General features: G+C 58.4%; 110 protein-coding genes (1 of these 110 only partly in view). 66 read left to right on the top strand and 44 right to left on the bottom strand.

The annotated features are described in order from the left end of the window. From rpsE to bfr, 12 genes are all read left to right on the top strand, one after another. A protein-coding gene (gene rpsE / locus JQ845_RS20710; protein WP_003186035.1) for a 30S ribosomal protein S5 crosses the window boundary here: on the top strand, positions 1–158 show its final stretch. It extends 343 nt beyond the left edge of the window; 158 of the gene's 501 nt are visible here — the last part of the coding sequence; its start codon lies beyond the left edge, outside the window; the stop codon is at positions 156–158. A gap of 2 nt (positions 159–160) precedes the next feature. Then, positions 161–337: a 50S ribosomal protein L30 gene (gene rpmD / locus JQ845_RS20705; RefSeq protein ID WP_003444363.1), complete on the top strand. Its 177-nt coding sequence runs from the start codon at positions 161–163 to the stop codon at positions 335–337. Positions 338–340: 3 nt separating this feature from the next. Then, positions 341–778: a 50S ribosomal protein L15 gene (rplO, locus tag JQ845_RS20700; protein ID WP_003444362.1), complete on the top strand. Its 438-nt coding sequence runs from the start codon at positions 341–343 to the stop codon at positions 776–778. Beyond that, on the top strand, positions 779–2,107 hold the full coding sequence (gene secY, locus JQ845_RS20695; RefSeq protein WP_003444361.1) for a preprotein translocase subunit SecY: 1,329 nt from the start codon (positions 779–781) through the stop codon (positions 2,105–2,107). Between the two features lie 28 nt (positions 2,108–2,135). Then, entirely contained in the window at positions 2,136–2,252 is a 117-nt protein-coding gene (gene rpmJ / locus JQ845_RS20690; RefSeq protein ID WP_002555468.1) for a 50S ribosomal protein L36, read from the top strand. A 129-nt stretch (positions 2,253–2,381) separates the two neighbouring features. Next, positions 2,382–2,738, top strand: a complete 357-nt coding sequence (gene rpsM / locus JQ845_RS20685; RefSeq protein ID WP_003444360.1) for a 30S ribosomal protein S13 — start codon at positions 2,382–2,384, stop codon at positions 2,736–2,738. A 30-nt stretch (positions 2,739–2,768) separates the two neighbouring features. Continuing rightward, the gene (gene rpsK / locus JQ845_RS20680; protein WP_002555466.1) at positions 2,769–3,158 is read left to right on the top strand and encodes a 30S ribosomal protein S11; all 390 of its coding nucleotides are present in this window, start codon (positions 2,769–2,771) and stop codon (positions 3,156–3,158) included. Between the two features lie 18 nt (positions 3,159–3,176). After that, a complete protein-coding gene (gene rpsD / locus JQ845_RS20675; RefSeq protein ID WP_003444359.1) occupies positions 3,177–3,797 on the top strand; it encodes a 30S ribosomal protein S4 in 621 nt (206 codons plus the stop codon). Between the two features lie 22 nt (positions 3,798–3,819). Beyond that, a complete protein-coding gene (locus JQ845_RS20670) occupies positions 3,820–4,821 on the top strand; it encodes a DNA-directed RNA polymerase subunit alpha (protein WP_003176403.1) in 1,002 nt (333 codons plus the stop codon). A 42-nt stretch (positions 4,822–4,863) separates the two neighbouring features. Then, a complete protein-coding gene (gene rplQ / locus JQ845_RS20665; RefSeq protein WP_003444357.1) occupies positions 4,864–5,250 on the top strand; it encodes a 50S ribosomal protein L17 in 387 nt (128 codons plus the stop codon). A 173-nt stretch (positions 5,251–5,423) separates the two neighbouring features. Further along, the gene (locus JQ845_RS20660) at positions 5,424–6,872 is read left to right on the top strand and encodes a catalase (protein WP_203009407.1); all 1,449 of its coding nucleotides are present in this window, start codon (positions 5,424–5,426) and stop codon (positions 6,870–6,872) included. Between the two features lie 155 nt (positions 6,873–7,027). After that, positions 7,028–7,492 carry a bacterioferritin gene (bfr, locus tag JQ845_RS20655; RefSeq protein WP_003444336.1) on the top strand — a complete coding sequence of 155 codons (465 nt, stop codon included), beginning with the start codon at positions 7,028–7,030 and terminating at the stop codon, positions 7,490–7,492. Between the two features lie 121 nt (positions 7,493–7,613). Here the strand turns inward: bfr and uvrA are convergent, their stop codons facing one another. Then, the gene (uvrA, locus tag JQ845_RS20650; protein WP_003444334.1) at positions 7,614–10,448 is read right to left on the bottom strand and encodes an excinuclease ABC subunit UvrA; all 2,835 of its coding nucleotides are present in this window, start codon (positions 10,446–10,448) and stop codon (positions 7,614–7,616) included. Positions 10,449–10,645: 197 nt separating this feature from the next. On the opposite strand from uvrA, the gene JQ845_RS20645 reads away from it, so the two are divergent. The 5 genes from JQ845_RS20645 to JQ845_RS20625 all read left to right on the top strand — a co-directional run bounded on the left by JQ845_RS20645 (position 10,646) and on the right by JQ845_RS20625 (position 16,941). Then, entirely contained in the window at positions 10,646–12,037 is a 1,392-nt protein-coding gene (locus tag JQ845_RS20645) for an MFS transporter (RefSeq protein WP_003444333.1), read from the top strand. Between the two features lie 9 nt (positions 12,038–12,046). Then, positions 12,047–12,583, top strand: coding sequence for a single-stranded DNA-binding protein (locus tag JQ845_RS20640; RefSeq protein WP_003444330.1), 537 nt, complete (start codon positions 12,047–12,049; stop codon positions 12,581–12,583). Between the two features lie 292 nt (positions 12,584–12,875). Further along, positions 12,876–14,984 carry a mechanosensitive ion channel family protein gene (locus tag JQ845_RS20635; RefSeq protein ID WP_203009406.1) on the top strand — a complete coding sequence of 703 codons (2,109 nt, stop codon included), beginning with the start codon at positions 12,876–12,878 and terminating at the stop codon, positions 14,982–14,984. Positions 14,985–15,134: 150 nt separating this feature from the next. Further along, positions 15,135–16,019: a sugar nucleotide-binding protein gene (locus tag JQ845_RS20630; RefSeq protein WP_003444326.1), complete on the top strand. Its 885-nt coding sequence runs from the start codon at positions 15,135–15,137 to the stop codon at positions 16,017–16,019. Beyond that, positions 16,012–16,941 (top strand): NAD-dependent epimerase/dehydratase family protein, encoded by a 930-nt coding sequence (locus tag JQ845_RS20625; RefSeq protein ID WP_003444324.1) that lies wholly within the window; start codon positions 16,012–16,014, stop codon positions 16,939–16,941. The genes JQ845_RS20630 and JQ845_RS20625 overlap by 8 nt, the downstream gene beginning before the upstream one ends. A gap of 60 nt (positions 16,942–17,001) precedes the next feature. Here JQ845_RS20625 and JQ845_RS20620 read toward each other — a convergent pair whose 3' ends face one another. The 5 genes from JQ845_RS20620 to JQ845_RS20600 all read right to left on the bottom strand — a co-directional run bounded on the left by JQ845_RS20620 (position 17,002) and on the right by JQ845_RS20600 (position 21,010). After that, positions 17,002–17,700 carry an OmpW/AlkL family protein gene (locus JQ845_RS20620; protein WP_003444322.1) on the bottom strand — a complete coding sequence of 233 codons (699 nt, stop codon included), beginning with the start codon at positions 17,698–17,700 and terminating at the stop codon, positions 17,002–17,004. Positions 17,701–17,850: 150 nt separating this feature from the next. Further along, on the bottom strand, positions 17,851–18,369 hold the full coding sequence (locus JQ845_RS20615; protein ID WP_003444320.1) for a DUF3299 domain-containing protein: 519 nt from the start codon (positions 18,367–18,369) through the stop codon (positions 17,851–17,853). A gap of 16 nt (positions 18,370–18,385) precedes the next feature. Then, the gene (locus JQ845_RS20610) at positions 18,386–19,651 is read right to left on the bottom strand and encodes an ABC transporter permease (RefSeq protein ID WP_010655452.1); all 1,266 of its coding nucleotides are present in this window, start codon (positions 19,649–19,651) and stop codon (positions 18,386–18,388) included. Position 19,652: 1 nt separating this feature from the next. Further along, complete coding sequence (locus JQ845_RS20605) at positions 19,653–20,363, bottom strand: ABC transporter ATP-binding protein (RefSeq protein WP_010655453.1); 711 nt, start codon at positions 20,361–20,363, stop codon at positions 19,653–19,655. 83 nt (positions 20,364–20,446) lie between these two features. After that, positions 20,447–21,010 (bottom strand): DUF2796 domain-containing protein, encoded by a 564-nt coding sequence (locus JQ845_RS20600; RefSeq protein WP_003444294.1) that lies wholly within the window; start codon positions 21,008–21,010, stop codon positions 20,447–20,449. 136 nt (positions 21,011–21,146) lie between these two features. On the opposite strand from JQ845_RS20600, the gene JQ845_RS20595 reads away from it, so the two are divergent. After that, on the top strand, positions 21,147–21,488 hold the full coding sequence (locus tag JQ845_RS20595) for a hypothetical protein (RefSeq protein WP_003444291.1): 342 nt from the start codon (positions 21,147–21,149) through the stop codon (positions 21,486–21,488). Between the two features lie 67 nt (positions 21,489–21,555). Here the strand turns inward: JQ845_RS20595 and JQ845_RS20590 are convergent, their stop codons facing one another. Genes JQ845_RS20590 through JQ845_RS20580 form a run of 3 tightly spaced genes read right to left on the bottom strand, consistent with a single transcriptional unit; the run spans position 21,556 to position 23,601 of the window. Next, positions 21,556–22,434: a thioredoxin family protein gene (locus tag JQ845_RS20590; protein ID WP_003444289.1), complete on the bottom strand. Its 879-nt coding sequence runs from the start codon at positions 22,432–22,434 to the stop codon at positions 21,556–21,558. Between the two features lie 31 nt (positions 22,435–22,465). Beyond that, positions 22,466–23,155 (bottom strand): class I SAM-dependent methyltransferase, encoded by a 690-nt coding sequence (locus JQ845_RS20585; protein WP_003444287.1) that lies wholly within the window; start codon positions 23,153–23,155, stop codon positions 22,466–22,468. After that, on the bottom strand, positions 23,152–23,601 hold the full coding sequence (locus JQ845_RS20580) for a YbaY family lipoprotein (RefSeq protein ID WP_003444285.1): 450 nt from the start codon (positions 23,599–23,601) through the stop codon (positions 23,152–23,154). Before JQ845_RS20580 ends, JQ845_RS20585 begins: the two co-directional genes overlap by 4 nt. A 138-nt stretch (positions 23,602–23,739) precedes the next feature. On the opposite strand from JQ845_RS20580, the gene nrdR reads away from it, so the two are divergent. The 10 genes from nrdR (at position 23,740) to JQ845_RS20530 (ending at position 31,158) form a co-directional block, all read left to right on the top strand. Further along, complete coding sequence (gene nrdR, locus JQ845_RS20575) at positions 23,740–24,204, top strand: transcriptional regulator NrdR (protein WP_003444283.1); 465 nt, start codon at positions 23,740–23,742, stop codon at positions 24,202–24,204. Beyond that, on the top strand, positions 24,201–25,334 hold the full coding sequence (gene ribD, locus JQ845_RS20570) for a bifunctional diaminohydroxyphosphoribosylaminopyrimidine deaminase/5-amino-6-(5-phosphoribosylamino)uracil reductase RibD (protein ID WP_029612150.1): 1,134 nt from the start codon (positions 24,201–24,203) through the stop codon (positions 25,332–25,334). The genes nrdR and ribD overlap by 4 nt, the downstream gene beginning before the upstream one ends. Positions 25,335–25,380: 46 nt before the next feature. Further along, the gene (locus JQ845_RS20565; RefSeq protein ID WP_003444279.1) at positions 25,381–26,043 is read left to right on the top strand and encodes a riboflavin synthase; all 663 of its coding nucleotides are present in this window, start codon (positions 25,381–25,383) and stop codon (positions 26,041–26,043) included. A gap of 16 nt (positions 26,044–26,059) precedes the next feature. After that, positions 26,060–27,151: a bifunctional 3,4-dihydroxy-2-butanone-4-phosphate synthase/GTP cyclohydrolase II gene (ribBA, locus tag JQ845_RS20560; RefSeq protein ID WP_003444277.1), complete on the top strand. Its 1,092-nt coding sequence runs from the start codon at positions 26,060–26,062 to the stop codon at positions 27,149–27,151. Between the two features lie 91 nt (positions 27,152–27,242). Then, entirely contained in the window at positions 27,243–27,719 is a 477-nt protein-coding gene (gene ribH, locus JQ845_RS20555; protein WP_003444275.1) for a 6,7-dimethyl-8-ribityllumazine synthase, read from the top strand. Beyond that, complete coding sequence (nusB, locus tag JQ845_RS20550; protein WP_003444273.1) at positions 27,716–28,216, top strand: transcription antitermination factor NusB; 501 nt, start codon at positions 27,716–27,718, stop codon at positions 28,214–28,216. Before ribH ends, nusB begins: the two co-directional genes overlap by 4 nt. A 15-nt stretch (positions 28,217–28,231) precedes the next feature. Next, positions 28,232–29,194, top strand: a complete 963-nt coding sequence (gene thiL / locus JQ845_RS20545; RefSeq protein ID WP_010655456.1) for a thiamine-phosphate kinase — start codon at positions 28,232–28,234, stop codon at positions 29,192–29,194. A 139-nt stretch (positions 29,195–29,333) separates the two neighbouring features. Continuing rightward, the gene (gene ribA / locus JQ845_RS20540) at positions 29,334–29,951 is read left to right on the top strand and encodes a GTP cyclohydrolase II (protein ID WP_003444271.1); all 618 of its coding nucleotides are present in this window, start codon (positions 29,334–29,336) and stop codon (positions 29,949–29,951) included. Beyond that, positions 29,948–30,367 (top strand): hypothetical protein, encoded by a 420-nt coding sequence (locus JQ845_RS20535; protein ID WP_003444270.1) that lies wholly within the window; start codon positions 29,948–29,950, stop codon positions 30,365–30,367. The genes ribA and JQ845_RS20535 overlap by 4 nt, the downstream gene beginning before the upstream one ends. Further along, positions 30,367–31,158 carry a cobalamin-binding protein gene (locus tag JQ845_RS20530; protein ID WP_010655457.1) on the top strand — a complete coding sequence of 264 codons (792 nt, stop codon included), beginning with the start codon at positions 30,367–30,369 and terminating at the stop codon, positions 31,156–31,158. Before JQ845_RS20535 ends, JQ845_RS20530 begins: the two co-directional genes overlap by 1 nt. Before the next feature lie 97 nt (positions 31,159–31,255). On the opposite strand, the gene JQ845_RS20525 is transcribed toward JQ845_RS20530, so the two are convergent. The 4 genes from JQ845_RS20525 to JQ845_RS20510 all read right to left on the bottom strand — a co-directional run bounded on the left by JQ845_RS20525 (position 31,256) and on the right by JQ845_RS20510 (position 36,386). Further along, on the bottom strand, positions 31,256–33,139 hold the full coding sequence (locus JQ845_RS20525; RefSeq protein WP_160626676.1) for a TonB-dependent receptor domain-containing protein: 1,884 nt from the start codon (positions 33,137–33,139) through the stop codon (positions 31,256–31,258). 92 nt (positions 33,140–33,231) lie between these two features. Then, positions 33,232–35,130, bottom strand: coding sequence for a 1-deoxy-D-xylulose-5-phosphate synthase (gene dxs / locus JQ845_RS20520; protein WP_203009405.1), 1,899 nt, complete (start codon positions 35,128–35,130; stop codon positions 33,232–33,234). A gap of 129 nt (positions 35,131–35,259) precedes the next feature. Continuing rightward, a complete protein-coding gene (ispA, locus tag JQ845_RS20515) occupies positions 35,260–36,147 on the bottom strand; it encodes a (2E,6E)-farnesyl diphosphate synthase (protein ID WP_127196863.1) in 888 nt (295 codons plus the stop codon). After that, positions 36,144–36,386 (bottom strand): exodeoxyribonuclease VII small subunit, encoded by a 243-nt coding sequence (locus tag JQ845_RS20510; RefSeq protein ID WP_003444260.1) that lies wholly within the window; start codon positions 36,384–36,386, stop codon positions 36,144–36,146. The genes ispA and JQ845_RS20510 overlap by 4 nt, the downstream gene beginning before the upstream one ends. A gap of 1,146 nt (positions 36,387–37,532) precedes the next feature. Between JQ845_RS20510 and JQ845_RS20505 the strand changes: the two genes are divergently transcribed. The 3 genes from JQ845_RS20505 (at position 37,533) to JQ845_RS20495 (ending at position 41,504) form a co-directional block, all read left to right on the top strand. Beyond that, positions 37,533–40,037, top strand: a complete 2,505-nt coding sequence (locus tag JQ845_RS20505; protein ID WP_010655461.1) for a heavy metal translocating P-type ATPase — start codon at positions 37,533–37,535, stop codon at positions 40,035–40,037. A gap of 44 nt (positions 40,038–40,081) precedes the next feature. After that, positions 40,082–40,567 (top strand): Cu(I)-responsive transcriptional regulator, encoded by a 486-nt coding sequence (gene cueR / locus JQ845_RS20500; protein ID WP_039735175.1) that lies wholly within the window; start codon positions 40,082–40,084, stop codon positions 40,565–40,567. Positions 40,568–40,937: 370 nt separating this feature from the next. Next, on the top strand, positions 40,938–41,504 hold the full coding sequence (locus JQ845_RS20495; RefSeq protein WP_203009404.1) for a hypothetical protein: 567 nt from the start codon (positions 40,938–40,940) through the stop codon (positions 41,502–41,504). A 423-nt stretch (positions 41,505–41,927) separates the two neighbouring features. Here JQ845_RS20495 and ppa read toward each other — a convergent pair whose 3' ends face one another. From ppa to exaC, 7 genes are all read right to left on the bottom strand, one after another. Further along, the gene (gene ppa / locus JQ845_RS20490; RefSeq protein ID WP_003444254.1) at positions 41,928–42,455 is read right to left on the bottom strand and encodes an inorganic diphosphatase; all 528 of its coding nucleotides are present in this window, start codon (positions 42,453–42,455) and stop codon (positions 41,928–41,930) included. A gap of 113 nt (positions 42,456–42,568) precedes the next feature. Beyond that, entirely contained in the window at positions 42,569–43,390 is an 822-nt protein-coding gene (locus JQ845_RS20485; RefSeq protein WP_003444253.1) for a M90 family metallopeptidase, read from the bottom strand. A gap of 15 nt (positions 43,391–43,405) precedes the next feature. Next, positions 43,406–44,053, bottom strand: a complete 648-nt coding sequence (locus JQ845_RS20480) for a DedA family protein (RefSeq protein ID WP_003444252.1) — start codon at positions 44,051–44,053, stop codon at positions 43,406–43,408. Between the two features lie 246 nt (positions 44,054–44,299). Then, positions 44,300–45,109 carry an ethanolamine ammonia-lyase subunit EutC gene (gene eutC, locus JQ845_RS20475; protein ID WP_010655463.1) on the bottom strand — a complete coding sequence of 270 codons (810 nt, stop codon included), beginning with the start codon at positions 45,107–45,109 and terminating at the stop codon, positions 44,300–44,302. Positions 45,110–45,111: 2 nt separating this feature from the next. Beyond that, entirely contained in the window at positions 45,112–46,512 is a 1,401-nt protein-coding gene (locus tag JQ845_RS20470; protein ID WP_161719138.1) for an ethanolamine ammonia-lyase subunit EutB, read from the bottom strand. Positions 46,513–46,564: 52 nt separating this feature from the next. Further along, positions 46,565–48,013 carry an ethanolamine permease gene (gene eat / locus JQ845_RS20465; RefSeq protein WP_003444246.1) on the bottom strand — a complete coding sequence of 483 codons (1,449 nt, stop codon included), beginning with the start codon at positions 48,011–48,013 and terminating at the stop codon, positions 46,565–46,567. Positions 48,014–48,175: 162 nt separating this feature from the next. Beyond that, entirely contained in the window at positions 48,176–49,696 is a 1,521-nt protein-coding gene (gene exaC / locus JQ845_RS20460; protein ID WP_003444244.1) for an acetaldehyde dehydrogenase ExaC, read from the bottom strand. Positions 49,697–50,043: 347 nt separating this feature from the next. On the opposite strand from exaC, the gene JQ845_RS20455 reads away from it, so the two are divergent. The 4 genes from JQ845_RS20455 to JQ845_RS20440 all read left to right on the top strand — a co-directional run bounded on the left by JQ845_RS20455 (position 50,044) and on the right by JQ845_RS20440 (position 54,298). Beyond that, positions 50,044–51,930 (top strand): sigma-54-dependent Fis family transcriptional regulator, encoded by a 1,887-nt coding sequence (locus JQ845_RS20455; RefSeq protein ID WP_127196867.1) that lies wholly within the window; start codon positions 50,044–50,046, stop codon positions 51,928–51,930. A 112-nt stretch (positions 51,931–52,042) separates the two neighbouring features. Beyond that, on the top strand, positions 52,043–53,392 hold the full coding sequence (gene mpl, locus JQ845_RS20450; RefSeq protein ID WP_003444238.1) for a UDP-N-acetylmuramate:L-alanyl-gamma-D-glutamyl-meso-diaminopimelate ligase: 1,350 nt from the start codon (positions 52,043–52,045) through the stop codon (positions 53,390–53,392). Then, on the top strand, positions 53,389–54,018 hold the full coding sequence (gene ubiX / locus JQ845_RS20445; RefSeq protein WP_003444235.1) for a flavin prenyltransferase UbiX: 630 nt from the start codon (positions 53,389–53,391) through the stop codon (positions 54,016–54,018). Before mpl ends, ubiX begins: the two co-directional genes overlap by 4 nt. Beyond that, complete coding sequence (locus JQ845_RS20440) at positions 54,011–54,298, top strand: YceK/YidQ family lipoprotein (protein ID WP_203009403.1); 288 nt, start codon at positions 54,011–54,013, stop codon at positions 54,296–54,298. Before ubiX ends, JQ845_RS20440 begins: the two co-directional genes overlap by 8 nt. Before the next feature lie 92 nt (positions 54,299–54,390). Here the strand turns inward: JQ845_RS20440 and JQ845_RS20435 are convergent, their stop codons facing one another. Together JQ845_RS20435 and JQ845_RS20430 are read right to left on the bottom strand one after the other, a co-directional pair. Next, a complete protein-coding gene (locus JQ845_RS20435) occupies positions 54,391–55,032 on the bottom strand; it encodes an oxidoreductase (protein WP_003444229.1) in 642 nt (213 codons plus the stop codon). Positions 55,033–55,085: 53 nt separating this feature from the next. Continuing rightward, complete coding sequence (locus JQ845_RS20430) at positions 55,086–56,777, bottom strand: C13 family peptidase (protein WP_060781718.1); 1,692 nt, start codon at positions 56,775–56,777, stop codon at positions 55,086–55,088. A 172-nt stretch (positions 56,778–56,949) separates the two neighbouring features. Between JQ845_RS20430 and JQ845_RS20425 the strand changes: the two genes are divergently transcribed. The 3 genes from JQ845_RS20425 to JQ845_RS20415 are packed head-to-tail and all read left to right on the top strand — an operon-like array spanning position 56,950 to position 58,638. After that, positions 56,950–57,312 (top strand): CidA/LrgA family protein, encoded by a 363-nt coding sequence (locus JQ845_RS20425; protein ID WP_202210247.1) that lies wholly within the window; start codon positions 56,950–56,952, stop codon positions 57,310–57,312. Next, positions 57,309–58,025 (top strand): LrgB family protein, encoded by a 717-nt coding sequence (locus JQ845_RS20420; RefSeq protein ID WP_003444217.1) that lies wholly within the window; start codon positions 57,309–57,311, stop codon positions 58,023–58,025. Before JQ845_RS20425 ends, JQ845_RS20420 begins: the two co-directional genes overlap by 4 nt. A gap of 10 nt (positions 58,026–58,035) precedes the next feature. Further along, the gene (locus JQ845_RS20415; RefSeq protein WP_003444214.1) at positions 58,036–58,638 is read left to right on the top strand and encodes an LON peptidase substrate-binding domain-containing protein; all 603 of its coding nucleotides are present in this window, start codon (positions 58,036–58,038) and stop codon (positions 58,636–58,638) included. A 13-nt stretch (positions 58,639–58,651) separates the two neighbouring features. Here the strand turns inward: JQ845_RS20415 and JQ845_RS20410 are convergent, their stop codons facing one another. Further along, positions 58,652–59,968 carry a bifunctional DedA family/phosphatase PAP2 family protein gene (locus tag JQ845_RS20410; RefSeq protein ID WP_003444211.1) on the bottom strand — a complete coding sequence of 439 codons (1,317 nt, stop codon included), beginning with the start codon at positions 59,966–59,968 and terminating at the stop codon, positions 58,652–58,654. Positions 59,969–60,046: 78 nt separating this feature from the next. Further along, positions 60,047–60,724 carry a DNA-3-methyladenine glycosylase gene (locus JQ845_RS20405; RefSeq protein WP_161719134.1) on the bottom strand — a complete coding sequence of 226 codons (678 nt, stop codon included), beginning with the start codon at positions 60,722–60,724 and terminating at the stop codon, positions 60,047–60,049. Positions 60,725–60,900: 176 nt separating this feature from the next. Between JQ845_RS20405 and JQ845_RS20400 the strand changes: the two genes are divergently transcribed. The 13 genes from JQ845_RS20400 to JQ845_RS20340 all read left to right on the top strand — a co-directional run bounded on the left by JQ845_RS20400 (position 60,901) and on the right by JQ845_RS20340 (position 73,288). Next, positions 60,901–62,172, top strand: a complete 1,272-nt coding sequence (locus tag JQ845_RS20400; protein WP_161719132.1) for a glutamate-5-semialdehyde dehydrogenase — start codon at positions 60,901–60,903, stop codon at positions 62,170–62,172. A gap of 25 nt (positions 62,173–62,197) precedes the next feature. Continuing rightward, the gene (nadD, locus tag JQ845_RS20395) at positions 62,198–62,863 is read left to right on the top strand and encodes a nicotinate-nucleotide adenylyltransferase (protein ID WP_165878380.1); all 666 of its coding nucleotides are present in this window, start codon (positions 62,198–62,200) and stop codon (positions 62,861–62,863) included. Between the two features lie 71 nt (positions 62,864–62,934). Continuing rightward, positions 62,935–63,429 (top strand): ribosome silencing factor, encoded by a 495-nt coding sequence (rsfS, locus tag JQ845_RS20390; RefSeq protein WP_003444202.1) that lies wholly within the window; start codon positions 62,935–62,937, stop codon positions 63,427–63,429. Positions 63,430–63,438: 9 nt separating this feature from the next. Continuing rightward, entirely contained in the window at positions 63,439–63,906 is a 468-nt protein-coding gene (gene rlmH, locus JQ845_RS20385; RefSeq protein ID WP_003444191.1) for a 23S rRNA (pseudouridine(1915)-N(3))-methyltransferase RlmH, read from the top strand. A gap of 12 nt (positions 63,907–63,918) precedes the next feature. After that, positions 63,919–65,811: a penicillin-binding protein 2 gene (mrdA, locus tag JQ845_RS20380; protein WP_003444190.1), complete on the top strand. Its 1,893-nt coding sequence runs from the start codon at positions 63,919–63,921 to the stop codon at positions 65,809–65,811. Positions 65,812–65,845: 34 nt separating this feature from the next. Further along, positions 65,846–66,949 carry a rod shape-determining protein RodA gene (rodA, locus tag JQ845_RS20375; protein ID WP_165439601.1) on the top strand — a complete coding sequence of 368 codons (1,104 nt, stop codon included), beginning with the start codon at positions 65,846–65,848 and terminating at the stop codon, positions 66,947–66,949. A gap of 5 nt (positions 66,950–66,954) precedes the next feature. Next, a complete protein-coding gene (gene mltB / locus JQ845_RS20370; protein WP_177413000.1) occupies positions 66,955–67,977 on the top strand; it encodes a lytic murein transglycosylase B in 1,023 nt (340 codons plus the stop codon). Continuing rightward, positions 67,977–68,963 (top strand): septal ring lytic transglycosylase RlpA family protein, encoded by a 987-nt coding sequence (locus JQ845_RS20365; RefSeq protein ID WP_160626705.1) that lies wholly within the window; start codon positions 67,977–67,979, stop codon positions 68,961–68,963. Before mltB ends, JQ845_RS20365 begins: the two co-directional genes overlap by 1 nt. A gap of 175 nt (positions 68,964–69,138) precedes the next feature. Continuing rightward, positions 69,139–70,296 carry a D-alanyl-D-alanine carboxypeptidase family protein gene (locus tag JQ845_RS20360; protein WP_003444180.1) on the top strand — a complete coding sequence of 386 codons (1,158 nt, stop codon included), beginning with the start codon at positions 69,139–69,141 and terminating at the stop codon, positions 70,294–70,296. 78 nt (positions 70,297–70,374) lie between these two features. Continuing rightward, a complete protein-coding gene (locus tag JQ845_RS20355) occupies positions 70,375–70,650 on the top strand; it encodes a DUF493 domain-containing protein (RefSeq protein ID WP_003444178.1) in 276 nt (91 codons plus the stop codon). Beyond that, a complete protein-coding gene (gene lipB / locus JQ845_RS20350) occupies positions 70,650–71,297 on the top strand; it encodes a lipoyl(octanoyl) transferase LipB (protein ID WP_003444175.1) in 648 nt (215 codons plus the stop codon). The genes JQ845_RS20355 and lipB overlap by 1 nt, the downstream gene beginning before the upstream one ends. A gap of 1 nt (position 71,298) precedes the next feature. Continuing rightward, complete coding sequence (lipA, locus tag JQ845_RS20345) at positions 71,299–72,339, top strand: lipoyl synthase (RefSeq protein ID WP_060696818.1); 1,041 nt, start codon at positions 71,299–71,301, stop codon at positions 72,337–72,339. Positions 72,340–72,343: 4 nt separating this feature from the next. Next, the gene (locus JQ845_RS20340; protein WP_010655475.1) at positions 72,344–73,288 is read left to right on the top strand and encodes a S66 peptidase family protein; all 945 of its coding nucleotides are present in this window, start codon (positions 72,344–72,346) and stop codon (positions 73,286–73,288) included. Positions 73,289–73,305: 17 nt separating this feature from the next. Here JQ845_RS20340 and JQ845_RS20335 read toward each other — a convergent pair whose 3' ends face one another. From JQ845_RS20335 to leuS, 5 genes are all read right to left on the bottom strand, one after another. After that, entirely contained in the window at positions 73,306–74,616 is a 1,311-nt protein-coding gene (locus tag JQ845_RS20335) for a lytic murein transglycosylase (RefSeq protein ID WP_203009402.1), read from the bottom strand. A 50-nt stretch (positions 74,617–74,666) separates the two neighbouring features. Beyond that, the gene (gene arfA / locus JQ845_RS20330) at positions 74,667–74,816 is read right to left on the bottom strand and encodes an alternative ribosome rescue factor ArfA (protein WP_003444166.1); all 150 of its coding nucleotides are present in this window, start codon (positions 74,814–74,816) and stop codon (positions 74,667–74,669) included. A 90-nt stretch (positions 74,817–74,906) separates the two neighbouring features. Then, the gene (gene holA / locus JQ845_RS20325; RefSeq protein ID WP_003444164.1) at positions 74,907–75,944 is read right to left on the bottom strand and encodes a DNA polymerase III subunit delta; all 1,038 of its coding nucleotides are present in this window, start codon (positions 75,942–75,944) and stop codon (positions 74,907–74,909) included. 43 nt (positions 75,945–75,987) lie between these two features. Beyond that, positions 75,988–76,593: an LPS-assembly lipoprotein LptE gene (locus tag JQ845_RS20320; RefSeq protein WP_003444161.1), complete on the bottom strand. Its 606-nt coding sequence runs from the start codon at positions 76,591–76,593 to the stop codon at positions 75,988–75,990. A gap of 90 nt (positions 76,594–76,683) precedes the next feature. Then, positions 76,684–79,290, bottom strand: a complete 2,607-nt coding sequence (gene leuS / locus JQ845_RS20315; protein WP_003444158.1) for a leucine--tRNA ligase — start codon at positions 79,288–79,290, stop codon at positions 76,684–76,686. Between the two features lie 233 nt (positions 79,291–79,523). Between leuS and JQ845_RS20310 the strand changes: the two genes are divergently transcribed. Then, positions 79,524–79,811 (top strand): hypothetical protein, encoded by a 288-nt coding sequence (locus JQ845_RS20310; protein WP_203009401.1) that lies wholly within the window; start codon positions 79,524–79,526, stop codon positions 79,809–79,811. 151 nt (positions 79,812–79,962) lie between these two features. After that, complete coding sequence (locus tag JQ845_RS20305; protein ID WP_203009400.1) at positions 79,963–80,724, top strand: YdcF family protein; 762 nt, start codon at positions 79,963–79,965, stop codon at positions 80,722–80,724. A 128-nt stretch (positions 80,725–80,852) separates the two neighbouring features. On the opposite strand, the gene lnt is transcribed toward JQ845_RS20305, so the two are convergent. The 5 genes from lnt to miaB all read right to left on the bottom strand — a co-directional run bounded on the left by lnt (position 80,853) and on the right by miaB (position 86,242). Further along, complete coding sequence (gene lnt / locus JQ845_RS20300) at positions 80,853–82,376, bottom strand: apolipoprotein N-acyltransferase (protein WP_010655478.1); 1,524 nt, start codon at positions 82,374–82,376, stop codon at positions 80,853–80,855. 21 nt (positions 82,377–82,397) lie between these two features. Beyond that, entirely contained in the window at positions 82,398–83,237 is an 840-nt protein-coding gene (locus JQ845_RS20295; protein ID WP_003444149.1) for an HlyC/CorC family transporter, read from the bottom strand. A 38-nt stretch (positions 83,238–83,275) separates the two neighbouring features. Continuing rightward, positions 83,276–83,737, bottom strand: a complete 462-nt coding sequence (gene ybeY, locus JQ845_RS20290; protein WP_003444147.1) for an rRNA maturation RNase YbeY — start codon at positions 83,735–83,737, stop codon at positions 83,276–83,278. Further along, positions 83,730–84,749 (bottom strand): PhoH family protein, encoded by a 1,020-nt coding sequence (locus tag JQ845_RS20285; protein WP_003444145.1) that lies wholly within the window; start codon positions 84,747–84,749, stop codon positions 83,730–83,732. The genes ybeY and JQ845_RS20285 overlap by 8 nt, the downstream gene beginning before the upstream one ends. 164 nt (positions 84,750–84,913) lie before the next feature. Continuing rightward, entirely contained in the window at positions 84,914–86,242 is a 1,329-nt protein-coding gene (gene miaB, locus JQ845_RS20280; RefSeq protein WP_003444143.1) for a tRNA (N6-isopentenyl adenosine(37)-C2)-methylthiotransferase MiaB, read from the bottom strand. A 120-nt stretch (positions 86,243–86,362) separates the two neighbouring features. Here miaB and JQ845_RS20275 point away from each other — a divergent pair, with 120 nt between their 5' ends. Next, entirely contained in the window at positions 86,363–86,689 is a 327-nt protein-coding gene (locus JQ845_RS20275) for a DUF1820 family protein (protein WP_003444141.1), read from the top strand. A gap of 41 nt (positions 86,690–86,730) precedes the next feature. Here the strand turns inward: JQ845_RS20275 and JQ845_RS20270 are convergent, their stop codons facing one another. The 4 genes from JQ845_RS20270 to JQ845_RS20255 all read right to left on the bottom strand — a co-directional run bounded on the left by JQ845_RS20270 (position 86,731) and on the right by JQ845_RS20255 (position 90,255). Beyond that, positions 86,731–87,279 (bottom strand): tetratricopeptide repeat protein, encoded by a 549-nt coding sequence (locus tag JQ845_RS20270; protein ID WP_003444140.1) that lies wholly within the window; start codon positions 87,277–87,279, stop codon positions 86,731–86,733. Positions 87,280–87,502: 223 nt separating this feature from the next. Continuing rightward, positions 87,503–88,786, bottom strand: a complete 1,284-nt coding sequence (gene hemL, locus JQ845_RS20265; RefSeq protein WP_003444137.1) for a glutamate-1-semialdehyde 2,1-aminomutase — start codon at positions 88,784–88,786, stop codon at positions 87,503–87,505. A 31-nt stretch (positions 88,787–88,817) separates the two neighbouring features. Beyond that, positions 88,818–89,441: a thiamine phosphate synthase gene (thiE, locus tag JQ845_RS20260; protein ID WP_203009399.1), complete on the bottom strand. Its 624-nt coding sequence runs from the start codon at positions 89,439–89,441 to the stop codon at positions 88,818–88,820. Between the two features lie 16 nt (positions 89,442–89,457). Further along, positions 89,458–90,255 carry a hydroxymethylpyrimidine/phosphomethylpyrimidine kinase gene (locus JQ845_RS20255; RefSeq protein ID WP_203009398.1) on the bottom strand — a complete coding sequence of 266 codons (798 nt, stop codon included), beginning with the start codon at positions 90,253–90,255 and terminating at the stop codon, positions 89,458–89,460. 284 nt (positions 90,256–90,539) lie between these two features. Between JQ845_RS20255 and JQ845_RS20250 the strand changes: the two genes are divergently transcribed. From JQ845_RS20250 to JQ845_RS20235, 4 genes are all read left to right on the top strand, one after another. Then, positions 90,540–92,912, top strand: coding sequence for a hybrid sensor histidine kinase/response regulator (locus JQ845_RS20250; RefSeq protein ID WP_203009397.1), 2,373 nt, complete (start codon positions 90,540–90,542; stop codon positions 92,910–92,912). A gap of 74 nt (positions 92,913–92,986) precedes the next feature. Then, entirely contained in the window at positions 92,987–94,633 is a 1,647-nt protein-coding gene (locus JQ845_RS20245) for an acyl-CoA dehydrogenase family protein (RefSeq protein ID WP_127196878.1), read from the top strand. A 143-nt stretch (positions 94,634–94,776) separates the two neighbouring features. Further along, the gene (gene amn / locus JQ845_RS20240) at positions 94,777–96,249 is read left to right on the top strand and encodes an AMP nucleosidase (protein WP_165439584.1); all 1,473 of its coding nucleotides are present in this window, start codon (positions 94,777–94,779) and stop codon (positions 96,247–96,249) included. A gap of 175 nt (positions 96,250–96,424) precedes the next feature. Beyond that, positions 96,425–96,991, top strand: a complete 567-nt coding sequence (locus tag JQ845_RS20235) for a pseudouridine synthase (protein WP_003444118.1) — start codon at positions 96,425–96,427, stop codon at positions 96,989–96,991. On the opposite strand, the gene JQ845_RS20230 is transcribed toward JQ845_RS20235, so the two are convergent. Both JQ845_RS20230 and JQ845_RS20225 read right to left on the bottom strand, forming a co-directional pair. Continuing rightward, positions 96,986–97,195, bottom strand: coding sequence for a DUF2788 domain-containing protein (locus JQ845_RS20230; RefSeq protein WP_003444116.1), 210 nt, complete (start codon positions 97,193–97,195; stop codon positions 96,986–96,988). The genes JQ845_RS20235 and JQ845_RS20230 overlap by 6 nt on opposite strands. Positions 97,196–97,323: 128 nt before the next feature. Further along, entirely contained in the window at positions 97,324–97,803 is a 480-nt protein-coding gene (locus JQ845_RS20225) for an Lrp/AsnC family transcriptional regulator (protein ID WP_003444115.1), read from the bottom strand. Between the two features lie 414 nt (positions 97,804–98,217). On the opposite strand from JQ845_RS20225, the gene JQ845_RS20220 reads away from it, so the two are divergent. Beyond that, the gene (locus JQ845_RS20220; protein ID WP_203009396.1) at positions 98,218–99,246 is read left to right on the top strand and encodes a DUF6515 family protein; all 1,029 of its coding nucleotides are present in this window, start codon (positions 98,218–98,220) and stop codon (positions 99,244–99,246) included. Here the strand turns inward: JQ845_RS20220 and JQ845_RS20215 are convergent. After that, the gene (locus JQ845_RS20215; protein ID WP_003444111.1) at positions 99,240–100,139 is read right to left on the bottom strand and encodes a cation diffusion facilitator family transporter; all 900 of its coding nucleotides are present in this window, start codon (positions 100,137–100,139) and stop codon (positions 99,240–99,242) included. The genes JQ845_RS20220 and JQ845_RS20215 overlap by 7 nt on opposite strands. A gap of 22 nt (positions 100,140–100,161) precedes the next feature. Then, the gene (locus JQ845_RS20210; RefSeq protein WP_003444109.1) at positions 100,162–100,581 is read right to left on the bottom strand and encodes a hypothetical protein; all 420 of its coding nucleotides are present in this window, start codon (positions 100,579–100,581) and stop codon (positions 100,162–100,164) included. Between the two features lie 103 nt (positions 100,582–100,684). On the opposite strand from JQ845_RS20210, the gene hrpB reads away from it, so the two are divergent. The 5 genes from hrpB to JQ845_RS20185 all read left to right on the top strand — a co-directional run bounded on the left by hrpB (position 100,685) and on the right by JQ845_RS20185 (position 109,129). Then, the gene (gene hrpB, locus JQ845_RS20205) at positions 100,685–103,225 is read left to right on the top strand and encodes an ATP-dependent helicase HrpB (protein ID WP_203009395.1); all 2,541 of its coding nucleotides are present in this window, start codon (positions 100,685–100,687) and stop codon (positions 103,223–103,225) included. Between the two features lie 168 nt (positions 103,226–103,393). Beyond that, positions 103,394–104,728, top strand: coding sequence for a site-specific integrase (locus JQ845_RS20200; protein WP_411392934.1), 1,335 nt, complete (start codon positions 103,394–103,396; stop codon positions 104,726–104,728). Next, on the top strand, positions 104,725–106,629 hold the full coding sequence (locus JQ845_RS20195) for a hypothetical protein (protein WP_048401450.1): 1,905 nt from the start codon (positions 104,725–104,727) through the stop codon (positions 106,627–106,629). The genes JQ845_RS20200 and JQ845_RS20195 overlap by 4 nt, the downstream gene beginning before the upstream one ends. Positions 106,630–106,706: 77 nt before the next feature. Continuing rightward, a complete protein-coding gene (locus JQ845_RS20190; RefSeq protein ID WP_236010225.1) occupies positions 106,707–108,680 on the top strand; it encodes an integrase in 1,974 nt (657 codons plus the stop codon). Continuing rightward, positions 108,677–109,129 carry a hypothetical protein gene (locus JQ845_RS20185; protein WP_048401448.1) on the top strand — a complete coding sequence of 151 codons (453 nt, stop codon included), beginning with the start codon at positions 108,677–108,679 and terminating at the stop codon, positions 109,127–109,129. The genes JQ845_RS20190 and JQ845_RS20185 overlap by 4 nt, the downstream gene beginning before the upstream one ends. 278 nt (positions 109,130–109,407) lie before the next feature. On the opposite strand, the gene JQ845_RS23210 is transcribed toward JQ845_RS20185, so the two are convergent. Together JQ845_RS23210 and JQ845_RS20180 are read right to left on the bottom strand one after the other, a co-directional pair. Next, positions 109,408–109,677 carry a BPSL0761 family protein gene (locus JQ845_RS23210; protein WP_306419317.1) on the bottom strand — a complete coding sequence of 90 codons (270 nt, stop codon included), beginning with the start codon at positions 109,675–109,677 and terminating at the stop codon, positions 109,408–109,410. Between the two features lie 130 nt (positions 109,678–109,807). Further along, on the bottom strand, positions 109,808–110,257 hold the full coding sequence (locus tag JQ845_RS20180; RefSeq protein WP_048401571.1) for a hypothetical protein: 450 nt from the start codon (positions 110,255–110,257) through the stop codon (positions 109,808–109,810). Positions 110,258–110,346: 89 nt separating this feature from the next. Here JQ845_RS20180 and JQ845_RS20175 point away from each other — a divergent pair, with 89 nt between their 5' ends. Together JQ845_RS20175 and JQ845_RS20170 are read left to right on the top strand one after the other, a co-directional pair. Continuing rightward, a complete protein-coding gene (locus tag JQ845_RS20175) occupies positions 110,347–110,643 on the top strand; it encodes a helix-turn-helix domain-containing protein (RefSeq protein WP_082149378.1) in 297 nt (98 codons plus the stop codon). A gap of 213 nt (positions 110,644–110,856) precedes the next feature. Beyond that, positions 110,857–111,618 (top strand): SIR2 family NAD-dependent protein deacylase, encoded by a 762-nt coding sequence (locus tag JQ845_RS20170; protein WP_048401446.1) that lies wholly within the window; start codon positions 110,857–110,859, stop codon positions 111,616–111,618. Positions 111,619–111,933 lie beyond the last annotated feature (315 nt).

Raw genomic sequence — 111,933 nt, 5'->3', positions numbered from 1 at the left:
TCCTCGAAGTTGCTGGCGTTCAGAACGTTCTGGCCAAGTGCTACGGCTCGACTAACCCGGTAAACGTGGTTCACGCCACTTTCAAGGGTTTGAAGGCTATGCAGTCTCCTGAGTCTATTGCCGCTAAGCGTGGCAAAAGCGTTAAGGAGATCTTCTGATCATGGCTACCGTTAAAGTAACGCTGATCAAAAGCATGACCGGCCGCATCCCTAATCACAAACTGTGCATTAAGGGTCTGGGTCTGCGTCGCATCGGTCACACTGTAGAAGTACTTGATACTCCCGAGAATCGCGGGATGATCAACAAGGCTTACTACATGCTGCGTGTAGAGGGTTAATCGATGAAACTCAATGATCTGAGTCCAGCGCCGGGTTCCCGTCGCGAAAAGCATCGTCCGGGCCGTGGTATCGGTAGCGGTTTGGGTAAGACTGGTGGCCGTGGTCACAAAGGTCAGTCCTCCCGTTCCGGTGGCACAATTGCTCCAGGCTTTGAAGGCGGTCAACAGCCGCTGCATCGCCGTCTGCCTAAGTTCGGTTTCGTTTCCCTGAAAGCCATGGATCGCGCAGAAGTGCGTTTGTCCGAGCTGGCTAAAGTGGAAGGCGACATCGTTACTGTGCAGACCCTGAAAGATGCCAACGTGATCAATGTCAACGTACTGCGTGTGAAAATCATGCTGTCCGGTGAAGTTACTCGCGCTGTCACAATCGGCAAGGGAATCGGCGCCACCAAAGGTGCGCGTTCGGCTATCGAAGCAGCTGGCGGCAAGTTCGAGGAATAAATGGCTAAGCAAGGTGCTCTCTCAGCGCTCAGCAAAGGCGGGTTATCCGAGCTCTGGGCTCGTCTGCGTTTTCTATTCCTGGCGATTATCGTCTACCGAATAGGCGCACACATCCCAGTTCCAGGTATTAACCCGGACCGGTTGGCGGACCTGTTTCGACAGAATGAGGGGACCATTCTTAGCTTGTTCAACATGTTTTCCGGCGGCGCGCTGGAGCGGATGAGTATTTTTGCGCTGGGGATCATGCCGTACATTTCGGCATCGATCATCATGCAGCTTATGTCCGCTGTCAGCCCGCAGCTGGAGCAGTTGAAGAAGGAAGGTGAAGCTGGTCGTCGCAAGATAAGCCAGTACACCCGCTACCTCACTGTCGCTCTTGCTCTTGTTCAGGCTATTGGCATGTCCATAGGTCTGGCAGGGCAAGGCGTAGCGTTCACTGGTGACCTGGGCTTCCATTTCGTTGCAGTAACCACTTTTGTGGCTGGTGCAATGTTCATGATGTGGCTGGGTGAGCAGATTACTGAGCGTGGTGTTGGCAACGGTATCTCGATGTTGATTTTTTCGGGTATCGTCGCCGGTCTTCCGAGAGCAATTGGGCAGTCTTTCGAGTCTGCGCGTCAGGGCGATATCAATATCTTCGCTCTGGTTGCTATCGGTTTGCTGGCAGTAGCGATTATCGGTTTCGTGGTGTTCATTGAGCGTGGTCAGCGTCGTATTGCTGTTCACTACGCCAAGCGTCAGCAGGGCCGCAAGGTGTTTGCTGCGCAGACTAGCCACCTACCGCTGAAAGTGAATATGGCCGGTGTTATTCCGGCTATTTTTGCGAGCAGCATTTTGCTGTTCCCGGCTTCGCTGGGTGCCTGGTTCGGTCAGTCTGAAGGTATGGGCTGGTTGCAGGACATCTCGCAGTCGATCGCTCCTGGTCAGCCGTTGAATATTCTGCTGTTTAGTGCAGGGATTATTTTCTTCTGCTTCTTCTATACGGCGTTGATGTTCAATCCGAAAGACGTAGCGGAAAACCTGAAGAAGTCCGGTGCCTTTATTCCGGGTATCCGTCCAGGTGAGCAGTCGGCGCGCTATATTGATGGCGTTTTGACTCGTTTGACTCTGTTCGGTGCTCTTTATATGACGGCCGTATGTCTGTTGCCCCAGTTCCTGGTGGTTGCGGCAAACGTTCCGTTCTACCTTGGCGGGACCTCGTTGCTGATCGTGGTCGTGGTTGTTATGGACTTCATGTCCCAAGTACAATCGCACCTCGTTTCGCACCAGTACGAATCCCTGATGAAGAAAGCCAACCTGAAGGGCTACGGCAGCGGCATGCTTCGCTGAAGTACCCATAAGGTGAGAGGAGTTGGTGATGAAAGTTCGTGCATCGGTGAAAAAGCTGTGCCGTAACTGCAAGATTATTCGCCGCGAAGGTGTTGTTCGGGTAATTTGCAGCGCGGAACCACGTCACAAACAGCGCCAAGGCTGAGTGTGATCTGTTTGAAGCCCAGCAGCTAGTGCGCTGCTGGGTTGATTATTTGTTATTACAGCGATATTATCTCGCGCCCTATTTCTTGGCTTCCGGGGCGTAGGTAGCTGTCAATTGGAGTCCCACTGAATGGCCCGTATTGCAGGCGTTAACATTCCAGATAACAAGCACACTGTTATCTCGCTGACCTACATCTTTGGTGTTGGTCGCACTACTGCGCAGAAAATTTGCGCAGAGACTGGGGTAAACCCAGCCGCTAAGATCAAAGATCTGAGCGACGAGCAGATTGAGTTGCTGCGTGGCGAAGTGGCAAAGTTCACCACTGAAGGTGACCTGCGTCGTGAAGTCAACATGAAAATCAAACGCTTGATGGATTTGGGCTGCTACCGCGGTCTGCGCCATCGTCGTGGTCTTCCAGTACGCGGTCAGCGTACCAAGACCAACGCGCGTACTCGCAAAGGTCCGCGTAAGCCGATCCGCAAGTAATCGCACCAGCGAATCGACAGGAATTTAGTCATGGCAAAACCTGCTGCTCGTCCTCGTAAAAAAGTCAAAAAGACAGTGGTTGATGGCATCGCCCACATCCACGCGTCTTTCAACAACACAATCGTGACCATCACCGACCGTCAGGGTAACGCGCTTTCTTGGGCTACCTCCGGTGGTTCGGGTTTCCGCGGTTCTCGCAAGTCCACCCCGTTCGCTGCTCAAGTAGCTGCTGAACGTGCTGGTCAAGCTGCGCTGGAATATGGCCTGAAAAACCTTGACGTTAACGTTAAAGGTCCAGGTCCAGGTCGTGAGTCCGCTGTCCGTGCTTTGAACGGCTGTGGCTATAAGATCGCCAGCATCACCGACGTGACGCCAATCCCGCACAACGGGTGCCGTCCGCCGAAGAAGCGCCGCGTGTAATCCAGGAGACTGTAAAGAATGGCTCGTTACATTGGTCCAAAATGCAAACTGGCACGTCGTGAAGGCACCGATCTCTTCTTGAAGAGTGGTGTGCGCGCTATCGAATCGAAGTGCAATATTGAAGCTGCTCCAGGCATCCACGGCCAACGCCGCGGTCGCCAATCCGACTACGGCACCCAACTGCGTGAAAAGCAGAAGGTCCGTCGTATCTACGGCGTTCTCGAGCGTCAGTTCAGCGGCTACTACAAACAAGCTGCTGGCAAGAAAGGTGCAACTGGCGAAAACCTGTTGCAACTGCTCGAATGCCGCCTGGATAACGTCGTATACCGTATGGGTTTCGGTTCTACTCGTGCCGAATCCCGTCAGTTGGTATCGCACAAGTCGATCAGCGTAAACGGTCAGACCGTTAACGTTCCGTCCTACCAGGTACGTGCTGGTGACGTGGTCGCTATCCGCGAGAAAGCAAAGAACCAGCTTCGCATTGTCCAAGCTCTCGATCTGTGTGCCCAACGTGGCCGCGTAGAATGGGTAGAAGTAGACACTGAGAAGAAGTCGGGCGTTTTCAAGAACGTTCCTGCTCGCAGTGATCTGTCCGCCGACATCAACGAAAGCCTGATTGTCGAGCTCTACTCCAAGTAAGGGCTAGAAAATAGGTGCATCCATGCAGATTTCGGTAAATGAGTTCCTGACACCTCGCCATATTGATGTGCAAGTTGTCAGTCCAACCCGCGCTAAAATCACACTCGAGCCTCTCGAGCGTGGTTTTGGCCACACCCTGGGCAACGCGCTGCGACGCATCCTGTTGTCCTCAATGCCAGGCTGTGCAGTAGTCGAGGCCGAGATTGATGGTGTGCTCCACGAGTACAGCGCCATCGAAGGTGTACAGGAAGACGTAATTGAAATCCTGTTGAACCTTAAAGGTCTGGCTATCAAGCTGCACGGCCGTGACGAAGTTACGCTGACCTTGTCGAAGAAGGGTTCGGGGGTGGTTACCGCTGCCGATATTCAGCTGGATCATGATGTCGAGATCGTTAATCCCGATCACGTAATCGCCAACCTGGCGTCTAACGGCGCCTTGAACATGAAGCTCACTGTAGCTCGTGGTCGTGGTTATGAACCAGCAGACTCGCGTCAGAGCGATGAAGACGAAAGCCGCAGCATTGGTCGCTTGCAGCTTGACTCTTCGTTCAGCCCGGTTCGCCGTATCGCATACGTGGTGGAAAACGCCCGTGTCGAGCAGCGTACTAACCTGGACAAGCTGGTTATTGATCTGGAGACCAACGGTACACTGGATCCTGAAGAGGCTATTCGTCGTGCTGCAACCATCCTGCAACAGCAGTTGGCTGCATTCGTCGACCTCAAAGGTGACAGCGAACCAGTGGTTATCGAACAGGAAGACGAGATCGATCCGATCCTGCTTCGTCCGGTTGACGATCTGGAACTGACCGTGCGTTCGGCCAACTGCCTTAAGGCGGAGAACATTTACTACATCGGTGACCTGATTCAGCGCACCGAAGTAGAACTGTTGAAGACTCCGAACCTGGGCAAGAAATCCTTGACTGAAATCAAGGACGTTCTGGCCTCCCGTGGTCTGTCCCTCGGCATGCGCCTCGACAACTGGCCGCCTGCAAGTCTTAAGAAGGACGACAAGGCGACTGCCTGATCGTCGTAATCACCGAACGTTGTGTTTGGTAAGGAATGAACCATGCGTCATCGTAAAAGTGGTCGTCACCTGAGCCGCACTAGCTCCCACCGCAAGGCTATGTTTCAAAACATGGCAGTGTCGTTGTTTGAGCACGAGCTGATCAAAACGACTCTGCCGAAAGCCAAAGAATTGCGTCGCGTTGCTGAGCCGCTGATTACTCTGGCCAAGAATGATTGTCTGGCTAACCGCCGTCTGGCATTCGACCGTACGCGTTCGAAAGCCATCGTTGGTAAGCTGTTCAACGATCTGGGCAAGCGTTATGCAACTCGTGAGGGTGGCTACCTGCGCATCCTCAAGTGCGGTTTCCGTGCTGGCGACAACGCGCCTATGGCGTACGTCGAGTTGGTTGATCGTCCAGTTGGCGGTGAAGCTGTATCCGCTGAGTAAGACGTCAGTCTCTACAAAGAACCGGGCCTAGTGCCCGGTTTTTTGTGTCTGATTAATTATTATTTTCTATTGATCGCGATCAATTAATGAATTTGCCCGCGTAGAGTTCATGGTCAATACTCCTCCTCAGCCGATTAGCCGGCAGTACAAAGACTTACTGAGGAAGCAAAAGCATGAGCCAGACCAAAACGCTTACGACCGCCAGCGGCGCTCCAGTTGCTGACAACCAGAATTCTCGTTCTGCTGGCCCCCGTGGCCCATTGTTGCTCGATGATTTTCATCTGATCGAAAAGCTTGCTCACTTCAACCGTGAAAACATTCCGGAGCGTCGTGTCCACGCCAAGGGTTCGGGTGCACATGGCACCTTCACGCTGACCCGTGACATGGCTCAACTCAGCAGCGCCAAGCTGTTTGATACCGTAGGCAAGCAAACCCCGACCTTTCTGCGTTTCTCTACCGTAGGCGGCGAGCGCGGCTCGGCAGACACTGCCCGTGATCCACGTGGTTTTGCCCTCAAGTTCTATACCGAAGAAGGCAACTGGGACATCGTGGGTAACAACACCCCGGTATTCTTCATTCGTGACCCGTTGAAGTTTCCTGACTTTATCCACACCCAAAAACGTCTTCCGCAGAGCAATCTGAAAAGTGCACAGATGATGTGGGACTTCTGGTCACATTCCCCTGAATCCCTGCACCAGGTCACCATCCTGTTTTCCGATCGTGGCATCCCGGATGGCTATCGCCACATGCACGGGTTCGGCAGCCACACCTACAGCCTGATCAATGCGGCCGGTGAGCGTCACTGGGTCAAATGGCACTATAAAACCATGCAAGGCATCAAGAACCTGCCGCCAGCGGAAGCCGAGCGTCTTGCAGGCAGTGATCCGGACTACGCGCAGCGTGATCTGTTTGATGCAATCGAGCGGGGCGACTTCCCGAAATGGCGCGTATGCATGCAAGTCATGACTGAAGCCCAGGCTGCGGCCCACTACGAAAACCCGTTTGACGTGACCAAAACTTGGTCGCAGAAAGAGTTCCCGCTGATTGAAATTGGCGAGCTGGAGTTGAATCGCAATCCGCTTAACTACTTTGCCGAGGTGGAGCAGGCTGCATTTGGTCCAAGCAACATGGTTCCGGGTGTCGGTCTGTCGCCAGATCGCATGCTGCAAGGTCGTGTGTTCGCTTACGCGGATGCCCATCGTTACCGTATAGGCACCAACCACCAGCACTTGCCGATCAACGCTGCGCGGGTGCCTGTGCATAACTACCAGCGCGATGGCTCGATGGCTTTTGGCAACAACGGTGGTGCTGCACCCAACTATGAACCCAACAGCTATGCCGATGCACCCAAGCAGGCGCCGCAGTATGCAGAGCCGCCTTTGGCCCTGAGTGGCGCGGCCGATCGTTACGATCATCGGGTTGACAGCGATTACTACAGCCACGCTGGTGCGCTGTTCCGTCTGATGAATGACCAGCAGAAAACCCTGCTGATAAACAATATTGCAGACGCCATGGACGGGGTTACGCCAGATGTTGTGCAGCGTCAGCTGCAGCATTTCTACAACGCCGATCAGGCTTACGGTGACGGTGTTGCCAAAGCACTGGGTGTAAAGGCTAAGTAAGTCTAAGTGAGAAGCAGAACCGCCCTCAATTGGGCGGTTTTTGCGTTATTTAGCTCTGTTTTCTCTACAAATGCAGGATTTTATAGCGATTGAGTCGTGACCTCCCGGTCAGCTTGGTTCAAACTACAGACTTTCAAGCAGGGAGATGTGCGGCGATGCAAGGGCACCCGGACGTAATCGATTATCTCAACACGTTGCTCACCGGCGAGCTGGCTGCACGTGACCAATACTTTGTCCATTCCCGTATGTACGAGGACTGGGGCTTTGCCAAGCTGTACGAACGTATCAACCACGAAATGGAAGAAGAGGCACAACACGCTGATGCGTTGATGCGCCGGATTCTGATGCTCGAAGGCACTCCGCGCATGCGCCCGGATGATCTGGATGTCGGTACCACTGTGCCTGAGATGTTTGCTGCCGACTTGCGTCTTGAGTACAAGGTTCGCGCAGCGCTCTGCAAGGGCATCGCTCTGTGCGAGCAGCACAAGGATTACGTGAGCCGCGACATGTTGCGCATTCAGCTGGCAGACACTGAAGAAGATCACACCTACTGGCTGGAAAAGCAGTTGGGCCTGATCAAGGCCATCGGCCTGCAGAACTACCTGCAATCGCAGTTCTGACCGACCTCGATCTGTAGGCGCGCACTTGCCCGCGAGCCGTTAAAAGATTGCGAGCAGAAGTCTGACCCATGAAAAAGCCCCTGCCACTTCACAATGGCAGGGGCTTTTTCATGCCCGGGATTTAATCCCTGTCGCGGATCAGCAGCGGCTTCAAATAGAAGCCTGTATGGGATTGCGCCATCTCAGCCACGTCTTCCGGTGTGCCGACCGCTATGATCTGCCCACCTTTGGAGCCGCCTTCTGGCCCAAGATCCACCAGCCAGTCAGCAGTCTTGATGACGTCCAGGTTGTGTTCGATCACCACCACCGTATTGCCGTGGTCTCGTAGTCGATGCAGCACATCCAGCAATTGCTGGATGTCAGCAAAGTGCAGGCCTGTTGTAGGTTCATCGAGGATATACAGGGTCTTGCCGGTATCGCGCTTGGACAGCTCGCGGGACAGTTTGACCCGTTGCGCTTCACCGCCTGACAGCGTCGTGGCGGACTGTCCCAGCTTGATGTACGACAGACCTACATCCATCAGTGTCTGAAGCTTGCGCGCCAGCGCAGGCACCGCGTCGAAGAACACACGGGCTTCTTCGATCGTCATCTCCAGCACTTCGTGAATGCTCTTGCCCTTGTATTTGATTTCAAGGGTTTCACGGTTGTAGCGCTTGCTCTTGCACACGTCACAAGGAACATAGATGTCGGGCAGAAAGTGCATTTCCACCTTGATCAGGCCATCGCCCTGACATGCCTCGCAGCGTCCGCCCTTCACGTTGAAGGAGAAACGCCCTGGCCCGTAGCCCCGGGAGCGGGATTCCGGTACGCCGGAAAACAACTCGCGGATAGGCGTGAACAGCCCGGTGTACGTTGCCGGGTTGGAACGAGGGGTACGACCGATCGGGCTCTGGTCGATATCGACCACCTTGTCCAGATGCTCAAGGCCTTTGATGCTGTCGTGCGCCGCGGCCTCCAGGGTGGTCGCGCCATTCAGGGCGGTAGCACTGAGCGGGTAGAGCGTGTTGTTGATCAGCGTCGACTTGCCCGAACCCGAAACCCCGGTCACACAGGTCAGCAGCCCCAGAGGGATTTCCAGATCCACGTTGCGCAAGTTGTTGCCGCGGGCGCCCTTGAGCGACAGCGTCATCTTCTTGTTGCGCGGCGTACGTTTGGCCGGCACGGGAATTTTCACACGGCCCGACAGGTACTTACCGGTCAGCGAATCCGGATGCGCCATCACCTCGGCAGGCGTGCCTTGGGCAACGATGTGTCCGCCATGCACCCCGGCGCCCGGGCCGATATCAACCACATAGTCCGCCAGACGAATCGCATCCTCGTCATGCTCCACCACAATCACTGTGTTGCCGATGTCGCGCAGATGCTTGAGGGTGCCGAGCAGGCGATCGTTATCGCGCTGATGCAGACCGATGGAGGGCTCGTCGAGGATGTACAGCACCCCGACCAGACCTGCGCCGATCTGGCTGGCCAGACGGATACGTTGCGCCTCACCGCCAGACAGGGTGTCAGCACTGCGATCCAGCGACAGATAGTCCAGGCCCACGTTCACCAAAAACTGCAGGCGTTCGCGAATTTCCTTGAGGATCTTGTCGGCGATTTCCCCGCGGCGCCCGGTCAGGCTCAGGGTGCTGAAATACTCGGTTGCATCCCCGATCGGCATATTGGTCACGGCCGGCAGGGTTTTCTCGCCGACCCAGACGTGACGGGCTTCGCGACGCAGGCGGGTGCCGCGGCAATCCGGGCAAGACTGAGTGCTCAGGAACTTGGCCAGCTCTTCGCGCACAGTGGCCGATTCGGTTTCGCGATAGCGGCGCTCCAGGTTGGGCACGATGCCTTCAAACGGGTGCGAGCGCTTGACGATATCGCCCCGATCATTCAGATAGCGGAAATCAACGTTATGGGTGCCGCTGCCATACAAAATGACTTTTTGCTTGTCGGCCGGGAGTTCACCGAAGGGCACTTCCAGACTGAAGTCGTAATGCTTGGCCAGCGCCCCGAGCATCTGGAAGTAATAAACGTTACGCCGGTCCCAGCCGCGTATGGCGCCTTCGGCCAGCGTCAGCTCGCCATTGACCAGGCGTTTGATATCGAAAAACTGCTTGACCCCCAAACCGTCACAGGTCGGACACGCCCCGGCAGGGTTGTTGAAGGAAAACAGTTTGGGCTCAAGTTCGCTGATGGCATGGCCGCAGATCGGGCAGGCGAAGCGCGCGGAGAAGATCATCTCTTCGCCCGGCTCGTCGTCCATAGGTGCAACCAGAGCAATGCCGTCGGCCAGCTTCAGCGCGGTCTCGAATGACTCGGCCAGGCGTTGTTGCAGGTCAGGCCGAACCTTGAAGCGGTCAACCACTACATCAATAGTGTGCTTCTTCTGCTTGTCGAGCTTGGGCAGCTCGTCCAGTTCGCAGAGTCTGCCATTGACCCGGGCCCGCACGAAACCTTGAGCGCGCAGCTCTTCAAAAACCGAAAGGTGTTCACCTTTGCGCTCGCGAATCACGGGGGCCAGGAGCATCAGCTTGCTGCCTTCCGGCTGCGCCAGTACCAGGTCGACCATTTGGCTGACGGTTTGGGCTTCAAGCGGGATGTCGTGATCGGGGCAGCGGGGGATGCCTACGCGGGCATACAGCAGGCGCAGGTAATCATAAATTTCGGTGATGGTGCCGACAGTGGAGCGCGGGTTATGCGATGTTGATTTCTGCTCGATGGATATCGCCGGTGACAGACCTTCGATGGTATCGACGTCAGGCTTTTCCATCATCGACAAGAACTGCCGGGCATAGGCCGACAGCGACTCGACATAACGGCGTTGGCCTTCAGCGTACAGCGTATCAAACGCCAGGGATGATTTGCCGGAGCCAGACAGTCCGGTGATGACGATCAGCTTGTCCCTGGGCAGGGTCAGGTCGATGTTCTTCAGGTTGTGGGTTCGTGCCCCACGTATCAGGATCTTGTCCACTGCGGCCTCGCTTGGCGGGCATAACGTAAACGAATGAGTATACGGATCTGTACGAAAGCTGTGCAGGCTCTTAATGGCATGTTGGTATTAATGAGCCTTTATAACTTTTACGTGACAAAGCGTCGCGCCTCTCTCGTGTGTGTGCTGTTACTCGATGGGACTGGTAGAATCGCCGCCGGTTCACATGAGGTTATTCCATGCACGATCCCCACAGCGACCGCATGAGTGGTAGCGAGACCCGGGCAGCAAGCGGTCTGGCCCTTGTGTTCGCCTTCCGTATGCTTGGCATGTTTATGGTGTTGCCGGTTCTGGCGACCTATGGGATGGACCTCGCCGGTGCGACGCCAGCCCTGATCGGCCTGGCCATAGGCGCATACGGCCTGACTCAGGCAATTTTTCAGATTCCTTTCGGGGTTATTTCTGACCGTATTGGTCGGCGTCCGGTTATTTACCTTGGGTTGATCGTCTTCGCCCTCGGTAGTGTGCTGGCAGCCAACTCGGACTCGATCTGGGGCGTCATTGCCGGTCGGATCCTGCAGGGTGCAGGCGCAATCTCTGCCGCCGTAATGGCGTTGCTTTCAGACCTCACTCGCGAACAGCACCGCACCAAAGCCATGGCCATGATCGGCATGACCATTGGCTTGTCGTTTGCGGTGGCGATGGTCGTAGGCCCGTTGTTAACCCGGGCCTTCGGGTTGTCGGGCCTGTTCCTGGCCACCGGCGGCATGGCGCTGGTCGGGATCGTCATCGTCATGTTCATGGTGCCTCGCTCAACCGGTACCTTGCAGCATCGCGAGTCGGGGGTTGCCAGGCAGGCATTGCTGCCGACCTTGCGGCACCCTGACCTGCTGCGTCTGGACCTGGGGATTTTTGTACTGCACGCCATGCTGATGTCGAGTTTCATCGCATTGCCGCTGGCGCTGGTCGAAAAAGCCGGCTTGCCCAAAGAGCAACATTGGTGGGTGTACCTGACTGCCTTGCTGATTTCTTTCTTCGCCATGATTCCGTTCATCATCTACGGCGAAAAGAAACGCAAAATGAAACGAGTTTTACTCGGCGCCGTCGTGACGTTGATGCTCACTGAGCTATTCTTCTGGAAGTTCGGCGACAGCTTGCGAGCGTTGGTGATAGGTACCGTGGTGTTTTTCACCGCGTTCAACCTGCTCGAAGCTTCATTGCCTTCGTTGATCAGCAAGGTATCTCCGGCGGGTGGCAAGGGTACGGCGATGGGGGTTTATTCCACCAGCCAGTTCCTCGGTTCGGCACTGGGCGGCATACTCGGCGGCTGGTTATTTCAGCATGGCGGTTTGTCGGTTGTGTTCCTTGGATGCGCAGGTCTGGCTGCACTCTGGCTGGTCTTTGCTGTTACCATGCGTGAACCGCCTTATGTGACAAGCTTGCGCTTGCCGCTATCGCCTGAAGCGCTTCGCGAAGCAGGTCTGGCCGAGCGTTTAAAGGCTGTTACAGGCGTTACAGATGCAGTGGTGGTAGCACAAGAGGCTGCCATTTATATCAAATTGGACACCGAACTATTGGATCGCGCGACACTCGAGCAGTTGGTTAACCCAGCGCCGACGTGCGAAGCCTAGGAGAACGTTATGGCCCGTGGGGTTAACAAAGTTATATTGGTCGGCACGTGCGGCCAGGATCCCGAAGTTCGCTACTTGCCTAACGGTAATGCCGTGACCAACCTGAGTCTGGCAACCAGCGAACAGTGGACCGACAAGCAAACCGGCCAGAAAGTCGAAAAGACTGAATGGCACCGTGTATCGATGTTCGGCAAGGTTGCCGAGATCGCTGGCGAATACCTGCGCAAGGGTTCGCAGGTGTACATCGAAGGCAAGCTGCAAACCCGTGAGTGGGAAAAAGACGGTATCAAGCGTTACACCACCGAAATCGTGGTCGACATGCAAGGCACCATGCAACTGCTGGGCGGCCGTCCGCAGGGCGACCAACAAAACCAGGGCGGTGGTAACAACTACCAGCCACAGCAGTCTGCACCGCGTCAGCAGGCTCAACGCCCTGCGCCGCAGCAGCAACAGCCTCAACAGCAGCAGTCGCGCCCAGCGCCGCAGCAGCAGGCACCTCAACCTGCACCGGACTTCGACAGCTTTGATGACGATATCCCGTTCTAGAGACTAGCCTTCGGGCGACATACTCAGAACCAACAAAGGCCCGTCGCTGATTCAGCAACGGGCCTTTTGTTTGGGGCCGGAAATGGCTGCACCGCGCAGGGCGCTGACAACAGTCAGATCCGTCCTGCAAAAAATGGCAACCGGGCTGATCCGGGCAGTCCAGGTCAAAAGCCTGCGTGTTACGCCAGGCGCCTAGCGCTTCATTGACTACGCTGTACTGATCTCAAGTACCGGCGGGCCAATTGGCCAACGTCAGCGGTTCCGTCAAAGATGTCCAGGAGGACTCCCGGGTTTGTTCAATTTCAAAGCAGCGATTGTGCTTCTCATCCTGTTGCTCTCAGGCAACGGCATTCTCCAGGCAGCCCCCACGCTGGCCTCGGTTATCAAGGCAGAAGAGACGGATGGCAAGCCTCCGGTGCTGGTCGATGGCGGCTTGCTGGGTGCCTTGGGCGAGGGTATGGACCAGATCCAGGAACGGCTCGGCCTGAGCGCTCGTCTGCTGGGCTCCTGGAGTTTGCGCTCAGAGCTTGCGGTGGATGAAGTCGGTGAACTGGTCGAACAGGCATCGGCTCATCCCTCATGGGGCGCCTTGGGGGACTTCGTCCTGTTGCCAGCCATCTGGTTCGGGGCTTTTTTCGGGCTGATGCTGGCGGGGCGCTTGCTGGTGCGATACCTGGATATGACGCGTGCGATCAACACCAGGCCGCGCATACAGGCACTTGTCGGTTATGTGGTGCAGTACCTTTTGCCTGCAGTGATAAGTCTGGTGCTGACCTTGTATGCCAGTCGTTATCTGCAAGACACCATTGGCCGCTCGCTGGGGATGACCCTGACCTATGCGGGCAGTGCCGGGGTGTTCAGTGTGGCGCTGGTGCTGGCACTCAGTGCGATGTTTGAAGTCGGACACAAGCGGATTGCAGTTCAGATCATTCGCAAGTATTCCCGCCGGCCACTGTTCCTGATCGGCTTTTTTGCCGCGCTGAGTGACGGGATGAACAGCCCGCAAATTGCGCTGCAAATTGGCGATAACATTGCGAGCTGTCTGTCGGTTTTTGCCGGGTTGCTGGCGTGCATCATTTTTGCCTTTCTGGCCATACGGTTGCGTCGCCCCGTGGCGCACCTGATTCGGGACCGTGCACTGGCGCAGCGTCTTGGTCAGCCTGCACTGCAGGAGTCGTTGCGTATTTTTTCGGCGTTGTGGTACTGGCCGATACTGCTGATGCTGGTGGTCACAGCGCTCAATTTGCTGGGAATAGGCGAGGGCAGTGAGCGTGCCATGCGCGGTGCGCTGCTGACTTCAGGACTGATCATCGGCGCGGTTTTTTTAAGTACGATTTTGCACCACTCATTTCGTACGCCGACCCGCCGTACAAGCATCTATCGAGAGCGTTTACTGAATGTGCTTTATGCATTGCTGCGTATTGCTCTGGCTGTGACCTTTATCGAGCTCCTGTCCCAGATCTGGGGGTTCTCCCTGCTGGCGTTCGCCTCGGACAGCAACACCGGCAAGGTCATCAGCGATTCGCTGGGGCGCATCCTGTTGATCCTGCTGGTGACATGGCTGGCCTGGGTGGTGCTCGATACCGCCATCCAGCAAACGCTGGAACCTACAGTGACCCGACATGGCACCCGCGAGCCGAGCACCCGCGTCAAGACCATCCTGCCGCTGATGCGCAATGCAATAAAAGTAATTCTGGTGGTGGTCTGCACCATCACCACCATGGCCAACCTGGGTGTCAACGTCGCGCCTTTCCTCGCTGGTGCCGGGGTCATAGGGCTGGCGATCGGCTTTGGTTCCCAGCAGCTGGTACAAGACGTCATTACGGGGCTGTTCATTATTATTGAGGACACCATCTCGGTCGGCGACTGGGTGGTGGTCGACTCCAACCATGCGGGTACCGTTGAGGGGCTGACCATTCGCACCTTGCGCCTGAGGGACTCGCGGGGCTTCGTGCATTCGGTGCCCTTTGGTCAGATCAAGGCGGTGATCAACCATTCCCGGCAGTTTGCGTACGCATTTTTCTCGGTTCAGTTCACCTACGACACCGACACCGATCAGGCCATCGACATGATCCGCCAGGCCGGAAGCCAGATCAGTGACGATCCTTTGCTCAGTCTCAGCCTGCAGGGCTCGCTGACGGTATTCGGGGTCGACAGCATGAATCTCGATGGCGTAACCATTACCGCTCAGTTCAGAACCATGTCCGGCGCCCAGAGCTCCGTCAGTAGGGCTTTCAATGACCGGCTCAAAAAGCTTGTGGATAAGTGTGACGATGTCCACTTTGCGCAACATTATCCACAGGGATTCCTGATGCCCGTACGCGATACCGGCGAACCGGCGCCGGCAGCCGAGCAGCCGCCTTCCAGGTTGCTGCTCACTGACATGCCGCCGCAGCTGTAGTGAGCCCGTTGACCCGCAGGGGTGCAGTTTGTCAGTGACGGCGGGGCCATAAACCCGCAAAATACGGAGGTCTTGATCATGGCCAGCAGCTTTCACCGTTGGTTTTCTGGTATACATCACCGTTCTGAATAGACTGAGTCTGCACACTCTATGCGAATGCGCCTTATGTTATTGGGCGGCGGAAATGCTCTCGGGCAGGCGCTGATTCGTCAGGGTGCCGAGGAAGACATTAATTTCCTCGCCCCGCGTCCGCCGCAAGACGGCTGGGACGCTGCGAGCCTTACGCAGCTGCTGGATGACACCCGCCCGGATGCGGTCATCAACCTCGCGTATTACTTCGACTGGTTTCAGGCGCCGACAGTCAGCGAGTCCCGACTTGCTGGCCAAGAGCGCTCTGTCGAGCGTTTGGCCGAGTTGTGTCAGCACCACAACATCATTTTGCTGCAACCTTCCAGCTATCGGGTTTTCGACGGTTCGCGGGCGACGGCCTACAGTGAAAAGGACGAACCCGTTCCGCTGGGGTTACGCGGTCAGGCACTGTGGCGAATCGAGCAAAGTGTGCGGGCCATCTGCCCGCAGCACGTGCTGCTGCGTTTTGGCTGGCTGCTGGATGACAGCCCGGAAGGTCTGCTCGGGCGGTTTCTGACCCAGGCTGAAAAGCCGGGAGAATTGTTGCTGGCCGATGATCGCCGGGGCAATCCGACACCGGTAGATGACGCCGCACGGGTGATTATCTCAGTGCTCAAGCAGCTGGATTGCGCCGCGCCGCTGTGGGGTACTTATCACTACGCGGGGCACGAGGCGACCACGCCGCTGGCGCTGGGGCAGGCGATCCTGAGCGAAGCGCGCACCCTGCATCCACTGGCTGTCGAAGCACCTGTACCGCAGGCGCATGCGGCATGCCCGGACGCGGCGGAAGAGCCCCAGCATGCTGTGCTGGCCTGCAAGAAAATCTTACACACCTTCGGGATCAAGCCTCGCGCCTGGCGTGCGGCACTCCCGACATTACTGGACAGACTTTATCGTCATGGCTGATTCACCCGTTTTAGTGACCGGCGGCGCCGGATTTATCGGTTCCAATCTGGTTGATGCCTTGTTGGCCAAGGGGCATGCCGTACGCATTCTCGACGACATGTCCACCGGCAAGCGCTGCAATCTGCCAATGGACAACCCCAAGGTCGAGCTGATCGAAGGCGACGTGGCGGATGCTGCCCTGGTTGCCAGGGTCATGGCCGGTTGCAGTGCCGTGGTTCACCTGGCGGCAGTTGCCTCGGTGCAAGCCTCGGTGGACGACCCGGTACGTACCCATCAAAGCAATTTCATCGGCACCCTTAACGTGTGCGAAGCCATGCGTGAATCCGGGGTCAAACGGGTTGTTTTTGCCTCCAGCGCTGCTGTGTATGGCAATAACGGTGAAGGTGAGTCGATTGTCGAAGACACCCCCAAGGCGCCGCTGACGCCTTATGCGTCCGACAAACTGGCCAGTGAATACTATCTGGACTTTTACCGTCGCCAACACGGGCTGGAACCGGCGATTTTCCGTCTGTTTAACGTCTTTGGCCCGCGCCAGGACCCGTCATCGCCGTACTCCGGGGTGATCAGCATCTTCAGCGAACGCGCGGTAAAGGGCCTGCCCATCACCATTTTCGGCGATGGCGAGCAAACCCGTGACTTCATCTACGTCGGTGACCTGGTGAACATCCTGGTTCAGGCTGTCGAAGCCCGGCAGGTTGAAGAAGGCGCGGTCAACGTCGGCCTGAACAAAGCCACCACCCTCAAGCAAATGCTCGAGGCGCTGGGCGACGTGGTCGGTGGACTGCCACCCATCAGCTACAGTGCGGCCCGCTCCGGCGATATCCGCCATTCACGGGCAGACAACAGCCGCTTGCTGCAACGCTTCAAGCTTGGCGAAACCACACCCATGAGTGTTGGTCTGGCGCGTTTGCTCGGACGCTGACAAGCCCCTGGCTACAAAAAAAGGCGCCTCCAGGGCGCCTTTTTTGATGTTGTTTGTCGCTTAAAACTTGTAACCCAGACCTACCATGTAAACGAACGGATCCACGTCTACATTGACCTTGGCGCGGGTGCCAGGCGCTACTGCGTTGTTTTCCACCGTGGCGCGGGTATCGATATCGATATAGCGTGCCTGGGCGTTGATCATGATGTTATCGGTCAGCATGTAGTCAGCACCGACCTGGAATGCCATGCCCCACGAGTTCTTTGCCTTGAAGTTGTCAAAGCCTGCCGCGCTGGCGCTGCTGCCAACGTGCTCGTCATAGATCCAGGTGTAGTTGATACCGGCACCCACGTAAGGCTGGAACGCCGACTTGGAGTCCAGCGGGTAGTACACAACACTCAGGGTTGGCGGCAAGTGCTTGAGGCTGCCCAGCTTGCCGTTTGCCGCAGACAAGGCGGTGCCTTTAAGTTTGACGTCATGCTCAAACGGCGTGGCTGCCAGCAGTTCAATACCGACATGGTCGGTGATCATGTAGGCGAAGTTGAGGCCCAATTGCGTGTCGCTGCTCATGGTCGCCTTGCCACCCAGATCCGCGCCCGCCAGCGGGCCCTGATCAACCTTGACGCTGGAGCTGTCGGCCTTCGGGTTTACCGTGATCGCACCGGCACGCAGAATGATGTCACCTTCAGTGTGGGCGTGGGCAAGCGGGGCGACGACGGCGAGCGCAAGCGCGGCTGCGCTGAGCAAAGACTTGTGCATGGGAGCTCCATTGGGATATTTGAAATTTATATAACCAATGGTAAAGAGCGCCATGCCACGCTCAGTTGACCCAGCTCAATGAACGGTGAGTTTGTGAAAATTTCGTGAGCTGGCCCGTGCTCACCGTCCCTGCAGGAGCGATGGGGGGGGTTACTCCGGCAGTTCGTACACAACGATTTTTTGCGCATCCATCTGGTAGCCCGCATCTGCCAGTTCACTGGTACTGGATTTGACCTGCATCGCGCCTTCGATCCAGTACGGCTGGTACAGCTCATCGACTTGCACCCCGACCTTGCTGGTGACATGCACGATCTGGTTCGACGGCGGTGGCGGCACGTGGATACAGGCGCCGAAGTAGGGCACCAGCAAAAACTCGGTGGTGCGGCCTTCTTCATTGACTTCAAGGGGCACGATATAGCCCGGCAAGCGAATCAACTGACCGTCCAGCGTCGTCACCACCGGCGCATTGGGCAAGTCCTGCCTGGCTGCCGGGGCGGCCTCCATGTCGCCCATCTGTGACAGGTCGTGCAGCGGTGCCATGTCCGGCACTTCAGCCGGCGCGTCGGGCGGAATCATCTCCGACCACGTCAACTCTTTCGGCTCTGCTGCCCACAAAGGAGTAGTGATCAGCACAAGCAGTGCCAGCAGCACGCGTGGCAACACGGACATTGTTATAACCCCGGCTTCATAAACGAATGGACAGACCATCGGCCAGCGATTGTCGGTAGGCGCGCCATGCCGGCACGCAGCCCATCAGCAGGGCGGCCGCAAGAATACCGCCAAGCAGCGCCCATTCATATTCGCTTGGCCAGGCCAGCGGTAAATACAGCCCGTAGTTCGATTGCACATAACCCTGGGCCACGGCGATACACAGGTACAGCAACCCCACGCCGGCCACTACACCGGCCAATGCCAGCGCAAGGGCTTCGAAGACCAGCAAGGTTGCGATATGCCATGGCCGGGCACCGACCGAACGCAGAATGGCCATCTCGCGCCGACGTTCATTGAGGCTGGTCAAAATCGCAGTGAGCATGCCGATCAAGCCGGTCAGCACCACAAACAGCGACACCACGAACAATGCTTTTTCAGCGGTGCTCATCAGGCTCCAGAGTTCCTGCAGCGCCACCCCGGGCAAAATCGCCATCATCGGTTCACCGCGGAAATCATTGATTTCACGCTGCAAGGCAAAGGTCGAGATCTTGCTGTTCAGACCCAGCATAAAGGCGGTGATGGCCTGCGGGGTGAGGTCCATGTTGCGCGCCTGATCGGCACTTACCCGCCCGGCGCCACGGGCCGGAACACCGTTATGCCAATCGACATGTATCGCTTCCATACCGCCCAGGCTGATATGCAGGGTACGGTCAACCGGGGTGCCGGTGCGTTTGAGAATTCCGACCACGGTGAACGGTTTGTCATCATGCTTGACCAGACTGACCGCGGCCACGCCGTGGGCCAGCACCAGCTTGTCACCCAGTTTGTAGTGCAGTGCATCCGCCACTTCGGCGCCCAGTACCACCTCAAAAGGGTCGGTGGCAAACGCCCGGCCGGCAGCCAGTTCCAGGTTCTGCCGACGGCCGTATTGATAGTGCTCGAAATACGCCTCGCTGGTGCCCATCACCCGATAACCGCGATGGGAGTCGCCCAGTGACATGGGAATCGCCCATTTCACTTTCGGGTTGTTGGCGAAGTGCTCAAAGCTGTCCCAGCGAATATTGTTGGTGGCATTGCCAATGCGAAATACCGAGTACAGCAGCAGATTGACCGAGCCGGAGCGGGCGCCCACGATCAGGTCAGTGCCGCTGATGGTGCTGGCAAAGCTGGCGCGGGCTTCGGTGCGCACCCGCTCGACCGCCAGCAACAGGCACACCGACAGGGCGATGGCGAAGGCGGTCAGGATCGCGGTGAAGCGACGGTTAGCCAGGCTGGCCAGGGCTAGTCGAAACAGATACATCTCAGACCTCTGCCGACGTGGCGGCACGATTGAGTTCGGACAACGACAGATTTCGGTCGAAGAGGGGGGCCAGACTTTGATCGTGGCTTACAAACAGCAGGCTGGCGCCCGCCTCGCGGCATTCAGCAAACAGCAACTGGATAAACGCTTCGCGGGCGTCAGCGTCGAGGGCCGAGGTCGGTTCGTCGGCAATTACCAGCTCGGGCTGGCCGATCAGGGCGCGGGCAGCGGCGACCCGTTGCTGCTGGCCAATCGACAGGGAGTCTGCACGTCGCTCCAGCAACGCCGGGTCTTTGAGACCCAGGTGCGCCAGCAGGGTTTGCGCGGCGTTATCCACACTGCCGTGGCGTTGCACGGCGCGGCTGGCGCGCAGTCTGGAAAAGTGACAAGGCAGTTCAACGTTCTCGCGTACCGATAAAAACGGCAGCAAATTGAATTGCTGAAAGATATAACCGGTGTGATCGACCCGAAAGCGATCGCGGGCGCCCGAGCCGAGTTCGCCCAGTTCTTGGCCGAGCAGGCGGATCGTGCCGCTATCGGCTTTTTGCACGCCGCCGAGCAGGCCCAGCAACGTGGTTTTACCGCTGCCGCTGGGGCCCTTGAGGAACAGGGTTTCGCCCGGCTCAAGGCGAAATGCCGGAATATCCAGCAACACGGGCTGCCCCGGCCAACTGAAACTCAGGTCATTGAGTTCGATAAGTGCTTGGGTCATGGGGAAGAGAAATCGCCTGTATGGGGTGCCAATAGCGGGGCGGTATCTGCAGGAGCGAGCTCGTTCCTGCAGGTTTAATCCGGTCAGAACTTGACGGTGGGGGCTTGAGGTGTGGCTTCTACACCTTGCTGACCACTTGCGCCAATCAGTTGTACCTTGATTTTATGGGTGCCCGGGAACGTCTTGAAGAATGTGCTCAAATCCAGCGTCTTCAGCGCCTCGGGTTTGCTGCAGGTAAAGGCATAGTGGGCTTCGATATCGCTGTGATGGTGCTCGCCTTTTGCCACGCCGGCAGCCTCTTCAGGGGCGGCTTCAAATAGTGGGCTCTGCAGGTCCTGGGCTTCAACGCTGCACTCTGCAGCTTTGGGCAGGTTGAACAACACCAGCGGATTGCCCAGCTGGGCCTGGGCTGCCGCGACTTTGGCTTTGTCAGCGTCGGTTGTGGCAAGGTGCTCAAATCCGACCAGGTTCATTGACGGGCCATCCAGGTCAAGTTCCAGAGTCTGGCCATCGAGAGCCACATCGAGGCTACCTGCGCCATGCTCGTGGGCTCCCAGGCTGGCGTGTTCATGGTCGTGATCATCTGCAGCATGGGCCATGGCCAGCGGCAACAGGGCAAACGGTATAGCAAGAAGCAAACGGCGCATAGCGTGACTCCAGCAGAAGGGTGAGGACCAGTTTGTTATGTGATCTTATAACAATATTTGCGAGAGTTTGCCCGTGTGCTTGGCGTTACGCAATACGCATGGGAGCATGGTTTGATGAAACTTGAGGAGTAGAGCGATGGTGCGCATTCGCGGAACAATCGGCGACTGGCCGGTGGATTTGACGGTGGAACTGGATGCCGGCGACTGGGCTGCACTGGGTGCACAGTTGCAGGTCAGTGACGCGCCTGTCAGCCAGCCGCCTGCCAGACCGGTGAATCAGGACGATGCCGTGTGGGAAACGACTAAAGACTTGTTGCGCAAGGCCGGGCAGATCAGCGGGCCAGAGCTGCTCGGGCAGCTGCAAGCCCTGACCGGCAGCACCGGCGCGGGCAAGCGGCTGCTGGTACGCCTGCGTCATTGCCCCGAGGTGAAAGTGGTGAGCGGCACAGACTCACCGATTTACAGCTGGATCGAATAGCAAAGATGACGCAAGACCCGCAGGCGCGAGTTTGCTCGTGAGCAAACTCGCGCCTGCAGCCCGATGCCTAGTACAGCGCAGCAAACAATTTGCGGCGGTAGGTGGTCACCAGCGGATGATCATTGCCCAACAAGTCGAAGACCTGCAGCAAGGTCTTGTGGGTGATGCCTTCGTTGTAGCTGCGGTTGCGGGTGAACAGCTTCAGCAACCCGTCCAGAGCACCTTCATATTGCTGGCGCGCCAATTGCTGGATCGCCAGTTGGTAAGCGGCTTCGTCGTCCTGCGGGTTTTGTGCAACGCGGGTTTTCAAATCCGCCACATCCGGCAAATCCGCGGCCTGACCCAGGAACGTCAGTTGCGCCTTGGCCCCGGCCAGTTCGGCTTTGTGCTCGTCACTTTTAACCGCGTCCAGCACGGCTTGTGCTTCGGTGAGTTCACCGCGTTCGGCGAGGCAGCGGGCATACAGAATCAGTGCGCCGGCGTTGCTGTTGTCATCGGTGAGGATGTTTTTCAGCAGGGCTTCGGCGTCAGCAAAGCGGCTTTCGGAAAACAGTGCCCGGGCTTGCAGCATCGGGTCTTCGGCCTCTGGCTCGGGCATCACGACATGGGGCGCGAGCATCGCGCGGATCGCCGATTCGGGTTGCGCTTCCTGGAAGCCATCCACCACTTTGCCGTCTTTAAACAGCACTACTGTGGGCAGGGTTTGAATGCCGATACGGCCCACGATGTCCTGCTCGACTTCGCAATTGACCTTGGCCAGTAACAACTCGCCCTGATAGTCCACCGCGATCTGTTCCAGAATCGGCAGCATCACCTTGCACGGTGCACACCAGTCGGCCCAGAAATCCACCAGAACGGGCTGCTCAAAAGAGGCCTGGACAACCAGTCTGTCGAAGTCCGCGGAGGTTACGTCGAAGCTATGGGAAGAAGGCGTAGGCTGATTCATTAGGTGTCTCGAAACAGGTAAATGAGGGCAACTATAAAGGCTGTACGGGCAGGCCGAAAGCCATAGGCTCGCGTTGCGCGTGATACAGGCTCACGTTACGAAATTCATGGGGCTCGGCCAGATCGGGCAAGGTCAATGCCTTGAGGCTGTCCAGCTGGCGGTACAGCGGATGCTTGAAGTCGCGCACCCGGGAATCGGCGACCAGAACCTGTTGGCCACGGGTTAAAAACTGATCCAGCAGTGGCAGGTTTTCGCGGTCGTAAAGCACGTCCGCCACCAGGATCAGGTCGAAGCGGTCGGCTTCGGCGAAAAAGTCGCTGGAATAATGGAGCTGCACATCATTGAGCTCGGCATTCGCCCTGCAGGCAGCCAGCGCCAGCGGGTCAAGATCGCAAGCCAGCACCTCGAGCGCCCCGGCCCTGGCCGCTGCAATTGCTGCCACTCCGGAACCTGCGCCAAAATCCAGCACGCGCTTGCCTTGCACCCAGTGCGGCTGCTCGGCCAGATAACGTGCCAGAGCCAGACCGCTGGCCCAGCAAAACGCCCAGTACGGTGGCTCGTAAAGGATGCGCCGGGTCTCGTCGGCCGTGAAGCAACGATCCATCCGTTGCGGGTCAAGCAGCCATAACTTGAGTGTCGTGTCCGGCAAATCCGTAATGATCAGCCGGGCATCGCCCACCAACTCGCTCAATGACTGTTGCAGATGCAGCGGTGTATTCATGGTGCCTGGACAAAGGCCAGGGTACCCATGGCCTGGGTCGCAGGCTGGCTGATGATTTTTGAAGGTAGATGCAGGATCAATTGCCCGGACTGGCTGGCGCGTCCGCGCAGTTCAACCCGCGCTCCGGCGGGGAAGGCTTCGGGGTTAAAACGCAGCTTGAACGGCAGCGGCTGGCTATTGCCGATGATCTTGCTGCTGGCCATCAGGCCTTGGGGGCGTCCACGTTCGTCAATGATCAGCATCGCCAGTTCAACCTCGGCCCCTGCGGGTACGCCGGTCAACACGCCGCTGAGTTCACGCTGATAGGCCGGCAGTGGTCCGAGGTCTTTTGGAGCATCAGTTTTTGGCTGTGCCAGCACCTGAGTCTGCACCGGTTTTGGCGGTTCGCTGCTACAGGCGCCCAGGAAACCGGCGAGGCACAACAAAAAAAGCGTTCGTAGCGACATGGAAGGCTCCAGCGGCAGGTCTGTCGATGTATCAGATGGGTGAAACATAGTAGGCGGACTGTATACCGTAAAGGCTATGGCTTGTCTTGCCAGTGGGATGCGCTACCATGGCACTCCCCATTTTTTGTTGCCGCCACCATGCACTGTCCTTTCTGCGGTGCCAACGACACTAAAGTCATCGACTCGCGTCTGGTCGCCGAGGGCGACCAGGTGCGCCGCCGGCGTGAATGCCTGGCCTGTGGTGAGCGTTTCACCACCTTTGAAACAGCCGAGTTGGTGTTACCGCGCCTTATCAAGCAAGACGGCAGTCGTCAGCCTTTCGACGAAGAAAAACTGCGTGCCGGCATGCAGCGGGCGCTGGAAAAGCGCCCGGTCAGCGTCGAGCGACTCGAAGCCGCGCTGGCCCATATCAAGAGCAAGCTGCGCGCCACCGGTGAACGCGAAGTCAAATCGCTGGTTGTCGGTGAGTTGGTCATGGGCGAGCTGCAAAAGCTCGATGAAGTGGCCTATATCCGTTTTGCCTCTGTCTATCGACGCTTCCAGGACCTCAACGAGTTCCGCGAAGAAATCGACCGACTCGCCCGTGAGCCCTCCAAAGAATGACTGTGACTACGCAACAATCAATTTTAGACGCCCATTACATGGCGCGTGCCATCGAACTGGCGCGCAACGGCCTGTATACGACCCATCCCAACCCGCGAGTCGGTTGCGTGATAGTGCGTGACGGACAGATTGTCGGCGAAGGCTGGCACGTGCGCACGGGTGAACCCCACGCCGAAGTCCACGCCTTGCGTGCGGCGGGCGAGCTGGCCCGTGGCGCCACGGCTTACGTCACGCTGGAACCGTGCAGCCACCATGGCCACACTCCGCCCTGTGCCGACGGCTTGCGCCATGCCGGCGTGGCGCGGGTGGTGGCGGCCATGCAGGACCCCAACCCGGAAGTTGCCGGCCGCGGCCTCAAGCGTCTGGCTGACGCCGGGATTGAAGTGTGCAGCGGCGTGCTCGAAAGTGAAGCGCGGGCGCTGAACCCGGGCTTCCTCAAACGTATGGAGCACGGCCTGCCGTTTGTGCGGGTCAAGCTGGCGATGAGTCTTGATGGCCGCACGGCCATGGCCAATGGCGAAAGCCAATGGATCACCGGCCCTGCGGCACGCTCTGCGGTGCAGCGGCTGCGGGCGCAGGCCAGTGTGGTGCTGACCGGTGCCGACACGGTTCTGGCCGATGGCGCGCGCCTGACCGTGCGCGGTCCGGAGCTGGGCCTGAGCCCCGAGCTCACGGCGCTGGCATTGAGCCGTCCTCCGCTGCGGGTATTGATTGACGGGCGTTTGCGGGTGCCGCTGGATGCGCCGTTTTTCAAGGCAGGTCCGGCGCTGGTTGCCACCTGCGTACCTCCCGCCGAGCAATACCGCACGGGGCCGGAATGCCTGGTGATCCACGGTGCCAACGGCCAGGTCGATTTACGCAAGTTGCTGGTTGCACTGGCCGCACGCGGGGTGAACGAAGTGTTGGTGGAGGCCGGGCCGCGTCTGGCCGGGGCTTTTGCCGAACAGGGGCTGGTGGATGAATACCAGATTTTCATCGCCGCCAAGTTCCTCGGCTCCACTGCCCGGCCATTGCTTGAGCTGCCGTTGACCCATATGAGCGAAGCGCCTTTGCTCAAAATCATTGAAATGCGCGCGGTGGGTGATGACTGGCGAGTCACCGCCATACCTGTGCCATCCGCGAGCGTATAATTCTCAGCCTCCGTTCTACGCAGGTTCTGTTCTCAAGGGGAACGCCATGTTTACCGGCATCATTGAATCCATCGGCAGTATCCGTGCACTGACCCCCAAAGGCGGCGATGTGCGGGTTTATGTAGACACCGGCAAGCTCGACCTGAGCGACGTCAAACTCGGCGACAGTATTGCAATCAATGGCGTGTGCCTGACTGCCGTGGAACTGCCGGGCAACGGTTTTATGGCTGACGTCAGCCGCGAGACCCTCGACTGCACCGCGTTCAACGATTTGAAAAGCGGCAGCCGGGTCAACCTGGAAAAGGCCCTGACCCCGACCACGCGTCTGGGTGGTCACCTGGTGAGCGGGCACGTTGACGGTGTGGGTGAAGTGATCTCGCGGGAAGAGAACGCCCGGGCTATCGAGTTCCGCATCCGCGCTCCCAAAGAGCTGGCCAAGTACATCGCCCATAAAGGCTCGATCACCGTCGACGGCACCAGCCTGACCGTGAACGCGGTCAATGGCGCCGAGTTCTCGCTGACCATTATTCCCCACACCCTGAGCGAAACCATCATGGACGACTATCGTCCGGGTCGCCGGGTGAACCTCGAAGTGGACCTGCTGGCGCGTTACCTTGAGCGTCTGCTGCTGGGCGATAAAGCCGCCGAGCCGACTTCGGGCGGCATCAGTGAAAGTTTTCTGGCCGCCAACGGCTACCTCAAATCCTGAATTAAGGGGGTGCCGCGTGGCGCTCAACAGCATCGAAGAACTGGTTGAAGACATCCGCCAAGGCAAGATGGTCATCCTGATGGATGACGAAGACCGCGAGAACGAAGGCGACCTGATCATGGCTGCCGAGTGCTGCCAGGCCGAGCACATCAACTTCATGGCGCGCTTTGCCCGTGGCTTGATTTGCATGCCCATGAGCCGCGAGCGTTGCGAGCTGCTGCAACTGCCATTGATGGCGCCGCGCAACGGTTCCGGCTTTGGCACCAAGTTCACTGTCTCGATCGAAGCGGCTACCGGTGTGACCACCGGCATCTCGGCAGCGGACCGTGCGCGCACCGTGCAAGCGGCTGCGGCCAGGGACGCGAAAGCAGAAGACATCGTGAGCCCGGGGCATATTTTCCCGTTGATGGCACAGGCGGGCGGTACTCTGGCCCGCGCCGGTCACACCGAAGCTGCCTGCGATCTGGCACGTATGGCCGGGTTCGAGCCAAGCGGTGTTATCTGTGAGGTGATGAACGACGACGGGACCATGGCCCGCCGTCCGGAACTAGAAACCTTCGCTGCTGAACACGGCATCAAGATCGGCACAATTGCCGACCTGATCCACTACCGCATGATCCATGAACGTACCGTTCAGCGGATTGCCGAACAGCCACTGGACAGCGAGCTGGGCCAATTCAACCTGGTGACCTATCGTGATTCAGTCGAAGGCGATGTGCACATGGCACTGACCCTGGGCAAGATCTGCGCTGAAGAGCCGACCCTGGTGCGTGTGCATAACATGGACCCGCTGCGTGATCTGCTGATGGTCAGGCAACCGGGGCGCTGGAGCCTGCGCGCCGCCATGAGCGCGGTGTCAGCGGCCGGCAGTGGTGTAGTGCTGTTGCTGGGCCATCCGCTGGATGGTGACGTATTGCTGGCCCATATTCGCGAAACTGCTGACCAGGTGCCGGTGAAAAAACCGACCACTTACAGCATCGTGGGTGCCGGTTCGCAGATCCTGCGTGACCTCGGCGTGCGCAAAATGCGCTTGATGAGTTCACCAATGAAGTTCAATGCCATATCCGGTTTCGATCTGGAAGTTGTAGAATACGTGCCCTCCGAATAAAGACCGGTCGTGTCCTGTCCGAATTCGTGGCCCAATATCCTTAAAGAACGCACGCGAGTGCGTTCTGGCTCTTTAATACGAGACATACCGAATGACCCTGAAGACCATCGAAGGTACCTTCATCGCCCCCAAAGGTCGCTACGCTCTGGTAGTTGGCCGCTTCAACAGCTTCGTCGTCGAAAGCCTGGTGAGTGGTGCCGTTGATGCCCTGGTTCGCCACGGTGTGAACGAAAGCGACATCACCATCATCCGTGCTCCGGGTGCGTTCGAAATTCCACTGGTTGCGCAAAAGGTTGCCCAGCGCAACGAATTCGCCGCCATCATCGCCCTGGGCGCCGTGATTCGTGGCGGTACTCCGCACTTTGAATACGTTGCCGGCGAATGCACCAAGGGCTTGTCCCAGGTGTCCATGCAGTTCGGCGTACCGGTTGCATTCGGTGTGTTGACGGTCGATTCGATCGAGCAGGCCATTGAGCGCTCCGGCACCAAAGCCGGCAACAAAGGCGCTGAAGCTGCCTTGTCCGCCCTTGAAATGGTCAGCCTGTTGGCACAGTTGGAGGCCAAGTGATTTCCGACGAAAGCGATCGTTTTAACCCGCGCGATCCTAAACCTGCGGACGCCGGCAAACCATCCAAGAGCGCCAAGCGCCGTGAAGCGCGTCAACTCGCGACTCAGGCCTTGTATCAATTGCACATGGCCAAGCAGTCCCTGAACGAAATCGAAGCCCAGTTTCGGGTCGATAACGACTTCACCGACGTTGATGCCGCGTACTTCCGTGAAATTTTGCACGGCGTACCTGCAATCAAGGCTGAAATCGATACTGCCCTGGCACCATGCCTGGACATCACCATCGAAGAGCTCGACCCGGTTGAACTGTGCGTTCTGCGCCTGTCCACCTGGGAGCTGATCAAGCGTGTCGACGTGCCTTACCGCGTTGTGATCAACGAAGGCATCGAGCTGGCGAAAGTGTTTGGTTCTACCGACGGCCACAAGTTCGTCAACGGTGTGCTCGACAAACTGGCGCCACGCCTGCGTGAAGCTGAAGTAAAGGCTTACAAGCGCTGATCAGCGCTGTCGGCCATGGGCGAGTTCGAGCTGATCCGTAACTTCTTCGCTGCCGCGCCTTGTGCGCAAGGCGGCGAAGGTGTTGCTCTGGGCATCGGCGACGACTGCGCCCTGCTGGATGTTCCTTTCGGGGAACAACTGGCGATTTCCACCGACACCCTGGTAGCCGGGGTGCACTTCGCAGATCCATGCGACCCTTTCTTGCTCGGTCAGCGTTCGCTGGCAGTGGCGGCCAGCGATCTGGCGGCCATGGGCGCAACTCCCCTCGCGTTTACCCTTGCCCTGACCTTGCCTGCGGTTGAAGCCGACTGGTTGCAAGCGTTCGCCCGCGGTTTGAACCTGATGGCTCAAGGCTGTGGTTTGCGCCTGATTGGTGGCGACACCACGCGCGGGCCGCTATGCCTGACGCTGACGGTTTTTGGCCGCGTACCTCGGGGCCAGGCATTGACCCGCAGTGCAGCCCGGCCCGGCGACCTGCTGTGTGTTGGCGGCGAGCTGGGCAATGCCGCTGGCGCCTTGCCTCTGGTGCTCGGCCAGCGTAGCGCCACACCCGCCATCGCCGAGCCGTTGCTGGCGCACTACTGGTCGCCGCAACCGCAATTGGCGCTGGGCCAGGCACTGCGCGGCAAGGCCAGCTCGGCGCTGGATATTTCCGATGGCCTGCTGGCCGACTGCGGGCATATTGCCCTGGCGTCTAAAGTCGGCTTGCTGATCGAAAACGACCGCGTGCCGGTTTCCCTCGCCTTGCAGGAATTTCTGGGTGACGCCGCTGCGCAGCAAGCGGCGTTGAGTGGGGGTGACGATTACGTGCTGGCGTTCACTTTGCCGGCCGTTGAGTTGCCGACCCTGCTGGCAGATGGCTGGCCGATTCATGTGATTGGCCGAGTGGTCGAAGGGCAGGGCGTCGGTTTGCTGGACGTCGATGGCCGGGACATCACCCCGGGCATACGCGGTTATCAGCATTTTCGCGGTGAATAACTACGTGGCCAGCTGCTGCAAGAGCGATCAAACTTTTAGATCTTTATCTCCGATAATTCAGCCTAAGCGTCTATAGGAACGTCCTGTTACAATGCCGCCTCTGCGAATTTCCAGTACTCAAACTGATCAGGAGCACACGGTGCCCGTCGTTTTCGTTGCCGCTTGCAAGCTTCCCACCCCCTTTGCCGAATTCACCATGCATGGCTTTCTCGAGAAAGCCACGGGTCGTGAACACGTTGTGCTCAGTTTGGGCGACGTGGCGGACGGCGCTCCGGTACTAGGCCGGGTGCACTCTGAATGCCTGACCGGCGATGCCTTGTTCAGCCAGCGCTGTGACTGCGGTTCGCAGCTCGAAGCCGCCATGCAGGCCATCGCCCGCGAAGGCCGTGGCGTGTTGCTGTACTTGCGTCAGGAAGGCCGGGGCATTGGCTTGCTGAACAAGGTTCGTGCTTACGAACTGCAGGATGGCGGCGCCGACACGGTTGAGGCCAATGAGCGTCTGGGATTTGCCGCCGATCAGCGTGACTACGGGATCTGCCTGCCGATGCTGGAGCACATGGGTGTGAAGTCGTTGCGTCTGATGACCAACAACCCGCGCAAGGTCAAAGCCTTGACCGACATGGGCATCAACGTGGCCGAACGGGTGCCTCTGCACACCGGGCATAACCCGCACAACAAGCTGTACCTGGCGACCAAAGCCAACAAGCTCGGGCACATGATGGGCAACCAGCATCAAAGCGAGGCCGACCCGGCGTGACCCGTGGTCAGATCCGTCGCCGCATGAGCTTCAGCTGGTGGCAGCAATTGGTGCTGACCCTGCTACCGCTGGTATTGGCCAATTGGTTGTTCGGCAAGTCCGAGCCCTTGTTGCCCGGGCTGACGATGCCGTTCTTCATTGCCGGTGTTGCGTCGATGTTTGTCACGTTGCGCTTTTTCGGGCCGTACAAACATGGGCTGATCGCATTGCAAAAAGCCCTTGATACGCCCCAGGAGCCCGCTGCCTGGGCCGAGCTTGCCCGTGCCCGCTACCGCGCCTTGCTGGCTGCCGGCCTGCCGGTGTGGATCGCTGCACTGGCGGTGTTTGTCGGGCTTGAAGGCGTGCCGTTGCTGCTGCTTTCAGTGTCGACGCTGGTACTGTTTTACCTCTATCGCATCCCGCGCCAGATCGGCTGATGCGCGCCTGGCTGGCGGTTCTGCTGCTGGCCATCGGCACCCCGGCCGGGGCGGCTACACGGGTGATCAGCCTGTCACCCTCCTTGTCAGAGATGGTTGTCGAACTGGGCGCCGCTGATCTGCTGGTGGGTCGCCTGGAGGCGGGAGAGCCTTTGCCGCAGCTGCGCAGCGTGCCTTCCGTGGGCCGTTACGGCCAGCTGGACATGGAGCGCCTGATCAGCCTGCAACCCGATTTACTTTTGCTCTGGCCGGGTAGCGTTGCCGCTGCCCAGCGCGAACAGCTGCGCCATCTCGACATCCCGACTTACACCGCCGAGCCTGCGAGTCTCGAGCAACTGGCCGATCAGGTTGAAGCCCTGGCCGTGGCGCTGAACCGCCCTGAGCGTGGCCGTGAACTGGCCGCGCAACTGCGTCAGCGTCTGGCCGGGCTGCGTGGGCAATATCGGCGCGACATACCGCTGCGGGTGTTTTACCAGGTGTGGGATCAGCCGCTGTACACCGTTGGCGGTACGCAGATCATCAGTGACGCATTGGCGGTGTGCGGGGCGAGCAATGTATTTGCCGACCTCAAACTGCCTGCGCCGCAGGTCAGCGTGGAGTCGGTATTGCAGCGCAATCCGCAAGTGATCATCGCCAGCAGCCAGGCGCAGCTGGATGCCTGGAAAGCCTGGCCGCAGATTGATGCGGTCAAGCACGGACGTTTGCTGTTATTGACCGACAAAGGCCTTGAGCGCCCGAGTGCGCAGATGCTTGAAGCAACGGCCCGACTTTGCGAGCAACTGGCTGACTGACTCTCACCCTGTAGGAGCGAGCTTGCTCGCGAGCTCTGCGTATTAAAAGCTCGCGAGCAAGCTCGCTCCTACAGGGGGTACGGGGGATATCGGGTTTTTAGAGCGTCGGGGTCCAGGTCACGGCCAGTTGCACGCTGCGGCTTTCTTCACGGTAGCCGTAGTAACTGCCGTCATAGCTGTAGAGCGCGCGGGTGAAGCTCTTGTCCAGCAGGTTGTCGACTTTTAAATCAAGCCTCACCTCAGCGCTGGCTTGCCAGTTGCCACGCACCCCCAGCAGTCCATAGCCGGCAATCGGCTGCGTATTGCCGTCGTCATTAAAGCTGCTGCTCACCGCCTGCCAGCTGGCGCCGACACCTACCCGGTCGAACTGGCGATCCAGATCAAGGTTCAGGGTGCGGCGGGCACGGCGGCTCAACGTATGGCCGGTGTCGCGATCACGGGGATCGGTAATGGCGACCCCGAGACTGCTCTGCCAGCCGAACCATTCTTGCTGCAAGGCACTTTCAAAACCGATGATCCGGGCGGCGCCAATGTTCTGCTGAATGAAATCGGCATCGGCCACAATCGCATCACGAATGTCGGTGCGATACAGCGAGGTTTCCAGGCGGCTGCTCTCGCTCAACTGGCTGCGCCACTGCACCTCGTAGCTTTTGGAGTGTTCGGGCTTCAGGGCCGGGTTGCCGTACTGCGGGTAGTACAAATCGTTAAACGTCGGCGCCCGGAACCCTTCGCTGTAAGACAGCAGCACATCGTTGTCCGGGTTGAGCGGTACCGTCAGGCTGGCGCTCCAGGTGTTATTGCTGCCGAACTGCTGGTTGTCGTCGTGACGCAGACCCAGTTCGGTAGAGAAATAATCGCCATTGAAGCGGTGCTGAATAAATACGGCGCGATTCCAGCGGCTGTCCTGGTCAAACACCGTGCTGCTGCGCACGCGATCTTCATAGGCATCGGCACCGAGTATCAAGCTGTTTTGCCCGTTCAGCGTCAGGTTGTTTTGCCAGTTCAATGAGTCGCGATAGGTGTTGAAGCTGTAGTTGTCTGTGCTGAGCTTGTCGCGGGTTTTTTCGCGATTTTCGCTGTGGCCCAGCTCCAGGCGCGAGTTCCAGCGCTCGCTCAGTTGGGCGTCGATAAAACTGCCCACACTGCTGATATCGAAGTCGCTGTAGAGCTGCTGACCACTGACCGTCATGCTGTCCGGGTCCCAGCGGCCAAAGGAATTATCGAGCTCGGTCTTGCCCATGTTCTTCATCGCCGTCAGGCCGACTTCCAGATCATCCCTCAGGAAGTGGCTCAGATTCAGGCTCAGGGACTTGTTGCGATAGGCATCGTGATCGTTGTCGCTGGGGAAGGACTGGTGCGTGCGATTGATCCCGGCCGTCTCTTCCAGGCTGCCGCTGAGGTTGTAGCGGGTCTGGGCATCGCCGCCGGACACGCCCAGGCTGTTGTCGGAGCTGCCATAGCTGCCCACTGAACTGTGTAGCCGCAGCTGAGGGGCCTGGTCTGCGCCGCGGCGAGTGAAAATCTGGATCACCCCGCCAATCGCGTCACTGCCGTAGATCACCGACCGTGAGCCGCGCAGCACTTCAACACGCTCGACCTGATCGATATTCAGGTACTGCAGGTTGCTGTCGGCCGAGGTGGCATTGGCCATGCGCTGACCGTCGACCAGCACCAGGCTTTGTGCCGCTTTGGTGCCGCGGATGTAAATCCCGGGCAAGCCGCCACGGCCACCGCTACGTGCCACCTGCACGCCGGGCACCCGGCCCAGCAGGTCGGTGAGGCTGGTGGGTTGCAAGCGATCGATGTCGGCACGGGTGAACACCGTGTTGGCGCTGCTGCTGTCAGAGCGCGCTTCGACCTGGCGGTTGCCGGTGATCAGTGTTTGCGGGAGTTTGAGTGCGTCTTCCCGTTCGAGCGTGTCGGCGAGCAAAGGGCTGGCGGGGATGATGCCGAGGATTAAAGCCAAACGAAGGTGTTTCATGTGTTCTCAATTAACCCTGTAGGAGCGAGCTTGCTCGCGAGCTCGTTGGAAAGCTCGCGAGCACGCTCGCTCCTGCAGTAAGTCTGATTGGCTCAGAGCCCCAGCAGTTGCATGCGCTGGCGCACCGATGCTTCGATACCTGCCGCATCCAGCCCGCATTCGGCGAGCATCTGGCTCGGTTTGGCATGTTCGACATAGACGTCCGGCAAGCCCAGATGCAATACCGACTTGAGCACGTTTTCACGGGCCAGCAACTCGCTGACTGCCGCACCCGCACCGCCCATGATGGCGTTCTCTTCAATGGTCACCAGCAGTTCATGGCTGTCGGCCATTTCGCGCACCAGTGCTTCATCCATAGGTTTGACGAAGCGCATGTCGACCACGGTGGCGTCGATTTTTTCCGCCACTTGCAGTGCTTCGGCCAATTGCACGCCAAACACCAGCATCGCCACCTTGTTGCCTTTGCGACGTATCACGCCTTTACCGATTTCCAGCGGTTCAAGGGTTTTTTCGATGCTTGCATTCGGTCCGCTGCCCCGCGGGTAGCGTACTGCCGCCGGACCGTTGTACAGGTGGCCGGTGGTCAGCATTTTGCGCAGTTCGTTTTCATCGCTCGGGGTCATGATCACCATACCCGGGATGCACCGCAGGTAAGACAGGTCAAAACTGCCGGCGTGGGTGGGGCCGTCTTCGCCCACCAGGCCCGCGCGGTCGATAGCGAACAGCACGTCCAGATTCTGCACGGCTACGTCATGCACCAGCTGGTCGTAACCGCGCTGCAAGAATGTCGAGTAGATCGCCACCACAGGCTTGGCGCCTTCGCAGGCCATGCCCGCGGCAAAGGTCACGGCGTGTTGTTCAGCAATGGCCACGTCGAAATAACGCAACGGGAAACGCTCGCTGAACGCGATCAGGTCCGAGCCTTCTTTCATGGCCGGGGTAATACCGACCAGGCGTTGATCGACAGCAGCCATGTCACACAGCCACTCGCCGAATACCGCAGAGTACTTCGGCCCGCTCGCAGCTTTTGGCGCTGCTTTCGGTGCGTCCAGCGGCTCAAGTTTGGTGATGGCGTGGTAGCCGATCGGGTCAGCCTCGGCCGGGGCAAAGCCTTTGCCCTTTTTGGTCACGATATGCAGGAACTGCGGACCCTTGAGGTCGCGCATGTTGCGCAGCGTGGCGATCAGGGTCGGCAGGTCGTGGCCATCGATAGGCCCAATGTAATTCCAGCCCAGCTCTTCAAACAGGGTGCCGGGTACCAACATGCCTTTGGCATATTCTTCGGTGCGCCGGGCAATTTCCCACGCGCCTGGCAGACGCGACAGCACTTTCTTGCTGCCTTCGCGCATGCTGGCGTAGGTACGGCTGGAGAGGATTTTGGCCAGATAGTTGGACAGGCCGCCGACATTGCGCGAGATCGACATGTCGTTGTCGTTGAGGATGACCAGCATGTTGGCATCGACTTCAGGCGCATGGTTCAGGGCTTCAAAAGCCATGCCGGCGGTCAGCGCGCCGTCACCGATCACGGCGATGGCCTTGCGCTCGCTATTTTGCAGGCGGGCAGCGATGGCCATGCCCAGTGCGGCACTGATTGAGGTGCTGGAGTGGCCGACGCCAAAGGTGTCGTACTCGCTCTCGGCGCGGCGCGGGAAAGCGGCGATCCCGTCTTTCTGGCGCAATGTCGCCATTTGCTCGCGGCGGCCGGTGAGGATTTTGTGCGGATACGCCTGATGACCCACGTCCCATACCAGCCGGTCATCCGGGGTATCGAACACGTAGTGCAACGCAATCGTCAGTTCAATGACGCCCAGGCCGGCACCAAAATGCCCGCCCGTCTGGCCGACGGTATAGAGCAATTCCTGGCGCAATTCGTCGGCCAGGGGTTCCAGCTCGGCTTCAGCCAGTCGGCGCAGGCCCGCAGGCGTGCCCGCTCGGTCGAGCAGGGGCGTAGTCGGGCGCTTGCGGGGGATCTCTTGAAACGTCGTTGGCATCAGGCGAATCGTTATAAATATAGAAGAGGTGGCAGTTTACCTTAAGGAACGTAAGCTGCCCACGCGCGGAGGTAATCGTTAGTCAGACCTTGGCATTAGACACTGCCTGAAAAACCGGATTTTCCAGGTCTAGTGGCGACGTTCGACTATGTATCGAGCCAGTGCGCGCAGCGGATCGGCTGTAGTGTCAAAAGATTGCAGCGCATTGAGTGCCTGGTCACGCAGCTCCAGTGCATAGGCTTTGGCGCCATCCAGACCCATCAGTGCCGGGTAGGTCGGTTTGTCCCGTGCAATATCGGCGCCCTGGCGTTTGCCCAGGGTTGCGGTATCGCTTTCAACGTCGAGAATGTCGTCCTGAACCTGGAATGCCAGGCCAACCGCCCGTGCATAGAGGTTCAGAGCCTGCAGATCATCAGCACTGGCATGGCCGCTGGCCAGGGCGCCCAGCTGTACGCTGGCCTCGATCAGAGCGCCGGTCTTGTGCCGGTGCATGAATTCGAGAGCGGTCTGATCAAGTTTGATTCCGACCGAACCGAGATCGATCGCCTGTCCGCCAACCATGCCCGCCGGGCCGGCAGCGAGGGCCAGAGCTGCGACCATGCGCAAGCGTGTCTCAGCATCCAGAGTATTGAGTCGCGGATCCAGCAGGGCGCTGAATGCAAGGCTTTGCAGGCCGTCACCGGCCAGAATCGCGCAGGCTTCATCGAACGCTTTATGGGTGGTCGGCTGGCCGCGACGCAAGTCGTCATCGTCCATTGCTGGCAAGTCATCATGCACCAGCGAATAGGCGTGGATCAGCTCCACTGCACAGGCCGCACCATTGGCTTGCTCGGCCGCGGCACCCAAGGCTTCGCAGGCGGCATAGGCCAAAAGCGGGCGGACCCGTTTGCCGCCGTTCATCACGCTGTAGCGCATTGCTTCATAGAGGCGGGCCAACTCCGCAGACGGAGCGACAAACAAGCGCTCAAGCGCCGCGTTGACGCGGTCCTGGCTGCTGGTCTGGTAGGCATCAATCATTCTGGCTGTTCCGCTTCAAAGGGCTCTTGGGCCAGTTCACCATCACGCTCAAGCAGAATTTGCACTTTCTGTTCAGCTTGAGCCAGTGCGCCTTGGCAATCACGGGTCAAGCGGATGCCTTGCTCGAAGGCGGTCAACGAATCTTCCAGTGACAGCTCGCCATTTTCCAGACGCTCGACCAGTGATTGCAGGTCAGCGAGGGACTGTTCGAAATCCAGGGCAACTTTTTTGCGGGCCATAGCGGCATTCTCGGTAGGCGTTAAAACCGGCTGACACTAGCAGACGGCGGGTTCCGGGGCAAATCCTCGGCCCCTGCCTGTCCGCCCTGACGGGGCCCGGAATGCCCGTGATGGCAACACAATGGCCGATCTGCAAGATCGCGCGGCCTGGGGATCGCGGGCAAGCTCGCTCCTACAGGGGGTTGTGGTGGCTGGCGGTAATTTTGTGGGAGCTGGCTTGCCAGCGATGGCATCACTGCTGTCTGGCGGAACGACCGGGGGGCTAGAGGATCGCGAGCAAGCTCGCTCCTACAGGGGGTTGTGGTGGCTGGCGGATCTTGTGGGAGCTGGCTCGCCAGCGATGGCATCACTGCGGTCTGGCGGAGCGACCGGGGTGCCAGCGGATCGCGAGCAAGCTCGCTCCTACAGGGGTTTGTGGTGGCTGGCGGATCTTGTGGGAGCTGGCTTGCCAGCGATGGCATCACTGCTGTCTGGCGGAACGACCGGGGTGCCAGCGGATCGCGAGCAAGCTCGCTCCTACAGGGGTTTATGGTGGCTGGCGGATCTTGTGGGAGCTGGCTTGCCAGCGATGGCATCACTGCGGTCTGGCGGAACGACCGGGGTGCCAGCGGATCGCGAGCAAGCTCGCTCCTACAGGGGGTTGTGGTGGCTGGCGGTAATTTTGTGGGAGCTGGCTTGCCAGCGATGGCATCTCTGCGGTCTGGCGGAACGACCGGGGTGCCAGCGGATCGCGAGCAAGCTCGCTCCTACAGGGGGTTGTGGTGGCTGGCGGTAATTTTGTGGGAGCTGGCTTGCCAGCGATGGCATCACTGCTGTCTGGCGGAACGACCGGGGGGCTAGAGGATCGCGAGCAAGCTCGCTCCTACAGGGGGTTGTGGTGGCTGGCGGATCTTGTGGGAGCTGGCTTGCCAGCGATGGCATCACTGCGATCGGGCAACGTCCGTATAACCTTAAACCCCGGAGCAGGGGATACACCGGGGTGCTTGCTTTGGCGTTTTCAACAGCTCGCAGCCTCGCGTTGCTTGGTAGCGACTACGATATGCGGCATGCACTGTGCAGAGATCTTATGGCGGTCAAGCCCCTTGACCTTACCATGCTGGGAAGCTTCAAGATCGGCTCAATCGTGACATTCAAGGAGAGTTTCCAATGGCTAGCGTTTCGCTTCAACCAGAGTCCAAAGCATCCGCGCGCCTGAGTCTGCCGGTTGAAGGCATGACGTGCGCCTCGTGCGTCGGTCGGGTCGAACGTGCGCTCAAGGCGGTCCCGGGTGTGCAGTCGGCCGTGGTCAACCTGGCCACCGAGCGCGCCGATGTCAGCTTCAGTGGCGTGGCCGATCCGCAGGCGGTAGTAGATGCCATCGAGCGCGTGGGCTACTCGGTGCGTGAAGAAACCACCGAGCTGTCGATTGCAGGCATGACCTGTGCCTCGTGTGTGGGCCGGGTCGAGAAGGCGCTGGCGAAGGTGCCCGGCGTGCGGCAGGCCAGCGTCAACCTGGCCACCGAGCGCGCCCGGGTCACTCACCTCGCCGGTGCCGTTTCTGCTGCCGACCTTGAGGCCGCAGTGGAGCGGGCGGGGTATACGGCGCGACGCTTGTCTGCCGACCTCCCGGATGCGGGCGAGCAGGATGACCAGCGGCGCGAGGGCGAGGCCCGGGGGCTGCAGCGGTCCTTGCTGATTGCCGCCATCCTCAGCTTGCCGGTGTTCATTCTGGAGATGGGCTCGCACCTGATTCCCGCCATGCATCATTGGGTGATGACGGTCATCGGTCAGCAGACAAACTGGTATATCCAGTTCGTGCTGGCCACCCTGGTGCTGTTCGGGCCGGGGCTGCGTTTTTTCCGCAAGGGTGTTCCGGCCCTGCTGCGCGGTGCTCCGGACATGAACTCGCTGGTGGCAGTCGGGACCTCGGCGGCATACGGCTATTCGCTGGTCGCGACCTTTGCCCCTCAAGTGCTACCCCAGGGCACCGCCAATGTGTATTTCGAAGCGGCCGCGGTCATCGTCACTCTTATTTTGCTTGGCCGCTCGCTGGAGGCCCGGGCCAAGGGCCGAACCTCACAGGCGATCAAACGTCTGGTCGGGCTGCAGGCCAAAACCGCGCGGGTAGAGCGCAACGGTGAAACCCTTGAACTGCCCCTCGAGCAGGTGACAACCGGGGACGTGGTGCTGGTACGTCCGGGGGAGAAAATCGCCCTCGATGGCGAGATTGTCGAAGGCGCCTCCTATGTCGACGAGAGCATGATCAGCGGCGAGCCGGTGCCGGTGCATAAAACTGCGGGTGCTCAAGTGATTGGCGGCACGATCAACAAGACCGGGGCTTTCAGTTTTCGCGTGACCCGAATCGGGGCCAACACGGTGCTGGCGCAGATCATCCGTCTGGTCGAGCAGGCCCAGGGTTCCAAGCTGCCGATCCAGGCGCTGGTGGACAAGGTCACCATGTGGTTCGTCCCGGCCGTGATGGCAGCGGCCACCCTGACCTTTGTGGTCTGGCTGATCTTCGGGCCGACCCCGGCGCTGACCTTTGCCCTGGTCAATGCGGTGGCGGTACTCATCATCGCCTGCCCGTGCGCCATGGGGCTGGCTACGCCGACCTCGATCATGGTCGGTACCGGGCGCGCGGCGGAACTGGGGGTGCTGTTTCGTAAAGGCGAAGCCTTGCAGGCGTTGCGGGATGTGAGTGTGATCGCCCTCGACAAGACCGGCACCCTGACCAAGGGCCGCCCGGAACTGACCGATCTGGTGCCTGCCGAAGGCTTTGATTACGACGAAGTGCTGGGGCTGGTGGCTGCGGTCGAAACCCGCTCCGAACACCCGATCGGCGAAGCCATCGTCAGCGCGGCGAAACAACGTGGTCTGGTGATGGGTGCCATCGACAGCTTCGAGGCAACCCCGGGTTTCGGGGTGACGGCCAAAGTGTCGGGGCGGACCGTGTCGGTCGGCGCAGACCGTTTCATGACGCTATTGGGGCTGGATGTGTCGAGCTTTGTCGCGACCGCCCAACGTCTGGGGGAGCAGGGCAAGAGCCCGCTTTATGCCGCCATCGACGGTCGTCTGGCGGCGGTGATTGCGGTGGCCGACCCCATCAGGGAGACCACTTTGGAGGCGATCAAGGCGCTGCACGCCCTGGGCCTCAAGGTGGCGATGATCACCGGTGACAATGCGGCCACGGCCAATGCCATCGCCCGCCAGTTGGGGATTGATGAGGTGGCGGCCGAGGTCCTGCCCGACGGCAAGGTCGCGGCACTGAAGAAATTCCGGGTCAATGGTGCACGGGTGGCCTTCGTCGGCGACGGCATCAACGACGCCCCGGCGCTGGCCGAAGCGGACGTGGGGCTGGCCATCGGCACCGGTACCGATGTGGCCATCGAGGCGGCAGACGTGGTGCTGATGTCAGGCGACCTGCGTGGCGTGCCGAATGCCATCGCCCTGAGTCAGGCGACGATCCGCAACATCAAGCAGAACCTGTTCTGGGCCTTCGCTTACAACGCAGTGCTGATCCCGGTCGCGGCGGGAGCGCTATACCCGGTGAACGGCACATTGCTGTCGCCGATCTTTGCGGCGGCTGCGATGGCGCTTTCCAGCATCTTTGTGCTGGTCAACGCGCTCCGGCTCAAGGGCTTCAAGGCGCCGATGGCGGTGAGTGGCGTGTAAACGGGGGCAGTTTTTCGCGGGCAGGAGCCAGGGAGAGGAACATGATGAATATCGGTCAGGCGGCCAGTTTTTCCGGGGTTTCGGCGAAGATGATCCGCTACTACGAACAGACTGGCTTGATCCCCAAAGCCCTTCGAACCGAGGCCGGCTACCGGCTTTACAGCCCCCAGGACGCCAATGCCCTGGGCTTTATCCGGCGCGCCCGCGACCTGGGGTTCTCTGTTGAACAGATCTCGGAGTTACTGGAGTTGTGGCGCGACCGTGATCGCGTCAGCGCTGTGGTCAAGGCCATGGCGCTGACCCATGTCGCGGGTCTGAAAGCGAAAATCGCCGAACTGCAGGCGATGGCGCAAACCCTCGAAAGTCTGGCCAGTCACTGTCGCGGCAATGACCGCCCGGACTGCCCGATCATAGCCGGGCTGGCCGAGCTCAATGCTTTGGCTGCAGCGCCGCAAGCCCCGCGCCGGACACCGCGGTTCGGGCTCGACACACCGGCCTCAGCCCACCAGCGGCAGTTTGCTGAAAAGTGATTGACCTTGCCACGCTGGCAAACTTCAACGTAGCGGTTCACCTTAATTGAGACTATGGCGGGTTTAAGGGGGCGTAGCTACCTCTGAAGTTGTTCAGTATAGGTTTGTTAAGTATTGCACGCGCCAGGAAATATCAGACTTTTCCTGTTTTTATTAGAGGGCATACATCTTATTTTTATAAGTCGCACGGGTTGCATGTGTGAGTCGTACTTTATAAGTACTGAATATTTTTGAGCATTGGGTGTTGGCGTGGTTCTTTAAAGGGGTTGTAAAACTGTTGTTCTGGTGTCGTACCCAACTCAGGCGGGCACGACAGCTGATCTTTAGGCCTGGGCCAAATACGCTGCGTTCGCCATCAAGGACCCGCTCCATGAACTTAAAGCTCCAAGCCTGTCGTCTGGTGGCAAAACTACCACTCATTCATTCCGCCCGCTGGCCGTTCGGCAAAATTGAAGTATTGCTTGCCTATGATTTTCGGCGATCGAATAAGGCGAAGTATGAATATTTAACAACCTATTATCCTGACTATTGTTCTTTGTATGGGGATGGAACCCCTGATTATTTTAAAAACAACTTTCATTATTTCGCCAGTGTCAGGACGACTGATCGTCTGGATATTATTTCCCATGCCAATGAACACGGAATCGGGCGCGAAAGGACAGCGGAAGATTTGGCGCAGGAGCTTCGTAGATACAGTTTGCGCGAAGTCGGGGTGATAAAGTTTCAGGGGTGTGATCTTGGCAAGGGTGTATGGCTTGAACAGGCCCGAGATGCATTTTTGCAGGCTGGTATCAGTTTTGCTTATATGGCCGCCCCTCTCGGACGCATACAGTGGCTTCCCCCCTTTAAGTATGTGGATGTCGAGCATGGCGGCGAACGCTATCGGGTAATCAAAGGCAATATTAAGCGGAGCTTCCCCGGCACTCGCTATGTCTGAACAGTACCATGTGGGAGCTGGCTTGCCAGCGATGGCGGCCCACTTGAAGGGCCGCGGCGCCGGTGCTCGCAAGCAAGCTCGCCCCTGAAGGGCTGGCAGGTTGCGGCTTTGTGGCAGGCATTAAAAAACCGGCTTGTGGCCGGCTTCTCGGGGGCGGGTTTGGCTTATTTTTGGTAAGCCGTACTCGCCTTCAATTTAGACATCCAGGCCCTGAGTGTCAGGGGTGGGGCGTGGCGGCTTATTGCTGCCTTGCCTGCGATCCGGCCTGCTCGATGCAGGGCGCGGTGCTTATGTGGCGCGAATCATACTGGGATTCAATGTCGTTTCCCAGCGAAAACAGCTCAATTTTCAGGCATAAAAAAACCTCGGCGAACCGAGGTTTTGGTGTGAGCCAAGCCTGCAGCAACGCAGGCCGGGGTTCACTTAGCCTTTGTAGGCCGCTACCGACTTCATGATCTCGGTACGGGCTGCTTCTGCATCGCCCCAACCTTCGATCTTCACCCATTTGCCTTTCTCGAGATCTTTGTAGTTCTCGAAGAAGTGCTGGATTTGCTGAATCAGCAAAGGTGGCAGGTCGGTGTACTCTTTCACGTCAACGTACAACTGGGACAGCTTGTCGTGAGGGACTGCAACGACTTTGGCATCGCCACCGCCGTCGTCGGTCATGTGCAGGATGCCAACCGGACGGGCACGGATTACCGAACCTGGCGCTACCGGATATGGGGTAACAACCAGCACGTCGAGGGGATCACCGTCGTCAGCCAGGGTGTTAGGGATGAAACCGTAGTTGGCTGGGTAGAACATCGGGGTTGCCATGAAGCGGTCAACGAACAGGCAGTCGCTGTCTTTGTCGATTTCATATTTGATCGGCGCGTGGTTCGCCGGAATCTCGATGGCGACGTAGATGTCATTCGGCAGGTCTTTGCCAGCCGGAATCTTGCTGTAGCTCATTGGGCGGTGCCCCCGTGTATAGGCCAGTTTACTTGGCCGATTTGGCCAAAAAGTGGCGGCGATTATAGGCGTATTCCGCTAACGCCGTCACGTCTGGCCGGTTTAGTGGTGCGTCACGTCCGGTTAACGGACCCTCGGTACTCGGGGTGCCCGCTTTGTAGCGTTTGCAGCCGGGTCAGCGGGTCTTGCCGGTAGAACAGGCTGAGCTGCTGGTACACCTTGGGGTAGGCGTGGGTCAGCAGGTCCGGTGCGCTGAAGAAGTATTCGCTGGTGACCGCGAAGAACTCTGCCGGGTTTTCGGCCGCATACGGATCAATGGGCGCGTGAGCCGGGTCGTGGTGATCGAGGTAGTGATTGAGATGGTCGTAGGCTTGTTGCATGGCCTCGGTCCAGTCGCCCAGGTGCATGCTGCTGTGCAAGGGCGGCATGCCATTGGCGGCACCATTGAGCATGTCGAGTTTGTGCGCCAGTTCGTGAATCACCAGGTTGTAGCCTTCCCAGCCGCCACTGGACAACACGCCAGGCCAGGCCAGCACCACCGGGCCATGTTGCCAGGCCTCACCGCTGTGGGTGCCTTGCCATTCGTGCTCGACTCCACTGGAGTCGCGATGACGCTGGGGGCTGATGAAATCATCGGGGTAGAGCACTATTTCGTGGAAACCCTGATACCAGTCCAGTTCGCCCAGGTTGAGCAGCGGCAGCTGTGCCTGGGCGGCCAGCAACAGGCGGCCTGCATCGGTGAGTTCAACCCCGGGCATGGGGGTCAGGTGTTTTTCTTGCAGAAATAACACGCTGTGCTCACGCAGCCATTTGTCCTGGGCGTCGTCCAGCCCGTCGAGAATACTCAGGTGCTGGCGCACGTCATGCCATACGTTTGCCGCGACCGGGTGTTGCGCCAGAATCCGCTGGCGCCGCCATTCACTCAGAGACCACATGCGGGCGGCCCCCTATCAGGCTTTGGATGGGCTGCGGCCCATGCGGCTGCGGATCACACCAATGATCATCGGTACCAGAGACAGCAGGATGATGCCCACTACCAGCAACGACAGATTGGACTTGATGAAGGGCACATTGCCGAAGAAGTAGCCTAGGGTTACCAGGCCGCCGACCCAGAGGATGGTGCCGAAGACACTGAACATCAGGAAGCGCGGGTAGAACATGTGTGCCACGCCGGCAACAAAAGGCGCAAAGGTGCGGAAGATTGGCAGGAAGCGCGCCATGGTCACGGTTTTACCGCCATGACGTTCGTAAAAATCGTGGGTCTTTTCCAGGTAATCGCGGCGGAATATTTTCGAGTTCGGATTACTGAACAATCGCTCGCCGGCGGTTCGTCCTATGACGTAGTTGGTGCTGTCGCCCAGAATTGCCGCCACCATCAGCAGGCCGCCCAGCAATACCGGGTCCATGCCACCGCCCGCAGCCACTGCGCCGGCAATGAACAGCAGGGAATCACCCGGCAGGAACGGCATGACCACCAGGCCGGTTTCACAGAAGATCACCAAAAACAGGATGGCGTAGATCCACACCCCGTAATCTCTTACCAGCATGTCCAGGTACACATCGAGATGCAGGATAATGTCGATCGGGTTGAAATCCATGTAAAGCACCTGTGCTGATGACCCGGCTCTGCAGGTCCGTGCGGGAAAGGGAAGGGTATTTAACTACAAGAGATGTAGTTTTTTCGTACATCTCTTAAAAAAGCGGATTATACGGATTGGTGCAAGTCTTGTTGGTTGAGTTTGTAGCGAGGCGTGTATTGGCTCGCAGCGGCTGGCTAATCAACCCTGGGAGCGAGCGTGCCTCGCCAAGCACACAGCTCGCTCCTACAGAGTCTGGCCCAGTGTTTATTCACCCTTGAGCAGGAAATTCTCGCTGGGGGCCGCTGATTCTATGGTGTGTACCTGTGCTTCGTCCTTCAGGTTGACCCCCGACAATTGCCGACGACAGGCTTCACGCATCAAGTAAACCAGCCGATGGGCGGCCATGGCGTAGCTCAGCCCTTCGAGCCGCACGTTAGAGATGCAGTTGCGATAGGCATCGGTCAGGCCGATCTTTGGCCCGTAGGTGAAGTACAGACCCAGGCTGTCTGGGGAGCTGAGGCCGGGGCGTTCGCCGATCAGCATCACCACCATTTTTGCACCCAGCAGTTCGCCGATTTCATCGGCGACGGCGACCCGTCCTTGCTCCACCAGAATCACCGGTGACTGGCTCCAGTTTTCAGTGGCCGTTTGCTCCTGCATGCGGGCCAGAAAGGGCAGGGTGTGGCGATGAACCGCCAGCGCCGATAGCCCGTCGGCTACCACTATGGCGACATCGATCGCGCCAGGATGAGCCAGGGCGTAGTCGCGCAATTGCTGCGCCGAGTCGTCGTCAAGTTTGCGCCCCAGATCCGGCCGTTGCAGATAGCTGTGGCGATCAATGGCGGCGCTGTGCAGCAGCAGCGTTTGCTGTCCGCGCTCGGCAAGCTGGCTGCTCAGCCCTGCGTGGTCAAACGGCAAATGCACCGCATCCCGGGCCTGGGCGTGGGCAAACTGAAAATCCAGCTGGGCCCCGGTGGGCATGCTGGTGCCGGTGCGGCCCAGGGCAATGCGCGCCGGGGTCAGGCGGCGCAGTTCCAGCCAGGGGTTGAGACTGTCGGTGGGGGTAGTGGCCATGTTCAGCGTCCTCCCAGATGAGCCAGTGCCTGGCGAAATGCCGGCGGCAGTTGATGGCCGAATTCGATGCGGCCATCGGTCTGGGTGAAAATCCCGATCTTGCTCAGCCATTGCTCGAACTCGGGGGCAGGTTTGAGGCCCAGGGTTTTTCGCGCATACAGCGCGTCATGGAACGAGGTGGTCTGATAGTTGAGCATGATGTCGTCCGAGCCCGGAATCCCCATGATGAAGTTGATCCCGGCCACACCCAGCAGGGTCAGCAGGTTATCCATGTCGTCCTGGTCGGCTTCGGCGTGGTTGGTGTAACAGATGTCGCAACCCATCGGCACGCCCAGCAGCTTGCCGCAGAAGTGGTCCTCAAGCCCGGCGCGGATGATTTGCTTGCCGTTGTACAGGTACTCGGGGCCGATAAAACCCACCACAGTGTTGACCAGAAACGGTTTGAAATGCCGCGCTACCGCGTAGGCCCGGGTTTCGCAGGTTTGCTGGTCGACGCCGAAATGCGCGTTGGCCGACAGCGCGCTGCCCTGGCCGGTTTCGAAATACATCAGGTTGTTGCCCAGGGTGCCGCGGTTGAGGCTTAAACCGGCCTCGTAGCCTTCCTGCAATAGATTCAGATTGATCCCGAAGCTGGCGTTGGCGGCTTCTGTACCGGCAATCGACTGGAATACCAGATCCAGTGGTACGCCACGGTTGATCGCTTCAATCGAGGTGGTGACATGGGTCAGCACACAGGATTGGGTGGGGATCTCATAACGCTGGATGATGGCGTCGAGCATGTTCAGCAGGTCGCAGATCGAGGCGATGCTGTCGGTGGCCGGGTTGATACCGATCATGGCGTCGCCGTTGCCGTACAGCAGGCCATCGAGAATGCTGGCGGCAATCCCCGCCGGATCGTCCGTGGGGTGGTTGGGTTGCAGGCGGGTAGAGAGCCGCCCGCGCAGGCCCATGGTGCCGCGAAAACGGGTGACCACCCGGATCTTCTGCGCCACCAGAATCAGGTCCTGCACGCGCATGATTTTTGACACCGCAGCGGCCATTTCCGGGGTCAGGCCCGGCGCCAGGGCACGCAGGCTCTGTTCGTCGGCGGCGTCGCTGAGCAGCCAGTCACGAAAACCGCCCACTGTCAGATGGCTGACGGCGGCGAAGGCGAGCGGGTCATGGGTGTCGATGATCAGCCGGGTAACTTCATCGGATTCGTAGGGAATCAGCGCTTCCTGCAGGAACCAGGAGAGCGGGATGTCAGCCAGGGCCATTTGCGCAGCGACCCGTTCACCGTCGTTGAGCGCGGCCACTCCAGCCAGGAAATCCCCGGAGCGTGCCGGGCTGGCTTTGGCCATAAGGTCTTTGAGGCTGTCAAAACGGTAAGTCTGAGTGCCTACCGCGTGAGAAAAAGTTGCCATTCAGGATGCTCCTCAACGCCAGACGCCACGCGTCTGGCGGGTTTCTCAGCGACTAGTGCAGGGCTTGCTCGGCTTTTTGGATCGCCGCGAATTCCTCTTCAGGCGTACCGGCCACCAAGTGGTGCCGACTGTAAAAAGCGAAGTAGGCAATTAATACGCCATAGATCACGGCAGCGCCAATCACAACGCGCGGGTCCACCAGGAAACCGGCCACGACCGCGACGCAAGCCAGCACCAAAGCGATGCCTGAAGTGAAGATTCCGCCCGGAGTGCGGTATGGACGCTCCATTTTGGGGCGACGAATACGCAGGGTGATGTGTGCAGCCATCATCAGCACGTAGGAAATGGTCGCGCCAAACACCGCCACCAGAATCAGCAAGTCCCCCTGGCCGGTGAGTGACAGGCCAAAACCGATGATGCCGGGGATGATCAGCGCCAATACCGGGGCTTTGCTTTTGTTGGTTTCGGACAATTTACGCGGCAAATAGCCGGCACGGGACAGGGCGAAGATCTGACGCGAATAGGCGTAAATGATCGAGAAGAAACTGGCGATCAAACCGGCCAGACCCACCAGGTTGACGAAACTGCCCATCCAGGTTGAGCCGCCATAGGCCTTGCTCAGTGCTTCAACCAGCGGGTTGCCCGAGGCCATCAAGTGGTGCGCGCCCGCAGCGCCGGGGCCGATGACCAGAATCAGCAGGGCAAAGGTGACGAGTACCAGCATGGCGCCGATCAGGCCGCGAGGCAGGTCGCGTTTAGGGTTTTTGGTTTCTTCGGCGGCCAGCGGCACGCCTTCGACGGCGAGGAAAAACCAGATCGCATAAGGGATTGCGGCCCACACGCCGACATAGCCGAATGGCAAGAAGGTGCTGGCGCCTTTGGCCTCGGTAACCGGAATATCCAGCAGGTTGGCGACGCTGAAGTGCGGCACCATCGATACCAGGAACACGCCCAGGGCAATCGCGGCCACGGCGGTGATGACAAACATCAGTTTAAGGGCTTCACCCACGCCGAAAATGTGAATGCCGATAAAGATGATGTAGAACGCCAGATAGATCATCCAGCCGCCAATCCCGAACAGCGACTCGCAATAAGCGCCGATGAATACGGCAATCGCCGCGGGGGCGATGGCGTATTCAATCAGGATCGCGGTGCCGGTCAGGAACCCGCCCCACGGCCCGAATGCGCTGCGGGCAAAGCCATAGCCGCCGCCAGCGGTGGGAATCATCGATGACAGTTCGGCCAGCGAAAAGCACATGCACAGGTACATGGTGGCCATCAGCAATGTGGCGATGAACATTCCGCCCCAGCCGCCCTGGGCCAGGCCGAAGTTCCAGCCGGCGTAATCGCCGGAGATGACATAGGCCACACCCAGGCCCACCAGCAGGACCCAGCCGGCAGCGCCTTTTTTCAGTTCGCGTTGTTGAAAATATTCGGAGCCGACCTTTTCAAAGTCGACCGAGGAAGCTGACGCCGGAGCGCCAATGGGTTCGCTAGGCATGTGAGTGCACCTGTTCTTTTATAGTTTGGAAAATATGACAGGGAGCAAAGCAAGAGCTGGGCCATGGGGCCTGATGTAGAGCGGCTTGCTCTGTAGGAACGAGCTTGCTCGCGAGCTTTTTACGGCTCGCGGGCAAGCTCGCGCCTACGGAGGTCAGAGAGGTTAGAAGAAGCCCAGCGGGTTGATGTCGTAGCTCACCAGCAGGTTTTTGGTCTGCTGATAGTGGTCGAGCATCATTTTGTGGGTTTCACGGCCGACCCCGGACTTTTTGTAGCCGCCAAACGCGGCGTGGGCCGGGTACAGGTGGTAGCAGTTGGTCCAGACGCGACCGGCCTTGATGGCGCGGCCCATGCGGTAGGCGCGGTTGATGTCGCGGGTCCACAGGCCGGCACCCAGGCCGAACTCGGTGTCGTTGGCAATCGCCAGGGCTTCGGCTTCGTCCTTGAAGGTGGTGATGCTGACCACCGGGCCAAAAATTTCTTCCTGGAACACACGCATTTTGTTGGTGCCCTTGAGCAGCGTCGGCTGGATGTAGTAGCCGGTTGCCAGGTCGCCTTCGAGCTTGGCTACCTGGCCGCCGGTCAGCAGCTCGGCACCTTCAGCCTTGGCGATTTCAAGGTAAGACAGGATCTTGTCGAACTGCTGCTCCGAGGCCTGGGCGCCAACCATGGTGTCGGTGTCCAGCGGGTCGCCGCGTTTGATCGACGCAACCTTCTTCATCACCACTTTCATGAAGTCGTCGTAGATCGATTCCTGAATCAGCGCGCGGGAAGGGCAGGTGCACACTTCGCCCTGGTTGAAAAATGCCAGCACCAGACCTTCGGCCGCCTTTTCAATGAAAGTCGGTTCGGCCTGCATGATGTCGGCGAAGAAGATGTTCGGCGACTTGCCGCCAAGTTCAACGGTGGAAGGGATGATGTTCTCGGCGGCACATTTCATGATGTGCGAGCCCACCGGGGTCGAGCCGGTGAAGGCGATTTTGGCGATGCGTTTACTGGTGGCCAGCGCCTCGCCAGCTTCTTTGCCGAAGCCTTGCACCACGTTCAGCACGCCCGGAGGCAGCAGATCACCGATCAGTTCCATGAACACGGTGATGCTCAGCGGGGTTTGCTCGGCCGGTTTGAGCACGATGCAGTTACCGGCAGCCAGCGCCGGAGCGAGTTTCCAGGCGGCCATCAGCAGCGGGAAGTTCCACGGAATGATCTGCCCGACCACGCCCAGCGGTTCGTGGATGTGATAGGCCACGGTGTTGCCGTCGATTTCTGCCGCGCTGCCTTCCTGGGCGCGGATGCAACCGGCGTAATAACGGAAATGGTCAGCTGCCAGGGGGACGTCGGCGTTCAGGGTCTCGCGTACCGCCTTGCCGTTGTCCCAGGTTTCGGTCACGGCCAGCAGTTCGAGATTCTGTTCGATACGATCGGCAATTTTAAGCAGCACCAGCGAACGGGCCTGAACCGAGGTCGAGCCCCAGGCGTCAGCAGCGGCATGGGCGGCATCCAGGGCTTTTTCGATGTCTTCTGCTGTTGAACGCGGGAATTCGGCGATGGGTTTGCCGTTCACAGGCGAGGTATTGGTGAAGTACTGGCCTTTGACGGGCGCCACGAATTCGCCGCCGATGTAGTTGCCGTAGCGGCTCTTGAACGAGACGACAGAGCCTTCGGTACCGGGTTGTGCGTAACGCATGGGGAGTGTCTCCTGGCTTTATTGTGCTTATGGGAGGACGCGCTGTGGCGTTGTCATATGCAAGAGCAAAGGCCGGGCCATATTGTCTGCAGGGCTCTAGGCTGGGGCTCACATGGATATAGGGGCAGTAGGGGTGGCAGTCGCTGTCACGGGCTCGATACAGTTGCCGTGACACTTTGTACCAAAACAGGTGCAGATGATGACCGACGGGTCAGTTGGCGATTGCAAAGCCCGGCCGGCAAGCAGATGCTGAGTGTTCGGTCTGGACCTGGATCCATGTTGGCGAAGAGGGTAAATGTGCCCCTGCCGGACATGAGACCGCCGATACAGCGCGGAGAATAATAAGAATGCACAGCAGTGATTTAAGCCGGCACGCCCGGCAGGTTCTCGATGTCACCCAGGGCCGCCCCCAGGGGTGCGACCCTTCTATTGTCCGTTCCTGGCAGCGCTGCCTGGAGGACTACCACCTCGATCCCGCACAAACCATTGCACCGACGGTGCTGGAGCACGGGCGCATTCTGGAAGGTCGCGAGCGTTTGCAGCAGGTGCTGCAAATCGCCGGGCACGAGATGAATAGCCTGCATCAGCAACTGTCGGGGGCCGGGCACGCGGTACTGCTGACCGATGCCCGCGGGGTCATTCTCAACTGTGTAACGGCGGCGACCGAACGCAAAGTGTTCGAGCGGGCCGGGCTGTGGCTGGGGGCTGACTGGAGCGAGGCCCGCGAGGGTACCAACGGAATTGGCACCTGTGTCGTGGAACGCCAGGCCTTGACCATTCATCAGGACGAACATTTTCGTGGCCGCCATACCGGGCTGACCTGTTCGGCAAGTCCGGTATTCGATCCCCAGGGCGAATTGCTGGCGGTGCTGGACGTGTCCTCGGCGCGGCATGACGTTTCGCGCCAGAGCCAGTTTCACACCATGGCCCTGGTCAACCTCTCGGCGCGGATTATCGAAAACAGTTATTTTCTGCGGCACTTCGAAAACCAGTGGCTGCTGCGCTTTCACCTGCAGGCCGAGTCGGTGGGGCTGTTCAGCGAAGGGATGCTGGCGTTCGATGGCGACGGCGCCATCTGCGCAGTCAATCAAAGCGCCCTGAATTTGCTGGGGCATGAGCGGGGCGGGCTGCTGGGGTTAACAGTCGACAGCCTGTTCGATTGTCCGCGGGACGAACTGTTCGCCCGTGCCAGCACCCTGGCCAGCACCAACTGGCCCCTGCGCACCCGCGACGGTCGCCGCTTGTATGCGGCGGTGCGTGGTCAGCCGCGCAGCGTGCCGTGCGCGGTCAAGCCCCAGGCCGAAGCCGTGGTGCCCCGGGTAAGTAGCATTTGCCTGGGGGACCAGGCCCTGCAGACCGATTTTCGTCGTGCCTTGCGGGTGTTCGAGCGGGATGTGCCGTTATTGATCAATGGCGAAACCGGTTCGGGTAAAGAAGCCTTTGCCAAAGCGGTGCATCAGGCCAGCTTGCGTAACGGCAAAGCATTCGTCGCCCTCAATTGTGCGTCGATCCCCGAAAGCCTGATCGAAAGCGAGTTGTTCGGTTATCGCGGTGGCAGCTTTACCGGAGCGCGCAAAGAGGGGATGCAGGGCAAATTGCAGCAGGCCGATGGTGGCACCCTGTTTCTGGACGAGATTGGCGATATGCCCCTGGTGCTGCAAACCCGTCTCTTGAGAGTGCTGGAAGATCGCCTGGTGGTGCCGATTGGCGGTGAACCGCTGGCAGTCAATGTGCGCATCATCAGCGCCACGCACCGCAACTTGCAGGAACGCGTGGCTGACGGCAGTTTTCGCGAAGACTTGTATTACCGTCTCAATGGTCTGGAAATCGGTTTGCCGGCGTTGCGCGAGCGCAGTGACAAGTCGCAGTTGCTGGATTTTCTCCTGGCCGAAGAAGCGGCTGACCAGCACCTAGTGCTCAAGCCTGCGGCACGCCAGGCTTTGCTGGATTTTCAGTGGCCGGGCAACGTCCGCCAGCTGCGCAACGTGTTGCGCACTCTGGCGGCGTTGTGTGAAAACCAGACGATCGAGTTTGATGACTTGCCCATGGCCATTCGCCAGGCCCCCGCCACGGCTGCCGTCCCCTGTGCGCAGCCGTTGGAAAACGCTGAAAAACTGGCCCTGCTCGAGGTGCTGGAACTGCACCGCTGGCATATGACCCATGCCGCCGTGCAGCTGGGGATCAGTCGCAATACGCTGTACAGAAAGCTGCGCAAGCACGGGATAGAGCGATAGCTTATTTTGCGGGAGCCGGCCGGGCGGCTCCCGCAAAAGACGGCATTTGAATCATCAGGTGCGAAAAACAACCCCCTGCGATACCCTTCGCCGATGATTTTCGAGGTCGACTATGCACATTCATATTCTTGGTATTTGCGGCACTTTCATGGGTTCGCTGGCTGTTCTGGCCAAAGAACTGGGTCATCACGTTACCGGTTCCGACGCTAACGTCTATCCGCCAATGAGTACCCAGCTGCAAGCTCAAGGCATTGAGTTGACCCAGGGCTATGATCCGGCCCAGCTCGACCCGGCACCCGATCTGGTGGTGATCGGCAACGCGCTGTCCCGTGGCAACCCGGCCGTCGAATACGTGCTGAACAAAGGCTTGCCTTACGTATCGGGCCCGCAATGGCTGGCCGATCACGTGCTGCAAGGCCGCTGGGTACTGGCTGTGGCCGGCACCCATGGCAAAACCACCACCAGCAGCATGCTGGCCTGGGTTCTGGAGCACGCGGGCATGGCCCCGGGCTTCCTGATCGGTGGTGTGCCGCAAAACTTTGCGGTGTCGGCCCGTCTGGGTGATACGCCGTTCTTCGTGGTCGAGGCCGATGAGTACGACAGCGCCTTCTTCGACAAGCGTTCAAAATTTGTGCATTACCGTCCGCGCACCGCGATCCTGAATAATCTTGAGTTCGATCACGCGGACATCTTCCCGGACTTGCCGGCCATTGAGCGCCAGTTCCATCACCTGGTGCGCACCATCCCGAGCGAAGGCCTGGTGATTCATCCCACCACCGAGCCGGCCTTGCAGCGCGTGATCGAGATGGGCTGCTGGACCCCGGTGCAAACCACAGGCGATGCCGGCCAATGGCAGGCCAAACTGCTCAGCGAAGACGGTTCGCGCTTTGAAGTGTTGTTTGAAGGCAGCGTTCAAGGCACCGTCGAGTGGGACATGACCGGCCAGCACAACGTGGCCAATGCCCTGGCGACCCTGGCGGCGGCACGCCATGTGGGTGTGGTACCAAGCCTGGCGATTGACGGATTGAGCGCGTTTAAAAGCGTGAAACGGCGGATGGAGAAAGTCGCTGAAGTTCACGGCATCACCATCTACGACGACTTTGCCCACCACCCGACTGCCATTGCCACGACCCTTGATGGTCTGCGCAAACGCATCGGCGACGCGCCGCTGATTGCCGTCATCGAGCCGCGCTCCAACTCCATGAAACTGGGCGCCCATCGCGACGGCTTGCCGCAAAGTGTGGTGCAGGCCGATCACGTGGTCTGGTATGCCCCGGCCAATCTGGGCTGGGATCTGGCGGCGACGGTGGCCTCAAGCCCTGTGCCGACTCTGGTATGCGATTCGCTGGAGGCGATCATTGCCGAGGTCAAACGCCATGCCAAACCCGGTACCCAGGTGGTGATCATGAGCAACGGCGGCTTTGGCGGCCTGCACGGCAAATTGGCGGAAGCCCTGCAATGAGTGGCCCGGAACGCATCACCCTGGCGGTAACCGGTGCCTCTGGCATGCAATACGCGCTGCGCCTGCTCGATTGCCTGGTGCGGGAAGACCGTGAGGTGCATTTCCTGATTTCCAAGGCCGCGCAATTGGTGATGGCCACTGAAACCGATGTCAGCCTGCCGCCCAAGCCACAGGCCATGCAGACTTTTCTGACCGAATACACAGGAGCTGCCGCCGGGCAGATTCGCGTCTACGGCAAGGAAGACTGGATGTCACCGGTGGCGTCAGGCTCCGGGGCACCGGCAGCCATGGTGGTGGTGCCCTGTTCTACGGGGACGCTGTCGGCCATTGCCACCGGCGCCTGCAACAACCTGGTTGAGCGGGCTGCGGATGTCACGCTCAAAGAGCGCCGGCAGCTGATTCTGGTGCCCCGAGAGGCGCCGTATTCCAGCATCCATCTGGAGAATATGCTCAAGCTGTCGAACATGGGGGCGGTGATACTGCCCGCCTCGCCGGGCTTCTATCACCAGCCACAAACCATCGATGACCTGGTGGACTTTGTGGTGGCGCGAATTCTCAACCTGCTCAATATCCCGCAAGACATGCTGCCACGCTGGGGCGAGCACCATGTGGGCGGCGATGAGTAAGGTTGTGCTGCTGATGCTTGCGGCTATGCATGTCTGTGGTTGCGCCAGTGTTCGCACGCTGGACGCGGCCAAGCCGGGGGCGCCGATTGTCTATGCCGGCACCCGACTGGACATGTACGCGTTACAGGGCGGGTGCTGTGCGATGGACCGCTTTGGTGCCGATGCCCCGCGCTACCCGGGGCTGGACCTGCCAGCCAGCGCATTGCTCGATACGCTGCTGTTGCCCTTGTCGGTGTTGACGGTGCTGGGTGTGGGCTATCAGGCCAGCGGTGGTTTGTAGTCGCTGCCAAAGGCTGCTGGCTCTGTGCTGCGCAGGACTACGCCCCCCGGTTTTATAAAGCTCGCAGCCTTTGGCAGCGACCACAGGGCGGATTATTTACCCAGCCTTCTCAGTTCATCGGACTCGACCACCCGCACCCCATCCTGCTCTTCCAAGGCCAGGCGCCATAGGGCACGAGCCAGCTGGCAGGCCTCGATACCGTGGTATTTGCCCGGGATCAGTCTGGACAGGGGCGCCGCCAGCTGCTCCGCCAAACGCGGTTCTGTACGCTCACCGATCAGCAGCGACGGGCGGGCAATGGTCAGCTGCGGCCAGCCCTGGACGCGCAATGATTGCTCCATCTCGCCTTTGACCCGGTTATAGAACACCGACGATTTAGGATCGGCCCCTATCGCGCTGAGCACTATCAGGTGCCGCGCGCCCATTTCCCGTGCGCGTTTGGCAAAGGCCACGACCATGTCATGGTCGACGGCACGGAAGGCTTCTTGCGAGCCCGCCTGCTTGATGGTGGTTCCCAGGCAGCAAAATGCGATATCGACCTGTCCGCTCAGCTCTGGCAGAAACACCGACGGATCGCCCACCGGATTTTCCAGGTGCGGATGTTTGGCCAGCGGTCGCCGTGAGGGCGCAAGTACTCGGGTGATGGTGGGTTCGTTAAGCAACCGGTCGAGCAGATGTTCGCCGGTAAGACCGGTAGCTCCTGCAAGCAGGATGTGCTGAGGCGTCAAGTACATGCGTGGTTCTCCCTTGATACATCCAGCTTAGTCTTAGTTAGCTGACTTGCAGTTCATTCAGGTGACTGCAAGGCCTGTTTTGCCTGTTGCTGGCGCAAGCGTTGCCAGTGCGCCAGGACACCTTTGGGCGCCCATATCTGCGGCTCGGAGGGCTCGTAGCCGTCAGTCTGCTCGCGCTCGGCGATATAACCCCTGGCCAGTTTGAAAGCTTTTTGCAGGTCGTCGGTCTGATTCAGCGCCTGAGCGAACAGGGCATTGCCGAAGTAAGTGAAGTCGGCTTCTTCCGAGCAGCCAAAAGACACGCGGTCGGCCCGGGATGCGGTCATGATCAGGGTTTTGTCATCTTTGAGCGCCGGGATAAACCCGCCGGAGTAGCAGGATGAAATCACGATAATCTTGTCCCGGTTTTTCAGCGGAGCCAGGGCTGCGGCCAGTTCGTCGGCAGGCAGGTCTGCCAGCTCCAGGCGCGGTTGATCCAGCACCAGTTCATGCTCCTGGGTGCCGTGACTGGTGAGGTAGATAAACACCAGGTCTTCGGGGCCGGTACGCTCGGCCAGGGTTTTGGCTGCGCGGTGCAGGTTTTCTCGGGTGGCCATGGGCTGGTCCAGCAGATGGTCGCGATGGTTCACCAGGTTGATCTGGCCGTGGCTGCCGAAGCGGGTGGCGAGCATGTTGTTGACGTATTCGGCTTCACGCATGAACACACTTTGCTTGCCGTCGCCCGCCAGCACCAGGCTGTATAGCTCTACGTCGGGGGTCGACGCAGGTACTGCATCCAGTGCGTCTTTGAGCAGCGTTCCCTGATTGAGCAGGCCCAGTTCCAGCGGGTCGGGCAGCAGGTTGCCATTGGCATCGCGTACCCGTTGTCCGTTAAGCCAGTAGCCGCTTTCAACGGTGCCATCGGCCAGGGTCAGGGTGCCATGCCCCTGATAGGTGTCCGCGGCAAATTCACCGATATAGCTGCTGCCGTCGGCCATGCTCAGGTGGCCGGGGCCATTGAACCGCCACTCATTGAACATGCCGCGATAGTGCGAGCCATCAATGCCGATCAGCTCGCCCTTGCCGGTCAGGGCGCCATCTTTGAACTCGCCGATCCAGACATCGCCGTCAGCGTTTTCATAGCGGCCTTTGCCGTTCAGTTGATTGTGTTTGAATGCGCCTTCGTACTGGTCGCCATCGGCACTGTTGAACACGCCGTTGCCTTCCAGCTCGCCATTGACGAACTGGCCGCTGAATTCATTGCCGCTGGCATCGCTGCGCTTGCCTTCGCCGTTGGGTTTACCGTGGGCGAACTGCCCCTGGTACTGGCTGCCGTCTTCAAGTTCAAGGTGCCCAACGCCGGAGAACTGATCGTCCTTGAACTCGCCGCGGTAGCTCATGCCACCTTCTTTGAGCGTGCCCTCACCCTCGCGCCGGCCCTGCTTGAAGCCGCCGACATAGGTGCTGTCGTGGGTGGTCAGGCTGCCCTGGCCGCTGTACTGGCCCTGTTCGAAGCCACCGCTATAGACGTCGCCGTTGCTGGCGTGCCATTCACCCTGACCGTGCCACAGGCCATTTTTGAAATCGCCGGTATACCAACTGCCATTCGGGTAGTCGATACGGCCCTGACCTTGCAATAGCCCGTTGACCACTTCGCCTCGATAGCGGCCGCCATCAGGCAGGCGTGCGTCGGGAGGCATCAGCGATTCGCCGTCTCCGCAGGCCGTCAACAGCAGGGTCAAAGCAAGGGGGGCAAGTGGGCGCATAGCGGGATCCGGATAGTTAGGCTTGCGAGTATGCCGTAGCAAGGAGAGCCGCTCTATAGGGCTGGATGAAACATCCTGGTAATTGCGTGACCATCGCCATGGTTTGGCAATGCCGGCTTGTGAGGGGACGTGCTTATAATGCGACGCAAAAAATATTTGCTGGAGAAGTGAGATGTTGTTACGCGGCTTGACGTGGCTGGTGCTGTTTCAATTGCTCGGTACTGCCCTTAATCACTTGTTCGTCCCCGTGTTGCCCGGCCCGATTATCGGTCTGTTGCTGCTGCTGGCATTTTTGCTGCTGCGCGGCCAGGTCGGCGAACCCCTGAGCCAGGCGGCCAGCAGTTTGTTGCGCTACCTGCCGCTGCTGCTCGTCCCTCCTGCCGTCGGAGTCATGGTGTATGCCGCCGATATCGCGGCTGATTTTTGGGCCATTGCCGGTGCCCTGGTGCTGTCACTGCTGATCTCTATGGCGTTTGTCGGTGTGCTGATGCAGCGCTTGCTCAAGGGGCACAGTCACCCCGGGGAGCGGCCATGAACCTTGAGTGGCAGGGCGCCTGGGCGTCGGTAATCCATCACCCGCTGTTTGGCATCGGGATTACCCTGGGCGCTTATCAACTGGTGCTGGCGGCCTATGAAAAAACCCGCTGGATTTTCCTGCAGCCGGTGTTGGCGTCGATGTTGCTGGTGATCGGGGTCCTGGTCAGTTGCGGTCTGAGTTATGTCGAGTACCGTAAAAGCACGGAAATCCTCAGCATCCTGCTTGGCCCGGCCACTGTGGCGCTGGCGGTGCCGCTGTATCTGAATCTGCGGCGAATCCGTCAACTGTTCTGGCCCATTTTTACTACGCTGGTGATTGGCGGAGTCCTGGCCACCGGACTGGTGGTTTTGCTGGGCTGGTGGTTTGGCGCCGAGCATATGATGCTGATGACCCTGGCGCCGAAGTCGGTTACTTCGCCGATTGCGATGCTGGTCGCAGAACAGATCGGCGGTGTTGCGCCCCTGGCGGCGGTATTTGTGCTGATTACCGGAGTAATCGGCGCGATAGTCGGCCCCGGGCTGTTGCGGCTTTTGCGGGTGCATAGCCCTGAGGCCCGGGGTATGGCGCTGGGCATGACCGCCCACGCGGTGGGCACCTCGGTGGCGTTGCAAGAAGGCGAGGAGTGCGGCGCTTTTGCAGCGCTGGCCATGAGTCTGATGGGCGTAGGTACGGCGGTTTTCCTGCCGTTGGCTGTAACCCTGGTTGTCTAAGGAAAAATATATGAGCTTGCCGCTGTTTCCATTGAACACCGTGCTGTTTCCGGGCTGCGTGCTGGACTTGCAGATTTTCGAGGCGCGCTATCTGGACATGATTGCCCGTTGCATGAAGCAAGGCACGGGTTTTGGTGTGGTGTGCATCCTGGAAGGCGGCGAGGTAGGAGAGGCGCCCCAGGATATCGCCCGGATTGGCTGTGAAGCGCTGATTCGCGATTTTCAGCAGCAGGACAACGGCCTGCTGGGGATACGGGTCGAGGGCGGACGGCGCTTTGAGGTGTTGAGCACCGAGCTTCAGGGCAATCAGTTATTGCTGGCCGAGGTCGACTGGCTGGACGAGCTTCCCGAACAGCCGCTGGAGCACGAAGACCAGGACCTGCTGGCATTGCTCAAAGCCCTGGCGGAACACCCGATGGTGGCTGCGTTGAACATGAGCACTGAAGTGCCGGGTCAGCAGGCACTGGCAAACCAGTTGGCCTACCTGCTGCCCTTTGCCGAACAGGACAAGCTCGAACTGCTGCAGGTCGATGACCCGCAGCAGCGTCTGGACGGGATTCAGGTGCTGCTCGACGAGATGCAGAGCGAGGCGCTGGGCGAAACCCTGATGTAGGCGTCGGGCTGCATCAATAGGTGTAGCGCAGCAACTCGCGGGACAAGTCGTGCAGCATGAAAAAGCCATACAGAGCAACGATTGCCGGCAGGATCAGCCACCAGATTTTCTGCGGTATCGGCTGCAGCGGCATGTAGCGCTGGCTCAGCGCCAGGGCAAAAGCGTTGACCAGGATGGCGAGCAGGGCGCCGGCCATGATGTCGGTTGGCCAATGGGCCCCCAGATACACCCGCGACAGCGCCACGCTGATCGCCAGCAAGCAGCCCAGCAGGACCCAGGTAATGCGCATGCGCTGCGGTTGTTCGCGCCCGGCCAGAATCGCCAGGGCGATAAAAAACGCAAATGAGCCGGAGCTATGGCCGCTGGGCATGCTGTAGGTGGTCAGCGGATCCACCAGCACTTCGGGGCGCATGCGGGCAAAGAAGTGTTTGGTGGCGGTGTTGGCCAGGGCCGTAAACAGCGTCACCCCGCCAAAAAAGATCATCGCCCGCCACTGCTTGGTGACCAGCAGCAACCCGCAGAGCAGCGCCGCGGCCACAAACTGGGTGTGGAAGTTGCCTATTTGCGTGACCAGCACGGCGCCGAGATCCATCGCGCTGCTGCGGTGCTCCTGCAGCAGCGCACTGATGCCACGGTCAAAAGCGCCCATGTACGGATAGCCCGCGAACACCGCGATCAGCAGCGCCAGACCCAGGGCGCCGATCAATAACGTGGCTTTGGGTTGGCGGCGGATGCTGGCATTGATGCTCAGCCCCAGCAGTGCAGTCAGACCCGCGGCAACGATGGCTGCTTGCGGCCAGAACCCTTCAGGCAACGGCAGGCGAATCGCGGCCCCTGTTGCCCAGCCCGGCAGCAGATAGGCCACCGACCAGCCAGCCCCGGCCAGCAGGCTGACAATGATGAAGCGCGGGACCGGCATGTCGCACATGCCTGCCACCATGGGCAGCATAGGACGCAGCGGGCCGATGAAGCGTCCGACCAGCAGGCTGGCAATCCCGTAGCGTTGAAAATAGCCTTCGGCGCGGTTTATCCATTCAGGATGGTGGCGCAGCAAGGGCAGGCGCCGGATGTTTTGGTGGAAACGTCTGCCCAGAACGTAGGACACAACGTCTCCGGTCAGACCACCGAGCAGCCCCAGCAACAATGTTTCACCCAGTGACATCGCGCCATTGCCTGCCAGGACGGCGATCGCGAACAGCAATATGGTGCCCGGAATGATAAAGCCGATGATCGCCAGGCATTCAAAGAACGTCACTAAAAATACGGCAAGGCCCAGCCATTGCGGGTTGGCCGTTAACCAGCCGGTCATGCTATCGAGCCATGGGCCCATGCTAAAACTTCCTTTTTAATCGTTGTTTCAATCGTCTGCAGATGCGAGCTCTGCGTTGCTGTGTTGAACAGCTTGCTCCTACAGAGGGGGCGGGTTTTCCAACACTATATAGTCGCGCCCCTCAACCTGGCCGCGGCGCAGTGGGTTGCGGGTGCAGTACGCGGTGTAGTCGGCATCGACAAATCGGTACAGCAAATGCTCGTCCCGGCCATGGGGTATGCCCAGGCGGGTGGTTTGAATGATCTGCGACGGCACCTCTGAGACGTCATCGACCCGTAAACGTTCGGGATCGAAACATTTTGCATCCCAGTCAGGTACTTTCAGCCCCAATGCTTTGCACAGCAGGGTTTGCCCCGCGCAGAGTTTCTGGTCCGGGCGTGGCCGGCCCTGGGTGTCCGGGTTGTTGAGTCGCATCCGGGCCAGGCTGGCCGGGCCGGACAACAGGTCCTGCCAGGGGTAGGCCGACTTGATCAGTACCGCGTTGCCGGGGCCCTGGGCACTGAAGTTCAGCGAGTCGCCGCCCCGTGCGTAGTACATATAGATGTGGCCACCATCGAAAAACAGCGCCTTGCGCTTTTCGGTGTAGCCCAGGGACGCGTGGCTGCCCTTGTCTGCGCAGTAATAGGCTTCGGTTTCGATGATCCGCGCGCTAAGCCACAAACCGTCAACCCGGTGACGAATGACTTTTCCCAACAGTTCGCGAGCGAGCAGCTGGGCGTCGCGATTGAAAAAAGTATCGGGCAACGTGATTGGCATCTTCAGGGCGGTCAGCAGATGGCTAAAAAGTCGCCAATCATAGCAAGGGATGCTTAATCGGGGCTGAACACTGTGTATTTACGGCCGATTTCGACCATCCGCCTGTCACCGCTGTGCGTGAGACGGCGCGACAGCTATAATCGGCCGCTTTCCTCCCTGCCAAGACCCTTGAGACCATGACTGAGTCCGTTCTTGACTACATGACCCGCCTGGGTCGCGCTGCTCGCGAAGCCTCCCGCGTGATCGGTCGCGCCAGCACGGCGCAGAAAAACCGTGCCCTGCACGGCGCTGCCGAAGCCCTGGATGCGGCCCGTTCGGAGCTGGTTGCGGCCAACGAACTGGACCTGGCCGCCGGCCGGGCCAATGGCCTTGAGCCAGCCATGCTGGAGCGCCTGGCGCTGACCCCTGCCCGAATCGACAGCATGATTGTCGGTTTGCGTCAGGTGGCAAGCTTGCCGGACCCCGTCGGGGCCATTCGTGACATGAGCTATCGCCCCTCGGGTATCCAGGTGGGCAAGATGCGCGTGCCGCTGGGAGTAGTCGGAATCATCTACGAGTCGCGTCCGAACGTGACCATCGATGCCGCCAGCCTGTGTCTCAAGTCGGGCAATGCCACCATTCTGCGTGGCGGCTCCGAGGCGATTCACTCCAACCGTGCGATAGCCATCTGCATCCAGCGAGGTCTGGCCGAGGCCGGACTGCCGCCGGCAGTGGTACAGGTGGTTGAAACCACCGACCGGGCTGCGGTCGGCGCGCTGATCACTATGCCCGAGTACGTGGACGTGATTGTGCCCCGTGGCGGCAAAGGCCTGATCGAACGGGTCAGCCGTGATGCCAAGGTGCCGGTCATCAAGCACCTTGACGGCATTTGCCATGTCTATGTCAGTGCCCGCGCTGATCTGGCCAAGGCCCAGCGCATCGCGTTCAACGCCAAGACCTACCGTTACGGGATCTGCGGGGCGATGGAAACCCTGCTGGTGGATCAGGCCGTCGCTGCGCAGTTTTTGCCGGCAATGGCCGAACAGTTCCGCACCAAGGGCGTCGAGCTGCGCGGTTGCGAACGTACCCGGGCGTTGATCGACGTGCTGCCGGCCACCGAAGATGACTGGAGCACCGAGTATCTGGATGCGATTTTGTCGATCCTGATCGTCGACGGTCTGGACCAGGCGATTGAGCACATCAATCACTACGGCTCCCATCACACCGACTCGATCGTCACCGAACATCAGGGCGACGCCCGGCGTTTTATGGCCGAAGTCGACTCCAGTTCAGTGATGCTCAACACCCCGACCTGCTTCGCCGATGGATTTGAGTACGGATTGGGTGCGGAGATTGGCATTTCTACTGATAAGCTGCACGCCCGCGGCCCGGTGGGTCTCGAAGGTCTGACCTGCGAGAAGTACATTGTGGTCGGTGACGGTCAGCTGCGCGGCCAGGAGCCGGTCTGACTTGGTTGACCTCAGTCCGTTAGTGGTGGCCCCGGCCATCGGCCTGTTACCCCTGCGCATTGGCGTTCTGGGTGGCACCTTCGATCCGGTGCACATCGGGCATTTGCGCGGTGGCCTGGAAGTGGCCGAAATGATGCAGCTCGACGAGTTGCGTCTGACTCCCAACGCCAGGCCGCCACATCGCGATACGCCCCAGGTGTCGGCGCTCGACCGTTTGGCGATGGTTGAGTGTGCTGTCGCTGGAGTAGCTACGCTGGTAGTGGATTCCCGGGAGCTGCAACGGGACACGCCGTCCTACACCATTGATACCCTGGAACTGATGCGGGCCGAGCTGGCCGCTGATGACCAGTTGTTTTTACTGCTGGGCTGGGACGCTTTTTGCGGCCTGCCTACGTGGCACCGCTGGGAGGATTTACTCCAGCATTGCCATATCCTGGTGCTACAGCGCCCGGATGCCGACAGCGAACCGCCGGATGCATTGCGCAACCTGCTGGCAGCGCGCTCGGTGAGCGACCCGCTGGCCCTGAAGGGGCCTGGCGGACAGATTGCATTCGTCTGGCAGACGCCGCTCGCGGTATCCGCCACCCAGATCCGTCAACTGCTGGCCAGCGGTAAGTCGGTACGTTATCTGGTGCCCGACGCGGTCCTGGCCTACATCGATGCGCACGGACTTTACCGTGCGTCGAACTGAAAAGGCGCGTTTCAAGGCACGATTCAACGTGTATTGAAACGCCCGAACACATGAGCAAAACGAGTTTTTATATGACGAACAAAGACGTAAGCAAAGTAAAGCGCACAGGCAAAGCCAAAAGCGCTCCGCTGCCAGTTGAAAAATTCACCGGTGAGCCACTCAAGGGCGAAAAACTGGTTGAAGTAGCCGTTGCCGCTCTGGAAGACGTTAAAGGTCAGGACATCCAGATCATCGACGTGCGTGACAAGCACAGCATCACCGATTTCATGATCATCGCTACCGGTACTTCGAACCGTCAGATCGGCGCGATGCTGGACAAGGTTCGTGAGGCCGTCAAAGCGCTGGGCGTGAAGCCATTGGGCGAAGAAGGCAAGGGCGACAGCGACTGGGTCCTGCTGGATATGGACGACGTGATCGTGCACATGATGACTGCCAGTGCCCGTCAGTTCTACGACCTGGAACGCCTGTGGTCCGGCGCAGAACAGAGCCGTGCCCTGAACGCTGCTCACCACAGCCCGGAAAACACCCACGAGCACTTCATCAAGCTCAACAAAGACCAGGAATAAGGGTTCGTTGTGCGCTTGCGTCTGATCGCTGTCGGTTCGCGTATGCCCAAGTGGGTGGAAGAGGGTTGGCATGAATATGCCAAGCGTCTGCCATCCGAGCTGGCGCTTGAACTGGTAGAAATACCGCTCAATACCCGCGGCAAGAATGCTGACGTGGCTCGTTTTATCCGTCAGGAAGGCGAGGCCATGCTGGCCAAGGTCGGCCCGGGGGAGCGAATCGTTACGTTGGAAGTCCACGGCAAGCCGTGGAGCACCGAGCAGCTGGCGGTTGAGCTCGACCGCTGGCGCCTGGACTCGCGCACGGTGAACTTCATGGTCGGCGGCCCCGAAGGGTTGGCGCCTGAAGTTTGCGCGCGCGCCGATCAGCGCTGGTCGTTGTCGCCCTTGACGTTGCCGCACCCGTTAGTACGGATTCTGATTGGTGAACAGTTGTATCGCGCCTGGACAGTGTTGTCCGGGCACCCTTATCACAAATAGTCAGCGTCCCGAATGTCTCAGCCGATACGCCTCAAAGACCACGAGAAAGACGCACGCCTGGTGCGCGGACGAGTCGTGGTCGGCGCAATTGCGGTGGTGGTACTGATTTGCGTCCTGCTTGCACGCCTGTATTTTCTGCAGGTGGTGCAGTACGAGTACCACTCGACCCTGTCGGAAAACAACCGGGTGCATGTGCAGCCGATTCCACCGACCCGCGGCCTGATCTTTGACCGCAATGGCGTAGTGATCGCGGACAACCGTCCCAGTTTCAGCCTGACCATGACCCGTGAGCGTTCGGGCGATTCGCAGCAGGTGCTCGACGTTATCGTTGAAGTCCTGCAGCTCACGCCGGAAGATCGTGCGTTGTTTGAAAAACGCATGAAGCAGGGGCGCCGGCCGTTTGAGCCAGTGCCCATTCTGTTTGAGCTGAACGAAGAGCAGATCGCCCGGATTGCCGTGAACCAGTTCCGCCTGCCCGGGGTTGAGGTGGTTGCGCAGCTGGTACGGCATTACCCGCAAGGCGCGCACTTTGCGCACTCGGTGGGTTACATGGGGCGGATCAACGAGAAAGAGCTTAAAACCCTCGATCCGGTCAATTACAGCGGCACCCATCACATCGGCAAAACCGGTATCGAACGCTTCTATGAAGCCGAGCTGCACGGTCAGGTGGGCTACGAAGAAGTTGAAACCAACGCCCGGGGCCGGGTATTGCGGGTGTTAAAGCGCACCGACCCGATTCCCGGCAAAGACATCGTGCTCAGCCTCGATATCAAGCTGCAAGAGGCGGCCGAAGAAGCACTTGCCGGTCGGCGCGGGGCGGTAGTTGCCCTGAATCCGATGACCGGTGAAGTGCTGGCCATGGTCAGTCAGCCAAGCTTTGACCCCAACCTGTTTGTCACCGGCATCAGCTTCAAGGCCTATGCCGAGTTGCGCGATTCGATTGACCGCCCGCTGTTCAACCGCATCTTGCGCGGCCTGTACCCGCCGGGCTCGACCATCAAGCCGGCAGTAGCGATTGCCGGTCTGGACAGTGGCGTGATCAATGCTTCGACCCGGGTCTACGATCCGGGCTATTACCAGTTGCCCAATTACGATCACAAGTACCGTAACTGGAACCGCACCGGTGATGGCTATGTCGACCTGGACACCGCGATCATGCGGTCCAACGACACCTATTTCTATGATCTGGCCCACAAGCTGGGCATCGATCGTTTGTCGACCTACATGAACCAGTTCGGTATCGGCCAAAAAGTCTCCCTCGACATGTTCGAAGAGTCGGCTGGCTTGATGCCGTCCCGGGAGTGGAAGCGCGCGACCCGGCGTCAGGCCTGGTTCCCGGGCGAGACCCTGATTCTGGGGATTGGTCAGGGTTATATGCAGTCCACGCCTCTGCAGCTGGCGCAGGCGACTGCGCTGATTGCCAGCAAGGGCAAGTGGATTCGCCCGCACCTGGCCAAAACCATTGAGGGCGTGGCGCCGGTCGATCCTAACCCGATGCCCGATATCATTCTTCGCGACCCGTCCAGCTGGGCCAAGGTCAGTCACGGCATGCAGCAAGTGGTGCACGGTGCCCGCGGCACTGCGCGGGTTGCAGGCGTCGGGGCGCAATACCTGATTGCCGGCAAGAGTGGTACGGCGCAGGTCGTGGCGATCAAACAGGGTGAGAAGTACGACCGCTCCAAGGTTCAGGAACGTCACCGTGACCACGCCTTGTTTGTCGGCTTTGCCCCGGCCAACAACCCGCAAATTACCGTCTCGGTCATGATTGAAAACGGTGAGGCGGGCAGTCGGGTTGCCTCGCCGGTGGTGCGTAAGGTCATGGATGCCTGGTTGCTGGATGCTGACGGCAAGCTCAAACCCGAATACGCCAGCCCTTTAAAGGCAGAGGTTACGGCCAATGATTAGTAATTTTGACCGCATCCTCTCCAGTGAGGACGTGATGCGTCGACGTGCCACGCTGCTGCAGCGTTTGCATATCGATGGTCCGCTGCTGATTCTGCTCCTGACCCTGGCTGCGGGCAGTCTGTTTGTACTCTATTCGGCCAGCGGTAAAAGCTGGGACTTGCTGAGCAAACAGGCAACATCCTTCGGCATCGGCCTGGTGTCGATGTTTATCATCGCCCAGCTCGAGCCCCGCTTCATGGCGCGCTGGGTGCCGGTGGGCTACCTGGTCGGGGTGATGTTGCTGGTGGTGGTGGATGTCATGGGCCACAACGCCATGGGCGCTACGCGCTGGATCAACATACCGGGGGTCATTCGCTTCCAGCCCTCGGAGTTCATGAAGATTCTGATGCCGGCGACCATCGCCTGGTATCTGTCCAAACGCACGCTACCGCCACAACTCAAACACGTGGCAGTCAGTTTGCTGCTGATCGGCATTCCCTTTGGTCTGATCGTGCGTCAGCCCGACCTCGGCACCGCGCTGCTGGTTCTGGCGGGCGGCGCGTTCGTGCTGTTTATGGGTGGTTTGCGCTGGCGCTGGATTATCAGCGTGTTGGCGGCGGCCGTGCCGGTGGCAATTGCCATGTGGTTTTTCATCATGCATGACTACCAGAAGCAGCGAATCCTGACCTTTCTCGATCCTGAGAGCGATCCGCTGGGCACGGGCTGGAACATTATCCAGTCCAAGGCTGCCATCGGTTCGGGCGGGGTCTTCGGCAAGGGCTGGCTGCTGGGCACCCAGTCGCACCTGGATTTTCTGCCTGAGAGTCACACCGACTTCATCATTGCGGTGATGGGGGAGGAGTTCGGTCTGGTGGGTATCTGTGCACTGTTGTTGATCTACCTGTTGTTGATTGGTCGGGGCCTGGTGATTACCGCCCAGGCGCAGACGCTGTTCGGCAAATTGCTGGCGGGCAGCCTGACCATGACGTTTTTTGTTTATGTTTTCGTCAACATCGGTATGGTCAGTGGCCTGTTACCGGTGGTGGGCGTGCCATTGCCGTTCATTAGTTACGGCGGAACTTCGCTCGTGACGCTGCTGTCAGCGTTTGGGGTTTTGATGTCGATCCACACTCATCGCAAGTGGATCGCACAAGTTTGATTAAGGTGAAGAATTCAATGCAAGTAATGCGTGGCTGGGCCGCTCGATACGCGTCCTGGATGGGCCTGCTGGGTCTGTTCGGGGCAGCGCAGGGCGCGGTGGCCGGCGACTATGAAGGCTCGCCCCAGGTGGCTGAGTTTGTCGGTGAAATGACTCGCGATTACGGGTTTGCCGGCGAGCAGCTGATGGCCGTGTTCCGTGATGCCGAGCGCAAGCAAAGCATCCTCGATGCGATCTCGCGTCCGGCCGAGCGGGTCAAACAGTGGAAGGAATACCGCCCGATCTTTATCTCTGACGCCCGTGTGGCCCGGGGTGTGGATTTCTGGCGCGAGCACGAAGCCGTGCTGGCCCGTGCCGAGAAGGAGTATGGGGTTCCGGCCCAGGTCATTGTGTCGATTATCGGTGTCGAAACCTTTTACGGGCGCAACACCGGTAGCTATCGGGTGATTGATGCGCTGTCGACCCTGGGTTTTGACTACCCGCCGCGCGCCGAGTTTTTCCGCAAGGAGTTGCGTGAATTTCTGCTGCTGACCCGCGAAGAACAAGTCGATCCGCTGAGCCTCAAGGGCTCTTATGCCGGGGCCATGGGGTTGCCGCAGTTCATGCCGAGCAGCTTTCGTGCCTACGCAGTGGACTTCGACGGCGATGGCCACATTAATATCTGGAGCAATCCGGACGACGCCATCGGCAGTGTTGCCAGTTACTTCAAGCGTCACGGCTGGGTGGCCGGTGAACCGGTGGTGGTGCGTGCCGACGTACAGGGCGACAGGGCAGATGAAGGCTTGACCCAGGGCATCGAACCGGTCAAAACCGTCGGGGAGTTGCGAGCGCTGGGCTGGTCGGGTCATGATGCGCTGCCGGACGACCTGCCGGTCACGGCGTTCCGTCTTGAAGGCGTCAATGGCCCTGAATACTGGATGGGCCTGAAGAATTTTTATGCGATCACGCGCTATAACCGCAGCGTGATGTACGCCATGGCAGTGCATCAACTGTCCGACTTGCTGGTTCAAGCACGGGGCAACAAGTAATGCCGTTTCTAGCAATCCGCACACCTCTTAAACTCGCAACCTGCGCCGCTATTGCGCTGCTGGTGGTGAGCTGCACCAGCAGTCGTCCGAACAGCCCGCAAAAGCCGACGGCCGTTGTTTCCAAACCGGGGCTGGACATCAACCGTGCCCACAAGGACGGTGCGCCGTGGTGGGACGTCGATGTTTCGCGCATCCCGGACGCGACGCCGACCCTGCACTCCGGTCCTTACAAGGCCGCGCCGTACTCGGTGCTGGGCAAGACCTACTTCCCGATGCAAGAGTCCAAGACCTACGTGGCCTCGGGCACGGCGTCCTGGTACGGCACCAAGTTCCATGGCCAGAACACCGCCAATGGCGAGGTTTATGACCTGTACGGCATGAGCGCGGCGCACAAGACCCTGCCACTGCCCAGCTATGTCAAGGTAACCAACCTGGATAACGGCAAGGCCGTGGTATTGCGGGTCAACGACCGTGGCCCGTTTTATTCGGACCGCATCATCGACCTGTCCTACGCAGCCGCCAAGAAACTGGGCTATGCCGAAACCGGCACCGCACGGGTCAAGGTTGAAGGCATTGACCCGCAAGCCTGGTGGGCGCAACGTGGGCGCCCGGCGCCATTGATGCTCAATGAGCCGAAAGTGGCCCAGAACACCGCCCCGACAGTGACGACCGGCAAGGTCGAGCAATGGACGCCGCCAGCCCAGCAGCATGCCGCCGATGTCGTGCCGGTCAATCCGATGGTCAAAGGCCAGGGCACGTATTTGCAGGTTGGCGCTTTTGCCAATCCGGATGCCGCCGAGTTGCTTCGTTCCAAACTCAGTGGCATGGTCAGCGCTCCCGTGTTCATCAGCTCGGTTGTGCGTAATCAACAAACCTTGCACCGCGTTCGCATGGGGCCGATTGCCTCGGTAAATGAAGTGCAGCAGACACAAAACAGCGTGCGACTGGCCAATTTGGGCCAGCCGAGCGTTGTGACCGATCAGTAACACCGGTTAAAGCGTTGTGCCTCCAGGCCTGGGGGCGCAAACGCAGTTGCAAGGGCCAAGAACAAAAGCCCTTCGAGGGGCAGGTTTGCAACTGAATACGCGACAGCCAGTCAAACGGCTGTCAGAACAGTTTTGCCCGCGAGGGTAAGTTTCCATTAACAATTTCGAGAGACGGATGAACATCACCACCTTTGCCAAACGCCTGTGCCTGCTTGTCCCGCTGATCATCACCCCGGCTGCCTGGGCAGTCGAGATGATGCCGTCGCCGCCACAACTGGCTGCCAAGGCCTATGTCCTGATGGATGCCAACAGCGGTAACGTGCTGGTTGAAAACAACGGCGACCAGCGTCTGCCGCCGGCCAGCCTGACCAAGCTGATGACCGCTTACATCGCGACCCTGGAAATCCGTCGCGGCCAGATCGGCGAGAACGATCCGGTAACTGTCAGCGAGAACGCCTGGCGCACCGGTGGTTCGCGGATGTTCATCAAGGTAGGTACCCAGGTTTCGGTCAGCGACCTGCTGCACGGGATCATCATTCAGTCGGGTAACGATGCCAGCGTAGCCCTGGCCGAGCACATTGCCGGCAGCGAAGATGCGTTCGCCGACATGATGAACAAGACCGCCGGTGAGTTGGGCATGACCAACAGCCACTTCATGAACCCGACCGGCCTGCCGAACCCGGATCACTATTCGTCTGCCCACGACATGTCGTTGCTGGCACGCGCGATCATCCACGAAGATCCGACTCACTACGCGATCTACTCGCAGAAAGAGTTCTTCTGGAACGGTATCAAGCAGCCTAACCGCAACCTGTTGCTGTGGCGCGACAAGACCGTTGATGGTCTGAAAACCGGTCACACCGACGAAGCCGGCTACTGCATGGTGTCTTCGGCTGTTCGCGATGGCATGCGTCTGATTGCTGTGGTATTCGGTACCAACAGCGAAGCGGCACGTGCTGCTGAAACCCAGAAGCTGCTGACCTACGGTTTCCGTTTCTTCGAAACCCAGACCTTCTACCAGAAGGGTGTTGAACTGGCTCAGGCTCCTGTCTGGAAAGGCACCACCAATCAGGTCAAAGCCGGTCTGGCTGAAGATTTGACCCTGACCTTGCCTAAAGGCCAATTGAAAAAGCTGGCTGCAAGCATGACCATGAATCCTCAGCTGATGGCGCCTATTGCCAAAGGCGACGTGATCGGCAAGGTTGAAGTCAAACTTGACGACAAGGTCGTGCACAGCGCTGACCTGATTGCACTTGAGCCTGTCGAGGAAGGTGGTATTTTCCGACGCGTATGGGACAGCATCCGTCTATTCTTTTACGGCCTGTTCAACTGATTGCACTCACCTGTATGACCCCGCGCTTACCCTGCGCGGGGCACGTATGTAGTTCTGGGCTTACGAGGCCGATACGCCATGACCGATACCGAAGTAAAGGCGCCAAAGATCGAATTTCCGAACGTTGATTATCCGGTTAAGGTGATCAGCGACACGGGTGTGGGCAATAAGGACAAGATCATCGATATCGTGAAAAAGCACGCGACGGTAAACGATGATCGTGTTGACGAGCGCCAGAGCACCAATGGCAAGTACACCACGATCCAGTTGCACATCGTTGCGACCGATCAGGACCAGCTGTACAACATCAACAGTGAACTGCGAGCCACCGGCTTCGTGCACATGGTGCTTTGATGTCGCAGGTGCTGGGTATTCGCGAGCTGGGTGTGGCCGACTATGAGTCCACCTGGCTGGCGATGAAGCACTTTACCGACGGTCGCGACAAGCACACGGCGGACGAAGTCTGGCTGGTGCAGCATCCGCCGGTATTTACCCAGGGGCAGGCAGGCAAGGCCGAACATCTGCTGCTGCCGGGGGATATCCCGGTGGTCAAGTCCGACCGCGGTGGCCAGGTGACCTACCACGGTCCCGGGCAGCTGGTCGCATACCTGATGCTCGACGTACGGCGCCTCGGTTTTGGCGTACGTGATCTGGTTACCCGGATCGAGCATTGCCTGATCGACCTGCTCGCCAGCTACGGCGTGACCGCCGCAGCCAAACCTGATGCGCCAGGGGTGTATGTTGAGGGGGCTAAAATCGCCTCCCTGGGCCTGCGAATTCGCAATGGCTGCTCTTTCCACGGCCTGGCACTGAATGTGGACATGGACCTGGAACCGTTTCGACGGATTAACCCCTGTGGCTATGCGGGGCTGGCGATGACCCAGTTGCGTGACCATGCAGGGCCGATTGAATTTGCCGAGGTAGGTGCCCGGCTGCGTACGCAGCTCGTCAAACACCTCGACTATGCTGAGCAGACGACCCTTACGGGCGGAATTGATTGATATGACTACTGCGCAAGACGCTGTTCAAACCCTGATCCCTACGCTGGATATCTCAGAACGTGTGGCCCGTGCGAACGAGGCCCGTTCCAAGGTCGAGACCGGCGTTAAATTGCGCGGTGCCGAGAAGGTTGCGCGTATCCCGGTAAAAATCATTCCGACCACCGAGCTGCCGAAGAAACCGGACTGGATTCGCGTGCGCATCCCGGTCTCGCCGGAGGTCGACCGCATCAAGGCGCTGCTGCGCAAGCACAAGCTGCACAGCGTGTGCGAAGAAGCATCCTGCCCGAACCTGGGCGAATGCTTCTCGGGTGGTACCGCGACCTTCATGATCATGGGTGACATCTGCACCCGTCGCTGCCCGTTCTGCGACGTTGGCCACGGCCGGCCGAAGCCGCTGGACGTGAATGAACCGCAAAGCCTGGCGATTGCCATCGCTGACCTGGGCTTGAAGTACGTGGTGATCACCTCGGTGGACCGTGACGACCTGCGTGATGGCGGTGCCCAGCACTTTGCCGACTGCATCCGCGAAATCCGCAAGTTGTCGCCGAACGTGCTGCTCGAGACCCTGGTGCCCGATTACCGTGGCCGGATGGACGTGGCACTGGAAATCACTGCTGCCGAGCCGCCTGATGTGTTCAACCATAACCTCGAAACCGTGCCGCGCCTGTACAAGGCTGCACGTCCGGGTTCTGACTATCAGTGGTCGCTGACCTTGCTGCAGCGCTTCAAGCAAATGATGCCGCACATCCCGACCAAATCCGGCCTGATGCTGGGTCTGGGCGAGACGGACGAAGAAGTCATTGAAGTGATGAAGCGCATGCGCGAACACGACATCGACATGCTGACCCTGGGCCAGTACCTGCAACCGTCGCGCAGCCACTTGCCGGTACAGCGTTTCGTGCACCCGGACGTATTCGCCTGGTTTGCCGAAGAAGGCTACAAAATGGGCTTCAAAAACGTGGCGTCGGGCCCTCTGGTACGTTCGTCGTACCACGCCGACGAACAGGCCAAGCTGGTCAAGACCATGTTGGTAGGCGCCTGACGCCATGAATAGCCGGCTCACCGCGCAGGTGTCTTACAAGGCCCACAGCGCGGTGCCCGCGCTTCCCGCTGGCGGGGTGATCGCCCTGATCGCCCCGGCAGGTCCCGCCGAACTGGATCTCGAACTCGCCACCCAATGGATGGCCGCACGCGGCTATCAGCTTCGGGTATTGCCGGGGGTGTGGGAAAAGGATGGCTATCTTGCAGGTTCAGACGCTGTTCGCTTGCGTGATTTGCACGATGCATTTGCGGATGAAAGTGTTGATGCCATTTTCTGTTTGCGCGGTGGCTATGGCAGCCCGCGCCTGCTGGCAGGTATCGATTTTGCGTTGCTGCGCCGCAACCCCAAGCCTTTTGTGGGGTACAGCGACATCACCGCGCTGCATCTGGCGATCACCCGTTATGCAGGCTTCGTGACCTTTCACGGGGCAATGCTGAACGCCGATTTGCTGGGTAACAAGCTGGAGCCGACCGAGTCCGGTTTATGGCAGATGTTGAGCGGGCAGCAATCGCCCGTCCTGGAGCATCCGCCAGCCTTTGCCCTGACCACCCTGGCCCCGGGCAGTGCCAGCGGCCGCTTGCTGGGCGGCAACCTGTCGATGATCTGCGCCACCATCGGTTCAGCGTTTGAGCTGGACGATGAAGGCATCATTCTGTTTATCGAAGACGTCAACGAGCCTTTGTACCGGGTCGATCGCCTGCTTACGCACTTGCGTCTGGCAGGTAAGCTGAATCGGCTGCGTGGTGTTCTGGTGGGGGATTTCGCCGGGGTTGATAGCGTGGCGCTGCACCGGCTGCTCCAGCAGGAGCTGGGGCCTTTGGGCATACCGGTACTGGCTGGCTGGCGCAGCGGGCATTGCAATCCAAACCTGACGTTGCCACTGGGGGCTCAGGTCAGGCTGGATGCGGACCAACAGCAGTTGGTGCTCGAACAGCCAGTTGTAACCTGACCCTTACCCCTTCGCACCTACTGGCGCAAACTCTCCAGCAACTTGTGACTCGGGTAGCCGTCTGCCGGCCAGCCCAGGGCTTGCTGTGCGCTGCGGATTGCTTTGCGGGTGTTGGCACCAATGATGCCATCGGCATTGCCGGCATCGTAGTTGCGCTGGCTGAGCAGGGTTTGCAGCTCGACACGCTCGGAACGGCTCAGCGGTCGCTCATCTTTTGGCCACTCGCCCAAAATAACCCCGCCGCCGTTGAAGCGCTCGGACAACAGGCCCACGGCCAGTGCATAGGACGATGAGTTGTTGTAGCGCAGAATGGCGCGGAAGTTATCCAGCACCAGGAAAGCCGGGCCCCGGTAACCGGCAGGCAGTAGCAGGGTGGCACTCAGCGGTTCGGAGCCGGCAGGCAAGGTGGCGCTGCCTGTCAGTGAAACGCCCAGTTTCTGCCATTCGCCGACGCTTTTTCTGATCGCGCCATCAGCCAGTGCATAGTCGAAACCGGCGGGCAGTCTCACTTCAAAACCCCAGGGCTGGCCTTGCTTCCAGCCGGAGCTCTGCAAATAGTGGGCAGTCGATGCCAGGGCATCCGCCGAGCTGTTCCAGATATCCCGACGGCCGTCACCATCGAAATCCACTGCGTGGGTTTCATAGGTGGTCGGAATGAACTGGGTCTGGCCCATGGCGCCGGCCCAGGAGCCGAGCATCTTGTCGGGGGTTACATCGCCTTCCTGGATGATCTTCAGTTCGGCGATCAGTTGGCTCTGCGCAAATTCCGGACGGCGCCCTTCGTAGGCCAGGGTGGCCAGTGAGCGAATCACTGACTTATTGCCCTGGAACGTACCGAAGTTGCTTTCCATGCCCCATACCGACACCAGGGCCTGGCGATCAACGCCATAACGCTGCTCGATCTGGCTCAGCAGTTCGGCGTTTTGTTCCAGCAGGCGCAGGCCATTACGCACGCGCAACGGCGATAGCGCGCCATCGAGGTATTCCCACACCGGACGGCTGAACTCGGGCTGGCTGCGGTCGGCCTTGATCACGCTCATGTCGGGGGTGAGGCCACTAAAGGCGTTATCGAACACCTCGGGGCGGATCCCGGCCTTGAGTGCCTGCTCGCGGAAGTTGGCTTGCCACTCGCTGAAGCTTTGGGCGGGGGCAATGACGGGCATGTCGGCGATGGCCACACCAGGGGTCGCCACGGGAGCGGCGGGTGTGACAGGCAGAGGCTGAGCATCGGCTGCGGTGGGCTTTTCTGCGCAGGCGACTAGAAGAATGACGCTGGAAGCAGCGATCAGTTGGCGCATCGGCCAACCACGTTTATGACTTAGGGGCATGCGCAGGTCCAGGTAATGCAAAACAGATGCAGACCTTATCATCCCCGCCGTCAGGCAGCCAGAAAGTAAAAAGCCTCCCGGTCTCTCGACTGGAAGGCTTCGCGGCGGTAGCTGCCTTTGCCTTTGGCGGGGCGTTCCTGGCGGCTGCGGAACAAGGGTTGGGCGACGATGGATTTGGCCTTGTTGGGGCGCTTGCTCATGGCATTTGCTCTCGCTTGGTTTGAACAGACGCAAATCATCGGCCAGATTTTTTGCGTTGTCCAGTACCGTCAAAGCCAGCTCCCGCAGGATTATTCCGCAGGTAGATTCAGTCGTTGCCCACACATCAGCAGTGTTAATCGACTCAGGCTGCTCCAGGCGGACCCGCCTGCCTGCCCCTTGATTTGTGCATCGATGCGTTGCGCGTCCATCAGCAGTTGTGCCCAGCGTTGCGCTGAATAGCGTTGCAGGGCTTTGCTCATCAACGGTTTGCGCTTGTCCCAGACGGGCGGTCGGGCCTGGCTGAAGGCTTTGTCCAGCGGGATGCCCTGGCTGTATTGCAGCGCAATATTGGCCAGCACCCGGAGTTCGCGGGCCAGTGCCCACAAGATGACCGGCGGCTCAACACCCTCGCCGCGCAGGCCTTCGAGCATGCGCAGGGCGTGGGCTGCCTCTCCATTGAGTACGGCATCGACCAGGCCAAACACATCAAACCGCGCGCTGTCAGCCACTGCAGCCTGTACGGTTTCGACGGTGATCTGGCCTTCTTCAGCCATCAGCTTGAGCTTTTCGACTTCTTGCGCGGCTGCCAGCAGGTTGCCTTCGACCCGTGCCGCAATCAGTTCGACTGCGTCCTGGCTGGCGGACAGGCCCGCCTGAGACAAGCGCTGGCGAATCCATTGCGGCAACTGACTGGCATCCACTGGCCAGATCTGTACGAACTGGGTTTGTGGGCCCTCGATCAGTGCTTTGCCCCATTTGGTCTTCTGTGCGCTGCCATCGAGCTTGGGCAGGCTGACGAGCAATAAAGTGTCTTCGGCAGGGCGCGAGCAGTATTCGATCAGGGCAGCTGCGCCTTTGTCTCCGGGCTTGCCCGAAGGCAGGCGCAGTTCCAGCAGACGCTTTTCGGCAAACAGCGACATGCTGGCGCCCGCTTGCAACAACGAACCCCAGTCAAAACTGGCGTCGGCGCTGAAAACCTGGCGCTCATCGAAACCTTGCTGGCGTGCAGCGCTGCGAATGGCATCGGCCGCTTCCTGGCACAGCAGCGGGTCATCGCCGCTGACGATGTAGACCGGGGCAAGGCTGCCTTGCAGGTGTTTGGCGAGTTGGGCGGGGGCGAGTTTCATAGGGGCTTGATAGATAGCGGGGCGCCTGAGCGCCCCGTATGCCTTACTGGTTTTGCAGTTCGAGTGGCGACTGTTGAGGGGTTGCCTCTTGAGCCTTGCGTGCAGCGTCGAGGGCTGCGGCCTCGGCCCGGGCCTTCTCGTCAGCGACCTTTTGCAGATCGGCCAGGCGTTCTGGTGTCAGTTGCTCAAGACGCAGGACCATTTGTTGCACGAGATCGCGGCGCATTTCCTTGCGAGCCATTGCTGCTTCCTGGGCGGAGCCGGTGATGTTGCTCGGGTCCTGCAGGTAAATCTTGTGCACTTCTAGCTTGTTGTTGAGCAATGCCAGATTGTTATTACCCTGAATCTCGTAGTTAAGTACGTTCGTCAGTTCATATTCGACCGAGTTACCGGTACCGGCGTAGCTGGCTGCACGCTGGGATTCTTGTTCGTTGGTCAGTATCAGTTTGTAAGGTGCGCTGGCGGTGATTTTAACGCCGCTGTTTTCCAGCGTCTGGCGCAGCTCGCGCACAGTATCGCCGTAGGCGTTACGCGCAGTGAGATCAAGCTCGGTGATTGTCAGCTGATTGGTGCCGGTACCGCGCAGCTGGAAGCCGCAGGCACTCAACAGAACAGCGAGACCCATCACCAGCAAATTGCGTTTGATCATGTGTAGCTCCCCTTGAAACCAGATAGGCCGACTGAGCGGCCCTGAAGGTTTTATTGGGCGCCCGCACTGGGGGCGGGCGCCTGTTCCAATTTAGCTGGCGACGATATTGACCAGTTTGCCTGGCACAACGATCACTTTGCGGATCGTCAGGCCTTCGGTAAAGCGCAGCACGTTTTCGTTGGTGCGGGCAGCCGCCTCAACGTCTTCACGGCTGGCACCGGCCGGCATCTCGATATGACCGCGCAATTTGCCATTGACCTGGATAACCAGCTGCAAGGTGTCTTGAACCAGTGCATTTTCGTCCAGCGTCGGCCATGGCGCGTCGATGACTGCACCGGCGTGGCCCAGCTGGTTCCACAGCTCATGGCTGATGTGCGGCGTGATGGGGGCCAGTACCAATGCAACTGTCTCAAGGCCTTCCTGCAGCAAGGCGCGATCCTGTTCGGTGGCTTGGGGTGCTTTTTCGAGCACGTTCATCACGGTCATCACCTGGGCGACGGCAGTGTTGAATTTGTGATGCTGACCGACATCCAGGCTGGCTTGCTTGATGGCCTGGTGGATAGCGCGACGGATTACTTTTTGCCCGTCGTTCAGGGTAGCGATGTCCAGTGCTTGCGGCAGGCCCTGGCCAACGTGGGCGTGAGCCAGGCGCCATACGCGCTTGAGAAAACGGTGTGAACCTTCAACACCCGAATCCGACCACTCCAGGCTGGCGTCAGGCGGCGATGCAAACATCATGAACAGGCGGCAGGTATCGGCGCCGTATTGTTCGATCATGGATTGCGGGTCAACGCCGTTGTTCAGCGACTTGGACATTTTCTGCGTGCCGCCGATTTCCACCGGCAGGCCGTCGCTCTTCAGCGTGGCGCCGATGATCTTGGCCTTGGCGTCACGTTCGATGACAACGTCGTCAGGGTTGAAGAAGTCCTTGCCGCCGTTGTCCAGCGTACGGAAGTAAGTGTCGGCGATCACCATGCCTTGGGTCAGCAGGTTCTTGAACGGCTCGTTGGAGCTCACCAGGCCTTCGTCGCGCATCAGCTTGTGGAAGAAGCGTGCATAAAGCAGGTGCAGGATGGCGTGTTCGATACCGCCAATGTACTGATCAACCGGTAGCCAGTGGTCAGCCGCCGACTTTTCAACCAGGCCGCCTTCATAGTGGGGCGAGGCGTAGCGGGCGTAGTACCACGACGACTCGACGAAGGTGTCCATCGTGTCGGTTTCGCGTTTGGCCGGTGCGCCGCATTTAGGGCAGCTGCACTCGTAGAACTCAGGCATGCGCGCCAATGGCGAGCCGGCGCCATCGGGCACGACGTCTTCCGGCAGCACGACAGGCAACTGGTCTTGTGGTACCGGAACGTCACCGCAGGTATCGCAGTGCACGATCGGGATCGGGCAGCCCCAGTAACGTTGGCGGCTGATGCCCCAGTCGCGCAGGCGGAACTGGGTGCGGGATTGACCCAGGCCTTTGGCGGTCAGGGCCGCTTCCATGGCGTCGAATGCAGCCTGGAAGTCCAGACCGTCGAATTCGCCGGAATTGATCAGGAGGCCGTGTTCGTTATAAGCCGCTTGCCACGGAGCCGGTGTCTCGTCGCCAGCGCTGGTGCGAACAACCGGCTTGATCGGCAAGTTGTACTTGGTGGCGAATTCGAAATCGCGCTCGTCATGTGCCGGAACAGCCATGACTGCGCCATCGCCGTAATGCATCAATACATAGTTGGCGACCCATACCGGGAGCTTTTCACCGGTCAGCGGGTGCTTGACGAACAGCGGGGTTGGCAGGCCCTTTTTCTCCTGGGTCGCCATGTCGGCTTCGGCAACACTGCCGCCCTTGCATTCAGCGATGAACGCTTGCAGCTCGGGATTGCCTTGTGCAGCCTGGGTCGCCAGCGGGTGCTCGGCAGCCACGGCCACGTAAGTCGCGCCCATCAGGGTGTCTGGACGGGTGGTGAAAACCTTGAGCGTACCCGCTTCGCCGATGGAGTCGACGTCGTAGGGGAACTGCACTTCCATGCCGCGGGATTTGCCAATCCAGTTGCGCTGCATGGTTTTGACCTGCTCCGGCCAGCCGGGCATGTCATCGAGGCCTTCAAGCAGTTCATCTGCGTAGGCAGTGATCTTGAAGTAGTACATCGGGATTTCGCGCTTCTCGATCACCGCGCCGGAACGCCAGCCGCGGCCGTCGATCACTTGCTCGTTGGCCAGAACGGTCTGGTCAACCGGGTCCCAGTTCACGGTGCCGTTTTTACGATAGATCACGCCTTTTTCGAACAGGCGAGTGAACAGCCATTGTTCCCAGCGGTAGTAATCGGGCTTGCAGGTAGTGATTTCCCGGGACCAGTCCACAGCCAGGCCGAGACTGCGCAGCTGGGTTTTCATGTAGGCAATGTTTTCGTAGGTCCACTTGGCCGGCGCGACGTTGTTCTTCATCGCGGCGTTTTCGGCAGGCATGCCGAAGGCGTCCCAGCCCATGGGCTGCAGGACGTTTTTGCCAAGCATGCGCTGGTAACGGGAGATCACGTCACCGATGGTGTAGTTACGCACATGCCCCATGTGTAGCTTGCCGCTTGGGTACGGGAACATCGATAGGCAGTAGTAGGTTTCCTTGCCTAGATCTTCGCTGACTTCGAAGGACTTTTGGTTGTCCCAGAATGATTGGGCGGCGGCTTCTATTTCACGGGGCTGATATTGTTCGTGCATGGCTACTTGTACTAATAAAGGGTGGCCTAATCCTCTTCAACTTATACCGGCTATTGTGTTGCCCGGTCAGGTTGGAGCAGGGGTTACAGGAAGTCCCGTAGCATACATGACCCCACTCTATCGAGGGAAACCCTGATTGCCTCATCACTCCGTTGGTCGCAGCAGCACGCTGGTTTTTGAAGCGCAGCTAAACTCTGCGAGGGGAAGAACTATTTCCTTAATGAGGTGAACGGATGGCAGAGACGCAACGCAAAGCTATAAAAACGCAGGTGTATGAGCGGCTGATTGATCGTTTGAGTGTGGCTCTTGATTCAGCAAACACGGCAGTTCGATTACGAGACGAACGTCCTGTCGAGCTGGAACTGCGTGGTTTGAGTCGTGCCGAGTTGGAGTTGATCAACGTCTATTTGAACCGGATCGGGCGTGAGGCTGATGGACGCTCGCAAGGCAGCATGAACGAACGGGATACCCGCCCCAGGGCCAAGGTCATCTGGCTGAAGGACAGGGTACAGGGAGTATAGGGGCACTCGGCGTTTCGGCCGGCCCATGATGCAAACTGTGTCACGACACAGGTACCCTCGGTATGACGTAACAGGTGTTTGAGTTTTTGACCTGCCCTGTTGATGCGTCGCTTTAACCCCCTTAGGCTTCGGGCATCTGTGGAGATGCCCGATGCCTATTCGATATTTCGTTAAACAACTTCTTTTACCCCCCGGAATTCTCTTGCTGTTGCTGGTGCTCGCCTGGTGGCTACGTAGCACCCGTCCGCGGCTGGCCGGCGTGCTGTTTGCATTGGGGGTAGGCGGTTTGTGGCTGATGAGTTTGCCGGTGGTCGTGCAATGGGGCGCCCGCGCGATCGAGCGTGAGCCGGCATTGGCCCCCAGCGAATGGTCGACCCTGGCCGGGCGTGCGGATGCCATTGTGGTGCTCGGCTCCGGACGCGAGCGGGGTGACCCTGCATGGGGCAGCGACCAGCCCACGGCAATGGGCCTGGAGCGCCAGCGTTATGCCGCCCGGCTGGCCAAGGCTTCGGGTTTGCCGGTATTGACCACGGGTGGCCTGCATTACGGCACACCGCCCAGTGAGGCACAGATGATGGCGGACTCGTTGCGCGATGATTTCGGGGTGCAAGTACGCTGGAAGGAAGAGCAAAGCCGGACCACGTGGGAAAACGCACAGATGACGGCCGACATCCTTCTGGCGCAAGGCATCAGGCGGGTAGTGGTGGTCACCCAGGCCTGGCATATGCCGCGTTCGGTGTGGAGTTTTCAACAGGCAGGGTTTGAGGTAGTGCCGGCCCCGGTCGGTTTCTTCAGCGCTGATAGCGAGAGACCGCTGGGTGGCTGGATGCCAGAGTACAAATCGTTCTGGCAGTCCGGGCTGTTGCTTAATGAAGCGGTGGGGCAGATTGCCTACCCCTGGTTGTATCGCTGACTGCACAGTGCTTTTTTGCGGGAGCTGGCTTGGCAGCGTACAGGAAATTCGATTTACCCTGCCGGCTGTGGCGACTCCATCGCTGACAAGCCGGCTCCCACGATATTCCTTTTAGCTGTGCTTGCGCATCACACCGTCTTGGCAATCCGGCTGGTGATCAGTGCCCAGCCTAACAGCAGGCAGCACAAAATGATCAGTGGCCATGAGCGCCATTGCAGATAAGGCGTGAGGTTGTGCATCGGCACCACTTCGCCGTACATGATGCCGCGCTCGAATTGCGGAATTTGTGTGGTGATTTGCCCGTTCGGGTCAATAAGTGCAGTGACACCATTGTTGGTTGCCCGAATCATCCAGCGCCCGGCTTCAAGCGCGCGCATTTGCGCCATCTGCAGATGTTGCAGCGGGCCAATAGAGGTGCCGAACCAGGTGTCGTTGCTGATGGTCAACAAAATATCGCTCTGGGCGGCAAGGCCGGCCACGAATTCCGGGTACACCACTTCATAGCAAATCAGCGGCGCGATCTGATAGCCCTTGGCTTGCAGCATGGCCTGGTCGGCCGGGCCCCGAGCAAAGTCGGACATCGGCAGATCAAAGAACGCAATGACCCCGCGCAGCACGTCCTGAAGCGGAACGTATTCGCCAAACGGCACCAGCTTCTGCTTCAGATAGCTGCCATCACCCTCGCCAACGGCGGTGATACCATTGAAATAGCGCGATTCATGGCGCACTTCCTGGCGAATCGGCACGCCGGTAATCAGCGCTGAATTCCGCTCGGCAGCGAAGCGGCTCATCATGCTCAGGAAGCCTTCGGCGTTCTCCTTGAGCACCGGGACCGCTGTTTCTGGCCAGATAATCAGGTCGGCCCGTTTAGAGCTGAATGTCATGTCGCGGTACAGCGCCAGCTGTGCATCAAGCTGTGCCGGGTCCCATTTCATGCTTTGTTCGATGTTGCCCTGAATCGCCGCAACACTTAGCGGGTCACCCGAGGGGCTGGTCCAGGCGTGATGCTTGAGCGCCATGCCGATGCCCCACGGACCGATCAGCAGCGCGGCGCCGGCAACCACAAAGGCTTTGTTTTTGGCCTTGATCAGGCGTGGCAGGTTGCACAACAAGGCTGCGGTCAGTGCCAGAGTGAAGGAAATCAGCCACATGCCTCCCAGCGGGGCAAGCCCGGCCAGAGGTCCGTCAAGTTGGCTGTAACCCGAATAGAGCCAGGGGAAACCGGTGAGGAACCAGCCGCGAAAGGCTTCCTGGACCACCCACAGCGCCGCAAACGCCAGCGTGTCCGCCAGTGGAGCTTCATTGCGCCGGATCCAGCGTGCCCAGATCCAGGCTGGCAGGGCGAAGAACCAGGCAATTGCCGCCGTAAAGGCCAGCATCAACAGTCCCGCCAGCAGCACGGATGCGCCACCAAAGTGGTGAATGCTGTAGTAAATCCAGCTGGTGCCGGCGCCGAAGAGGCCAAAGCCATAACACCAGCCACGGCCCAGCGCCTGTTTTGGCGACAGGTCGCGCAGACCGAGATAGAACAGGGCCAGGGCTACCAGTGCCAGTGGCCAGATATCGAAGGGGGCCAACGCCAGGGTTGTCAGTGCGCCGGCCACCACGGCCAGCAAGTTACCGGGCCAGCCGGGGGGTGTTATCCAGCGCATTTCAATCCTTAGGGTTTGGGTTTAGCGGGCAATAGGCGTCAGACGAATCAAATGAATCCGGCGGCTGTCAGCATTCAGGATGCGGAAGCGGTAAGGACCTATTTCAGTGATTTCGTTGCGTTTTGGCAAGTGCCCGAATGCACTCATGACCAGGCCGCCCACGGTATCGAATTCATCGTCGGAGAATTCGCTGTCGAAGAACTCGTTGAAGTTCTCGATGGGGGTCAGGGCCTTGATCAGGAAGTCGCCGCTGGGCAGCGGTTTGATATAGCTGTCTTCTTCAACATCGTGCTCGTCTTCGATATCGCCGACGATTTGCTCCAGCACGTCTTCAATCGTCACCAGACCGGCCACACCGCCGTATTCGTCAATCACGATGGCCATGTGGTTATGGTTGGCGCGGAACTCGCGCAACAGTACGTTAAGGCGCTTGGACTCAGGGACAAAGGTCGCCGGACGCAGCAAATCCTTGATGTTGTACTTGTCGCCGTTCTCTTGAAGGATCAGCGGCAGCAGGTCTTTGGCCAGGAGGACGCCCAGGACGTCGTCGTGACTTTCGCCGATCACCGGGTAGCGCGAGTGCGCCGCATCGATGATCGCCGGGAGAAACTCGCGGGGTGTCTGGGTCGCCTTGATGCTGATCATCTGCGAGCGCGGAACCATGATGTCCCGTACCTGCAGGTCAGCCACCTGGATGGCGCCTTCGACGATGGCCAGTGCTTCACTGTCCAGCAGTTTGTTCTGGTGTGCTTCGCGCAGCAGCTCAAGCAGCTCCTGGCGGTTTTTCGGCTCATGGGCAAAGGCCTGGGTCAGTTTACCTAACCATGACTTTTGCCCGTTGCTCGATCGGTCTTCGCTCATAGCGATTTACTCGTATCCCTTGGTAGTTTTAGTGGGTGTTAATCAGCTTCGTCGTCTGCATAGGGGTCAGGGTGACCCAGCTCTGCAAGCAACGTTCGTTCCAGCGCTTCCATCTCTTCGGCTTCTTCATCTTCTATATGGTCGTAACCCAGAAGATGCAAGCAGCCGTGAATCACCAGGTGAGCCCAGTGGGCGTCCAGCGCCTTGCCTTGCTCTGCCGCTTCGCGCTCAACCACCGCAACACAAATCACCAGATCACCGAGTAACGGAATATCCAGGAATTCGTCTGGCACGTCGGCCGGGAAGGACAGAACGTTGGTTGCGTAGTCTTTCTGGCGCCAGGTGCGATTGAGTTCACGGCCTTCGGCTTCGTCGACCAGGCGAATGGTCATTTCCGAGTCGGCAGTACGTTGGCGCAAAGCCAGTTCGCACCATTGGCGGAACCGGGCTTCGTCGGGGGCAGGCGCATCAGTGGCCCGTTGCAGGTCAAGCTCAAGCATCGCGGCGGTAATCCTTTGCAGCGGGCAGTGCGGCCAGCTTGTCTGCAGCTTCCTGTTCATAGCGCCCGTAGGCTTCTACGATGCGCTGCACCAGAGGATGGCGCACGACATCTTTGGACTGGAAGTGGGTGAAACTGATGCCCGGTACATCCTTGAGCACTTCGATGACATGGTTGAGCCCGGACTTGGTGCCTTTTGGCAGGTCAATCTGGGTAATGTCACCGGTGATCACGGCGGTAGAGCCGAAGCCGATACGGGTCAGGAACATTTTCATTTGCTCGACGGTGGTGTTCTGGCTTTCGTCGAGAATGATGAAGCTGTTGTTCAGCGTGCGACCGCGCATATAGGCCAGGGGCGCCACTTCAATGACCTGGCGTTCGATAAGCTTGGCCACATATTCAAAGCCCAGCATCTCGTACAGCGCGTCATACAACGGGCGCAGATACGGGTCGATTTTTTGCGACAGGTCGCCGGGCAGGAAGCCGAGCTTTTCGCCCGCTTCGACCGCCGGGCGCACCAGCAGGATGCGGCGGATTTGCTCGCGCTCCAGAGCATCCACGGCACAGGCCACGGCCAGGTAGGTCTTGCCGGTACCGGCCGGGCCAATGCCGAAGTTGATGTCGTTGCCCAGGATTTCTTTGACGTAGCGCTGCTGGTTGATGCCGCGAGGGCGAATCATGCCCTTTTTGGTGCGCAAAGCGATGCTGGCTTCAGCCACCGGGTTGCTGTCCAGGTCTTCTACTGCTGATTCTTGCAGGAACAGATGCACCATGTCCGGCGAAAGCTCGGAAGCCTTGGTTTCGCGGTACAGGCGGCGCAGCAGGTTTTCTGCGGAGGAGGTCAGTTTGGGGTCGCCGATCAATTCGAATTGATTGCCGCGATTGCGGATTTCGATCGTGAGACGTTGTTCGATCAAGCGCAAATGCTCGTCGAATTGTCCGCACAGATTGGCGAAGCGGCGAGCCTCAAAAGGCTCAAGGAGAAAACGATGTGGTTCGATGGGTGCGTTCAAGGTCGTATTTAGCCGCCCTTAGGCAATTGAGATGAGTTGAAGGATAACGCTAGCAGACCTCGTACGAAAGGACTTCGCTAAATGTTTGACCTTCACTGCAGGAGCGAGCTTGCTTGCGAGCTTTTGAAAGCCAGCAGCTCGCTCCTGCAATATGGAAGGGTTGCTTAATTCAGCAGCGAGCCCCGCAGCGAGTGCGGCTGGGCGGCATCGATGTGTACGTCGGCAAATTGCCCGATCAGTTGCGGGTTGTCGCAGCGGAAGTTGACGATACGGTTGTTCTCGGTTCGGCCTTGCAGTTCACCGGGGTCTTTCTTCGAGTAGTCGGTGACCAGGATCCGCTGGGTTGAACCCACCATCTGTCGGCTGATCTCGAAACCCTGCTGATTCAGGCGATGCTGCAGCGCGTTCAGACGCTCTTTTTTACGCTCCTCCGGCGTCTCGTCAGCCAGGTCAGCCGCCGGAGTACCGGGGCGCTGGCTATAGACAAAGGAGTAAGAGAAGTCGAAGCCGACGTCTTCGATCAGCTTCATGGTCTGTTCGAAGTCTTTTTCGGTTTCGCCGGGGAAGCCGACAATAAAGTCTGAGCTGATGCAGATGCCCGGTACCGCAGCGCGCAACTTGCGCAGCTTGGACTTGTACTCCAGCGCCGTATGGTTGCGCTTCATCGCAGAGAGAATGCGGTCCGATCCCGACTGCACCGGCAAGTGCAGGTGTTTCACCAGTTCCGGCACCTCGGCGTGGGCCTGGATCAGGCTGTCGGAGAACTCCAGCGGGTGCGAGGTGGTGTAACGAATGCGCTCGATGCCGTCGATCGCCGCCACTACGCGAATCAGTTCGGCAAGGTCCGCCAGGCGGCCGCCTTCGGTCAGGCCGCGATAGCCATTAACGTTCTGACCCAGCAGGGTCACTTCACGTACGCCGTTTTCAGCCAGGTGCAGGACTTCGGCCAGCACGTCGTCGAAGGGGCGGCTGACTTCTTCGCCGCGGGTGTAGGGCACCACACAGAACGTGCAGTACTTGCTGCAGCCTTCCATCACCGAGACGTAGGCGCTCGGGCCGTCGATGCGGGGCTCCGGCAGGTGGTCAAACTTTTCTATTTCCGGGAACGAAACATCGACCTGCGGCAGCTTGGTGAGGCGTGCGGCGTCGATCATTTCAGGCAGGCGGTGCAAGGTCTGCGGGCCGAAAACCACGTCGACATAGGGCGCGCGATCACGGATCGCCGCGCCTTCCTGGCTGGCGACACAACCGCCCACGGCAATCACCATGTCGGGATTGGCCAGTTTCAACTCGCGCCAGCGGCCCAGCTGCGAATACACGCGGTCCTGGGCCCGTTCCCGGATCGAGCAGGTGTTAAGCAGGATGACATCAGCGTCTTCAGCGCGCGCTGTGACTTCCAGGGCCTGATGTTCACCCAGCAGGTCGACCATGCGCGAGCTGTCGTACTCATTCATCTGGCAACCGTGGGTTTCGATGTAAAGCTTCTTGGCCATGGGTGTTCATCAAGTGATTCAAAGAACCGCACATTATAGGGGGCATGGCCGCTGCTTCCTAGGGTGGCTATGCTATAGTTTGCGCCCTCTTTTTTATCCTTAGATGTTTACCCGCCCACCATGACCAAACGTGAAGCTCCAATCTACAAGGTGATTTTCCTCAACCAGGGCCAGGTGTTCGAAATGTACGCCAAGCAGATCTATCAAAGTGATCTGTGGGGTTTCCTGGAAGTAGAGGAATTCGTCTTCGGGGAGCGTACGCAAATGGTCGTCGATCCGAGCGAAGAAAAGCTCAAGGCTCAATTTGAAGGTGTTGTGCGCAGCTTTGTGCCAATGCACTCGATTGTGCGCATCGACGAGGTTGAGCGCCTGGGTACGCCAAAGATCAGCGAAGCACGTGGCATGAGCAACGTGATGCCGTTTCCGTTTCCGATGCCGGAGAAGTAGGGCTCAGGAACCTGTGCCGGCCCTGGAGTGTTGCGGGCAGGTCAGGGTAGCGGTGAGAACGGCGAGCGTCCGTCGGCCGATTGCAGTTCCAGCAAGTACTTGCGGAAAATCTGTCCCAGCACCTGGGTCGCGGTTTCGAGTTGGTCGCGGGGCATTTGCTCCGCCACCAGGTCGGCAGTGTCCAGTGCATCTTCGGCGCCATTGACGGCCGCCATTTTCAGCACGATATACGCCTGAATGTTATTGGCCGGTACGCCTTCGCCCTTGTAGAACATGGTGCCGAGCTGGAACTGGGCCATGGCGTGGCCTTGCAGCGACGCTTGCTCGAAGTAGCTCAGAGCCTTGTTGAGGTCGCGCGGGGTGTTTTTACCGTCGTAATAGAACTCGCCTAACTCGTATTCGGCTTCTGCATCCCCGTCTTTTGCCGCAGCTTCGCATGCAGCCAATGCCTCAGCCAGGTCTTCTGGTTGAGTATTCAGGGTGCAGCGACCCATTGCTGGGATCAACAACGAGTTACCGCCTGCCTGGACAAGCAGCGGCTGTAGGAGCAACAGGCAGCCCAGAGCAAGGGCGCGGCCGGTGCGGTTCATGGGAATCGACGTACCTCTGAAAGGCGGGCAAGCCCGGCCATGGGATGTATAGGCGCGCATTATGAAATAAGCGGAGGCAACCTTACAAAGTCTTTACTCGTTTTTCTGCTGCCTGAGCGCGATATCCATTGATTTAAGACGATTTTGGACAGGCGGCATAAACGAATGAGCCATAACCGGGATAAAAAACCGGCAAGGGGCTAAACCCTGCCGGTTTTGCGGGTTACTTCAGCGCGGCAAATGCGCGTTCCGCAGCATCCAGTGTCAGTTGCAACTCGGCATCGCCATGGGCGATCGAGGTGAAACCTGCTTCAAAGGCACTCGGCGCCAGGTACACGCCCCCTTCGAGCATCAGGTGGAAGAAGCGCTTGAACAGGTCGGCATCGCTGGCCATGACGTCTTCGAAGGTGACGATGTCATCGGCGCTGCTGAAGTACAGGCCAAACATGCCTCCGGCCTGGGTTGTAACAAATGGAATGCCGGCGGCATCGGCACGTTGCTGCAAGCCGTCGAGCAGGCGGGTGGTGTAGTCGCTCAGCTCGGCGTGGAAGCCCGGACGGCTGATCAGGCGCAGCGTGGTCAGGCCCGCAGCCATGGCCAGCGGGTTTCCGGACAGGGTGCCGGCCTGGTACACCGGGCCCAGTGGCGCGATGTGCTGCATGATTTCGCGTTTGCCGCCGAAGCAGCCTACTGGCATGCCGCCACCAATGATTTTGCCAAAGGTGCTCAGGTCCGGGGTTACGCCGTAATGGGCTTGGGCACCGCCCAGGGCGACGCGGAAACCGGTCATCACTTCGTCAAAAATCAATACCACGCCGTGTTTGTCACACAGGCTGCGCAAACCTTGCAGGAAGCCCGGAGCAGGTGGCACGCAGTTCATGTTGCCGGCCACCGGCTCGACAATGATGCAGGCCACGGTGTCGCCGACTTCGCTCAGCAGCTGTTCAACCGCGTCGATATCGTTGAAGGCAGTGGTCAGGGTGTGTTTGGCGAAGTCTGCAGGAACCCCGGCCGAACTCGGTACGCCTTGGGTCAGTGCGCCGGATCCGGCCTTGACCAGCAAGCTGTCCGAGTGCCCGTGATAGCAGCCTTCAAACTTGAGAATGTTGTCGCGACCGGTAAAGCCGCGGGCCAGACGAATGGCGCTCATGGTGGCTTCGGTGCCGGAGCTGACCATGCGCACCATTTCCATCGACGGCACAATCGAGCACACCAGATCGGCCATTTCGGTTTCCATGGCCGTCGGAGCGCCGTAGGACAAACCGTGCTCCAGTTGCGCCCGTACCGCATCCAGCACGTCCGGGTGGCTGTGGCCCAGAATCATCGGGCCCCACGAGCCGACGTAATCCACGTAGCGCTTGTTGTCTTCGTCGGTGACGTAGGCGCCTTCGGCGTGCTTGAAGAACAACGGAGTGCCGCCCACGCTTTTGAATGCACGGACAGGCGAGTTAACGCCGCCCGGAATGTGTTTTTGGGCGTTGGCAAACAGGGTTTCGGAACGAGACATGATGGGCTCTCTCTGAATCAGGATTCGGTATTTAAATGCGTAGCAAAGCGTTGAAGGCGCGAGCGCGGCGGGTCACTTCCCGGGTGCTGTCAGCACCAAACAGGCCGTGTACCACTGCCAGCAAATCGGCGCCGTGTTCCACCAATGGCGCTGCGTTATCCAGGGTGATGCCGCCAATCACACAAATCGGCAGGGCCAGTCGCGAGCGTGCCTGATCAAGCACGTCCAGGGTCGCGGTGGGAGCCCCGGGTTTGGTGCTGGAATTGAAGAAGCGGCCGAAGGCGACATAACTCGCGCCTTCCCCGGCGGCCTGCTCGGCCAGTTCAACCTGACTGTGGCAAGTGGCGCCAATGATCGCCTGTCGGCCCAGCAGGGCACGGGCGGGTGTCAGCGGGCCATCGGTCTGTCCGAGGTGCACGCCGACGCCAAGGCGCGCCGCCAGCTCGGCATCATCATTGATGACCAGGTGCGCCTTGTAGCGCTCACACAAAGTGCGCAAGGCCTCGGCTTCGCGAAGACGGCGGGCGTCGTCGCTGCTTTTGTCGCGATATTGCAACAGCGTCAGGCCGCCATCGAGGGCCGCCTCGACAAAAGGCAGCAGCTTGCCAGCCAGCAGCTGGCTGTCAGTGATTGCATACAGGCCGCGCAGGGTCATAGGTCGAGCCTCATGGTTACGAACAGAAGTCCAGCGGCAAGCGACGCGGGACAAACTGTCCCTGCCCCAGCTGCTCGGCATCACGCAACGTGCGCCACGTGTAATTGAGTGCGGTTTCTACTGCGCTGACCAGATTTTCGCCGATGGCCAGGCGCCCGGCCAGGGTGCTGGCCAGGGTGCAGCCCGAGCCGTGATAGCTGCCAGGTAAGCGATGGCAGGTAAAGGTGTGACGGCTGCCGTCGCGGCTGTAGAGGCGGTTATGGACTTTGTGTTCATCGCCGTGTCCGCCGGTGATGAGCAGGTGCTGGCAAAAGGGCAGCAGCTTTTCGGCGCATTCATCGGCGCTGCCGTCGGGCAGTTCGGCGAGGATGCGGGCTTCGGGGAGGTTCGGCGTGGCGATGGTGGCCAATGGCAGCAGACGCTCGCGCATGGCATAGCCCACTTCGTCCTTGCCCAGTCGTCCGCCACCGCCGGCCCGCAGCACCGGGTCACAGACCATCGGCAAGTGCGGGTGGGCCTGAAGCAGTTCGACCACGGTGTCGACCATTTCCAGTGAGCCGAGCATGCCCAGCTTGACGGCCGCAACCGTGGAGTCACTGAGCACGGCATTGGCCTGGGCCAGTACCCACTCGCGATCCAGCACGCGGAAATCGCTGACATTGACGGTATTCTGCACAGTCAGGGCGGTGACCACGGGAGCGGCATGACAACCTTGAACCAGCAGGGCTTCGATATCTGCCTGCAAGCCGGCACCCCCACTGGGGTCATGGCCGGAGAGACAGAGGACAACGGGGCGAGAACTGTAGATATTCATGGTGCGCGAGCTTACCACCAAACGCTTTTTTGGGGCGGCTTGCTCCGCGTCGGTCATCTGGCAGCCAGCAGATTTCATTTGCCGGTAAAAACATCCGGATAAACCGCGCCATGTCCTCTGTAATGGCCGTAATAGAGCCTTCGCTCATAATTTCACGGTGATGTGTATTTGCCACTAATGGCTATGCTAGAGTGACGTCAAATTAATAACAGGTCGTCGGGTCGACGTGCTCTCCAAGGGAACAGGAGCTTGCGCACGTCACCGGGGGCTACCGCTGGGGCTGTATGCGCTATTTGTTCGTGATGTTATTGGGCTGGCTACCGATGCTGGTCAGCGCAGTGGACTTCGATGAAACCACCCAGAGCCTGCCCTTGGGCCGGGTAATGCAAGTATTCGAAGACGTTGACGGTCAGGCGACGCTGGCAGATGTTATCGCCCGGGACGGTCTGTTCCGCAACCATGAGAAAGACTCGTTGAATGCGGGCTACTCGCACTCGGCTTTCTGGCTCAAGGTGGACTTGAGCTACCTGCCGCAGAACCCGAACATCCATCGCACCTGGCTGCTGGAACTGGCCTACCCGCCAATGGATCACATTGATCTGTATCTGGCCGACGCTTCAGGCAACTATCGCCTGGCCGAGCGCACCGGCGATGCACTGCCTTTCGACAGCCGACAGATAAAAGAAAACAATTACCTCTTTGAGCTCAACTTCAGCCCGGGGCAAAGCCAGACCGTGTATTTGCGTCTGGCCAGCCAGGGCTCGGTCCAGGCGCCGCTGACGCTGTGGTCGGCGCAGGCATACCTCGAACAGCAGCCGGTACGGATTTATATCCTGGGCCTGATTTATGGCGTATTGCTGGGGATGCTGGTCTACAACCTGTTTATCTACCTCAGTGTGCGGGACACCAGCTACCTCTATTACATTTTCTATATCGCCTCGTTCGGTTTGTACCAACTGTCCGTCAACGGCGCGGCGGTGCAGTACTTCTGGCCGAACAATCCGTGGTGGGCCAATGCCGCCACGCCATTTTTGATTGGCTCGGCGGCATTTTTCGGTTGCCAGTTCGCCCGCACCTTTTTACACACCGCCTCCCACAGCCGCTGGCTGGACCGTGCCCTGATGTTGCTGATGGCCGTGGGCGTACTAGTCATGGTGCTGGCCCTGACCACCAGCTATGCCGTGTCGTTGCGCCTGGCAACCGGCCTGGCCCTGGCATTCATCGTCACGATCTTCACCTCCGGCGTCGTGGCCTGGGTGCGCGGCTTGCGGGTGGCGCGCTACTTTGTGATCGCTTGGTCGGCCTTTTTGCTCGGCGGTCTGGTCAATACCCTGATGGTGCTGGGCTATCTGCCCAATGTATTCCTGACCATGTATGCCAGCCAGATCGGCTCGGCCATCGAGGTCGGCCTGTTGTCGCTGGCGCTCGCGGACCGGATCAATGCCATGCGTGACTTGCAGGCGCGGACGTTGCAAGAGTCCGGGCAGAAACTGGCCGCAATGAACCAGCAACTGGCCCACACCAACCAGCTTAAAGATGAGTTTCTGGCAACCGTCACCCATGAATTGCGCACGCCAATGAACGGTGTGATCGGCTCTCTGGAGTTGATCAAAACCCTGGACATGAGCCCCGAGCTTGAACTTTACACCCAGACTGCCGAGGGCTCGGCGCGAGAAATGATGCATATGGTCAATGGCATCCTGGCCCTCACAGAGCTGCAGGCCGGCCGGCTTGGCATGCGCGCGCAGTCCTTTGCTTTGAGCGAGCTGGTGCAGAGCCTGAGCGATCAGTACGGGCCGACTGCACGCAACAAGGGGCTGCAATTTTCCTATGAGATAGCGCGCAACCTGCCCGATCAATGGGTCGGCGATGTCGACAAGATTCGTCAGTGTCTGGAGTGCCTGCTGGATAACGCCATCAAGTTCACTCGCGTCGGCGGGGTGATTCTACGGGTCACCGGCAAAACCGCAGGGCCGGGACGCTGGGCGCTGGCCTTGAATGTGATCGACAGCGGAATCGGCTTTGTCCACATTGAAGAGGCCGAGCTGTACCAGAACTTCTTCCAGGTCGATGGCTCCATGACCCGCAGCTACGGTGGTCTGGGTATCGGTCTGGCGATCTGTCGGCGTTTGGTGGAACTGCTGGGCGGGCGCCTGACCCATCACTCGCAACCGGGCCAGGGTTCGCAGTTCCAGCTGTTGCTGGAGCTTGAATCGCCGCTTGAGAGCACGCAGCAGGCTGAGGGCCTGAGCCGAACCCCGAACGAGTGTGTGGTCTTGCTGGTGGAGGACAGCAGCCCCGGCCAGGTAGTACTGCGCGGCATGCTGCTCAAGCTGGGTTATCGGGTGCTGAGTGTCGACAGTGGCGGGGAGGCAATCGATGTTCTGCGTCGCGAACGGGTAGATGCCGTGGTGCTGGGATGCCCGTTGAACCTGGTCTCGGGGACGTCGATGGGCGGCCAGCTGCTGACCCTGGCGGCCTGTGCGAAGCTGCCGGTACTGGCGCTGTTTGAATCTGAAACCGAGGCCCGGCAAGCGCTGCAGCAGGTCGATGGCATCACTGACTACCTGATCAAGCCCGTGCGTTATGAAGACGTACAGCACCTGATGTCAGAGTGGTTGCTGCAGGGGCCTGAGGGCAAAAGCGCCGGACTTTAGACGCTTATACCCCTTGTGATGATGGTCATGCGTGCTTCACTGGGTCCACCAGATTGATTCTTGGAGCCCGCACCATGAACCTGCATCAGTACGCCGAAACTCACCAGGTCACCAATCAGCCGCCCTCCCTGGACGGCGTCAACCTGTACCGCATCGACCTGCCGCTCCAGCACTGGGGCCGGCACTTCGGTGCGGGCTGGGCGCAATCGCGGATCGATGACTACGGCGCACTGGCAGGTGGCCCCTTGATGGCCGCGGGTTTTCTGGCCAATGAAAACAAACCGGTATTTGTCAGCCATGACCGTTTTGGCCATCGCATTGATCTGGTGGAGTTTCACCCTGCCTATCACGAGTTGATGCGAACCGCGATCGAGCACGGTTTGCCATCGTTGCCCTGGACCGACCCACAGCCCGGCGCCCATGTGGCACGGGCCTGCATGACCTACCTGCACAGCCAGGCCGAAGCCGGCAGCGGCTGCCCCCTGACCATGACCTTTGCCAGCGTTCCGGCCTTGCGCCTGCAGCCGGACATTGCGCAAATCTGGTTGCCGAAAATTCTCGCGACCCATTACGACCCGCGCAATGTCGATATCAGCCACAAAGCCGGTGTGACCATCGGTATGGCCATGACCGAGAAGCAGGGCGGGACCGACGTTCGCGCCAACACCACTCGTGCCTACCCCGTGGGCGCGGCCGGGCCGGGGGAGGCTTATGAACTGCTGGGGCACAAATGGTTTTGCTCGGCGCCAATGTGTGATGGTTTCTTGACCCTGGCGCAAACCGACAAGGGCCTGAGCTGTTTCTTGTTGCCGCGCCATCGCCCGGACGGCAGCCGCAACGAGTTCTATATCCAGCGTCTGAAAAACAAGCTGGGCAATAGCTCCAATGCCTCCAGCGAAGTCGAGTTTCGCGGCGCGCTGGCGTGGATGGTTGGCGAGGAAGGGCGCGGCGTACCGACGATTATTGAAATGGTTGCCATGACCCGCTTCGACTGCATGGTGGGCTCCAGTGCCTTGATGCGTCAGGCGCTGACCCAGGCCAGCCATCACTGTGCCCACCGGCTGGTGGGTGGCCGGGTGCTGGCCGAACAACCCTTGATGCAAAACGTCCTTGCGGACCTGGCCCTGGAAAGCGAGGCCGCCCTGGCCTTGAGCCTGCGCATGGGCCGCGCGCTGGATCACCTGGATGATGGGCAAGAAGCCAGATTCTCGCGTTTGGTAACGGCGGTGGGCAAATACTGGATCTGCAAGCGGGCCCCGGCCATGATCAACGAGGCCGCCGAATGTATGGGCGGTGCGGGGTATGTCGAAGACAGCATCCTGCCGCGTCTGTATCGCGAGGCACCGGTCAACTCAACCTGGGAGGGATCGGGCAACGTGCAGTGTCTGGACGTGCTGCGGGCCCTGTCCAAAGAGCCGGGGGTGCTGGATGCGTTGTTTGCCGAGCTGGGGGACGGGCATGGCAGCGTGCATCTGGCGCAGCACATCGGGCAGTTGAAAAAAGCCTTCACGGACACCGATGACATTCAATACCGGGCGCGGCAACTGACAGAAGATATCGCCCTGGGCCTGCAGGCCAAATTACTGCTGGAGGCGGGTGACAGTGACGTCAGCGACGCATTTATCGCCAGTCGCCTGCAAGGCAGCGGCCGGGCCTACGGAACTATGCCCCGGGGCCTGAACGTCGCCGCGATTGTCGCCCGCTCAACTGCGCAGCTGTGACGCGCACCAATCTGGTAGTAGTTGCCGCAGGCTGCGATGGGCTGCGTAGTGGCCCTTAGCACAGCCTGCACCCGCGACGACAAGGCCCTGTGCTTTGATCTGCGATGCAGGCAAGATAAAGGCCTGCCAGTTCAGAAGACAGGATGCTTATTGTGACCGAAGCTTTTATTGTCGTTTCAACCGCTGAAGAGGCCGTAGACCGGCTAGCGGCCCTGCACGAACGCGCAACCGTTGCGTTGAGCCAGGCACTCAAGCGTTACCTCAAGGATCGAGTCGAACCCAGCGCCGAAGAACGTGCCCTGTTCCGCTACCCGGAGCTGCGCCTGACCAACACCATCCATGGCGAAATCCCGACCATTACCCGGGCATACGCCAAGGTTCAACTGCCAGGCACTTACAGCATCACCGTGACCCATCCCGGGGCGTTCCGAAACTACTTGCTCGAGCAACTGGTGCCCTTGATGCGCGACTTCACGGTCGAAGTCGAAGTCGGGGTCAGCCAGCAAAATATTCCTTACCCGTATGTGGTCGAACAGGGCGATGAACTCGCCGGTTCCGGGGTGACTGCCGCCGCACTGGCGCGGGTATTCCCCAGTACCGACCTGTCTGCCGCGACCGATGCGATTGCCGACGGCCTGTACGACTGGGAAAACACCGATCCGCTGCCGCTGGCCCTGTTTGACGCCGCCCGAGTCGACTTCTCGCTGCGTCGCCTGGTGCACTACACCGGCAGTGACTGGCGCCACGTCCAGCCGTGGATCCTGCTGACCAACTACCATCGCTACGTTGACCAGTTCATCCTGCATGGCCTTGAGCAACTGCGCGACGACCCGCGGTTTGTGCGCATGGTGATGCCGGGCAACGTGATCATCGAAAAATCCATGGACTACGGCGAAGCCCAGGCCATTGCGGCAGGCGTGGTCTGGCATCGCTATCAAATGCCGGCATACCACCTGCAGGCCAATGACGGGCATGGCGTGACCCTGGTCAATATCGGCGTGGGCCCGTCCAACGCGAAAAACATCACCGATCACCTTGCGGTACTGCGACCGCATTGCTGGCTGATGATTGGTCACTGTGGCGGTCTGCGTCAGTCGCAAACCATTGGTGACTACGTGCTGGCACACGCCTATATGCGCCGCGACGGAATCCTTGACCGGGTGGTACCGCCCAATATTCCGATTCCGGCCCTGGCGGAAGTACAGCTGGCGCTGCAGGAAGCTGCGGCCCAGGTCACTGGCGAGCGCGGCGATGAACTGAAAAAACGCCTGCGTACCGGGACTGTCCTGACCTACGACGACCGTAACTGGGAACTGCGCTGGGCCCAGGAGCGTCCGCTGATCAACCTGTCCCGGGCCGTGGCGGTGGACATGGAAAGCGGCACCATTGCCGCCCAGGGTTATCGTTTGCGTGTGCCTTACGGCACCTTGCTCTGCGTCTCGGACAAGCCGCTGCACAGTGAAATCAAGTTGCCGGGCTCGGCCAATGCGTTCTATGAACGGGCTGTGAGCCAGCACTTGAAAATTGGTATCGCTGCCGTGGACTTGATGCGCTGCCAGCTCAACTCGCTGCACTCGCGCAAACTGCGCAGCTTCGACGAGCCGCCGTTCCGCTAGTGGCGGCGGGTCATTTAGCGATCAGGGGCCAGGGCTGTTGCACTGAAGCGCCAACAGCCCCTAGCATTGTCTGCCCTGATCGCCAGATGTCCTGTTTGCCATGTCCCGTCCTGTTCGCCCCGCCCCACGCCGCCCGGCACAAAAAGGTTGTGCCCCTCAAGCTGCCAGTCGTCGTGTGGCCAAAGCGCCGCCGGCTGATCCCAAGCTGTATCTGTTCAACAAGCCGTTCGACGTGCTCACCCAGTTCAGTGATGAAGGCGGGCGGGCGACGCTCAAGGACTTTATCCCCATTCCCGGCATTTACCCGGCAGGGCGTCTGGACCGGGACAGTGAAGGCTTGCTGCTGCTGACCAACGACGGCCAGTTGCAGGCGCGAATTGCCGACCCCAAACACAAACTGCCGAAAACCTACTGGGTGCAAGTGGAGGGCGAGGCTACGCCCGAACAGCTGCAACAGCTGCGTGACGGCGTGCAACTCAATGACGGCAAGACCTTGCCCGCCGAAGCACGGGCCCTTGAGGAACCGCAGCTATGGCCGCGCAACCCGCCCGTGCGGTTTCGCAAAAGCGTGCCGACTTCATGGCTGGAGCTGGTGATTCGCGAGGGCCGCAATCGTCAGGTGCGGCGCATGACGGCGGCGGTGGGTTTGCCGACCTTGCGCCTGGTGCGCGTGCGCATTGGTGACTGGACGATTGAAGGGCTGGACCAGGGGCAATACAAGGAAGTGCCGGCGCGGCTATAGCGCGCCCGACTCGATCAAACCGATAACCACGCTCTTGATGATGAACGCAGCAACGCCCAGGCCCAGCACGAAAAACAGGATAAATGAGCCGAAGCGCCCGGCTTTGGATTTCTTCGCCAGATCCCAGACGATAAAGGCCATGAAAATGATCAGGATGCTGACCAGAATCGTCATCATCCACTCTTCAAGCAGGGCAGGGTCCATCAGTGTTCTCCAGCGTCATCGGGGATAAAAACCGGGAACAGTATACGCCAGGGCATTGCAGCGGATATTGATCCAGGTGCAGACACTTGATCTGCTCCGGGAGCCGGCATGCCAGCTCCCGCAGGCTTTCAGGTGCGCAGGTGGGTCAACGGCAACTCAGTGCTGTTGAGCACTTGATTGAGCACAAAGCTCGAGCGCACGCTGGTCACGCCATCAATGCGGGTCAGGTGGCCCAGCAGCAGTTTTTGATAGTGATCCATATCGGGCACCACCACTTTCAATTGATAGTCCGCGTCCATCCCGGTTACCAGGCTGCATTCCAGTACCTGGGGCAGGCTGCGGATCGACGCTTCAAAGTTCTCGAAACGCTCTGGCGTGTGCCGGTCCATGCCGATCAGCACGTAGGCAGTCAGGCTTAACCCGAGCTTTTTTCGATCCAGCAATGCGACCTGACGCGCGATATAGCCGTCATCCTCAAGTTGCTTGACCCGCCGCGAGCAGGGAGAGGGAGACAGGCCGATTCGCTCGGCCAACTCCTGGTTCGAGATGCGCGCATCGCGCTGTAATTCCGCCAAAATACTCAGATCGTACCGGTCGAGTTTGCTCACGAAGACACCCTTTCTCATAACTATTGCGTGAAAGTATCCGCTGTAAGTTAAAAATTGCGCAAGTCATGTTTTATTGAGCAATATTAGCAATCCTTTGCTGCGGTCACGGGCCTATTCTTAACACCAGAATCACTGCCCGGACATACAGTCCACTGCGGCCCGCCGAATCAGGCCAGCCGCGGCCGCCAGCCCCACAGGGGTGTACCGGCCCCCGGGCTACGCACTGTCCAGAAGACGGCGCGAGGTGAGCCAACATCACGAGTGTTGAGCCAGGACAGAAAAATTCAAAGGGCGACCGACGGGTCGCCCTTTTTTATTGTCCGAAAAAAAGGCGCGCAACTGATAGTCTTTCGCAGAACCGGTTCGCGGTTTTCCAGTCTTATCTATACGCCCTATCCCTCCGCGAGAAACAGCATGAAACCGCACATCTGGCGATTGGCTACAGTTGGCTTGCTTTGCGTGAGTATCAGCGGCCAGGTGTTGGCCGAAGAACAGCGAGGCGATGAAGGTTCTCAGCACGCCCGCCCCGGTAACGGGCAGCAACACGGACAGCCACACGGGCAACAGGGACAGGGCGGCAATAATCAGCCGCGCCCGGAACACAATCAGGGGCGACCCCAGGGCAACCCGGGCAATCAGCCGCGCCCCGAGCACAACCAGCCCCAGGGCGGGCAGTGGCAAAGCCGTCCGCATCAAGAGCCCAACGGTCCCGGCCGACCGGGCCAGCCCGGCCACAACCTGCCGATCCAGCCCCGGCCCGATGCCGTACACCAGAGCCAGGCGCCGAACCGTGGTAGCAATCAGAACTGGCAAGGCGGCGGGCATGGCTCACGGCCGGATAACAATTTTGGCCCCGGCAACAATCATCCCAACGATCAACGCTGGGCAGGTCGGCCCAGCGGCCATGGCAATGGCTGGGGCGCCGGGCCGCAATACCGGCCGGGTTATATCGTCGACCGATTCCCGGGCCAGCACTGGCAGGTACCTTATCGCGGTCAGAACTACTTCTTTTCCGGTGGTTACTGGTATCGCCCACAAGGCCCGCGTTACATCGTGGTGCAACCGCCTTACGGGATTCGCGTAGGGTATTTGCCCGACTATGCGCGGGAACTATGGATCGGCAGCACCTTGATGTTCCTGGCGGCGGGGGCCTATTACCAGTATCAGCCTGCAACCCAGGACTACATCGTGGTTCAGCCGCCAGTGACGCAGCCGCAACCGCAGCCGGTAAGCAATGGTTATGACGTGGTGGCCTACCCGGCGAACGGCCAGAGCCCTGCGCAAATCAACCAGGATCGCTACGACTGTTACCGTTGGGCTGTGCAACAAAGCGGCTTTGACCCGGCCCAGGTCACCTATGCGCCTTCACCGGCAGTGGTTCAAACCTACCGGCAGGCGCAAGGCAACTGTCTGAGCAGTCGCGGCTACCAGGTCAACTACTGAGGGGTTGCCCTGGGCTTGACCACTTCCTGGGGGTCGGCGTGCACCAGCACTTCGGCCCGCGGGTAGGCTTTTTCGATTGCCGCTGCCGCTCTGTCACTGATGGCGTGAGCCTCTGACAGGCTCAACTCTCCCGGCAATTCCAGGTGCAGCTGCACAAACCAGATACTGCCGGAAATTCGCGTGCGCAGATCGTGGGCGCCCAGTACCCCGGGCACGCTGCAGGCCAGCTTCAGCATGTTATCGCTGACGTCGGTCGGTAACTCCTGGTCCATCAGCACCGCAAAACTCTCACGGGCGATCTGGATAGCGCTCCAGAGGATGTAAACCGCAATCCCCAGACCAAACCAGGCATCAAGCTGCGGGAAACCGACGCTGGCCAGCACCAGTGCCACTAAAATACTGCCATTGAGCATCAGGTCGGAGCGGTAGTGCAGCGAGTCCGCCCGCACTGCATTGGAGCCCGTGGCCTTGATCACGCGGTGTTGCAGGATCAGCAGGGCCACGGTCATCACCAGGGAAAATATAATCACGCCAATCCCGATCCACGGCGCGCCCAACGGCTCCGGATTTTTCAGGCGCTCGAAGGCCTGAAAAGCGATCAGCACCGCACTCACCCCGATAAACAATGCCTGGGCCATGCCCGCCAGCGATTCGGCTTTGCCGTGGCCATAGCGGTGATCGTCGTCAGCCGGGCGCAACGCGTAATGCACGGCGAGCAGGTTGAGAAACGAGGTCACGCCATCGAGGAGTGAGTCGGTCAACCCGGCGAGCATGCTGATCGAGCCACTGAGCCACCAGGCGATGGCCTTGGTCACGATCAGAAGACTCGCCACCGCCACCGAAGCGCGGGTGGCCAGGCGTAACAGGCGAGCGTGTTCCGGGCTACTGGTCATGGGCCATCCTTATCTACGGGCTTCAGGCTGCGGGGATCAAACCGTACATGGCCAACTGTTGCACGCTGCCTTTGTGCTGGATCAGGCGCGGGTCGTCCAGCGGGAAGCTGCGGCCCAGTTCACTTTCGAGAATGGCCTGGAGCTTGCTGTTGTCCACTTTGCCATCTGCGCCTATGGCTTCGCGCAGTTTTTCCGGGGCAATTTGCGCGGTTTTACCCGGCGGGAAATAAATCGCTCCGGTGGCGAAGTCGACCCCGAAAGCGATCAGGCCCGGAATCACATAAAACAGCAGGCCCACGGCATCGAGCACGGCAATCATGGGATCGATCTTGCCGTCGATCTGGCCGCGTCTGTCAGGGAAGAAAATACTGCCGCAAGCAGTTAATTGGCTGAGCAGGGCTGCAACCACCACGCCGCCAATCACACGGGAAGACATACGCATACAAAAGACCTCGAAGAAGCTTGAAGAGTCGAAACCGGGATTAAGACCGTGCTTAATGCCGAACTGTTCGCCGTTATACTCGTCGCTCTGTTCTGGAGCCACCATGATTTCTCTGCCGATTGATGAAGTTTTACCCGCGCTGCGCCAGGCCTTGCGTGAACGCCACGAAGCGGTGCTCGAAGCACCCCCCGGCGCCGGTAAAACCACCCGTGTTCCGCTGGCCCTGTTAAACGAGCCCTGGCTCGCCGGGCAGAAGATTCTGATGCTCGAACCCCGGCGTCTCGCGGCCCGTGCGGCAGCTGAGCGTCTGGCCAGCGAACTGGGGGAAAAGGTCGGCGAAACCGTCGGATACCGGATCAGGTTAGACAGCAAGGTGGGGCCCGCCACCCGCATCGAAGTTGTCACCGAAGGCATCCTCACCCGCCGCTTGCAGCACGACCCGGCGCTGGAAGGCGTGGGCTTGCTGATCTTTGACGAGTTCCATGAGCGTAGTCTGGATGCCGACCTGGCCCTGGCTTTGAGCCTCAACGGCCGCGAGCTGTTTCGCGATGAACAGCCGCTGAAGATCCTGCTGATGTCCGCCACCCTTGACGGCGAGCGGCTGGCCAGTTTGCTGGACGACGCGCCGGTGCTGCGCAGCGAAGGGCGGATGTACCCGGTGGCCATGCGTTGGGGGCGGCCGTTTGTGCCCGGTGAGTTTATCGAGCCGCGGGTGGTGCAAACGGTGCTCGATGCAATCAATGATGACAGCGGCAGCCTGCTGGTGTTTTTGCCCGGTCAGGCCGAAATTCGTCGGGTCCATCAACAATTGGCTGAGGCGCTGGCTTCGCGCAGCGACATCCTGCTCTGCCCGCTGCACGGTGAACTGGACCTGAACGCGCAACGTGCGGCGATCGAGCCCGCTCCCGGGGGCATGCGCAAAGTGGTGCTGGCGACCAACATTGCCGAGACCAGCCTGACCATCGATGGCGTGCGGGTCGTGATTGATGCCGGGCTGGCTCGGGTGCCCCGCTTTGATCCCGGCAGCGGCATGACCCGTCTCGACACCCAGCGCATCTCGCGGGCCAGCGCCACCCAGCGCGCCGGCCGGGCCGGGCGTCTGGAGCCCGGCGTCTGTTATCGCCTGTGGTCCGAAGACCAGCATGCACAATTGGCCGCCTATGGCAGTGCCGAAATTCTCCAGGCCGATCTGGCCGGGCTGGCGCTGCAACTGGCGCGTTGGGGGGTAACCCCGGAGCAACTGATCTGGCTTGATGGGCCACCCGCGGCAAGTTATGCACAGGCCCGGCAATTGCTGGAACGCCTGGGCGCCTTGCGCGACGGGAAACTCACGCCCCACGGCGAAGCCATGGCCGAGCTGCCTGCGCATCCGCGCATTGCTCATTTGTTACTGCGCGGGCAAGACCTGGGGCTGGCCGACATGGCCTGCGATGTAGCGGCGCTGCTGGGCGAACGCGATATTTTGCGCGGCGCCGGGGCCGATGTGCACAGCCGGCTGACCTTGCTCTGGGGCGAAAGCCGCGCCGCGCGGGGCGGGCAGGGCGGTGTGCAGCGGGCCAAACAACTGGCCCGGCAGTATCGGGGCTACTTGCGCGGCAAAGCCACGCAACCGGTCGCAGATCCCGATCACCCACGCTGGCTGGGGGCCTTGCTGGCGCTGGCCTATCCCGACCGCGTCGCGCAACAACGCAAACCCGGGGGGGCGGAGTATCGGCTGGCCAATGGTCGGGCTGCGTTGTTCAGCGAGGTCGACGGCCTGATGAAGCAGCCCTGGCTGGTGATCGCCGACCTGGGCAGCCGTCAGGGGCAACGTGAAGAACGGATCTACCTGGCGGCCGAGTTTGATCCCGGGTTGCTGGACAACGTGCTCAGCGAGCAGGTCAGCGTTGTCGACCAGCTCGACTGGGACGAGCGTGAAGGGGTGTTGCGTGCCGAACGCCAGCGCAAGGTCGGTGAGCTGGTGCTCAGCCGTGAGCCGTTAACCGGGCTGGACGCAACTGCGCGCACCCGGGCGCTGGTCAATCTGGTCCGGCGCAAGGGGCTGGAGTTGTTGCCCTGGAACCCTGAGCTGCGCCAGTGGCAGGCGCGGGTAATGCTACTGCGCCAGCTGGATCTGAGCGCCCAAGGGCAAAGCGAATGGCCGGATGTGAGTGATGCAGCGCTGCTGGCTTCCCTTGAGGAATGGCTGGCGCCGTATCTGGAGCGCGTCTCGCGTCTGAGTCATTTCGCCAGCCTCGACCTGTCCAACATAGTGCATAACTTGCTCAAATGGCCCTTGCCCCAGCGGCTGGATGAGCTGGCGCCGCATCACATCAAAGTGCCGTCGGGGTCGTCGGTACGGCTGGACTACAGCGAACACCCGCCGATTCTGGCCGTGCGCCTGCAAGAACTGTTCGGCCTGGCAGATACTCCGCGCATTGCCGGTGGCCGGCAGGTAGTCAAGCTGCACTTGCTGTCGCCGGCGAGGCGTCCGGTGCAAGTGACTCAGGATCTGGCCAACTTCTGGCGCAGCACCTACATCGAAGTAAAAAAAGATTTGAAGGGGCGCTATCCGAAACTATTCCATAAGTTGGATCCATGGGTCGAATCGCTTAACTCGGAAAGATTGACAAAAAGCGTTGAGGAAAAATCGCGTAACAAATAGGATTGACAAAAAAATGTGAGGTCGACGATGTCTTATGTGAATCCAATACATCGTGGCCGGTTGGTGCTCATGCCCCGGGTGCGGAACGTGTTCGCCGAATTGCATTTTTCGACGGTTCCCCGGGGAGGTGTCGAGACGGAGCTCGCGTGCTGTCCTGAAACGATTAGGATGTATCAGGTTAATGAACTTGGTGCTCATGGGGTTAGTGGCGATCTATTTAACTTTCCTTATCTTTTTCACAAAGATGGACGGCCATGGATTGAAGCAAACTCATACTTACTTAGTTTGATAAAGAATAAAGTTGTCTCCAATCGGCCTTCGGATGATATTCGGCGCCGAGCTAGTAAACTGCTTGATTATCTAATTTTTTGCGAGGAGCGAGAGTTAGATTGGCTCGATTTTTCAGGAAAGCGCCCAGTATTGCGACCAACTTATAAGTACTTTTCCCATTTGTTGAGTAGTGCGCGACGTAGCAAGGCGGTAGTGAATCAGTATACAGGGGTAGTATATAATTTTTATAAATTTGTGTCGTCTAGTTGGCACAGTATCGATATGGATCGAGTGGATACAACGAAACAGACAGCGTTTTTAGTGTCGGGTGTGCACGGAACTAAATTAGTATCTGCTGTCAAGAGAAGTCAAACTAAACCGATTGCGCCGAAAAGTTCTGTTCCTATTGGATTTGTCCGGGAGGATGGGGAAGATCTACGACCTCTTGCAAATGTCGAACTTGCGTCATTACTAAATATACTCAAAGACAAAAAGTGGTCTCCTATGGAGCGACTGTTAATGCTGACCTCTCTGATGACAGGAGCTCGGAAGCAAACAGTGTTAACGATAAGAATTAAACATTTAAAAAATTTTACGGAAGAGAATCTACAAGCTGATGGTACCTACTTACTACATGCTGGACCTGGTACGGGTATAGACACCAAAAATAATACTAAACAACGATTGTACTTCCCCAAGCAACTCGCTGATGAGTTGAGAGTGTTATCAGCTAGTAACTTAATGGTAAAGCGAAGAGTGAAATTTAATGAGCAGATGGAGCGTCATTTTCCTGAAAGTCATATGAGGGAGGAAGACCTATACTTGTTTCTTTCAGATCAGGGAGGTTGCTACTACATGGCAAAAGATGACCCAAGATATCCGGTCGTCAAATCGCGTCCTGCTGGACAAGTAGTTGATACAGTCAAGAGGAAGTTGATGTGCGTGGCGGGTGTGGAACTTCCCAATGATTTTTCATACCATTGGTTGAGAGCAACATACGCATTTCAACTTTATCAACTACTGCAGCCACTTCTCGCGACGGGCCAGATTCTTCCAGGCGAGGAAATTACGTTCATTCAACATCGAATGCATCATAAGCGAAGAGAAACGACTGAAAGTTATTTAAAACTTTTCAAAATGCATTCGCAAAAACTAATGGCTCAAGAAATGTACGAAGAGCAGTTATTTAAATTTCAAGGGTATGACGACTTGAAATTAGGTCTTTTCGAATGAGCGATATAAAATTTACGCATCGCGAAACTCATGTGATAACTGTTGCGCAGTTAAATCAAGATTTTTTGCGGCCGGAAAGTATTCGAATTCAGCTCGATAAAGCCGTTAGGGTTTCACCTCTTGATGTTGGTTGTCTAGCTTATACTGTCCGGGCAAGAAATGCTGTTCGAGAAGATCGGCGATGTAACCTAGTCGATAATTTATCTTTTGTTGAAGAACGTCGAGAACTGCTCCGGTCTATTTATTTTGAATTATCTACTGCACTAAGTCACAGAACAATTCTGCATAACGTTTGTAGTTTTGAGTCTGCAATAAGGTGGTGTGATGAAAACGGTCACTCAAATTTTTGCAGTGATGAAATATCCGCCGCACTTGCATACCAAGGTTACACTCAGTACCTGAATGGTCGAATCGCTCGAAAGGAAATAGTGCCAGTATCAGCAAATAATTTGCAAAGAGCCATGTCAAAATTAATTGGTTATCAATTTCCTTTGGAACATTTGGCTATCATTCGATCGGCAATACCTATCAGAAGCCAGAGGGGTAATTCCAGAGCCCCCCGTGAGCAGAGTGTCACAGCTTACCTAAAGACTTGTTTGACGTTAGCGCGTCGATTAAGTGAGTTTGTTATTAAGGGTGAAGAATATCCTTTCGTTTTAAATTTAGGTGAGTTCGAAGTGGTGCACTTTCCCTCTAATGTGGGAGCTTTAACGCCATTGAAGAACCAGGATGTTAAGTCCTACAATATATCCGAGCGGCGAATATCTACAGTTTCAGAATATATCGAGCGGGCCTCGAAGCTTGGAGTTCGAGTAAACCCATATCAAGCGCAAGTAGACTTGTCTTCAGCTCACAGAACCTTGTCTTCTGCCAATACTGATATGCGTTGTCATTGGCGAATACGATTGGCATCTTTAGCAATGCAGGCTTATACAAATATACTCTTGATCTTGCTTGGAACTACAGCTAGCGAGTTGATCCAGTTCGATCATGAGGAGGGTTTGGAGCTCCAAAAATCTTTGATTAAGAAGGAGCTCTCAGCTATAAAGTTCAGAGCCAAAGGGTTAAAAACTCGCTATGCGTTAGGGCGGGAGGGAGTGCATTTACTGAAGGAGTATTTAGTACTTCGAACTTGGGTTCTTAACGGCCAAAAATTCGATAAGCTCTTTTTCATGATTAACGCAAATGGTAGACGGGCGGGAGTGATTAGGCCATTGCAGTTACTATTCTCTCAATCATTTTATAAGCGTATCAGTGGCGTATATCTTGATTCAGCGTACTCGAATATTTCCACTCGTGTGATTCGAAAGTATAAAAGTTTAGTACTGCACTCACTAGGCATTTCACCTACTACGGTAGCTGATGTTCTTAATCATTCCCTCAGTACAAATGTTAATGATTACTCGGACTCTCCGATTGAGCAGCAGGAGGAGGAATTCGGTATTTATTGGCAGTCGGTGAGGCGAGCGGCTGAGAGAGCGATTGAAATTAGGGGTTCAGGCGGGACATCAATAGCATCTGGGCATTGTGATGCTTTCCTTCAACCTGCTCCAGAGTCAGATGTGACAGTATTGCAACCCAGTTGTAGATCTCAATACGGTTGTTTGTATTGTAAGCATTATTCCTGCCATGCAGATCAGGAAGATATTCATAAGCTATTAAGTTTGCAATACGTAGCTAATTCAGTCCGTGCATCTACTTCTGATCTGGCTCATGCTGAAATTTTGTATAAGGATTTATGTGTCCGTATAGATTACATTGTTGATGAGATATCTAAGCGATCGCCAGAATCGGCGGAAATAGTAAGTTTGATTAAGTACAAGGTTGATAATTTAGGGGTGTTAACCGTGTTTTGGGAAAACTGGATGCAGCGTTATGAAAAAGTAGGAATTGTATTTTGACGATACCATATGTTAGCACCCTCTTTGCTCAGTCAGATCGGTCGAGATCATTGTCACCCGACTCGCCAACAAATTCAATGTCTAGTCTTAGGCCGGAATTAGGTTTTGTTTTGTGCCGTAATAGCGAAGGGCAAGCTACGGCTGTGTATGGAGATGATGAGTGGGATTTTAATCCTTACAGGTTAAGCGCAAAAAAAATAAACATAATAAAATTCAAGTCGATTTTTTCAACTACAGAAGATGATCAAGCACTTTTAATTGAAGAAGTTAAGTATGCTCTTTTCTGCTTAATTTATTATATCGGAACCGGGCGGGTTGGGAAGCTTTCGGCAGTAACGATTAGTGGCTATTTTCATCGGTTGGGCAGTGCGGCCCGTTTTTGCTACGAGCAAAAACATAAACCTCTGGTGGGCGTGCTGTCTTTAAAAGAGTTGCTTACGACACCGGTTTATCTGGCTGCATTTGTGACGAGTATGAATGGTAACGATACTTTTATCAGACGTTTTCCTCCTTTGATGAGAAGTCTCGTAGCGGTCGGAGGGGAGCGGTTAGGCTATAAGGTTCTAAGTGTCTCTGATTTGGATTTTGGTATTCCTAAGGGTGAAAAGCAGACCCCAGTAATTCCCACCCGTATTTATCTTGAGATCATAAATAACTCGTCAGACATCCTGGATCGCTTGCTTTCAAAAGCAGATAGTCTTAGCGCTTTTATTTCTGATTTTGTGGACCGCTACTACGGCCTATCTGATTTAGTTCAACAAAGTCGTGGTATCCGAAAAAGACATCGTCGAGCAACTTTTGAACAAGCAGTTAATAATCATGGGTTAACTGAGTTGTTGGTCGATGATTTCAAGTGTTCATGCCGACGAAGTTTTTCTTTAGCGATATCTAGCATTCAATTCTTGCTGAAAATGGTAATACATCTCTATACCGGTATGCGTGATCAGGAGGTGATGCGGCTCAAGTATGAATGCTTGGCAGAGGAGGTGGTAGTTGCGTGTACTACGGATAGTAATGGGAAACTGCGCGATCCATCTAAGATGGTTACATTGTTATCGACCACTACTAAGTTTGAAGGGTACAAGAAGGAAGAGTCATGGCTAGCTACTGCGGAAGTTATAAAAGCCGTAAAACTTGCACAGGCGATCCAAAATGGCCTCGCTAAATTCAGTCCTTCGGTTACCGCATCGGAGTTTAACCTTTTTTCTAGTCCGTCTATATTAATTAGTCCTCATGCAGGTGGGCTATCTGAACTATCGCGTAAAAATGTCCGCACGTCATGGCTCGATCGGACAAAAATTCAACCGGACGATCTTAAAGAACTTGTGCAAACCGATACTAGCCGAGATTTTTATAGCGAGACAAAGTATTCAGTTGGCAAGCCATGGCCACTAGCAAGTCATCAGCTTCGCCGCTCTCTTGCATTTTATGCCAGTAATAGTGGCTTTGTATCCTTACCTTCTTTAAAGTCACAGTACAAGCATATGTCGCTTGAAATGGCGCGATACTATCGGAATGGTTTTGAAAATCTGAAGACAATATTTGGATATTATGACCCAATAAAAAAAGATTTTGTACTACCCAAATCTCATATTGCTCTTGAGTTTCAAATGGGTATGCCGATTTCCATTGCTAACGAGATTTTGGCTAACTTAATAACCCAGGATACTCCTCTTTTTGGAGGTACTGGTTCGTATATGGAAAAACAAAAATCTCGCATAAAAAGTGGGCAGGTTCACATCGAGGATTTACGCGCTGATACACTTGCGCGTGTCAAGGCGGGTGAGATTTCCTATCGCCCAACACTTTTAGGAGGATGCACTAAGGTCGGACGCTGTGATTCTCTCTTGCTCGGAGAATATACGGCCTGCCTTTCTTGTGATGGTGCAGTTATCAAGTCCGAAAAAATTAATGAAGCAATTAAGGTGGCTGTTGCTGAATTGGAATACTATTCCGAAGGTACTGGGGAGTATCAAGTTATTCGGGGAGATGTCGAGAAACTTGTCAATTTCAGATCCAGGTTAATTGGAGTCGTGGAGGCTTTACTATGAAGATTATTAGGAAAGGGGAGAGCGGATTGGAAGCTTGCGAGGATGCATTCAAGCGTCTTATCGAAGGCTCTCCTGTTGTTTCGCAGCATGTTGGTTTAGACGCCTCTAAGCTCACAGCTGGCGTTGTTAGTGTTGAAGCAGGGTTTGACAGGGGGTACTTGAAAAAAGCTAGGAAGACTCATCAGTCTCTTTTGGCAAAAATTGAAGCTTATAGGATCGGTCTGCCTGGTATCACTACTAGCAAAAGTGACGCTGAAACTGTCAGGCAGACGCTGGGTAAGTTGAATGCAATAAAATCTGATTTGGTGCTCGCCTGTCAGCAACGCGATAGGGTTCTGACACAGAACTTGCAGTTGTGCGAGCGTGTTCGGGAGTTGGAAATCGAGATTGCAGAGATTAAGAACGGTTTCCAACAAACTTTAAAACCTTTTTTCGGTTGTCATAGATAAGGATTGAGGAAGCGTGGTTTATTGTTCCTCTGCTGTTTCGTAAGGTTACCTTATTTCTTTAAATGTTGATCACAGTCCATGTCGTCGAGCGAGTGGTGTGATTGATCTTGAAACTCAATCAGCCACTGCATTCATGTTTACTTTGAATATGGCCTTGCCTCAGGTGGCGGTGATGCACAGTAGCATTAGTCTAAATATTGCGCCGAGTATTATCGACACCCGAGGTGAACGAGGACAAAGCCTGCTCAGGTGTAGCCGCAAGTCGAATGAGTATGCTGTCATATAGGGTAACGTGGGGACGGGCAGTAATAGGCTCTATCACGCGAATATTCATCAATTGGTGAGTTGAAAACTGACCCGAAAAGCTCTGCTAATGAATTGGTGTGCTCCTCAATGCAGGCCGCCGTCACCATGTCCCTTCTGGTCGGATAATGACATAAAAGATATTCAGCATCACGGCGCATGAGTTCGGGTAAAGAAATTTCTAGGGAAAACTCTACCCGAAAGTCGCGGGTCTGGATCACTGAGCGGGTACGCTCGAGAGACATTGTCATTTTCCCACCAGGCAGATTTTGTTCGCTATATTAATACGGGCCTAGGCCGTAAAAATACGGCAGCCCTGTCTCCACGAAGATTTTCGACATAGATTGACAGAAGACTATATTGGGGCTGGCGCTTTTATTTAGGACTTATGTCTCGCGTGGCATCGTATAAAATATGCGCAACGGTGCATGCGGTTGCATTGCCGATACCATTTAGAAAGTACGAATGTCCCTCAGCGACATTGATCTGGAGATCATAGTCTTCACTGTTTGGAAAGGTTAGTACGGAGATTTTTATCAGCGGCTCCATGGTCCAGGAACTAGTGCCATTCATGTGCGGTGGGCAAACGAAATGGACCTGCTCAAGCCAGCTCAGATTTGATTGGCGGTCAACGAGCTCCCTAAGTTCATGAGCGTGGTGGATCATCATCATCGAGCTGGAGGCGGAGCGTCGACCCCATCGTCCGATCTGGACGTAATACCAAGGATGGATGACTTCCTGCTCGACGCAGCGCCACATTTGGCTTTGCTGGAGCTTATCGAGACCTTCAATGGTTATTTCGGTGGAGCGGTAGGTAGTAAACATAGCGACACGTAGTTGATAAATGAACACTATAGATTGTAGCCCTAAAGTGATCAAAAAGGCTCTATGGTTCCTTTTAAGGAACCTTCACAGTGAACCAGAACGCTGCGTTTGGCCTGGCACTGCGTCATATACGCATGCAGAGAAAGTTAACGCAGGAAGATTTTTCTTCCGTCAGTAGTCGTACCTATCTCAGCACTCTGGAACGAGGCCTCAAAAGTCCTACGCTGGAAAAGATCGATCAACTTGCTGAGACGCTGAAGGTCCATCCCCTCACGCTTCTTACACAAGCCTACCTCATCAAGGACAAAGACGTAGATGTGGAGGGACTCCTGGTACGTATCGCCTCGGAGGTTGCTGATCTCGCTGCGAAACCCGATGAGGAATAGCCTCGTACCAACCTTTCAAGATCGCGTATTCGAGATTACCGGATTCATCGAAGGAGCACTGATCTGATTGGCCTTCGTGGGTGAGGGCACACTGTCTCTCCGTAAATATCATGTGTCTGAAATATCTTAAAAGCCTGACGTGTACGACGCTCATTGCTCTGTTGGTGATAGGCTTTGTGTAACCAAAGGACTGCTACCGGAGAGCGCAACCCAATGAACGATCAAGAGCGCGCTGTGCAGGCCCTGCGGTTAGCCAAAAAAGTTGTTTTCTTCACGGGTGCAGGGGTTTCTGCCGAAAGCGGAATTCCGACTTTCCGCGATAAGCTCACAGGCCTATGGTCGATCCACGACCCGCAGCGTCTGGAGACCGCCAATGCTTTCCGAGACAACCCGGCGTTAGTGTGGGGATTCTATCTGTGGAGGCGACATCAGGTTCAGCAGGCTCAGCCAAATGCTGCACATTCAATGGTCCAGAAACTGTCAGCAACGGACCGTGAGGTTTACGTTGTAACTCAGAATATCGATGACCTTCATGAACGTGCTGGATCGACAGATGTGAACCACTTACATGGCAGCCTCGAGGATCCTAAATGCTTCGCATGCAATCGTTTCTCTAGGCTCACCTCGGATGATCTGTCGGTACCCTTGTCGGGTTTGGAAAGAGAGCCACCACGATGTCGACGCTGTAACGGACGTTTGAGACCAGGTGTAGTTTGGTTTGGGGAAGCTTTGCCAAATGGTGCCTGGAAAGCTGCTATGAACAGGGTGCGTGACTGCGATGTACTGATCTCTGTAGGAACATCTGGCATAGTGACACCGGCAGCTGACATCCCAGAAATTGCACACTCTGCGGGAGCAACGGTTATTCACGTTAACCTCGAAGATGTGTCCCAGAATGGCCGGAATGAGCTGATGCTTATTGGTAGGGCAACTGAAGTGCTCACAAGTTTATTCCTCGCAATAACTACTCATTAATGAAGCGCTTCCGGCATTAACGGCTTGAGTACCGCTACCTAGGATTCTCATGAGATAATCAAATGTCCTCGCCATTCGCCGGGCGATCGATTGAAGTTGGATTGCTCCAGTCGTAGGCAGAGTGTGTCATTGTGTCAATAGCACTAAGGATATTGGACTTACCTAAACCATTCTCGCTAATGATGGTGTGTAGTGGTCAACTCATCCCGGACACGGTTTTGAGTTTTTCTTCCGTTTTCGCTGGGGCCAATCCATCGTTAAATTGATGAGGTCGGATCCAGTTGTAGTGATGCATCAGGTACTGGCTAATATCTC

The sequence above is a fragment of the Pseudomonas paraversuta genome, assembly GCF_904063065.1.
In the GTDB taxonomy this organism is placed as follows: domain Bacteria; phylum Pseudomonadota; class Gammaproteobacteria; order Pseudomonadales; family Pseudomonadaceae; genus Aquipseudomonas; species Aquipseudomonas paraversuta.
This window is presented reverse-complemented; position numbering and strand designations above follow the sequence as displayed.

What these genes read in the sequence shown, in the direction of transcription:
- JQ845_RS20600 (WP_003444294.1), bottom strand. Translation starts at nt 21,010, where the DNA reads ATGCGCCGTTTGCTTCTTGCTATACCGTTTGCCCTGTTGCCGCTGGCC.
- JQ845_RS20170 (WP_048401446.1), top strand. Translation starts at nt 110,857, where the DNA reads ATGAACGATCAAGAGCGCGCTGTGCAGGCCCTGCGGTTAGCCAAAAAA.
- JQ845_RS20670 (WP_003176403.1), top strand. Translation starts at nt 3,820, where the DNA reads ATGCAGATTTCGGTAAATGAGTTCCTGACACCTCGCCATATTGATGTG.
- secY (WP_003444361.1), top strand. Translation starts at nt 779, where the DNA reads ATGGCTAAGCAAGGTGCTCTCTCAGCGCTCAGCAAAGGCGGGTTATCC.
- ybeY (WP_003444147.1), bottom strand. Translation starts at nt 83,737, where the DNA reads ATGCTTGAGCTTGACCTGCAACGGGCCACTGATGCGCCTGCCCCCGAC.
- JQ845_RS20310 (WP_203009401.1), top strand. Translation starts at nt 79,524, where the DNA reads ATGGCAGAGACGCAACGCAAAGCTATAAAAACGCAGGTGTATGAGCGG.
- JQ845_RS20425 (WP_202210247.1), top strand. Translation starts at nt 56,950, where the DNA reads ATGTTGTTACGCGGCTTGACGTGGCTGGTGCTGTTTCAATTGCTCGGT.
- exaC (WP_003444244.1), bottom strand. Translation starts at nt 49,696, where the DNA reads ATGCGTTACGCACAACCCGGTACCGAAGGCTCTGTCGTCTCGTTCAAG.
- bfr (WP_003444336.1), top strand. Translation starts at nt 7,028, where the DNA reads ATGCAAGGGCACCCGGACGTAATCGATTATCTCAACACGTTGCTCACC.
- JQ845_RS20200 (WP_411392934.1), top strand. Translation starts at nt 103,394, where the DNA reads ATGTATCAGGTTAATGAACTTGGTGCTCATGGGGTTAGTGGCGATCTA.
- rpmD (WP_003444363.1), top strand. Translation starts at nt 161, where the DNA reads ATGGCTACCGTTAAAGTAACGCTGATCAAAAGCATGACCGGCCGCATC.
- JQ845_RS20190 (WP_236010225.1), top strand. Translation starts at nt 106,707, where the DNA reads ATGTCTAGTCTTAGGCCGGAATTAGGTTTTGTTTTGTGCCGTAATAGC.
- amn (WP_165439584.1), top strand. Translation starts at nt 94,777, where the DNA reads ATGCTTATTGTGACCGAAGCTTTTATTGTCGTTTCAACCGCTGAAGAG.
- JQ845_RS20420 (WP_003444217.1), top strand. Translation starts at nt 57,309, where the DNA reads ATGAACCTTGAGTGGCAGGGCGCCTGGGCGTCGGTAATCCATCACCCG.
- hemL (WP_003444137.1), bottom strand. Translation starts at nt 88,786, where the DNA reads ATGTCTCGTTCCGAAACCCTGTTTGCCAACGCCCAAAAACACATTCCG.
- JQ845_RS20250 (WP_203009397.1), top strand. Translation starts at nt 90,540, where the DNA reads ATGCGCTATTTGTTCGTGATGTTATTGGGCTGGCTACCGATGCTGGTC.
- miaB (WP_003444143.1), bottom strand. Translation starts at nt 86,242, where the DNA reads ATGGCCAAGAAGCTTTACATCGAAACCCACGGTTGCCAGATGAATGAG.
- JQ845_RS20480 (WP_003444252.1), bottom strand. Translation starts at nt 44,053, where the DNA reads ATGGATTTCAACCCGATCGACATTATCCTGCATCTCGATGTGTACCTG.
- JQ845_RS20610 (WP_010655452.1), bottom strand. Translation starts at nt 19,651, where the DNA reads ATGTATCTGTTTCGACTAGCCCTGGCCAGCCTGGCTAACCGTCGCTTC.
- JQ845_RS20565 (WP_003444279.1), top strand. Translation starts at nt 25,381, where the DNA reads ATGTTTACCGGCATCATTGAATCCATCGGCAGTATCCGTGCACTGACC.
- ispA (WP_127196863.1), bottom strand. Translation starts at nt 36,147, where the DNA reads ATGATTGATGCCTACCAGACCAGCAGCCAGGACCGCGTCAACGCGGCG.
- JQ845_RS20505 (WP_010655461.1), top strand. Translation starts at nt 37,533, where the DNA reads ATGGCTAGCGTTTCGCTTCAACCAGAGTCCAAAGCATCCGCGCGCCTG.
- JQ845_RS20620 (WP_003444322.1), bottom strand. Translation starts at nt 17,700, where the DNA reads ATGCACAAGTCTTTGCTCAGCGCAGCCGCGCTTGCGCTCGCCGTCGTC.
- JQ845_RS20590 (WP_003444289.1), bottom strand. Translation starts at nt 22,434, where the DNA reads ATGAATCAGCCTACGCCTTCTTCCCATAGCTTCGACGTAACCTCCGCG.
- JQ845_RS20255 (WP_203009398.1), bottom strand. Translation starts at nt 90,255, where the DNA reads ATGAATATCTACAGTTCTCGCCCCGTTGTCCTCTGTCTCTCCGGCCAT.
- JQ845_RS20430 (WP_060781718.1), bottom strand. Translation starts at nt 56,777, where the DNA reads ATGCGCCCACTTGCCCCCCTTGCTTTGACCCTGCTGTTGACGGCCTGC.
- JQ845_RS20510 (WP_003444260.1), bottom strand. Translation starts at nt 36,386, where the DNA reads ATGGCCCGCAAAAAAGTTGCCCTGGATTTCGAACAGTCCCTCGCTGAC.
- JQ845_RS20595 (WP_003444291.1), top strand. Translation starts at nt 21,147, where the DNA reads ATGGTGCGCATTCGCGGAACAATCGGCGACTGGCCGGTGGATTTGACG.
- JQ845_RS20275 (WP_003444141.1), top strand. Translation starts at nt 86,363, where the DNA reads ATGACCAAACGTGAAGCTCCAATCTACAAGGTGATTTTCCTCAACCAG.
- rpsM (WP_003444360.1), top strand. Translation starts at nt 2,382, where the DNA reads ATGGCCCGTATTGCAGGCGTTAACATTCCAGATAACAAGCACACTGTT.
- cueR (WP_039735175.1), top strand. Translation starts at nt 40,082, where the DNA reads ATGAATATCGGTCAGGCGGCCAGTTTTTCCGGGGTTTCGGCGAAGATG.
- ribD (WP_029612150.1), top strand. Translation starts at nt 24,201, where the DNA reads ATGACTGTGACTACGCAACAATCAATTTTAGACGCCCATTACATGGCG.
- rpmJ (WP_002555468.1), top strand. Translation starts at nt 2,136, where the DNA reads ATGAAAGTTCGTGCATCGGTGAAAAAGCTGTGCCGTAACTGCAAGATT.
- JQ845_RS20440 (WP_203009403.1), top strand. Translation starts at nt 54,011, where the DNA reads ATGAGTAAGGTTGTGCTGCTGATGCTTGCGGCTATGCATGTCTGTGGT.
- JQ845_RS20660 (WP_203009407.1), top strand. Translation starts at nt 5,424, where the DNA reads ATGAGCCAGACCAAAACGCTTACGACCGCCAGCGGCGCTCCAGTTGCT.
- JQ845_RS20415 (WP_003444214.1), top strand. Translation starts at nt 58,036, where the DNA reads ATGAGCTTGCCGCTGTTTCCATTGAACACCGTGCTGTTTCCGGGCTGC.
- JQ845_RS20485 (WP_003444253.1), bottom strand. Translation starts at nt 43,390, where the DNA reads ATGTGGTCTCTGAGTGAATGGCGGCGCCAGCGGATTCTGGCGCAACAC.
- JQ845_RS20630 (WP_003444326.1), top strand. Translation starts at nt 15,135, where the DNA reads ATGCGAATGCGCCTTATGTTATTGGGCGGCGGAAATGCTCTCGGGCAG.
- rodA (WP_165439601.1), top strand. Translation starts at nt 65,846, where the DNA reads ATGCGTCGACGTGCCACGCTGCTGCAGCGTTTGCATATCGATGGTCCG.
- leuS (WP_003444158.1), bottom strand. Translation starts at nt 79,290, where the DNA reads ATGCACGAACAATATCAGCCCCGTGAAATAGAAGCCGCCGCCCAATCA.
- nrdR (WP_003444283.1), top strand. Translation starts at nt 23,740, where the DNA reads ATGCACTGTCCTTTCTGCGGTGCCAACGACACTAAAGTCATCGACTCG.
- JQ845_RS20195 (WP_048401450.1), top strand. Translation starts at nt 104,725, where the DNA reads ATGAGCGATATAAAATTTACGCATCGCGAAACTCATGTGATAACTGTT.
- JQ845_RS20605 (WP_010655453.1), bottom strand. Translation starts at nt 20,363, where the DNA reads ATGACCCAAGCACTTATCGAACTCAATGACCTGAGTTTCAGTTGGCCG.
- rplO (WP_003444362.1), top strand. Translation starts at nt 341, where the DNA reads ATGAAACTCAATGATCTGAGTCCAGCGCCGGGTTCCCGTCGCGAAAAG.
- dxs (WP_203009405.1), bottom strand. Translation starts at nt 35,130, where the DNA reads ATGCCAACGACGTTTCAAGAGATCCCCCGCAAGCGCCCGACTACGCCC.
- JQ845_RS20495 (WP_203009404.1), top strand. Translation starts at nt 40,938, where the DNA reads ATGAACTTAAAGCTCCAAGCCTGTCGTCTGGTGGCAAAACTACCACTC.
- JQ845_RS20180 (WP_048401571.1), bottom strand. Translation starts at nt 110,257, where the DNA reads ATGTTTACTACCTACCGCTCCACCGAAATAACCATTGAAGGTCTCGAT.
- JQ845_RS20580 (WP_003444285.1), bottom strand. Translation starts at nt 23,601, where the DNA reads ATGTCGCTACGAACGCTTTTTTTGTTGTGCCTCGCCGGTTTCCTGGGC.
- JQ845_RS20210 (WP_003444109.1), bottom strand. Translation starts at nt 100,581, where the DNA reads ATGCGTATGTCTTCCCGTGTGATTGGCGGCGTGGTGGTTGCAGCCCTG.
- JQ845_RS20220 (WP_203009396.1), top strand. Translation starts at nt 98,218, where the DNA reads ATGAAACCGCACATCTGGCGATTGGCTACAGTTGGCTTGCTTTGCGTG.
- JQ845_RS20340 (WP_010655475.1), top strand. Translation starts at nt 72,344, where the DNA reads ATGAATAGCCGGCTCACCGCGCAGGTGTCTTACAAGGCCCACAGCGCG.
- JQ845_RS20455 (WP_127196867.1), top strand. Translation starts at nt 50,044, where the DNA reads ATGCACAGCAGTGATTTAAGCCGGCACGCCCGGCAGGTTCTCGATGTC.
- thiE (WP_203009399.1), bottom strand. Translation starts at nt 89,441, where the DNA reads ATGACCCTGCGCGGCCTGTATGCAATCACTGACAGCCAGCTGCTGGCT.
- JQ845_RS20305 (WP_203009400.1), top strand. Translation starts at nt 79,963, where the DNA reads ATGCCTATTCGATATTTCGTTAAACAACTTCTTTTACCCCCCGGAATT.
- JQ845_RS23210 (WP_306419317.1), bottom strand. Translation starts at nt 109,677, where the DNA reads ATGTCTCTCGAGCGTACCCGCTCAGTGATCCAGACCCGCGACTTTCGG.
- JQ845_RS20185 (WP_048401448.1), top strand. Translation starts at nt 108,677, where the DNA reads ATGAAGATTATTAGGAAAGGGGAGAGCGGATTGGAAGCTTGCGAGGAT.
- JQ845_RS20215 (WP_003444111.1), bottom strand. Translation starts at nt 100,139, where the DNA reads ATGACCAGTAGCCCGGAACACGCTCGCCTGTTACGCCTGGCCACCCGC.
- JQ845_RS20625 (WP_003444324.1), top strand. Translation starts at nt 16,012, where the DNA reads ATGGCTGATTCACCCGTTTTAGTGACCGGCGGCGCCGGATTTATCGGT.
- rpsK (WP_002555466.1), top strand. Translation starts at nt 2,769, where the DNA reads ATGGCAAAACCTGCTGCTCGTCCTCGTAAAAAAGTCAAAAAGACAGTG.
- JQ845_RS20525 (WP_160626676.1), bottom strand. Translation starts at nt 33,139, where the DNA reads ATGAAACACCTTCGTTTGGCTTTAATCCTCGGCATCATCCCCGCCAGC.
- JQ845_RS20615 (WP_003444320.1), bottom strand. Translation starts at nt 18,369, where the DNA reads ATGTCCGTGTTGCCACGCGTGCTGCTGGCACTGCTTGTGCTGATCACT.
- ubiX (WP_003444235.1), top strand. Translation starts at nt 53,389, where the DNA reads ATGAGTGGCCCGGAACGCATCACCCTGGCGGTAACCGGTGCCTCTGGC.
- JQ845_RS20470 (WP_161719138.1), bottom strand. Translation starts at nt 46,512, where the DNA reads ATGGCAACTTTTTCTCACGCGGTAGGCACTCAGACTTACCGTTTTGAC.
- mpl (WP_003444238.1), top strand. Translation starts at nt 52,043, where the DNA reads ATGCACATTCATATTCTTGGTATTTGCGGCACTTTCATGGGTTCGCTG.
- lnt (WP_010655478.1), bottom strand. Translation starts at nt 82,376, where the DNA reads ATGCGCTGGATAACACCCCCCGGCTGGCCCGGTAACTTGCTGGCCGTG.
- JQ845_RS20245 (WP_127196878.1), top strand. Translation starts at nt 92,987, where the DNA reads ATGAACCTGCATCAGTACGCCGAAACTCACCAGGTCACCAATCAGCCG.
- JQ845_RS20355 (WP_003444178.1), top strand. Translation starts at nt 70,375, where the DNA reads ATGACCGATACCGAAGTAAAGGCGCCAAAGATCGAATTTCCGAACGTT.
- arfA (WP_003444166.1), bottom strand. Translation starts at nt 74,816, where the DNA reads ATGAGCAAGCGCCCCAACAAGGCCAAATCCATCGTCGCCCAACCCTTG.
- JQ845_RS20230 (WP_003444116.1), bottom strand. Translation starts at nt 97,195, where the DNA reads ATGGACCCTGCCCTGCTTGAAGAGTGGATGATGACGATTCTGGTCAGC.
- rplQ (WP_003444357.1), top strand. Translation starts at nt 4,864, where the DNA reads ATGCGTCATCGTAAAAGTGGTCGTCACCTGAGCCGCACTAGCTCCCAC.
- JQ845_RS20295 (WP_003444149.1), bottom strand. Translation starts at nt 83,237, where the DNA reads ATGAGCGAAGACCGATCGAGCAACGGGCAAAAGTCATGGTTAGGTAAA.
- thiL (WP_010655456.1), top strand. Translation starts at nt 28,232, where the DNA reads ATGGGCGAGTTCGAGCTGATCCGTAACTTCTTCGCTGCCGCGCCTTGT.
- holA (WP_003444164.1), bottom strand. Translation starts at nt 75,944, where the DNA reads ATGAAACTCGCCCCCGCCCAACTCGCCAAACACCTGCAAGGCAGCCTT.
- JQ845_RS20410 (WP_003444211.1), bottom strand. Translation starts at nt 59,968, where the DNA reads ATGGGCCCATGGCTCGATAGCATGACCGGCTGGTTAACGGCCAACCCG.
- rpsD (WP_003444359.1), top strand. Translation starts at nt 3,177, where the DNA reads ATGGCTCGTTACATTGGTCCAAAATGCAAACTGGCACGTCGTGAAGGC.
- JQ845_RS20640 (WP_003444330.1), top strand. Translation starts at nt 12,047, where the DNA reads ATGGCCCGTGGGGTTAACAAAGTTATATTGGTCGGCACGTGCGGCCAG.
- rsfS (WP_003444202.1), top strand. Translation starts at nt 62,935, where the DNA reads ATGACGAACAAAGACGTAAGCAAAGTAAAGCGCACAGGCAAAGCCAAA.
- eat (WP_003444246.1), bottom strand. Translation starts at nt 48,013, where the DNA reads ATGCCTAGCGAACCCATTGGCGCTCCGGCGTCAGCTTCCTCGGTCGAC.
- JQ845_RS20270 (WP_003444140.1), bottom strand. Translation starts at nt 87,279, where the DNA reads ATGAACCGCACCGGCCGCGCCCTTGCTCTGGGCTGCCTGTTGCTCCTA.
- hrpB (WP_203009395.1), top strand. Translation starts at nt 100,685, where the DNA reads ATGATTTCTCTGCCGATTGATGAAGTTTTACCCGCGCTGCGCCAGGCC.
- JQ845_RS20645 (WP_003444333.1), top strand. Translation starts at nt 10,646, where the DNA reads ATGCACGATCCCCACAGCGACCGCATGAGTGGTAGCGAGACCCGGGCA.
- JQ845_RS20585 (WP_003444287.1), bottom strand. Translation starts at nt 23,155, where the DNA reads ATGAATACACCGCTGCATCTGCAACAGTCATTGAGCGAGTTGGTGGGC.
- lipA (WP_060696818.1), top strand. Translation starts at nt 71,299, where the DNA reads ATGACTACTGCGCAAGACGCTGTTCAAACCCTGATCCCTACGCTGGAT.
- JQ845_RS20405 (WP_161719134.1), bottom strand. Translation starts at nt 60,724, where the DNA reads ATGCCAATCACGTTGCCCGATACTTTTTTCAATCGCGACGCCCAGCTG.
- JQ845_RS20400 (WP_161719132.1), top strand. Translation starts at nt 60,901, where the DNA reads ATGACTGAGTCCGTTCTTGACTACATGACCCGCCTGGGTCGCGCTGCT.
- JQ845_RS20530 (WP_010655457.1), top strand. Translation starts at nt 30,367, where the DNA reads ATGCGCGCCTGGCTGGCGGTTCTGCTGCTGGCCATCGGCACCCCGGCC.
- eutC (WP_010655463.1), bottom strand. Translation starts at nt 45,109, where the DNA reads ATGGCCACTACCCCCACCGACAGTCTCAACCCCTGGCTGGAACTGCGC.
- ribH (WP_003444275.1), top strand. Translation starts at nt 27,243, where the DNA reads ATGACCCTGAAGACCATCGAAGGTACCTTCATCGCCCCCAAAGGTCGC.
- JQ845_RS20365 (WP_160626705.1), top strand. Translation starts at nt 67,977, where the DNA reads ATGCCGTTTCTAGCAATCCGCACACCTCTTAAACTCGCAACCTGCGCC.
- JQ845_RS20335 (WP_203009402.1), bottom strand. Translation starts at nt 74,616, where the DNA reads ATGCCCCTAAGTCATAAACGTGGTTGGCCGATGCGCCAACTGATCGCT.
- JQ845_RS20360 (WP_003444180.1), top strand. Translation starts at nt 69,139, where the DNA reads ATGAACATCACCACCTTTGCCAAACGCCTGTGCCTGCTTGTCCCGCTG.
- mrdA (WP_003444190.1), top strand. Translation starts at nt 63,919, where the DNA reads ATGTCTCAGCCGATACGCCTCAAAGACCACGAGAAAGACGCACGCCTG.
- ppa (WP_003444254.1), bottom strand. Translation starts at nt 42,455, where the DNA reads ATGAGCTACAGCAAGATTCCGGCTGGCAAAGACCTGCCGAATGACATC.
- JQ845_RS20435 (WP_003444229.1), bottom strand. Translation starts at nt 55,032, where the DNA reads ATGTACTTGACGCCTCAGCACATCCTGCTTGCAGGAGCTACCGGTCTT.
- JQ845_RS20320 (WP_003444161.1), bottom strand. Translation starts at nt 76,593, where the DNA reads ATGATCAAACGCAATTTGCTGGTGATGGGTCTCGCTGTTCTGTTGAGT.
- lipB (WP_003444175.1), top strand. Translation starts at nt 70,650, where the DNA reads ATGTCGCAGGTGCTGGGTATTCGCGAGCTGGGTGTGGCCGACTATGAG.